General features: G+C 65.1%; 100 protein-coding genes, 1 tRNA gene and 1 pseudogene (2 of these 102 cut by a window edge). 18 read left to right on the top strand and 84 right to left on the bottom strand.

The window, feature by feature from the left end:
• Positions 1-3,344, bottom strand: partial view of an autotransporter domain-containing protein gene (locus tag F2P46_RS14615; protein ID WP_166890728.1) — the 5' portion only. The gene continues 361 nt to the left of window position 1, outside the view; the window shows 3,344 of its 3,705 coding nt (coding positions 1-3,344); the start codon lies at positions 3,342-3,344; its stop codon lies beyond the left edge, outside the window.
• A 304-nt stretch (positions 3,345-3,648) separates the two neighbouring features.
• On the opposite strand from F2P46_RS14615, the gene F2P46_RS37675 reads away from it, so the two are divergent.
• Both F2P46_RS37675 and F2P46_RS37670 read left to right on the top strand, forming a co-directional pair.
• Complete coding sequence (locus F2P46_RS37675) at positions 3,649-3,864, top strand: lipid II flippase MurJ (RefSeq protein WP_229509289.1); 216 nt, start codon at positions 3,649-3,651, stop codon at positions 3,862-3,864.
• Positions 3,858-4,103, top strand: a complete 246-nt coding sequence (locus tag F2P46_RS37670; protein ID WP_229509288.1) for a hypothetical protein — start codon at positions 3,858-3,860, stop codon at positions 4,101-4,103. Before F2P46_RS37675 ends, F2P46_RS37670 begins: the two co-directional genes overlap by 7 nt.
• Before the next feature lie 202 nt (positions 4,104-4,305).
• On the opposite strand, the gene F2P46_RS14605 is transcribed toward F2P46_RS37670, so the two are convergent.
• The 43 genes from F2P46_RS14605 to F2P46_RS14400 all read right to left on the bottom strand — a co-directional run bounded on the left by F2P46_RS14605 (position 4,306) and on the right by F2P46_RS14400 (position 52,942).
• Positions 4,306-5,151, bottom strand: a complete 846-nt coding sequence (locus F2P46_RS14605; RefSeq protein WP_229509287.1) for a type II secretion system protein — start codon at positions 5,149-5,151, stop codon at positions 4,306-4,308.
• On the bottom strand, positions 5,117-5,506 hold the full coding sequence (locus F2P46_RS14600; RefSeq protein WP_229509286.1) for a prepilin-type N-terminal cleavage/methylation domain-containing protein: 390 nt from the start codon (positions 5,504-5,506) through the stop codon (positions 5,117-5,119). Before F2P46_RS14600 ends, F2P46_RS14605 begins: the two co-directional genes overlap by 35 nt.
• Positions 5,507-5,511: 5 nt before the next feature.
• The gene (locus tag F2P46_RS14595) at positions 5,512-5,991 is read right to left on the bottom strand and encodes a type II secretion system protein (RefSeq protein ID WP_229477232.1); all 480 of its coding nucleotides are present in this window, start codon (positions 5,989-5,991) and stop codon (positions 5,512-5,514) included.
• The gene (locus tag F2P46_RS14590; RefSeq protein WP_229509285.1) at positions 5,991-7,907 is read right to left on the bottom strand and encodes a secretin N-terminal domain-containing protein; all 1,917 of its coding nucleotides are present in this window, start codon (positions 7,905-7,907) and stop codon (positions 5,991-5,993) included. The genes F2P46_RS14595 and F2P46_RS14590 overlap by 1 nt, the downstream gene beginning before the upstream one ends.
• A 35-nt stretch (positions 7,908-7,942) precedes the next feature.
• Positions 7,943-8,467 (bottom strand): hypothetical protein, encoded by a 525-nt coding sequence (locus F2P46_RS14585; RefSeq protein ID WP_166890716.1) that lies wholly within the window; start codon positions 8,465-8,467, stop codon positions 7,943-7,945.
• Positions 8,464-9,030 (bottom strand): hypothetical protein, encoded by a 567-nt coding sequence (locus F2P46_RS14580; RefSeq protein ID WP_166890714.1) that lies wholly within the window; start codon positions 9,028-9,030, stop codon positions 8,464-8,466. The genes F2P46_RS14585 and F2P46_RS14580 overlap by 4 nt, the downstream gene beginning before the upstream one ends.
• Positions 9,027-9,572, bottom strand: a complete 546-nt coding sequence (locus F2P46_RS14575) for a PilN domain-containing protein (RefSeq protein ID WP_166890711.1) — start codon at positions 9,570-9,572, stop codon at positions 9,027-9,029. The genes F2P46_RS14580 and F2P46_RS14575 overlap by 4 nt, the downstream gene beginning before the upstream one ends.
• A complete protein-coding gene (locus F2P46_RS14570) occupies positions 9,569-10,381 on the bottom strand; it encodes a hypothetical protein (protein WP_166890708.1) in 813 nt (270 codons plus the stop codon). Before F2P46_RS14570 ends, F2P46_RS14575 begins: the two co-directional genes overlap by 4 nt.
• Positions 10,374-12,071 carry a GspE/PulE family protein gene (locus F2P46_RS14565; protein WP_166890705.1) on the bottom strand — a complete coding sequence of 566 codons (1,698 nt, stop codon included), beginning with the start codon at positions 12,069-12,071 and terminating at the stop codon, positions 10,374-10,376. The genes F2P46_RS14570 and F2P46_RS14565 overlap by 8 nt, the downstream gene beginning before the upstream one ends.
• Complete coding sequence (locus F2P46_RS14560; protein ID WP_166890702.1) at positions 12,068-13,255, bottom strand: type II secretion system F family protein; 1,188 nt, start codon at positions 13,253-13,255, stop codon at positions 12,068-12,070. Before F2P46_RS14560 ends, F2P46_RS14565 begins: the two co-directional genes overlap by 4 nt.
• A 41-nt stretch (positions 13,256-13,296) precedes the next feature.
• Positions 13,297-13,740: a type II secretion system major pseudopilin GspG gene (gene gspG / locus F2P46_RS14555; protein ID WP_166890700.1), complete on the bottom strand. Its 444-nt coding sequence runs from the start codon at positions 13,738-13,740 to the stop codon at positions 13,297-13,299.
• A gap of 221 nt (positions 13,741-13,961) precedes the next feature.
• Positions 13,962-14,594 (bottom strand): NF038129 family PEP-CTERM protein, encoded by a 633-nt coding sequence (locus tag F2P46_RS14550; protein ID WP_166890697.1) that lies wholly within the window; start codon positions 14,592-14,594, stop codon positions 13,962-13,964.
• A gap of 10 nt (positions 14,595-14,604) precedes the next feature.
• A complete protein-coding gene (locus tag F2P46_RS14545) occupies positions 14,605-17,652 on the bottom strand; it encodes an ExeM/NucH family extracellular endonuclease (RefSeq protein WP_229509284.1) in 3,048 nt (1,015 codons plus the stop codon).
• A gap of 249 nt (positions 17,653-17,901) precedes the next feature.
• Positions 17,902-18,030 (bottom strand): hypothetical protein, encoded by a 129-nt coding sequence (locus tag F2P46_RS38250; protein WP_267875859.1) that lies wholly within the window; start codon positions 18,028-18,030, stop codon positions 17,902-17,904.
• A 55-nt stretch (positions 18,031-18,085) separates the two neighbouring features.
• Positions 18,086-18,607, bottom strand: a complete 522-nt coding sequence (locus F2P46_RS14540) for a hypothetical protein (RefSeq protein ID WP_166890694.1) — start codon at positions 18,605-18,607, stop codon at positions 18,086-18,088.
• A 4-nt stretch (positions 18,608-18,611) separates the two neighbouring features.
• Entirely contained in the window at positions 18,612-19,634 is a 1,023-nt protein-coding gene (locus tag F2P46_RS14535; protein WP_166890691.1) for a TIGR03790 family protein, read from the bottom strand.
• Positions 19,635-19,682: 48 nt separating this feature from the next.
• The gene (locus F2P46_RS14530; protein ID WP_166890689.1) at positions 19,683-20,120 is read right to left on the bottom strand and encodes a hypothetical protein; all 438 of its coding nucleotides are present in this window, start codon (positions 20,118-20,120) and stop codon (positions 19,683-19,685) included.
• Between the two features lie 394 nt (positions 20,121-20,514).
• Positions 20,515-21,942 carry a mannose-1-phosphate guanylyltransferase/mannose-6-phosphate isomerase gene (locus F2P46_RS14525; protein WP_166890687.1) on the bottom strand — a complete coding sequence of 476 codons (1,428 nt, stop codon included), beginning with the start codon at positions 21,940-21,942 and terminating at the stop codon, positions 20,515-20,517.
• Between the two features lie 63 nt (positions 21,943-22,005).
• Complete coding sequence (locus tag F2P46_RS14520) at positions 22,006-23,151, bottom strand: NDP-sugar synthase (RefSeq protein ID WP_166890685.1); 1,146 nt, start codon at positions 23,149-23,151, stop codon at positions 22,006-22,008.
• A gap of 43 nt (positions 23,152-23,194) precedes the next feature.
• Positions 23,195-24,193 carry a UDP-glucose 4-epimerase GalE gene (gene galE, locus F2P46_RS14515; protein ID WP_166890683.1) on the bottom strand — a complete coding sequence of 333 codons (999 nt, stop codon included), beginning with the start codon at positions 24,191-24,193 and terminating at the stop codon, positions 23,195-23,197.
• A 44-nt stretch (positions 24,194-24,237) separates the two neighbouring features.
• Positions 24,238-24,978 (bottom strand): hypothetical protein, encoded by a 741-nt coding sequence (locus tag F2P46_RS14510; protein WP_166890681.1) that lies wholly within the window; start codon positions 24,976-24,978, stop codon positions 24,238-24,240.
• Positions 24,966-26,246: a nucleotide sugar dehydrogenase gene (locus F2P46_RS14505; RefSeq protein ID WP_166890679.1), complete on the bottom strand. Its 1,281-nt coding sequence runs from the start codon at positions 26,244-26,246 to the stop codon at positions 24,966-24,968. The genes F2P46_RS14510 and F2P46_RS14505 overlap by 13 nt, the downstream gene beginning before the upstream one ends.
• Positions 26,247-26,308: 62 nt before the next feature.
• Positions 26,309-27,046: a WecB/TagA/CpsF family glycosyltransferase gene (locus tag F2P46_RS14500; protein ID WP_368737912.1), complete on the bottom strand. Its 738-nt coding sequence runs from the start codon at positions 27,044-27,046 to the stop codon at positions 26,309-26,311.
• Positions 27,043-28,110, bottom strand: coding sequence for a non-hydrolyzing UDP-N-acetylglucosamine 2-epimerase (wecB, locus tag F2P46_RS14495; RefSeq protein ID WP_229509283.1), 1,068 nt, complete (start codon positions 28,108-28,110; stop codon positions 27,043-27,045). The genes F2P46_RS14500 and wecB (F2P46_RS14495) overlap by 4 nt, the downstream gene beginning before the upstream one ends.
• A 414-nt stretch (positions 28,111-28,524) precedes the next feature.
• A complete protein-coding gene (locus F2P46_RS14490) occupies positions 28,525-30,519 on the bottom strand; it encodes a heparinase II/III family protein (RefSeq protein ID WP_166890674.1) in 1,995 nt (664 codons plus the stop codon).
• The gene (locus tag F2P46_RS14485) at positions 30,516-31,568 is read right to left on the bottom strand and encodes a glycosyltransferase (RefSeq protein ID WP_166890671.1); all 1,053 of its coding nucleotides are present in this window, start codon (positions 31,566-31,568) and stop codon (positions 30,516-30,518) included. The genes F2P46_RS14490 and F2P46_RS14485 overlap by 4 nt, the downstream gene beginning before the upstream one ends.
• Positions 31,568-33,043 carry a hypothetical protein gene (locus F2P46_RS14480; RefSeq protein ID WP_166890669.1) on the bottom strand — a complete coding sequence of 492 codons (1,476 nt, stop codon included), beginning with the start codon at positions 33,041-33,043 and terminating at the stop codon, positions 31,568-31,570. The genes F2P46_RS14485 and F2P46_RS14480 overlap by 1 nt, the downstream gene beginning before the upstream one ends.
• A 13-nt stretch (positions 33,044-33,056) precedes the next feature.
• A complete protein-coding gene (locus tag F2P46_RS14475) occupies positions 33,057-34,223 on the bottom strand; it encodes a glycosyltransferase (protein WP_166890666.1) in 1,167 nt (388 codons plus the stop codon).
• A 78-nt stretch (positions 34,224-34,301) separates the two neighbouring features.
• Positions 34,302-35,570 carry a glycosyltransferase gene (locus F2P46_RS14470; protein WP_166890663.1) on the bottom strand — a complete coding sequence of 423 codons (1,269 nt, stop codon included), beginning with the start codon at positions 35,568-35,570 and terminating at the stop codon, positions 34,302-34,304.
• Positions 35,567-36,724 (bottom strand): non-hydrolyzing UDP-N-acetylglucosamine 2-epimerase, encoded by a 1,158-nt coding sequence (gene wecB, locus F2P46_RS14465; RefSeq protein WP_166890660.1) that lies wholly within the window; start codon positions 36,722-36,724, stop codon positions 35,567-35,569. The genes F2P46_RS14470 and wecB (F2P46_RS14465) overlap by 4 nt, the downstream gene beginning before the upstream one ends.
• 17 nt (positions 36,725-36,741) lie before the next feature.
• Positions 36,742-38,232: an oligosaccharide flippase family protein gene (locus tag F2P46_RS14460; protein ID WP_166890657.1), complete on the bottom strand. Its 1,491-nt coding sequence runs from the start codon at positions 38,230-38,232 to the stop codon at positions 36,742-36,744.
• A 12-nt stretch (positions 38,233-38,244) separates the two neighbouring features.
• Positions 38,245-38,841, bottom strand: a complete 597-nt coding sequence (locus tag F2P46_RS14455; RefSeq protein WP_208296624.1) for a serine acetyltransferase — start codon at positions 38,839-38,841, stop codon at positions 38,245-38,247.
• 8 nt (positions 38,842-38,849) lie between these two features.
• Entirely contained in the window at positions 38,850-39,971 is a 1,122-nt protein-coding gene (locus F2P46_RS14450) for a glycosyltransferase family 4 protein (protein WP_166890654.1), read from the bottom strand.
• A 14-nt stretch (positions 39,972-39,985) separates the two neighbouring features.
• Positions 39,986-41,503 carry a hypothetical protein gene (locus F2P46_RS14445; protein ID WP_166890651.1) on the bottom strand — a complete coding sequence of 506 codons (1,518 nt, stop codon included), beginning with the start codon at positions 41,501-41,503 and terminating at the stop codon, positions 39,986-39,988.
• 31 nt (positions 41,504-41,534) lie between these two features.
• Complete coding sequence (gene xrtB, locus F2P46_RS14440; protein ID WP_166890648.1) at positions 41,535-43,142, bottom strand: exosortase B; 1,608 nt, start codon at positions 43,140-43,142, stop codon at positions 41,535-41,537.
• Positions 43,139-44,017, bottom strand: coding sequence for a chain length determinant protein tyrosine kinase EpsG (gene epsG, locus F2P46_RS14435; protein ID WP_166890646.1), 879 nt, complete (start codon positions 44,015-44,017; stop codon positions 43,139-43,141). The genes xrtB and epsG overlap by 4 nt, the downstream gene beginning before the upstream one ends.
• A 34-nt stretch (positions 44,018-44,051) precedes the next feature.
• A complete protein-coding gene (gene epsF, locus F2P46_RS14430) occupies positions 44,052-45,458 on the bottom strand; it encodes a chain length determinant protein EpsF (RefSeq protein WP_166890643.1) in 1,407 nt (468 codons plus the stop codon).
• Positions 45,459-45,512: 54 nt separating this feature from the next.
• Positions 45,513-46,301: a polysaccharide export protein EpsE gene (epsE, locus tag F2P46_RS14425; RefSeq protein WP_166890640.1), complete on the bottom strand. Its 789-nt coding sequence runs from the start codon at positions 46,299-46,301 to the stop codon at positions 45,513-45,515.
• Positions 46,302-46,350: 49 nt separating this feature from the next.
• Entirely contained in the window at positions 46,351-47,337 is a 987-nt protein-coding gene (locus F2P46_RS14420) for an EpsD family peptidyl-prolyl cis-trans isomerase (protein WP_229509282.1), read from the bottom strand.
• 274 nt (positions 47,338-47,611) lie between these two features.
• Positions 47,612-48,994, bottom strand: a complete 1,383-nt coding sequence (locus tag F2P46_RS14415; RefSeq protein WP_166890637.1) for an undecaprenyl-phosphate glucose phosphotransferase — start codon at positions 48,992-48,994, stop codon at positions 47,612-47,614.
• Between the two features lie 8 nt (positions 48,995-49,002).
• Positions 49,003-50,235 (bottom strand): XrtB/PEP-CTERM-associated polysaccharide biosynthesis outer membrane protein EpsL, encoded by a 1,233-nt coding sequence (epsL, locus tag F2P46_RS14410; RefSeq protein ID WP_229509281.1) that lies wholly within the window; start codon positions 50,233-50,235, stop codon positions 49,003-49,005.
• 40 nt (positions 50,236-50,275) lie between these two features.
• Positions 50,276-50,995 carry a CAAX prenyl protease-related protein gene (locus F2P46_RS14405; RefSeq protein ID WP_208296623.1) on the bottom strand — a complete coding sequence of 240 codons (720 nt, stop codon included), beginning with the start codon at positions 50,993-50,995 and terminating at the stop codon, positions 50,276-50,278.
• Between the two features lie 51 nt (positions 50,996-51,046).
• Positions 51,047-52,942, bottom strand: coding sequence for an ATP-binding cassette domain-containing protein (locus F2P46_RS14400; RefSeq protein ID WP_166890634.1), 1,896 nt, complete (start codon positions 52,940-52,942; stop codon positions 51,047-51,049).
• Between the two features lie 180 nt (positions 52,943-53,122).
• Between F2P46_RS14400 and F2P46_RS14395 the strand changes: the two genes are divergently transcribed.
• A tRNA-Arg gene (locus F2P46_RS14395) sits at positions 53,123-53,197 on the top strand.
• A 42-nt stretch (positions 53,198-53,239) separates the two neighbouring features.
• Here the strand turns inward: F2P46_RS14395 and F2P46_RS14390 are convergent.
• The 18 genes from F2P46_RS14390 to F2P46_RS14305 form a co-directional block, all read right to left on the bottom strand.
• Positions 53,240-53,518, bottom strand: coding sequence for a hypothetical protein (locus F2P46_RS14390; protein ID WP_167228369.1), 279 nt, complete (start codon positions 53,516-53,518; stop codon positions 53,240-53,242).
• 315 nt (positions 53,519-53,833) lie between these two features.
• On the bottom strand, positions 53,834-54,769 hold the full coding sequence (locus F2P46_RS14385) for a CHAD domain-containing protein (protein WP_166890628.1): 936 nt from the start codon (positions 54,767-54,769) through the stop codon (positions 53,834-53,836).
• Positions 54,770-54,846: 77 nt separating this feature from the next.
• Entirely contained in the window at positions 54,847-55,992 is a 1,146-nt protein-coding gene (locus F2P46_RS14380) for a mechanosensitive ion channel family protein (RefSeq protein ID WP_229477149.1), read from the bottom strand.
• A 449-nt stretch (positions 55,993-56,441) separates the two neighbouring features.
• Positions 56,442-57,242 (bottom strand): apolipoprotein A1/A4/E family protein, encoded by an 801-nt coding sequence (locus F2P46_RS14375; RefSeq protein ID WP_166890622.1) that lies wholly within the window; start codon positions 57,240-57,242, stop codon positions 56,442-56,444.
• Between the two features lie 141 nt (positions 57,243-57,383).
• Positions 57,384-57,695 (bottom strand): hypothetical protein, encoded by a 312-nt coding sequence (locus F2P46_RS14370; RefSeq protein WP_166890619.1) that lies wholly within the window; start codon positions 57,693-57,695, stop codon positions 57,384-57,386.
• A 114-nt stretch (positions 57,696-57,809) separates the two neighbouring features.
• Positions 57,810-58,202 carry a RidA family protein gene (locus tag F2P46_RS14365; protein WP_166890616.1) on the bottom strand — a complete coding sequence of 131 codons (393 nt, stop codon included), beginning with the start codon at positions 58,200-58,202 and terminating at the stop codon, positions 57,810-57,812.
• A 1-nt stretch (position 58,203) separates the two neighbouring features.
• Positions 58,204-59,361, bottom strand: coding sequence for an acyl-CoA dehydrogenase family protein (locus F2P46_RS14360; protein ID WP_166890614.1), 1,158 nt, complete (start codon positions 59,359-59,361; stop codon positions 58,204-58,206).
• 1 nt (position 59,362) lies between these two features.
• Complete coding sequence (locus F2P46_RS14355; RefSeq protein WP_166890611.1) at positions 59,363-60,217, bottom strand: enoyl-CoA hydratase family protein; 855 nt, start codon at positions 60,215-60,217, stop codon at positions 59,363-59,365.
• Positions 60,218-60,225: 8 nt separating this feature from the next.
• On the bottom strand, positions 60,226-60,729 hold the full coding sequence (locus F2P46_RS14350; RefSeq protein ID WP_166890608.1) for a MarR family transcriptional regulator: 504 nt from the start codon (positions 60,727-60,729) through the stop codon (positions 60,226-60,228).
• On the bottom strand, positions 60,729-63,101 hold the full coding sequence (locus F2P46_RS14345) for a bifunctional salicylyl-CoA 5-hydroxylase/oxidoreductase (protein ID WP_166890605.1): 2,373 nt from the start codon (positions 63,099-63,101) through the stop codon (positions 60,729-60,731). Before F2P46_RS14345 ends, F2P46_RS14350 begins: the two co-directional genes overlap by 1 nt.
• 28 nt (positions 63,102-63,129) lie before the next feature.
• A complete protein-coding gene (locus tag F2P46_RS14340; protein WP_229509280.1) occupies positions 63,130-64,758 on the bottom strand; it encodes an AMP-binding protein in 1,629 nt (542 codons plus the stop codon).
• 87 nt (positions 64,759-64,845) lie between these two features.
• Positions 64,846-65,565, bottom strand: coding sequence for a response regulator (locus tag F2P46_RS14335; protein WP_166890602.1), 720 nt, complete (start codon positions 65,563-65,565; stop codon positions 64,846-64,848).
• A 99-nt stretch (positions 65,566-65,664) separates the two neighbouring features.
• Positions 65,665-70,554: a two-component regulator propeller domain-containing protein gene (locus F2P46_RS14330; protein WP_368737911.1), complete on the bottom strand. Its 4,890-nt coding sequence runs from the start codon at positions 70,552-70,554 to the stop codon at positions 65,665-65,667.
• A 41-nt stretch (positions 70,555-70,595) separates the two neighbouring features.
• Entirely contained in the window at positions 70,596-71,318 is a 723-nt protein-coding gene (locus F2P46_RS14325) for a PleD family two-component system response regulator (protein ID WP_166890599.1), read from the bottom strand.
• Positions 71,319-71,352: 34 nt separating this feature from the next.
• Positions 71,353-72,522, bottom strand: coding sequence for a patatin-like phospholipase family protein (locus F2P46_RS14320; protein ID WP_166890597.1), 1,170 nt, complete (start codon positions 72,520-72,522; stop codon positions 71,353-71,355).
• 82 nt (positions 72,523-72,604) lie between these two features.
• Positions 72,605-74,380, bottom strand: coding sequence for a gamma-glutamyltransferase (gene ggt / locus F2P46_RS14315; protein ID WP_166890593.1), 1,776 nt, complete (start codon positions 74,378-74,380; stop codon positions 72,605-72,607).
• A gap of 75 nt (positions 74,381-74,455) precedes the next feature.
• Positions 74,456-75,214, bottom strand: coding sequence for a 3-hydroxyacyl-CoA dehydrogenase (locus tag F2P46_RS14310; protein ID WP_166890588.1), 759 nt, complete (start codon positions 75,212-75,214; stop codon positions 74,456-74,458).
• A 238-nt stretch (positions 75,215-75,452) separates the two neighbouring features.
• A complete protein-coding gene (locus tag F2P46_RS14305) occupies positions 75,453-75,872 on the bottom strand; it encodes a hypothetical protein (RefSeq protein WP_166890585.1) in 420 nt (139 codons plus the stop codon).
• 195 nt (positions 75,873-76,067) lie between these two features.
• Here F2P46_RS14305 and F2P46_RS14300 point away from each other — a divergent pair, with 195 nt between their 5' ends.
• From F2P46_RS14300 to F2P46_RS14260, 9 genes are read left to right on the top strand one after another with little or no spacing between them, the layout of a single operon-like run.
• On the top strand, positions 76,068-78,314 hold the full coding sequence (locus F2P46_RS14300; protein WP_166890582.1) for a hypothetical protein: 2,247 nt from the start codon (positions 76,068-76,070) through the stop codon (positions 78,312-78,314).
• Between the two features lie 8 nt (positions 78,315-78,322).
• The gene (locus tag F2P46_RS14295) at positions 78,323-80,575 is read left to right on the top strand and encodes a hypothetical protein (RefSeq protein ID WP_166890579.1); all 2,253 of its coding nucleotides are present in this window, start codon (positions 78,323-78,325) and stop codon (positions 80,573-80,575) included.
• Positions 80,575-81,669, top strand: coding sequence for a hypothetical protein (locus F2P46_RS14290; protein WP_166890576.1), 1,095 nt, complete (start codon positions 80,575-80,577; stop codon positions 81,667-81,669). Before F2P46_RS14295 ends, F2P46_RS14290 begins: the two co-directional genes overlap by 1 nt.
• Positions 81,666-82,358 (top strand): DUF1266 domain-containing protein, encoded by a 693-nt coding sequence (locus F2P46_RS14285; RefSeq protein ID WP_166890573.1) that lies wholly within the window; start codon positions 81,666-81,668, stop codon positions 82,356-82,358. The genes F2P46_RS14290 and F2P46_RS14285 overlap by 4 nt, the downstream gene beginning before the upstream one ends.
• Entirely contained in the window at positions 82,355-83,011 is a 657-nt protein-coding gene (locus tag F2P46_RS14280; RefSeq protein ID WP_166890570.1) for a hypothetical protein, read from the top strand. Before F2P46_RS14285 ends, F2P46_RS14280 begins: the two co-directional genes overlap by 4 nt.
• A complete protein-coding gene (locus F2P46_RS14275) occupies positions 82,951-83,367 on the top strand; it encodes a hypothetical protein (protein ID WP_166890568.1) in 417 nt (138 codons plus the stop codon). Before F2P46_RS14280 ends, F2P46_RS14275 begins: the two co-directional genes overlap by 61 nt.
• A gap of 10 nt (positions 83,368-83,377) precedes the next feature.
• The gene (locus tag F2P46_RS14270; protein ID WP_166890565.1) at positions 83,378-85,726 is read left to right on the top strand and encodes a hypothetical protein; all 2,349 of its coding nucleotides are present in this window, start codon (positions 83,378-83,380) and stop codon (positions 85,724-85,726) included.
• Entirely contained in the window at positions 85,678-87,252 is a 1,575-nt protein-coding gene (locus F2P46_RS14265) for a hypothetical protein (protein WP_166890563.1), read from the top strand. The genes F2P46_RS14270 and F2P46_RS14265 overlap by 49 nt, the downstream gene beginning before the upstream one ends.
• Positions 87,253-87,304: 52 nt before the next feature.
• On the top strand, positions 87,305-88,603 hold the full coding sequence (locus F2P46_RS14260) for an acetyl-CoA hydrolase/transferase family protein (protein WP_166890560.1): 1,299 nt from the start codon (positions 87,305-87,307) through the stop codon (positions 88,601-88,603).
• 7 nt (positions 88,604-88,610) lie between these two features.
• On the opposite strand, the gene F2P46_RS37665 is transcribed toward F2P46_RS14260, so the two are convergent.
• The 11 genes and pseudogenes from F2P46_RS37665 to F2P46_RS14210 all read right to left on the bottom strand — a co-directional run bounded on the left by F2P46_RS37665 (position 88,611) and on the right by F2P46_RS14210 (position 98,079).
• A complete protein-coding gene (locus F2P46_RS37665) occupies positions 88,611-89,339 on the bottom strand; it encodes a PEP-CTERM sorting domain-containing protein (protein WP_229509279.1) in 729 nt (242 codons plus the stop codon).
• A 32-nt stretch (positions 89,340-89,371) separates the two neighbouring features.
• On the bottom strand, positions 89,372-90,121 hold the full coding sequence (locus F2P46_RS14250) for a PEP-CTERM sorting domain-containing protein (RefSeq protein WP_166890556.1): 750 nt from the start codon (positions 90,119-90,121) through the stop codon (positions 89,372-89,374).
• An 81-nt stretch (positions 90,122-90,202) separates the two neighbouring features.
• Positions 90,203-90,349 (bottom strand): annotated as a pseudogene (locus tag F2P46_RS38800) (hypothetical protein); the annotation flags it as partial.
• Positions 90,350-90,356: 7 nt separating this feature from the next.
• A complete protein-coding gene (locus F2P46_RS14245) occupies positions 90,357-91,709 on the bottom strand; it encodes a hypothetical protein (protein ID WP_166890553.1) in 1,353 nt (450 codons plus the stop codon).
• A gap of 117 nt (positions 91,710-91,826) precedes the next feature.
• Positions 91,827-93,971: a sodium-translocating pyrophosphatase gene (locus F2P46_RS14240; RefSeq protein WP_229509278.1), complete on the bottom strand. Its 2,145-nt coding sequence runs from the start codon at positions 93,969-93,971 to the stop codon at positions 91,827-91,829.
• A gap of 233 nt (positions 93,972-94,204) precedes the next feature.
• Positions 94,205-94,861: an adenylate kinase gene (gene adk / locus F2P46_RS14235; protein WP_166890550.1), complete on the bottom strand. Its 657-nt coding sequence runs from the start codon at positions 94,859-94,861 to the stop codon at positions 94,205-94,207.
• A 186-nt stretch (positions 94,862-95,047) separates the two neighbouring features.
• Positions 95,048-95,800 carry a 3-deoxy-manno-octulosonate cytidylyltransferase gene (kdsB, locus tag F2P46_RS14230; RefSeq protein ID WP_166890547.1) on the bottom strand — a complete coding sequence of 251 codons (753 nt, stop codon included), beginning with the start codon at positions 95,798-95,800 and terminating at the stop codon, positions 95,048-95,050.
• Between the two features lie 3 nt (positions 95,801-95,803).
• Positions 95,804-95,974: a Trm112 family protein gene (locus F2P46_RS14225; protein WP_166890544.1), complete on the bottom strand. Its 171-nt coding sequence runs from the start codon at positions 95,972-95,974 to the stop codon at positions 95,804-95,806.
• A complete protein-coding gene (gene lpxK, locus F2P46_RS14220; protein WP_166890541.1) occupies positions 95,955-96,995 on the bottom strand; it encodes a tetraacyldisaccharide 4'-kinase in 1,041 nt (346 codons plus the stop codon). The genes F2P46_RS14225 and lpxK overlap by 20 nt, the downstream gene beginning before the upstream one ends.
• Before the next feature lie 35 nt (positions 96,996-97,030).
• The gene (locus tag F2P46_RS14215; protein WP_166890773.1) at positions 97,031-97,474 is read right to left on the bottom strand and encodes a biopolymer transporter ExbD; all 444 of its coding nucleotides are present in this window, start codon (positions 97,472-97,474) and stop codon (positions 97,031-97,033) included.
• Complete coding sequence (locus tag F2P46_RS14210; RefSeq protein ID WP_166890770.1) at positions 97,474-98,079, bottom strand: MotA/TolQ/ExbB proton channel family protein; 606 nt, start codon at positions 98,077-98,079, stop codon at positions 97,474-97,476. Before F2P46_RS14210 ends, F2P46_RS14215 begins: the two co-directional genes overlap by 1 nt.
• A gap of 1,007 nt (positions 98,080-99,086) precedes the next feature.
• On the opposite strand from F2P46_RS14210, the gene xseA reads away from it, so the two are divergent.
• From xseA to F2P46_RS14185, 5 genes are all read left to right on the top strand, one after another.
• Positions 99,087-100,472, top strand: coding sequence for an exodeoxyribonuclease VII large subunit (xseA, locus tag F2P46_RS14205; RefSeq protein ID WP_166890538.1), 1,386 nt, complete (start codon positions 99,087-99,089; stop codon positions 100,470-100,472).
• A 114-nt stretch (positions 100,473-100,586) separates the two neighbouring features.
• Positions 100,587-101,165, top strand: coding sequence for a superoxide dismutase [Fe] (gene sodB, locus F2P46_RS14200; RefSeq protein WP_166890535.1), 579 nt, complete (start codon positions 100,587-100,589; stop codon positions 101,163-101,165).
• A gap of 91 nt (positions 101,166-101,256) precedes the next feature.
• Entirely contained in the window at positions 101,257-101,805 is a 549-nt protein-coding gene (locus F2P46_RS14195; protein WP_166890532.1) for a DUF4303 domain-containing protein, read from the top strand.
• A gap of 319 nt (positions 101,806-102,124) precedes the next feature.
• Complete coding sequence (locus tag F2P46_RS14190) at positions 102,125-102,640, top strand: hypothetical protein (RefSeq protein ID WP_166890529.1); 516 nt, start codon at positions 102,125-102,127, stop codon at positions 102,638-102,640.
• 101 nt (positions 102,641-102,741) lie between these two features.
• A complete protein-coding gene (locus F2P46_RS14185; RefSeq protein WP_166890526.1) occupies positions 102,742-103,431 on the top strand; it encodes a response regulator in 690 nt (229 codons plus the stop codon).
• 46 nt (positions 103,432-103,477) lie between these two features.
• Here the strand turns inward: F2P46_RS14185 and F2P46_RS14180 are convergent, their stop codons facing one another.
• The 9 genes from F2P46_RS14180 to F2P46_RS37660 form a co-directional block, all read right to left on the bottom strand.
• Positions 103,478-104,233, bottom strand: coding sequence for a hypothetical protein (locus F2P46_RS14180; RefSeq protein ID WP_166890373.1), 756 nt, complete (start codon positions 104,231-104,233; stop codon positions 103,478-103,480).
• 635 nt (positions 104,234-104,868) lie between these two features.
• Positions 104,869-105,954 (bottom strand): hypothetical protein, encoded by a 1,086-nt coding sequence (locus F2P46_RS14170; protein WP_166890523.1) that lies wholly within the window; start codon positions 105,952-105,954, stop codon positions 104,869-104,871.
• 16 nt (positions 105,955-105,970) lie between these two features.
• Positions 105,971-106,141: a hypothetical protein gene (locus F2P46_RS14165; protein WP_166890521.1), complete on the bottom strand. Its 171-nt coding sequence runs from the start codon at positions 106,139-106,141 to the stop codon at positions 105,971-105,973.
• A 369-nt stretch (positions 106,142-106,510) separates the two neighbouring features.
• On the bottom strand, positions 106,511-107,809 hold the full coding sequence (locus tag F2P46_RS14160; RefSeq protein WP_166890518.1) for a hypothetical protein: 1,299 nt from the start codon (positions 107,807-107,809) through the stop codon (positions 106,511-106,513).
• Between the two features lie 215 nt (positions 107,810-108,024).
• Complete coding sequence (locus F2P46_RS14155) at positions 108,025-108,726, bottom strand: hypothetical protein (protein WP_229509277.1); 702 nt, start codon at positions 108,724-108,726, stop codon at positions 108,025-108,027.
• Between the two features lie 2 nt (positions 108,727-108,728).
• The gene (locus F2P46_RS14150) at positions 108,729-109,640 is read right to left on the bottom strand and encodes a MipA/OmpV family protein (protein ID WP_166890516.1); all 912 of its coding nucleotides are present in this window, start codon (positions 109,638-109,640) and stop codon (positions 108,729-108,731) included.
• A gap of 326 nt (positions 109,641-109,966) precedes the next feature.
• Complete coding sequence (locus tag F2P46_RS14145; RefSeq protein WP_166890512.1) at positions 109,967-110,659, bottom strand: hypothetical protein; 693 nt, start codon at positions 110,657-110,659, stop codon at positions 109,967-109,969.
• A 2-nt stretch (positions 110,660-110,661) separates the two neighbouring features.
• Positions 110,662-111,552 carry a MipA/OmpV family protein gene (locus F2P46_RS14140; protein WP_166890509.1) on the bottom strand — a complete coding sequence of 297 codons (891 nt, stop codon included), beginning with the start codon at positions 111,550-111,552 and terminating at the stop codon, positions 110,662-110,664.
• A 56-nt stretch (positions 111,553-111,608) separates the two neighbouring features.
• Positions 111,609-112,967, bottom strand: coding sequence for a hypothetical protein (locus tag F2P46_RS37660; protein ID WP_229509276.1), 1,359 nt, complete (start codon positions 112,965-112,967; stop codon positions 111,609-111,611).
• 232 nt (positions 112,968-113,199) lie between these two features.
• Here F2P46_RS37660 and F2P46_RS14130 point away from each other — a divergent pair, with 232 nt between their 5' ends.
• Positions 113,200-114,498 (top strand): ATP-binding protein, encoded by a 1,299-nt coding sequence (locus tag F2P46_RS14130; protein WP_166890505.1) that lies wholly within the window; start codon positions 113,200-113,202, stop codon positions 114,496-114,498.
• Positions 114,499-114,730: 232 nt separating this feature from the next.
• On the opposite strand, the gene F2P46_RS14125 is transcribed toward F2P46_RS14130, so the two are convergent.
• Entirely contained in the window at positions 114,731-115,045 is a 315-nt protein-coding gene (locus tag F2P46_RS14125) for a hypothetical protein (protein ID WP_166890502.1), read from the bottom strand.
• Positions 115,042-115,343: the 3' end of a thiol:disulfide interchange protein DsbA/DsbL gene (locus tag F2P46_RS14120; RefSeq protein ID WP_166890499.1), read on the bottom strand. 406 nt of this gene lie beyond the right edge of the window; 302 of the gene's 708 nt are visible here — the last part of the coding sequence; the start codon falls outside the window, past its right edge; its stop codon occupies positions 115,042-115,044. The genes F2P46_RS14125 and F2P46_RS14120 overlap by 4 nt, the downstream gene beginning before the upstream one ends.

Raw genomic sequence — 115,343 nt, 5'->3', positions numbered from 1 at the left:
TAGGCCTTGTTCTTGACCGTGGTGTAGTCGAGCCGAACCGAAGGCGTGACGTTGGTCTCTTCGCTCAGCCTCACCACACGTCCGATACCGGTGCCGGCATGCAGGCTCATGCCGCGGTAATCGCTGCCTGCCACCCGCGTCAGGCCGCCGAAGTTGATGGTGCGGGTGGCGTCGGTCTTGTTGGCGCCGGCGTCAAGCTGCCAGTTGATGTCCGTGTTCGGATCGAGGTTATGGCTGCCGTAGGCCATCAGTTGCAGCATGTCGATGTCGGCCCGTTGCGGAGTCACGCCGTTGCCTTCCAGCTTGGTCCTGGCGTAGGTGAAGGCCATGCCGATGCGGTCGGCGGTGCTGACGGCGCCATCGGCCCCGACGATGATGCCGCCGCTGTCGGCTTCAAAACCTGCCGTGCCGTCCCTCGCGCTCTGGCGTGCCCAGGAACCGAACGGCTTGACCCAGGCGTTGCGGCTGGCGCCATAACGGTCGCCCGCCGACAGGCCGCGGTTCGATTCGATGCGGGCCTGCACCACGCGGTCGGTCAGGTTCATGGTGCTGGCGACTGAGGCGGCCGTCCCTCCCGATACCAGCGGCAGGGTCTGGCTGACGGCGTCCGACACTTCCCTGGCGGTGGACAGCTTGCCCAGCGCGGTGACCACCTGGCCCATGTCGCCACCGACGCCGCTGGCAATCAGGGTGTCGAGCACGCGCGCGGCGCCGCCGCCAGCGAAGTTGCCGCTGGCCAGTGCCGCACCGGTGGCGGTATTGGGCGGCACCGGTGTCGGGACCGGGGTCGGCACGGGCGTTGGCACCGGTGTAGGAACCGGTGTTGGCACTGGTGTCGGCGTCGGAACCGGTGTCGGCGTCGGGGTCGGCACCGGAGTCGGTGTTGGTACCGGCGTCGGCGTCGGCACCGGAGTCGGGGTTGGTACCGGTGTCGGCGTCGGCGTCGGCGTCGGCGTCGGCGTCGGCGTCGGCGTCGGCGTCGGCGTCGGCGTCGGCGTCGGCGTCGGCGTCGGCGTCGGCGTTGGCGTCGGTGTCGGTGTCGGCGTCGGTGTCGGCGTCGGTGTCGGCGTCGGTGTCGGCGTCGGCGCGACAACAATCACCAGATCGAGCTGTTTGCCGTTTTTCACGCCCGTCAAATCGAACAGGAAACTGTTGTCGGTCACCGGAATGGTGTTGGCAGTGGTCAGCGTGCCGCTGGCCAGGATCACGGCTGGAATGACTGTGCCGTTGGCCAGGACCGGTGCGCCGCTCACGTCCACGTCGACATTGCTGCCGGCCGACATGTCGACGTTGCCGGTTACGTTCAGGCGCCCATACGTGGAGGCATTGGTCAGGCCGGTGCGGAACACGCCGGTGGCGGCCTGGATGTAGTCGCCGGTCAAGGTGACCGTGTGTCCGGTCGCGATCGACAGGATGCCGCGGTTGGTCATGCTGGTGGCGCCGATGGACAGGGCGCTGGTCGAGCGCAAGACGCTGCCCTGACTGATGTTCAGCTCGCTCAGTCCGGCAAAGTTGCCACCGGCCGTCATCGACGCAGTCGTGATGCCACTGGTGCCAATGTTAACCTTGCTGCCGGCGCCGCCGGTCACGTCGCCGTTCACAGTGGCGGTGCTGCCCAGGATGGTCAGGGTATTAATGCCAAGCGCAACTGCCCCGTTCAGGGCGCCGGTATTGCTCGCCGTGAACGCGTTGCCGGCATTGCCCAAGTTCAATGAACTGGCGCCGTCGATGGTGCCGCTGTTTACGATCGCATCGACATTGGCTGTGCCGGAAACGGCAATACCGTTGGTCGTCCCGCTGATGCTGCCGGCGTTGGTGATGCTGCCATGCACTGCCGAATCGGCGACCGAGATGCCGGTATCGGTGCTGACGATGCTCGCGCCAAGCACATTGCCAATGCCGCCCGCCGTCACCGACGCGCCATTGCTGAGCAAGATGCCGCGCGCGCCGGACAAGGCCCCGGCGTTCGAGATGCCGGTGGCGATGCTTGTGGCCGCGCCATCGAGCTTGATGGCGCTGCCGTTGGCGGCGCTGATGGTGCCTGCGGCGCTGTTGCTGACGGATACGGTAGTCGTACCTCCCAGCAAGCCGATGCCATTGCCGGAGCTACTGCTGATCGTGGCAGTGTTGGCAAGCGTGCCCGTCAGTTGCGCACCGTCGAGCGAAATGGCGTCATCGCTGGCGGTAATGGTGCCGGAATTGCTGATGTTGCCGGCCAACGTAGTCGTCCCGTACAGCATGATGCCGCCCTCGCCGCCATCGATCAGGCCGCGATTGACGATGTCGCCGGTGATTTGCGAGGAATACACGTTCATGCCCCGGTCGTTGTGCATCTGCGCGCCCACCTCGTTCACGATTCCCCCGGCATTGATGGTCGCGCTCGACAAAGTGATTCCGTGCATGCCGCTCAGGCTGCCGGCATTCGCAATGCCCTTGTTCACAACCGAGTTGGCGACCGAGATCACTTCATAGCCGGCACTGATGCTGCCTTGCGCCATGTTTTCGATCAGGTCGACCGTCGAATTGGTTTCGACAATGATGCCCTCCAGCGTCATAAGGCCGCCGATGACGCCGCTATTACTCAGCTTGCCAGAGACAGTACTGGCGGTGATCCGCAACGCCGCATAGCCTCCCTTGGCATCGATGGTGCCACTGTTGATGAGGTCGCCGCTGACGGTGGAATTATTGGCGATCGCGATGCCGCGCCCGTTTTGCCCGGCCGTGACGCCAATGTGCCCATGATTGGTGATACCCACCCCAATTTGCGAGTTGTTCATGTCGAGACCGGCAAAACCACCCGCGCCGCCGATCTCGCCCCCGGCGGCATTGCTGATGCCTCCCTGCACGACACTACCGATCAGGTGAATCGCCGTCCCGTTGACCGCGCTGATCACGCCGGCCGGGCCGTTGCTGATGGCGCCGCCCAGATTGGCCCCGTTGAGCCGGATGCCCTCCTCGGTCACGCCGCCCCACGGCCCGGTGGACGCGATGGTACCGGTATTGCTAATGCCACCGGTCAGCGAGCCCTCGATATTGACGGCCACCGCCACCGGGTTGATGGTGCCGGCGTTGCTGATGGAGGCGGCGCTGACGCCGGCCTTCACCTCGACGCCATTATTCGGCGTGTTTGCCAGAGGCACGGTGACGACGCCGGTGGCCGTGACGGTGATACTCTCGCCCGTCCCGACAGTGCAGGTGTTATTGATTGTGATGTTGTCGACCGTGATGATGCCGCCGACCGCCGCCGGACAATTGTTGCCGATCGCCGAAGCCTGCGACATGACCAGGCAGGCGCCCGTGACGAGCACCGCCATCTGTTTCTTATTGAAATTGGAATTCGCCATGGAAAGTAGTCCCGATGAGATTGGCAAAGCAGAAGTCCAACCTTATCGGCCGGCGCCCGCGCAGGTATGGGGGGGAAACCACATGCACCTGGCCGCAGTCTTTTCCATATAGCTTTTTAATATAGTGAAACTAAAATCGTGTGTATATAACGTTCCGCCCTAAACCAAAATGACCGCGTGTGCAAACAACACATTCAATAGTTGGCGGCCGCGCCGATTTCCGATAGCAAGCGGTGGATCAGTGGCGACAAACACATGGATCATGTAATTCACTCAACCCAATTACGCCTCGGCCATCGCGCTGATGGCGTACCGAGCCGCCTTGGTCGGCAACATCTCGGTCAAGATGCTCAGCCCGGCATTCTGTGCGCGCCGGGACGTGCGCACGCCGCTGCGCATCGCTATCGGCGTGCTGGTGGCGGTGCAGTTGATGAACCTGGTGTTCGTGCCGCCGCTGGAGGGTGTGGCGGGACTGGCGCTGTCGATCGGCAGGGCGCCTGCCTCAATGCCGCCGTGCTGAATACACTGCTGCGCAAGCGCGGCATTTACGTGCCGCAACCGGGCTGGCTGGTCTTTTTCGTCAAGCTGGTGATCGCCGTGGCCGTGATGGGCCTCTTCGCCTGGTACTGCCAGATCCAGTTCGACCGGCTGCGCGCCGGCGCCCGGTTCGCCATCGTGGCCGGCAGCGGCCTGGCTTATTTCGTGGTGTTGTTCCGACTGGGGTTCCGCTTCCGCGATTTCAAGCGCAGCGGGCGCTGAGTGGCATCAGCGGGCGTCATCGTCGCGCCCCAGCCGCTTTGCAAGGATACCGGCGCGCCAGGACGGCGCGCACGGAGGGACCAGGGTCACCCTTGAGCTTGTCGTTACTCATGCGCGATAATTCTTCGACGATCAGATAATTCAGTTCATGGGGCACCGGTGCTTTATTAGATCATTAAAGTACTGGTAACTTTTTTTGCGCCTACATTTCCCTTTTAGGCTCGTTGCGGCGGCCGTCGTCGCGCTGGCGTTCGTCGCGCTGGCGCTCGTCCTGCCCGGCACTCTCCTTGCCGGACTGATCTTCTTGCGGCGGCTCTACCGGCTCGTCAGGCTTGTCCGCAGGCGGATCGGTCTTCTCAGGCTGCGCTTCCTCGGGCGGCGGCATGGCGGCGTCCGCGGCCGGTTCCTGGGCTGGCGCAGGGACCGGCGCGGGTGCCATCTGGTCGGCCGGCTTCGCAGCACCGTCGGCGGGCGGAAACAGCGGCGCCGGCTGGCCCGGCTGGTTCTGCCCGGGCACAGTCATCGGTTCCTGCGGCGCCATGGTCTGCGACGACAAGGTGAACTTCCACTCCGACAGCTTGCTCTTGTTTTCCATGTTCAGAAAGCGCGCGTCGAAGTTGCCGACCTTGAGTGGCGGCGCGTCCGACAGGCTGTAGACCCCGAGCACGCCCTGCTTGTCGCCCACGTACATCACACCCCATTCGGCTTTGCCGGTGATCGGGTCGACGAAAATCTTGCGCAGGTGGCGCCGGGTGCCGGGAAAGCGCGGGTCCTTGAGCAGTTCCTGCAAGGTGGGCGGCTGCTGCGGCTGGCCCGGCGGCGTGGCGGCGGCGTAGCTGCGCAGCGCATCGCTGAAGGCGGCGCCGATGGCCAGCAGTTCTTCTTCGGCGGCGGCGCGCTGCATGAGCGAGCCGACTTTCAGGCTGGCCGCGCCAACGAGGCCGATGATGGTGACCAGGATGATCAGCCCCAGATAGGTAAAGCCGTGCGCGCGCTGGCGGCGCGGCGCGGCCCTACCAGTCGAGATACGGTTTGCCGTTGCGGTCATTGCCGGGCGCCCCACTCTTGATGCTGTACAGGTTGCCCTTGGTGGTGTCTTCAGGCGGCACCAGTATCCAGCTGGTGCTGCTGTCGGCCACCGGGTCCACGGGAATATTGCGCAGGTATTTTTTCTCGACCAGCTGTTCCAGCGAATCGGGATAGCGCCCGGTGTCGGCGTAGTACTGGTCGATCACGGCGCGCGTGTTGCGCAGGTTGTCGGCCAGGATCGTATCCTTGGCGCTGTCGATGCTCGGAAAAAAGCGCGGCACCGCGAGCGTGAGCAGCAGCGCGACAATGCCCAGCACCACCAGCAGTTCGATCAGGGTGAAGCCGCGCGTCAGGCGGCCTTGGTTTGCTTGCATCGTCTTTACCATTTGCGGTACGGTACATCGTTCAGGCCGACCCGGTCCGAGGTCGAATACACATCGTACACGTCCTCGCCTTCGCGCGGGTCAAGGGCCTCGCTGGCGTAGCTACGCTTGCCCCAGGTCTGGGCGGGATTCACATCGCCGCTGGCGCTGAAAGGGTCGCGCGGCACGCGGCGCAGGAAAAAAATCTTGGCGCGGGTGGGACTGCGCACATCGGGCACGCCTTCGACCAGTTGGTCGAGCGATTTCGGGTAACCGTTGCTGTTCAAGGCGCGCGCGATCCGACCCTCGTCGTAAGCGCGCTTGTAGGCGTCGATGCCCTGGCGGATTTCGCGCAGCGAGCGGCGCAACTCCTGCTCCTGCTGGCGTTGCATGGTCACTTGCGTCACCGGCACCACCAGGGTGCCGAGCAGGGCCAGAATCGCCAGGGTCACCAGCAATTCGATCAGCGTGAAGCCGCGGCCCCGCCCCTGCGCCATCATTGCTCCGGCGCGGGCGTGGTTTCCGGGACCGGCACCGGGGTGACGGCGGCCGCCGGCGCTTCCGGAATCGCCGGGGCCTGGACCGGGGCCGGGGCCGGCGCACGCACGCCCGGCGACGGCGGCATGACCACCGGCGCGCGCGGCGTCGTGTCCGGACGGCGCCGGAAGCTGGTCTCGGTGCCGGCGCTGAACTCGGACGCGCTGGCCGGCGGACGCTGGATGTTGCGGATCAAATGCGGCGTAATCGACAGCACGATCTCGGTGCGGTCGGCGCCGTCGGCGGTGCGCCCGAACAGGCGCCCGACCACCGGCAGGTTGCCGACTCCCGGAATCTTGGTGCCGTTGCTGCGGTCTTCGTTGTTGATCAGGCCCGCCAGCACCTGGTTTTCGCCATCCTTCAGTTGCAGCATGGTCGACGCTTCACGGTTGCCGATGCGGTACGCCGTGGTGCCCGAGGCGGTGGTGATGGTGTCGAGCAGGCTGCTCACCGTCAGGCCGACGCGGATGCCGATTTCGTTATTCAAATAGATGGTCGGCTCCACGTTCAGGGTCAGGCCGACATCCAGATACGTGATCGATTCCTGCGAAAAGCCGTTCGCCACGCCGCCCGACGACAAGGTGGTGGTGATGTTCGGGACCTTGTCGCCGATGACGATCTTGGCCTTTTCCTTGTTGCGCACGCGGATGCGCGGATTGGCCAGGGTGTTCGAGTCGCCGTCGGTCTTGCGCGCGGTGATCGTGGTCGACAGCGACGACAGGCCGATGTCGGCGCGCCCCAGCCCGCGCACGGTGTCGAGCGTGAGCGGCCCGCCGCCGGGCGTGGTCAGGGGCGCCAGGGTCAAGGTGGTGGGCCACGAGACGCCCAGTTCCAGCAGGCGGCTGCGCTTGATCTCCAAGATCTCGACTTCGAGCATGACTTCCGGCTCGGCCACGTCCTGCAGGGCCACCAGCTTGGCCGCCAGCTTGATCGCTTCCGGGTTGTCGCGCAAGATCACGAGGTTGAGCTTTTCGTCGATGACCACGTCGCGCGACTTCAAAATGGTCTTGAGCGTGTTGGCCACCACCTTGGCGTCGGCGTTGGCCAGGAAGAAGGTCTTGACCGTCATTTCCTGGTATTCCTTGAGCTTGGTGGCCACGTTCTGGTACACCAGCAGGGTATTGCCGTCCATGACCTGGTAGTCCAGCTGGTTCGACACCATCAGGTAGTAGATGGCCGATTCGACCGTGCTGTTTTTCAAGAAGATGGAAGTCTTCTGGTCGGTTTTGACGTCCTTGTCGAAGATGAAGTTCAGGTTCGAGCGGCGCGCGATCACGTCGAGCACCTGCTTGAGCGGGGCGTCGCGGAACTCGATGCTGATCGGCGTCTTGTAGGCGGCGGACAGGCCGGTTTCGGCGGCCGGCGCGGCGGTCTTTTCGGCCACCTGCAAGAGCAGCTGGCGCGCCGGTTCGTACTGCGGACGCTCGATCAGGATCGCGGCGGCGCGCGCGCGCGCCGGCTCGTATTCCTTGCGCTCGAAAGCGGCCGTGGCCTCTTCCATCGCCCTGGCGTGGCGCTGGTCCATCTCGATCAGGCGCAGGCCGGCGCGGGCGCGCTCGTTGGCCGGATCGAACCCCAGCACGCGCTGGTAATCCTGCAGCGCCGGGGCCGGCCTGCCGGCGGCGAGCGCGCGGTCGGCCTGGTCGAGCAGGCGCGTGGCGGCGCGGTCGCGCGCGCGCAGATAGGCGGCGCGAAAGACCGGGTTTTCGGGCTGGGCGTCGACTGCCTGGCGGTACTTGATCAAGCCCGCCTCGATTTCATCTTTCTCGACCAGCGAATTGCCTTCGAGGTAAGCGGCCTGCCCGGCGCAGCCAGCCAGCGCCAACACGATCAGCGGCGCGGCGGCGGCGCGCGCAAGGCGGCGCCAGGGTGGCAAATTCAGGCAACGTGTGCCAATCCGGTGACTAGCCATCAGTCGAAGACTCCAATGTTGAGCTGTTGAACCTGGTTCAAAGGCAGATAGGTCAGGGTCAATGTGGGCGGCGCGATTGCGTCCACCCGGTACACGCCGTCGATCACCATCTTGTTACGTACGATATAGGTCTTGTCGCCGCGCGCGAGGAAGACTTCCCACGCGCCCTCGCCCACCGCTTTTCCGATGAAGACGAACGGCAGCGGCGGCGCGCTTGGTGGCGGCGGTGGCGGCGGTGGCGTGTTGTCCACCGGCGGCGCGGCGGGCGGCGGGTTCAGGTTCTGGCTGCCGAACACGCCGGCGCCGAAGGCGTCGTCGTCGCCGATCAGGGTGTCGCGCGCGGCCAGGCGCAGGATCGCGGGTTCCGCCGGCGCGGCGACGCTGCTTGCGCGCACCACGGCGGCCTTCGGCGCGCTGCGTTCGACTGCTTCGGCCACGTCCGACTCGGGCTTGTTGTCGCCGAAGATGAGCAGGCCGGCGGCCGCCAGCACGGCGGCGCCCATGACGAGATGGCGTGGGTTCATTGCGGCGCTCCCGGCGCATCTTGCAGGTAAAAGGTCATGCGCACGCGCGCTTCGAGCGCCGGCTCGCCGAGGTTGTCGCGCTTGAAGCTGATTTCGTCGAGCGAGGCAAAGGGAATGGCGCGCAGCGACAGGATGGTGAACTTCCAGATGGCGCCATAGCTGCCCTTGACCGGCAACGTCACCTGATAGGTATGCAGGCGCGCATTGCGGTCGTACGCGGCCTTGTAGTCGCCCTGCGAGAGCGACAGGCCGCTCTTGGCGGCGATGCCGAACAAGGTCTTGACCTGCTGTTCGGCGTAGCGCTTCTCGCCCAGGGTGGCATAGAACAGGGCCAGGTTTTCGTTGGCGATGACGGGCGCCGGCTTGTCGACCGGTGGCGGCATGCGCGCCAGGCCGAGCGCGACGGCATGGCGCTGCGCTTGCAGCGCGCCCTGCGGCAGCAGCCAGGCGACGGCCGCGCCGCCGGCCAGCAGCAGCACGCAGGCGCCGCAGAAAAACGGGCCCCCAGCGGCCACGGCCAGGCGCGCGCGCAACGCCAGCTTGGCCAAGGTCGGCGCGCTCATGGCGCCACCCATTCGGCTTCAAGCTGGAAGCGGATTGGCTTGTTCGGATCCTGCTCGTTGATTTCGTGGCGGATCAGGGTCACGCCGGCGAACAGTTCCTCGCGTTTGAGCAGTTCGACGTATTCGATCATGGCATCGCTGCTTTTCGCTTCGGCGGTGATTTTCAGGCTGCGTTTGCGCGCGTCCGGTTCCAGCGCCAGCATGCCGATGCCGGGGGGCGTGGCGGCGGCGATGGCGTCGTACAGGGCGCGCCACGGCAAGTTCAGTTGCAGGATGGCGGCGTTCACGCCGGCCGCCTGCGCTTCCGAAATGCGCGGGCCTTGCACCACGGGCGCTACCACCAGCGGAGCGCGCGAACGCAGGCGCGCCGCGTTCAATTCGGCGCTGTCGGCGCGCTGCTGCGTTACCAGGCGAAAGCCCAAGGTGGCGGCGCCGGCGCACAGCGCCAGGCCCAGCACGGCCACGGCCCAGGCGCCGGGACCGGCGCGGTGCAAGGTGCGCTGCATGGACGGCGGCGCGAAATCGATGCGGACCGGCTTCATACCCGGCTCCCGGTGGCGGCCAGGCGCGCGCAGTCGGACCAGCCGGCGCCCTGTCCTTGTCCCAGCAAATGGCAAGCCAGCGCGGGATGGGCGGCGCCCTTGCTCCAGGCGGCCGGCGCGTGTCCCGATACGCACAGGCGCGCCGGCACGGACAGGTTCAGACGCAGCGCTTCGCGCGCCACATGCGCGGCCAGCCAGTCAAGACCGGCGCCCTCGGGCAGCGCGGCGGCGCGCACGGCGCGGATCGCCCCGTCCTCGATGGCGGCAATGGTCAGCACGCGCTGCTGCACCAGGCCATACCAGGCGCCAGCCTTGAGCGCCCCGCGCCACTGGTTAAAGCCGGCCACGAATTGCGGCGCCAGTTCCACCAGCGGCGCGCGCTGGGCGGCGCACACCTGTTCGATCAGCGCGAGCAAGTGGCGCGGCAGCGCGGCGACCAGGAACGGCTGCGCCGCATCCCAGCCGGCGGCCAGTTGCCAGGCCCCGGTCGGCTCACCGAACAGCGTTTGAAAGCGCAGCGCTGCGGCCGCTTCCAGGTCGGCCAGGCGCGCGCTGCCGGTGGGCGGCGTCACCTGCCAGATGCGCACCAGTTCATCGGCCAGCACGATGGTGACGGGCCAGTTGGCGCTGCCGGCGCCTTCGAGCAGCAGACGCAGGGCGCCGGCGATCGACTCGGGGTGGCTGCCGCCGTCGAAGGCCAGTTCGGCCACCAGTTCGGGCGCGTTGCCGCCAAAGCGACTGGTTTTAAGGAGCGCGACGGCGCCGGGCGCGATGCCGACCCGCAGCGATTGTCCGAGCCGTCTACGCATGCAGGGTCACCCGCTTGATTTCGGTGAGCGTGGTGGCGCCGCGCTTGACCAGGTCGAGCGCGGCCAGGCGCAGGCTGCGGGTGCCGTTGGCGTGGGCCGCCGCCTTGATCTGGCGGATCGGGCGCTTGTCGACGATCAGTTCGCGGATTTCGTCGTTCAGGGTGAGGATTTCGGCGATCGAACGGCGCCCCTTGTAGCCGGTGCCACGGCAATCGCCGCAGCCCTTGCCCTGCATGAAAAGATAGTCGTGCACGTCGGCGCGTTCCAGGTTGACGGCATCGAGTTCGGCGTCGCTCGGGGTGAATTGTTCCGCGCAGTGCGGGCAGTTCATGCGCACCAGGCGCTGCGCCCAGATGCCGTTGAGGGCCGAGACGAAGGCGTAGGGGTCGATGCCCATGTGGGTAAACCGGCCGAACACGTCGAACACGTTATTGGCGTGGACGGTGGTGAGCACCAGGTGGCCGGTCAGGGCAGACTGCACCGCGATTTCGGCGGTTTCGCGGTCGCGGATTTCGCCGACCATGATTTTGTCGGGGTCGTGGCGCAGGATCGAGCGCAAGCCCTTGGCAAAGGTCAGGCCCTTCTTTTCATTGACCGGAATCTGCAAAATGCCGGGCAGCTGGTATTCGACCGGGTCTTCGATGGTGATGATTTTTTCGCGCCCGTTATGGATTTCGGTCAGGGCCGCGTACAAGGTCGTGGTCTTGCCCGAGCCGGTCGGCCCGGTCACGAGCAGCATGCCGTAGGCTTCCTGCGCCAGCATGCGCAGGGACACCAGCGAGGCCGCGTCGAAACCGAGCGCCTCCAAGGTGAGCGCGCCGTAGGCTTCGATCATGGCGCGCTTGTCGAGAATACGGATCACCGCGTCCTCGCCGTGAATGCTGGGCATGATGGACACGCGCAGGTCGATTTCGCGTCCGCCCGACTCGACCCGGAAGCTGCCGTCCTGCGGCACGCGGCGTTCGGCGATATCGAGTTCGGCCAGCACTTTCAGGCGCGAGATGATGTGCTCGGCCACTTCGACGCCGCCGACCGAGGTGGCGTGATCGAGCACGCCGTCGACCCGGTACTTGACGGCCAGGCCGCCGGCGGTGCTTTCGAGGTGAATGTCGGAGGCGCCGGCCTTGAGCGCGTCGTACAGGGTCGAGTTGACCAGCTTGACGGCCGGGCTGGCGGCCTCGGACACCGAGGCGAACGACAGCACGGCGGCGGTCTTGCCGTCGCGCCGGGCGTCGCCCACGTTGGCCACCAGGGTGTCGACCGCGCGCGCCGATTCTTCCTGCTTGGACAGGTAAGCCTGGATATCGGCTTGCAGCGCCAGGCGCACATGCAGCGGCGCGGCAGGCGTGGCGCGCGCGCGGGTGCTCAGCCAGGTTTGCAGGTCGACGTCGAACGGGTCGGCGATCACGCCGAGCACCTGGCCGCCGGGCTCGCGCAGCAGCACGCAGTGGCGCGCCAGCGCCTGGGCCAGCGGCAGCAGGTCGAACGCGGTGGCGCAGCTGAGCATCTCGGCCGTTTCCATCACCGTTAAACCAAACGGGTCGGCCAGGGCCTGGACGATCTGGCGCGCATCCAGGCCGCTGGCCGCTTCCAGTTCGGCCACCAGCGGACGCTGCGTCTGCAGGCTGCGCGCGCGCGCGGCGGCCAGCAGGCTTGGGTCGAGAATGGGAGACGGCACGGCAGTACTCAAGACATGTCTCCGGCCAGGTCGAAAATCGGCATATACAGCAGCACCACAATGGCGCCGACGACGAGCCCGATGGCGGCCATCAGCAAGGGTTCGAAGGTGCGGGTGAAGCGGTCGATCCAGCGGCTGATTTCGCCGTCGTAAAAGGCCGCCGACTGGGTCAGCATCGGCCCCATGTCGCCGGTGCGCTCGCCGACCCGCAGCATGCGCAGCGAAATCGGGGTGGTCAGGCTGTTCGCCTCGAACGCGCTTGAGAGCGGCAGGCCGGACTCGATGCCGGTGCGCGCCGCGCTCAAGGAAGCGCGCATCGAACTCGACACCATGGCCTGCACGGTATCGATGGCGTTGACGATGGTGATGCCGCCTTCGCTGAGCATGCCGAGCGTGAGGTACAGGCGCGAGAGTTCGTAAATGCGCACCCGTTCGCCGATGCCGGGCAGGCGCGTGACCAGGCGCGCCAGGCCGCCGTTGCCAGCCAGGCGGCGCCACAGCAGCACCAGCGCGCTGACCAGCAAGGCCAGGCCGCCCAGCAGCACACTGGTATGGCCGCTGGCGAACTGGCCCCAGCCGAGCAGCATCTGCGACATCCACGGCAGGTTGCGTCCGGCGCCCTGGTAGACCTCGGCAAAGCGCGGCACCACGTAGGTAATCAGGAACATGCTCACGCCGCCGCCGACGGCCAACAGGATCACCGGATAAATGGCGGCGCTGACGATCTTGCTTCGCACCACGTCGATGCGCTGCTGGTAATCGATGTAGCGCGCGAGCGAACGCGGCAGGTCGCTGGTGCCTTCGGCGGCACGCACGATGCCGATGTAGAGCGGCGAAAACAGGTCGGGCTGGTCGGCCAGCACGCTGGAAAAGCGCTTGCCTTCGCGCAAGCCGCCGAGCAGGCGTTCGAGCACGTTGCGGGTCGAGACGCTGGTTTCTTTTTCGAGCAGGGCTTCGAGCGCTTCGACGATGCCCAGGCCGGCCGTCAGCAAGGCCAGCAGTTCCTGGCTGAACAGCACCAGCGACAGACTGGCGCCGCGGCTACGGCGCAGGCCGGCGGCGCGCACCGGTTCGACCGCGCTGACGAACAGCCCGCGCGCCTCGCACTGGCGACGGGCATCGGCCTCATCCTGGGCGTCGACCACCTGGCTGCTAATGCCCAGATCGGGCGCGAGGGTACGGACAGCAAACTGCATGAGGCCTTTGCGGAGAAAGGTAAAACTGCGGGGTCAGGAAACTATTGGGACGTGATGTCGGCGTTTTCGCCGGTGCCGCCGGGTTGGCCGTCCTTGCCGGTCGACACGATTTCGTACTCACCCTTGGTGCCCGGCGCGCGGTACTGGTACGGGCGGCCCCATGGATCCTGCGGCACGGCCTTTTTCAGGTAAGGACCGTTCCATTTGGCGCCGGCGGTGGCGGGCGCGACCAGCAATGCGGCCATGCCTTCTTCGGTGGTCGGATAGCGGCCGACGTCGAGGCGGTAGGTGTCGAGCGACTTTTCGAACGCTTCGATCTGGGCCTTGGCAACCGTCACTTCGGACTTGCCGAGCTGGGCGAAATACTTCGGCCCCACGTAAGCGGCGAGCAAGCCGATGATGACGATAACGACGAGTAATTCAAGCAGGGTGAAGCCCGCGTGGCGCGTGCGCCGGGAGTGGTTGATTTTTGTTGCTGCAAACATCCGTTCGACTCCTCAATGCTCAATTTGGCGTGCAAGGCTACCATGCCGCCGACGGTTGCGACAACTATTCTTTCATAGCGGGCGCGGGGATATTTGGCATGCTTTAGAGCAAGGTTTTTCGGGGCGTGCGGGCGAAAAAAAAAGCACACTCGCCGTTGCCGGAAAATGTGCGATCGATGCAGGCGGACCGTGGCCCGCCCGGGGCGTACTTAGCGCGTCGCCTAGCGCGTCGCCTTGCTGGTGCGACGACGCACGAAGGCAACCAGGCCCAGGCCGGTCATGACCAGCAGCAGGTCGGACGGTTCCGGAACCGCGTTCGTGGTCACGGTCACGATACGGGTTGGATTGTCGATCTTGATGGTTGGCGTGCCACCATCGTCCAACGGTGGGTTGAGATCGAACTCGATCAGGTTATTCTCAGCGCCGTGATAGTCGCCCGTATCGAGATCGACCAGCGCCACGCCGAACAAGGCGCCAAACGAGCCTGGAATGGTTTCGAAGTCGCCATGGAAGGTGACGTCGAAACTGAGCATGCCGCCGAGCGTTACCTTGTGCATCAGGTAATTGAGATTGCCGCTGTTGGCGAAATTGACAATACCGGGAATCGCGCCGGTGACAGCGCCACTACGGCTCAGTTCATACTCGAAGATCCCGCCAAAATTGCTCACATCGGCAAAGGCCGAGGTGGCAGCTTGCTTGCTATTAAAACTAAGCAACATGGCGCCGCCCTTGCCGACAAATTGACTTGAGTCAATGTTGACGTGATAAGTCGGAATAGCCCAGGCAGCACTTGCACCCAATGCGAACGTTACAGCGAGCAATGCTTTCGTGATGATTTTTTTGATATCGAACATTCTTCTTCCCTTAGAGTGAACCACTTAAAATTTTCGTGACGAAACCAACGCCTTTACGGGCGGGACTGCTGTAAACAACGGAAAGGGTGACTTTGGCGCCAACTGGTATTGTACCATTGTTAACAGTCATATATGGTTCGGTTCCCAACATTCCAGTCCGTGTAGCAACAGTTACGCCAGGAGTCAGTGAAGAAAATACAACATGGACCGGCCCGGTAATCGGCCCCTTGCTGGTGTTGGTGATGGTCAGGGTGCCGCTGAAGGTATTTTTGAAGATATCCACGCGCAGGCCGGAACCCCGGACGTCGAAACTGGACGTGACGTCGGCATAGGTCGGCGCCAGGTTCAGCGCCACCACCACCGGATCGTGGTCCGAGGAGCGGAAGGCGTCATTCTTGAACAGGGCTTGGGCGGCGGCGCTCTTGGCGTCGGTGTTGTAGTCGATCACGGTCGGTTCATCCGCATTGGTATGCCATTCGGTGGCGCCAGCCACCTGGGCGTCGAGCGAGGTGCTGGCCAGCGCATGATCGAGGTAGCCGCTTTCGCCGTCGAAGACGTAGGAGTAAGGAATGCCGGCCGGACGCACGAAGCGCTCGAGCTGGTTGACCAGGCCGGCCTGGTTGAGCAGGTGGATCGGATCTTCGAAGCCGTGCGCATTCATGTCGCCGATGACCAGCACGTCCGGGTCGCCCGCGCTTGCCACCACTTGCGGAATGAAGTAAGTGGCCAGGCGCTGCGCCTGCAGCACCCGGGTGGCGTTATTGCAGCTCTGGCCATCGCCCAGGTCGGCATTGGCGCCGCTACCGCAGCCACCCTTCGACTTGAGGTGGTTGACGATCACCGAGAAGCTGGCGCCGTTGCCGGCCTTGAAGGTCTGCGCCATTGGCGGTCGGTTGTTGACGGCGTCGCCGTCGGACAGCGCGCCGCCGACCAGCGCCAGCTTGGCCGGCTTGTAGATCATGGCCACGCGGATCGCATCGGTGCCGGTGGCGGCCGGCTTAGGCACGTAGGCATAGGTGTCGAAGCCAATGGCCGCGTTGAGCTGCCTGACCAGGTAGTCGACCGCGATGTCGTCGTTGTTCTGGATTTCCATCAAGCCCACCACATCGGCGTCGATGGCCTTCAGTTCATTAACGATCTTGTCGCGCTGGCGCACGAATTCGGGCATGTTGTCGGCGCCACGGCAATTCGAGGCGCGCGTGGTCGAGCCGACCTTGCAGCCCTGCCCCGTGCGGCCCCAGGCGTCGGCGCCGTCGAGGAAGGTGGTGAAGAAATTGAGCACGTTGGCGCTGGCCACTTTGACATTTCCGACCGGCAGTTCCGGTGCGGCCAGGCGCGGGTTGCTGCGCGTGAACGACGGCGCTGCGGTCGGCTGGATCTTGAAAGCCGCGCCGCCGCCGCCGATGGCGCCGAAGTCGAGTACGCCAACGAGCTTGCCGACGGTGTCGCCGGCGCGCACCGTGCCATCCTGGCCGAGGTAAGGAATGCCCGAGCAAGCCACCACATCGGCGCACGGCGGCGTGGCGGCCGGCGGGGTGACGAACCTGCTGTCGTCGAGCACCAGTTGGTTGCCCGCATTCGACGCGGCCAGCGCCAGCGCCTCCGGCGTGCCCGGACGGAAGCGGTTGGTCGCGGTTTCGCGGCGTCCGACCGACAGGGTCAGTTCGCCGCGGTCGCCCAGGTAGCTGGTCTGGTTGACGGTCAGCGTGTTGGTGATATTGACCAGCATCGCTTCGTAGCGCGCCAGGTCGATGCCCGGCTCGAAGGCGATATTGACTGGCGTCACGCTATTGCCGCCGCCAAGCACATCGGTGCCGGTGACGTCCTTCATTTCAGTGTAGGTGCGCAGCGCGCCGGTCGGCTTGTACTCGACGATGGTGCCTTTCACGCGCACCAGGTCGCCCAGCGCCACCGTCGGCGCGGTGCCGGTGAAGACAAACAGGCCGTCCGAGGTGGCCGGATCGCCGTCGCCGTTGGCATCCTGGATAAAGTAGCCGTTCGACACCTTGTGGGTGACCACGCCTTCGGTGCTCACGCTGACATTGGCGAACGGGCTGGTCGCGCCGGCGCCCTGGATTTGCGGAATCGTGGCCGCGCCCGAGACGCTGACATTGACCGGGCAGGTCGCTTCCTGGCCGGCATTGTTTGTGAAACGAATCACGAGCGGGTAGCTGCCCGATGCCAGGGCCGCGCCGGCCTGCAGGTTGACGCTGGCGGACGCGCCATTCGCGCTGGCCGCCGTCAGGCTGCCCAGGCTGATGCCGGGCACGGCGCCGCTGGCGATGGCCGCGCCATTGACGATGCTGTCTTCATCCGAGGCGCGCAGCAAGACCGCGCCCGGTTTACCCTGTTCGATGGCCAGGCTGGCCGGGCAGGCCGGCACGATCGGCTTGGCTTGCGGCACGGTGGCGCCGCAGGTATTGCGGGCCGAGGCGCTGGTGCGCGGGGCCGGCGCGCCAGTGCCGAAATCGACGCTGTTGTCGTCGGTATCGGCGCAGCCGCCGTTGGCGCGGAACAAGGCCAGCGAGGCCGACATGGCCGGCGCACGCGTGCCTTCGGCGCCGTTGGCGGTGCCGAAGCCGACCAGGTCGGCGATGTTCTCGCCCGTCGGGGTGGCGCCGCTGAGCGTGACGGTATCGCGCACCAGGGCCACTTTGCCGGTGGTTCCCGACATGTTAAACCCGCTTTGCGGCGCGATGAGCGGGGTTGGCAGCGCCGGCTGGCCCGTGCCGCCGCTCTGCTGCTGGATCAGGATGTACTGGCCCGGCTCGACGGTAAAGTTCGGCAGGGCCGACTTGCCGCTCCAGGCGCCGGTACTGGCGGCCGAGCCGTACTGCAGGCTCCACCCTTCGGCGGTGACCGGGGCGCTGCCGCGGTTGAAAATTTCGATGTAGTCGTGGGTAAAGAACGTGGTGTTGGCATTGCCACCGGCGCCGTACAGCTGGCTGATCACGAGGTCGGGCGAGGCCGCCATGGCGGGAACGGCAAGACCTGCCATCAGTGCGGCCAGCACGGTAAGCCGGCCGGGAATGTGGATGGTTGCTACGGGCTTTTTCATCGAAACTTCCTGAAGGGAGTAGAGTGGAGTCGTCATTGTCATGCCGACTACGGACGGTGGTGTTCTATGTTAGCAAAAAGTATTCTTCCATAGTAAATTTCATCATAGTTGTGATAAATGACAACATGATGACGAAGACGACTGGGGTGGATGCTATTTCCCTTACAGCGGCGGCATGCCGAAGGATCAGCTTACCCGCCGCGGAGGGCAAGGCCGTTGTTCAGCGCAAGCGTGCGCGCTGGCCGGACATCAATCGTTCCAGTCGCGACAGGTCAACTGGCGCACGGCGTGGATCCCGGCCAGCTCGGCCGCGATGCCAAGTTCGCGGGCGTGCGCCCTGTCCAGGCAGGGAGAGCGCTCCCACCCAGGCACATGCATGCTGTCATCCGACAGTTTTTTCGCCGTGATGAAGACCTCATGCGTCGGCCGGCGCTTAATAGCGCGAAGGGGCCGGGGAGCCGTCGGCGGAGTTCTTCCGGTACATGATTTCCTCGCCGCCTACTCGGCCGCGCCTAAAGTTGGGGCCGAGGAGCGGCTCATCGATGGGCTGGATGACCTCCTCGTGGACTGCGGCGATCCCGTCGCACCAGGGGCATACGTCGACGAAATTGCGTGCTTCCATCAAGCGCGTGCCAGCCTCGCCCGAACCATTGTCGGACGTGGTAAACGTTCCGGTGTTGTGGACTACCCCCGCTGACGTGCGCTGCTCGAAATGGCCGTCCGGCATGAAACACACGGTATCGTAGGCGGACTGGTAGCAACCGAGCAAATCCGGCACGGAGGCGGCGCGGTCCAGGTAAAGGCGCAAGCCGATACAGGAGGGGATCGCCAGCATCAGCAGCCAGGCCAGGATCTTGACAATCCAGCCGAGCGTGGAGGCGACAAAACGGTTCCATGGATGGGGTGTGCCGATCTCGTGCACCGGCCCGGATTCGCTCAGCGGCTCAACGTCCATAGGCTCAGCGTCCATACGGCGCGGCCAGCGGTTCGCCGATGAACACGCCCTGGGTCGGCCACGCCACGCTGCGCCAGTAAGCTTCGATGGCGCTGCTGCCGCTCAGGTAATGCTTGAGCAGGATGCTGGGATGCGGAAACTTTTGCCAATGATTGCAGGGTTCGCTGACGCTGCCGTAGCTGGCGGTGGCGCCCGCTTCCAGCCAGCGCAGGCTGCTCATCTGGCTGGCGCCATGCAGGTCGCCGCCGAACGAGGTCAGGTGGTCGGCCAGCGCGCCCGGCAAAAACTTGACGCTGTCGAGCTTGTCGACCTTCGCCATGCCGGTCTGGTAGACCATGATGTCGCTCTTGCCCTCAAGCGCGTCGCTGTGCAGGGTTTTGGTGCGGATTTTCTTGGCGGCGATGTGTCCGTCGCGCGGAAACAGCTCGGCCCGCGAATTGCGTGCCGCCTGCGAGGTGACCAGGTAGTACGCGGTGGCGTTCGGTACGCGAAAGCCGCTGGCCACGCCACGGTCGATCAAGGCCTTGGCCTGCGCCACCGAGTCGGTCGGCAGCAGCATCGACAGGCGCATGCGGAAGTCGGCCACGGGCTGGACCGAACTGGCGTTGAAGTAGGCGCTGGGACGACTGGCGGCGCAGGTATTGCTGCACTGGCCAGGGTCGAAGCCCATGGTGTAGGCGGCCGTGATGGCATTGCATTCGACGGCGTACGGTGCGGTCCAGACCATTAGCACCGCTTCGATACCGGCCGGAAGCTGGCTGTCGATGCTTTCTTTCAGGGCTTGAAAGCGGGCGGCGTCGAGCCGCTGCGGCTTGCCGGGGATGCTCACATGGATGACGTTGGCGGCGGGAATGGCGCGCGCCTTGCGGTAATACGCGGCAATCGCCACGCTGTTCGGTTCGGCATCGTTGACGACCAGCGCCAGCTGGCTGGGGCGCAGGCGCGGCGCCGAAGCGCCCTGGGCGCCGGCCTGGCCGGTGGTGGCGGCCAGGGCCAAAGTCAGGATCAGTGCTGCGCGCAGGGTCATGGAGTGGCCAGGGTCGGGTGAACGGGGCCGCTTGCCCCGCAGCGCCGATTATAGCGGCTGGGCGGGGGTGACCACGAGCGTCGCCGCATCGGGCGCGCTGGCGGGACAGCCGGACGGCCGCCCCGGCTCGCAGGCCGCCTGCGCCGTGGCAGGCTCGCCCTGCCCGCGCAGATGCTCGGGACGCTCCTGCGCGCGGCGCTGCATCTCGATCGAAAAAGCTTGCTCGTAGGGGACCATGCGCAGTTGCTCGGCTTCGCGCTCGGCCGCGCTGACCGCCGGCGTGGCGCGCAAGGCGCCGGCGCTGGCGCTGACAGGGGCGCTGGAAGATGACTGCGAAGGTAATGGCGAAGGCGACTGCTGCAGTGCGGAATTCGGTGCCGGCTGGATGCTGCCGCTGGTGCTGTCGACTGGCTCTCCACCGCCGCAAGCGGTCAGTGCAAAGATGCCGGCGCTGACCAGCGTGTGCTTGAATACGTTAAAAAACATACTTCCTCACATCGGATAAATTCGGAGAACGGCTCGAATTCTATGCGTGGAGAAACAATTCTGCAGGGGAAATTTATTTCAGGATTTAACAAATTGCTTTTCTTTATCATTTTTATGCGACGTTGACGTATATTAGCGCAACGTAGCTAGAACATGCCACTCAAGAAACATAAAAAAACTTCTGGAAACGTCAATTTTAGGACACGAAAAAAGCACTAATTTGTAACTAAGTGTGTTTGGCAACATTTTCTGACGCCGACGCGTTAGAAATGGCCGCAGCCACTTTGTTGCAATGCAGCATTCAAGTTGTCTGACAACCAATCGGACACCCTCCTCGCGCGCGCCAATCAAAAAGGGAGCCGCGGCTCCCTTGCTTGATTACACCCAGCAAACTTTACGCGCGCTGGTAGATATCTTCGAAACGCACGATATCGTCCTCGCCCAGGTAACTGCCCGACTGCACTTCGATGATGTGCAGCGGCACCTTGCCAGGGTTTTCGAGACGGTGCGTCATGCCGATCGGGATGTAGGTCGATTCGTTTTCCGACAACAAGCTGACTTTCTCGCCGCAGGTCACGCGCGCGGTGCCGCTGACCACCACCCAGTGCTCGGCGCGGTGATGATGCATCTGCAGCGACAATTTTTCGCCCGGCTTGACAGTGATGCGCTTGACCTGAAAGCGGTCGCCCGCGTCGATGCCCTCATAATACCCCCACGGGCGGTACACCTTGGTGTGATGCAAGTGTTCTGTGCGCTCTTTCAATTTCAGATGGTCGACGATCTGCTTGACCCGCTGCACCTGGTCCTTGTGCGCCACCAGCACCGCGTCCGGCGTTTCCACCACGACCAGGTCGGAGACGCCGACCACGGCCACGATGCGGCTCTCGGCGCGCACCAGCGAATTGCTCACGCCATCGAGGTACACATCGCCGCGCTGGACATTGCCCTGGGCGTCCGCGCCACGGCCCTGCTGCACCTGCCACAGCGCCGACCAGGAACCGACATCGCTCCAGCCGATGTCGGCCGGCACCACCACCGCATGGCGGGTGCGTTCCATCACGGCGTAATCGATCGAGTCCGACGGGCAACTGGCGAACGCCGCTTCGTCCAGGCGGCAGAAATCGAGGTCGCGGTAACCGAGCCGCACGGCCGCTTCGGCCGCCACCGCAATGGCCGGGGCGAATTCGCCCAGCTCGCGCAGGTAGCCTTCGGCGCGGAACAGGAACATGCCGCTGTTCCAGTAATAGCCGCCGTCGGCGACAAAACCCTCGGCGCTGGCGCGATCGGGTTTCTCGACGAAACGGTCGACCTGGTAAGCGCCGCTGGCGCCGGCCGCCGGCGCGCCACGGTGGATGTAGCCGTAGCCGGTCTCGGGCGCCTGCGGCACGATGCCGAAGGTGGCCAGGGCGCCATCGGCCACCAGGGTCGCGGCCTGGGCCACCGCCTCGGCGAAGGGCACGTTCTTGTCGATCACATGGTCGGCCGGCAGCACCAGCATGACCGCGTCCGGATCGATGGCGCGCAGGTAGTTCGCGGCGGCGGCCACCGCCGGGGCGGTGTTGCGCCCGACCGGTTCGAGCAGGATGCCGAGCGGGGTCACGCCGATTTCGCGCAGTTGCTCGGCCACCAGGAAGCGGTGCTCGTTGCCGCACACCACCAGCGGCGCCATCAGCTCGGGCCAGCCCGCCACGCGCAGGACGGTGTCTTGCAGCATGGTCTTGTCGGTCACCAGGGGCAGCAACTGCTTGGGCAGCACCGCGCGCGACAAGGGCCACAAGCGCGTTCCCGCGCCACCGGACAGGATCACTGGGTAGATTTTCATTGCATCTCTTTCAGGTCGTTTTTATGCTGCTGTTTTTATGTGCCGCTCGGTGCTCGCATGGTCTTACTTGACCGCTTCCAGCGGCGCATCGGTGCGCCGGGTAAAGCGGCGGTCGCGCGCATTGACCCACTCGTCCGAGGCGTAGTCCGACACGTGCTTCATTTCGCCGGCCCGATCCACACTGTAATCCTTAAAAACGATCATTTCATCTAACGTTACATCGCGCAAGACCCGTGTGTATTCGAACAACACACTGCGCACGATCTTGGCGCCTTCGCAAATGTGGCTGCCATGCCCGATCCAGCTCGGGCCGATGATGGTCACGCCGGCCTCGATGCAGGCGCCCGAGCCGATATAGACCGGCCCTTCGATGGTCGTGCCTTCCCAGTCGATGCGGGTGTTCAGGCCCACCCACAGGCCGTCTTCGACCTGGATGCCGGGCACGTCCATGTGGGCGACTTCGCCCAGCAGCACGTTTTGCAGGGTCTGCCAGTAGTCGGACACGCTGCCGATGTCGATCCAGTTGAACCCGCGCGTCTGCGCGTAGAACGGCATGCCTTCCTTGGCCAGCAGGGGGAACAGTTCGGAGCCGATGTCGAACGGCACGCCGGAGGGAATCAGGTCGATCACCTGCGGCTCGAAAATATAGATGCCGGTGCTGATGAAGTTCGACTTGGCCTCGGCTTCGGACGGCTTTTCCTGGAACTCGGTGATGCGGCCATCCTTGTCGGTGACCACCACGCCGTAGCTCGACACCTTATCCCACGGCACTTCCTTGGTGATGACGGAGCACAGCGCGCCCTTGCGGCGGTGCTCGAACAGGGCAGATTTGAGGTCGAGGTCGATCAGGGCGTCGCCGCACAGCACGATGGTGGTGTCGTCGAAGAAGCCGCCGAATTCCTGGATCTTCTTCATGCCGCCGGCCGAGCCGATCGGCTGCGGCACGACCTCGCCTTCATCGTTGGTGTAGCCTTCGAAGGAGTAGCCGATCTGGACCCCGAACTGGTGCCCTTCGCCGAAATACTCTTCGATCTTTTCGTGCAGATAACTGACGTTGACCATGATTTCGGTGATGCCGTACTTGGCCAGGTGCTCGACCAGGTAGGCCATCACCGGCTTGCCCAGGATCGGGATCATCGGCTTGGGCAGATCATAGGTCAGGGGGCGCACACGGGTGCCTTTACCAGCGGCCAGGATCATCGCTTTCATGGAGTTCTTTCCTTAGTTTGTTCGTCGAGCATGCGCTCAAACATTACTTGGGCAGGGATTGCCAGCGCCATGCGTCGGCGCACATCTGGGCCACGTCGCGCTCCGCCTTCCAGCCGAGCTCGTTTTCGGCGAAGCTGGCGTCGGCGTAGCAGGCGGCGATATCGCCGGGGCGGCGCGCCACGATCCGGTAGGGCACTTGCTTGCCGCTGGCCTGTTCGAACGCGCGCACCATTTCCAGCACGCTGTTACCGCGCCCGGTGCCAAGATTGTACGTAACAATGCCGGGACCTGTCGCCAGCTTGCTTAAGGTTTTGACATGACCGATTGCCAGGTCGACAACGTGGATGTAATCGCGCATACCGGTGCCGTCCGGGGTCGGATAATCGCCCCCGTACACCGACAGGAACTCGCGCCGCCCTTCGGCTACTTGCGCAATGTACGGCAGCAGGTTGTTGGGGATGCCGTTCGGCTCTTCACCGATCAAGCCGCTCTCGTGGGCGCCGATCGGGTTGAAGTAGCGCAGCAGCGCGATGCGCCAGCTCGGGTCGGCCTTGATCAGGTCGCGCAGCATGTCTTCAATGATCAGTTTGCTACGGCCATAGGGATTGGTGGCCGACAAGGCAAAATCTTCCTTGATCGGCACCGAGACCGGGTCGCCGTACACCGTGGCCGAGGAGCTGAACACCAGCGACTTGACGTCGTGGCGCGCCATGGCGTCGAACAGCGCCAGCGAACCGGTCACGTTGTTGTCGTAGTAGCGCAGCGGCTGCGACACCGACTCGCCAACCGCTTTCAGGCCGGCGAAGTGGATCACGGCGCCAATCCGGTGCGCCTGGAAGACGGCGTCGAGGGCCGCGCCGTCGCGGATGTCGCCCTCGATGAAGGCCAGTGGCTGGCCGCTGATGCGCTGCACGCGATCGAGCACGCTGCGCTGGCTGTTGGACAGGTTGTCAAACGCGATCGGCTCATGGCCGGCCTTGATCAGTTCGACACAGGTATGCGAGCCGATGTAGCCCAGGCCGCCGGTAACAAGAATTTTCATGATGTGATGCTTTCGAAAAAAGGTGAAGGCGGCCCGTGGCCGCCCTACTCGCTCTGCGGCAAGATGCGCGCAAGGCTCATGCGATTAAACAGTACGCCGACCGGCAACAGCACCAGTTGGTCGTCGAACTCGCCGCCGGCGGCCAGTCGATCGCGGCTCAGGGGGCGTTCGATGAAGGTGGTGATGGCGAGCGCGTTGAAGCGCTCATCGGCATTGGTGAGGGACGTGCCGGGCTGGCGCACGCCGTGCACGCTGGTGCCGCCATGCTCGCGCCCGTACGAAAACACCACGGCGGCGCCGCACTGGGTGGCCATCGAACACGCCGCCGCGCCAACCTGGCGCACCAGCCGGCCGTCGCGGCGCGTGACGATCGACTTGGTGCCGAAGGCCACGGTGGGGTGGACCGGCGCCGCGCTCATCGCCGGCGTGACGCTGTAGCGCAGCAGCTTGCCCCAGCCGTCGCCGGGCGGCAGGCCCAGCGTCACCCAGGGCAGCAAGCCGCTGCAGCGCTCTTCGCTGTCGCAGCGGCCGTCGAACTCGCGTCCGCCGCCGTCCTCCTGCGCCGGGCGCGGCAAGCGCCCGTTGACCAGCGCAAAGCCGATCAGCGCTTCGCGCGCCTGGGCCAGCGCGGCCGCGCTGCGCCGCTCCGGTCCCGCGCGCGTATCGGTCTTGCCGATCCCCGCCATGAGCATGGAGGCCGCGCCCAGGCCCACCACGGCCAGCATCAGCAGCAGGGCGGCGCCGCGTTGGCGCCGCCCTGCCAGGACGCCCTTTACAGGCGCCATACCTTGATGCCGGCCTCGACCAGTGCGGCCTGGTCGAAGGCGGCCTTGACGTCGATGAACACGCCGCCCTTGATCAACTTCTTCTGGAAGTCTTCGATCGAGGTGGCCATCAACTGGCGGTGCGAGACGGCGGCCACGACCGCGTCGGCGCGCGGCAATTCATCCCAGCCGACCAGCTTGACGCCGTATTCGTGCATCGCTTCGTCGGCATCGGCGTACGGGTCGTGCACGAACACCTCGACGCCGTAGGTTTTCAGTTCGGTGATCACATCGGCCACCTTGGAATTGCGCAGGTCGGCGCAGTTTTCCTTGAACGTCAGGCCCAGCACGTTGACCTTGGCGCCCTTGATGTAGCTGCCGGCGGCGATCATGTTCTTGATGGTGGTTTCGGCGATGAACTTGGCCATGCCGTCGTTGATGCGACGCCCCGCCAGGATCACTTGCGGGTGGTAGCCCAGCATGTCGGCCTTGTGGGTCAGGTAGTACGGGTCCACGCCGATGCAGTGGCCGCCCACCAGGCCTGGCGAAAACTTGAGGAAGTTCCACTTGGTCCCGGCCGCTTTCAGCACTTCGGAGGTGTCGATGCCGATCTTGTCGAAGATGATGGCCAGTTCGTTCATCAGCGCGATGTTCAGGTCGCGCTGGGTGTTTTCGATGACCTTGCACGCTTCGGCGGCCTTGATGCTCGAGCAGCGGTGCACGCCCGGCTTGACGATCGACTCGTACATGGTGGCCACTTTTTCCAGCGTTTCCGGGGTGTCGCCGGCGACCACTTTCAAGATCGTGGTCAGGGTGTGTTCCTTGTCGCCCGGGTTGATGCGCTCCGGCGAGTAACCGACGAAAAAGTCATCCTTCCACTTCAGGCCCGAGGCTTTTTCGAGCACGGGGATGCACACTTCTTCGGTCGCGCCCGGATACACGGTGGACTCGTAGATGACGGTGGCGCCCTTCTTCATGTGCTTGCCGACCACCTGGCTGGCGCCGATCAGCGGGCCGAAATCGGGATTGTGGGCGATGTCGACCGGGGTCGGCACGGCCACGATGATCAGGTCGGCGTCGCCCAGGCGGGCCGGATCGTTGGTGTACTCGGCGTGCACGGCCGCGGCCATCTGCTCGTCCGACAATTCGCGCGAGGGGTCGACCCCGCGCCGGCAGGATTCGACTTTGGAGACCGAAATATCGAGGCCGATGGTCGGACCCAGTTTCGCGAACTCGACAACGAGGGGGAGGCCGACGTAGCCAAGACCGATGACGCCAATTGTGCTCATAAAACTGCCTTTGAATGAATAGTGTAAATAGGATTCAGCAACGTGGATTCAGCAAGCAGGGCTCAGCGCCGGGTTGCTTCTTTGAGGAACAGCCAGATGAAGCCCATGTCGTCGATAAAGTAGCGGCGGAACATGCGGCGCGGCTCCTGCAGGAAGCGGTAGAACCACTCCAGGCCGCTTTTCTGCATCCACAGCGGGGCGCGCTTGACCCTGCCGACGGCAACGTCGAAGGTGCCGCCCACGCCCATCGCGAACGGAATTTTCATCTGCGCCTGGTACTGGCCCAAAAAATGTTCCTTTTTGGGCGAACTGATCGCCACGAACAGCAGGTCGGCCTTGGCGGCGGCGATCTGCTCGACCACGCCCGCTTCTTCTTCGGGTTTCCAGTAGCCGTTGCGGTAGCCGGCCAGGGTCATGCCGGCGTATTTTTTCTCGTAAATGCGCTTGACGTCGGAAACGACTTCCTCGCGCGCGCCCAGCAGGTAGACGCGCCAGCCTTTTTCGGCGGCGCGCTTCATGAGCGCTTCGAACAGGTCGACCCCGGCCACGCGCTCCTTGAGGGGTTTACCGAGCAGGCGCGCGGCCCATACCACCGGCATGCCGTCGACGTTGATCAGCGCGCATTCGTTGATGATGCGGCGCAGTTCGGGGTCGCGGTTGGCCTTGACCAGCTTGTCGACGTTGACGACCACGTGCTGGTGGGGGGTGCCGGCGGCGATGAAACCTTCCACTTTTCGCAAGGTTTCTTCCATCGTCAGGTTGTCCATCAGACAACCCATCATCTCGATACGCTCGCTCACGCCAGTTCCTTGGTCAGGATGGCGACGATGCGCTCGGCCGCCTTGCCATCCCACAGGTGCGGACGGCGGCCCTGTTTGCCTTCGCCGCGCAAGACCTTGCGCGCCTCGGCCACGATGCGCGCCGGATCGGTGCCGACCAGCACGTTCGAACCTTCGTCGACGGTGACCGGGCGCTCGGTGTTTTCACGGATCGTGATGCAGGGCACGCCCAGCGCGGTGGTTTCTTCCTGCAAGCCGCCGCTGTCGGTCAGCACCACCGCCGCGTCCTTCCACAGGTTAAGAAAGGCCATGTAGGCTTGCGGGCCGACCAGGGTGACGTTCGGCCCCAGGTCGATGCCGAAGCTGTCGAGATTGGCGCGGGTGCGCGGATGCACCGGGAAGATCAGCGGCAACTCCTGGGCGATCTCGCGCAGGGCGCCGGCCAGGGTGCGCATCATGGCGGCGTCGTCCACGTTGCTGGGACGGTGCAGGGTCACCACGCCGTAGCGCGCGCCATTGGCGCTGCGCGTGGCCTTGATGGCGCTCGTTTCGTACGAGGACGTATCGGCCGCGCTGAGCTTGTCTGCCTGGAACAACACATTATCGACCATCACATGGCCGACATAATGGATCGCCGACTCGGCCTTGCCTTCGCGCTGCAGGTGGGTCACGGCGCTTGGCTCGGTGACGAAGAACCAGTCGCTGATGCTGTCGGTGACGAGGCGGTTGATTTCTTCCGGCATGGTCATGTCGCCGCTGCGCAAGCCCGCTTCGACGTGGGCCACGGGAATGTTGAGCTTCTTGGCGGCGATCGAGCAGGCCAGGGTGGAATTGACGTCGCCCACCACCAGCACGGCGGCCGGGCGCTCGGCCTGGCACAGTTCTTCGAACGCGACCATGATCTTGGCCGTCTGCTGGGCATGGCTGCCGCCGCCCGCGCCCATGAAGATATCGGGCTGGGGAATGCCCAGCTCTTCAAAGAAGACATCGTTCATCTCGCGGTCGTAGTGCTGGCCGGTGTGGATGATCTTGAACGTGAGCGCGTCCTGCTGTTGCAAGGCGCGCACGATCGGTGCGATTTTCATGAAGTTGGGTCGAGCACCGGCAACCAGATAGATCAGTGGCATAGTCATCCAGATTTATAAAAAAAGCAATTATAATCGGAAAGGCAAATTCGTTGTCCGCACATTATCGAATGTGCGCGCCCGCCCAGCAAGCGAGCGTTGCCCCATTGCCGGTTCGACGTTGTCGAGACGCATCACCAAGCGGCGCTTGTGGTTCCTAGTGGCAACAATGAGCTGTGTGAGGGCGAAGCGGATGGGGTCGAACGCCAGCGTTGCGGCAATTCGTTCAAGAGATGGCGGAGGGGAAAGGCGGCGCTGTCGTTCAGGCAGCCCGTGTCGACCACGGGCCCGAACGCGCGGACCGGGCACCGCTCGTGCGTACCAGGTCCGCATCGCCTTGCGCCAGCAGGCGCTGGCGCAAGGCAGGGGGAGACATCAGTTGACCGTCACATCCAGGTCGGTCACCGAGATGACACGTCCGCCAACCGTGATCTTCGCATTGGTAGCGCTAAAAACGATCTCCGGTTTCACAGTCAAACAGTTCGAACGCAGGACCGAGACGAAAAAGCCGCGGTTCTTGGCCGTCGCATAGTTAAACTTGTTCCAGAAATGCGGTCCCGTCGGCACGGTCGGCGCCGGCATGTAGCCAACCGAGGTGCTCATCGCAAACGCATCGGGCGAGGCCACCGTGCCGCACAGCTCGGCCGGCGCCAGGGCGGCGCGGAAGGCGGCCGCCGGGCCGGTCACGGGCGCCACGGTGTGCAGGTTGTACTCGTACTTGCGCGGCGTAGCGCTGTTGAGCTGGTCGATCGTCACCAGGGTCGATGGACGAATGAAGACCACGGTGCGCTTCGCCTGGCTCAGCTTGCCTGCATAGGCGGCGGTGGCGTCGCCGGTGCTGATGTCGTAAGCGGCCGTCTGCAGGAACTTGGTCAGCTTGCCGGACGCGGCGCGATCGCCCAGGCCGCCGGCGCCCAGGTACTGGCCCTGGCCGCCGTCGAAGGTGATCGCATTGTGCGCCTTGGTCTGCTTGTAGTAGTCGCGCCAGTGCGGCGAGTTGTAGTAATCGTAGTTGCCGCTGTCCATGGCCAGGACCTTGCCCTTGGAATACATGACAAAGCTGTTCTGGTCGGCATGCGAGTGGTTCACCGAGCCGAACGGGCTGCTCTTGAAGAATACCGAGGTGCGGGCACGGTCGGTCAGCGAGCTGTGCATGGCGGCCCAGCCAATCGCCGGGAAGTAGGCGCCGTTCGGCTGGGTGGCCGGCAAGGTGATCGGGCCGGAGAACTCGCGCGGGCTGAGCAGGATGTGCAGGCGCGCATAGTCTTCGCCGCTCTGCTGCTTGACGTACCAGCGCGACAAGGTGGTGTCGGAGCGGTTCATGACGGCCTTGCCGAAGCGGGCCCATTCTTCGATCCGGTTCACTTCGGCGCCGTCGCCGAATACGCCGACCGGCACGCCGGGCGGCAGGGCGTAGGCCATGAAGCGGGCGAATTCGGCCAGCCATGGCTTGCGGTAGAACGGCACGCCGAGCACGCGCTCGATCAAGTCCCACATCAGCAGCGATTCGCCGGATTCCCAGCCGGCATAGCTCGATCCGTTGGCAAAGCCGCCGTCGTCCCCGCCCCATGGGCTGGTGCTGCTGACATACAGCGGCAGCGAGGTGCGCAGCCAGGCGTGGGTCTCGGGCATGTCGCCGCGCACGATCAGCAAGGCGCCGACGAATTTACCCAGGGCGTTATAGGCGATCCCGTTTTCCGGATACAGCCTGACCGTCTCGGCCACCTTGTTCAAGCCCGAGTTGCCGCAGGCGAGAATGATGTCCTTGACCATCTGCTTGTCGGCGGCCGTCATGGCGGGAAAGGCAAAATCGTAGGCCAGGGCATAGAACCAGGCGTAATCGCGGGTTTCGGCAACGTCGCCGACGCATTTGCGCGCCAGGATGCCTGGCGCAAACAGTTGCATGCGGGCCCGCATTTCGGTGATAAACCAGGGATTCTTGGTCATATGGTAAGCCACGGCCGCCTCGGCCATGCCTTCCAGGATGCGGTCCTGCTGCCACCAGGATTCCATGCGCACCGTGGTATTGCTGGAATTAATCTGCGTCTTCAGGGCGCTGGTGACATTGGCCACCGAATTGCGCTGCAAATAGCCGGTCACAGCCACGATGGACGAGGTGCGCTCGGCCTTGGTGGCGGCCACGATGCCGAGGAAATCGGGCTGGCCCTTGAACAGGCGCGGGTGGCCCATTGGCGCGGCAGCGTCGAATTTATCGATGGCGGCGGTCAGGGAAGACGGGGCCAAAGCGCTGGCCGTGGCGGTCAGCTCGGCCGTGGTAAAACGGGGTGCGACGGTGGTGAAATTCTGGGCCAGGGCAGGCATGCACAAGGCTGCCGTCGCCAGTGAAATAACGTTAACTAATCTTATCATGCTGCCAACTCCTCATAACGTTGTCGAAGACGTCGCAAGACTGTCCCGACCATGTACTCGGACTCGACACGTGCCAGTCCGCGCTCGGAGATCATATCCGCCAAGACATTATCATCCAAAATGCGCAAAATACAGGCAGCGAGCTGGGGTATATTGCTCACTTCAACGAGAAAACCACACTTTCCTTGATCCAACATCTGTGGCACAGCGCCAACATCGGTGGCCACGACTGGAACCGTTGCCATCATGGCTTCCAAAATTGACATCGGCATCTGTTCCTTGTGCGATGGCAGCACGAAAACGGCCGCTTCGGCCAACAAGGCCGCACGCGCGTCGGCATCGACCCAGCCCGGCAGCCGCACGCAGTCGGCCACGCCGAGTTCGGCCGCCAGTGCGCGCGCGCCATCGGCGTCGCCGTCGCCGGCCAGCACCAGGCGCGCCTCGGGCGATTGCGCATGCACGGCGGCGAAGGCGCGGATCAGGTCGAACACGCCCTTCTTCGCTTCCAGCCGTCCCAGGAACAGCACGCTGCGTCCGGGCCGGCGCGCCGCCAGCGTGACGCCGGCGATCGGGTTGGGAAACACCTCGACCGTCTTGAGCCCGGCACGCGTGCGCAGCCAGGTGGCCGAGACCTCGGTCAGGGCAAAGGCGGCGGCGGCGTCGCCCAAGAGGCGCAGCGCCAAGCGCTGGCGCCAGCCGGACAGGCGCACGTCGACGAAGTCGATGAATTCGCCCCCGTGCAGGTGCACCAGCACGGGACGGCGGAACAGGCGCGCCGCCGCCATGAACGGCGCCTTGCGCCAGAAGCTGACCCCGGAGGCCAGGTGCACATGCAGCACCGAGACGCGCCCGCGCAGCAGCAGCGCCAGGAATTGAAGCAGCGCGGCCAGCGCGCGTAACGCCTTGCGCAGCGGACCGCCGTCGACGTGGGTGGCGATGAAGCGGCAGCGCCCGCCCTCCTCGTAGCCGTGCGCCAGATAGGTCTGGATCACGCTGGCCATGCCGCCGCGCGCTGCCGGCGACGGGCCGATCATGATCACCGACTTCATCAGAGCGTCCCGGCGCTGTCGCTCTCGCGCTCGATATGGGCCGCGCCCAGGTAGCCGGACAGGTCGAGGCGCTGGATCAGCAGCTTGTGCTTGCCCGAGCCGGTGCGCGCGATGCCGTCGACGCGCACGATCTCGATATCGAGCCCGCCCTGGGTCTTGGCCAGGACGCCGGCCGCCAGCGCGGCGCGCGCGCGCGGGGTCAGTTCGGTGTCGGACATGACCTTGAGGGTGGCCTTGCCGGGCGCGTCTTGCTCGAACTGCATCATGTCGGCGCTGGCGAGCTGCTCGAAGTGGGCCGCGCCGATGGTGCAGATCGACACCAGGCGGTGATCGCGGCACACCAAAAATTCCTGCAGCCGCCCTTCGATCCGTTCGACCACCGCGAAGCCAGGGCGAATGGTGTTGGGCGCCTTGCTCCACATGGCCAGGTCGCCGGTGCGGTAGCGGATCAGCGGCATGACCCGGTTGTCGAAGCCGGTGGCGACGATTTCGCCGATCACGCCCGGTTCCGTAATGGCGCGTCCGTCGTTGTCGACCAGCTCCACCTTGCCGTACAGGGGCCAGAAGAAATAGCGGCTGTCGTCAGGCAGCGAGATGGCCTTGACGGCGCGTTCGGAGTGGCCGTAGTCGAGCAGCACCGGGCAGCCGAACACTTCACGGATCAGGTCGACCTGGTAATCGTAGACATTCTCGGAAAACAGCTGCACGGCGCGGATGCGCGCGACGAGCTCGGGGGCCGGATTGGCCTTGAACCAGTGCGCCAGCGGCACCAGCGCCGATGGAAAGGCGTGGATGATGGTCGGCTTCCACTTGGCGATCGCTTCCACGTAGCCGGGCATGTACTGCGCTTCCAGGTGATCCGACGACAGATGCAGGTAACGCTTGATCGGGTCGTACATCCACAGGGAGCCGCCCGGTTTGCCGGCGCCCGGCACGCTGCGCCCGCGCAGCGCCAGGATGACGTCGCCGCTGCCGACCCCGGCGACGGTATCGAACGTGCTGTTATAGGCAAAGTCCTTGGAGCGCGAGACGTACTTTTCCAGGTACAGCTTCATCGGCACCGAGGTCGAGCCGCCGGTGAACGCCATCAGGTGCGTTTCCGGGCCCATCTTGTTGGACAGATAACGGGTGCTGTCGGCCTTGAGCGATTCTTTTTCGAGCAGCGGAAACGCGGCCAGCAAGCGCGTTGCGTCGGACGGATCGCGCACCTCGGCCAGCGCCCCTTTCAGGTGGGCGTAGGCGGGCACGGTCTCGATCGCCCAGCGCAGGGTCTCGAGCAGTTTTTCGTCGGCGCGGCGCGCGGTCCAGACCGGGTCGTTGCAGCGGTTGATTTCAGCCTGGAACTCGTCGTACTTGGCGCCGTAGCGCAGGCGCGTCGGCGCCATCGAATACACGTGGCCGAGCGAGCTCTTGACCCATTGCGGGGCAGCCGTGTAGAACTTGAGGAAGGGATGGACAATGTCTTCGATCGGCATGTTGATGGGCTTTCTATGCTGTGGTGGTTGTGGTGGCGGCAGCGGCGCGCACGCCGGCCAGTCCGCGGAAGATCGTTTCGTAACGCGTAATCATGTGCTGCACATCGAAGCGCGCGCGCACCGAGGCCAGCGCGCCCTGCCCCAGGCGCGCGCACAGCGCCGGGGAGCTCAAACGGGTCAGGGCGGCAGTGAGCGCTTTGACGTCGCCGGCCGGGTACAACAGGCCGTTGACGCCGTCGTCGACCTGCTCGCGCATGCCGCCGACGTCGCTCGACACCAGCGGTTTACCGAGCGCCATGTATTCCAGGGTGGCGATCGGGAAGTTCTCGTCGTGCGAGGTCAGGGTCATGACATCGCACATGCCGATGAAGGGACGCACGTCCTGCTGGAAGCCGGCCAGCAGCACCGCGTCGCGCAGGCCGAGCGCATCGATGCGGGCCTCGATCTGGGGGCGCGTTACGCCGTCGCCGACCAGCACCGCGCGCGCCGCCACGCCTTGGGCGCGCAAGCGCGCCAGCGCCTCGAGCAGGTCGCCGTGCCGTTTCTCCTCGCGGAAAATGGCGCACAGGCCGATCACCAGCTCGTGCGGCTTGACGCCGTGCTGGGCGCGCAGGGCGCTAGCCGGCTGCGCCACCAGGTCCGCCGAAAAATGTCCGAGGTCGACCCCGTTGTGCACCACTTCGCTGCGGCGCAGGCCGACACCGAGCTTGGCGAAGAACCCGCGCTGCAACTCGCTGATGAAGATGACGCAGGCGGCGGTCCGATAGAATTGACGATAAACGATGAAACGCAGGCGCGCGCTGCCGCCGCGCCGCACCACGCCCATGCTGTGGCAAATGAAGGCCTGCGGCGGGCGGCGCCGCGCGCGCCAGCCGGCCATGGTGGCGCACATCTGCGAATATTGGGAGGTAGCGATCACCAGCTCGGGTTCCAGCTGATCCATCAGGCCGGCCAGGCGCTTCAGGGCGCCCAGGTCGACCCCGCCGCCCGAATGACAGCAGACGATCGGCGCGACCCCGCCCCGTTCCAGGTCGGCCGCCAGTTCGGCGGAATCCTTCAGGTAGGCCACGGCCACCTTGTGGCCGCGCTGGGCCAGGCCGGTCGCCAGCGCCACCAGGTGGCGTTCGGCGCCGCCGAACTTGAGCTGATCGGCGACGAACAGGAGGGTCATTGGCGTCATCTGGGCTTTCAAGCAATCATGGTCAAGAAATCAAGGTCAAGTGTGCGGCCCGCGCCGGGGGCGGGGCCGCCAGCCGGTTCAGGACGCGTCGCGTCCCATCGCCAGCGCGATCTGGGCCTTCAGGGCGGCGGCCACGCGCGGCGCGGCGAAGCGTTCAGCCACCGCTTCCGGCCCGCCCTGCCCGGCCTCGCCATCGAGCGCGGCCAGGCCGGTGCGCAGCATGCGGGTGACCGCTTCGATATCGTCCGGCGCGGCGCAGGCGTCGGCGCTGCCGGCCCATTCGGCGATCAGGTCGGCCGAGGTGCCCGGCGGCGTAATGCCCCAGACCGGGCGGCGCGCGCCGATGTATTCCACCAACTTACTTGGCAGGAACACACTGGGCAACTTGCTGGGCGCGTCGATCACCAGCAGCGCGTCCGAGTCGCGCGCCAGCTGCAGCGATTCGCGGTAGCCGACCTGGCCGCGCATGCGCACCAGGCCCGCCGGCAGCGCCTTGTAGGCGTCCGAGGCGAGCAGGTTGGGCGAGACGTGGCCGACGAATTCGAAGGCGACCGTGTCCAGCGCAGTCGGCTGGCGTTCGAGGATGCGCACCAGCGCCGCGAACAGCGGCTCGGGCGAGCGGGCCCCGTAGCAGGCGCCGATGTGGCGCACCACGTGGCGCACGCCGGGACGCGCCGCCACCGCCACGGCCGGTGCCAATGCGGGCGCCGGGCCGGCGAAATTGTCCATGTCCCAGGCGTGCGGCAGCACGGCGGCGCGCGCGCGCCAGGCGGGCGGATACTTGGCCATCACCAGGTCCAGGGTGCGCTGCGAGGTAAACAATACGCGGTCGGCGGCCTTGACCACGCGCCGCTCCAGCGCCGCGTTGACCCGGTGTTCCATCCAGGTGTTCGGATGGAAGGGATTGTCCGACCAGGGGTCGCTGAAATGCGCCAGCCACGGCAAGCCGGTGCGGCGTTTGATTTCCAGCGCCAGCAGGTGGTCCGACATCGGCATGCCGAAGCTGACCAGCACCTCGCTGCTGCTGGCCGCGATGCGTTCGAGCGCCGGCCCGAGCGCGCGGCGGCGCCACGGACCCAGGCCGTCGGGAATGGTGTTATACAGCGGCAGCAGGCGGCGCGCGACCTTGTGCAGGAAGCCCTTGAAAAAGGTGCCGGGGCTGGGCACGCACAGCGAGCCGATGCGCTCGAAAAAATCCGGATACTGGTCGTAGGCGTCGGAAAATTGCGGATCGCTGCCGTGCAGCAGCTCTACCCGCGCGTCCAGGTGGTACAACTGGCGTCCGATCTGGATCGCCTGCGGGGTCAACTTGGGCGGCGCGTAGTAGCAGATTGCAAAAATCTTCAAGCGCGCTCTCCGAAGCCGTCCAGGGAATCGAGGATGCGCCGCGAGGCGTGGCCGTCGCCATAGAAATTGCCGCCGCTGCCGTCCCGCACTTCGCTGTCGAGCAGGCTGGCCACGGCCGTCACGATGCGCTCGCGGTTGGGGCCAACCAGGTGCACCATGCCCGACGCCGCCCCCTCCATGCGCTCGGTAACGTCGCGCATGACCACCACCGGTTTGCCCAGGCTCGGCGCTTCTTCCTGGACGCCGCCGGAATCGGTCAGCACCACGGAAGCGTTGATCATCATCGCCACGAACGGCAGGTAGTCGAGCGGCTGGCACAGCACCAGGTTGGCGAAACCGGCCGGCACCAGGTAACGTTCGACAGCGCCGCGCACGGCCGGATTCGGATGCACGGGGAACACGAAATCGATCTCGGGATAGCGCGTGCACAGCTCGGCGATGGCGGTGCAGATCGCCTCGAAGCCGGCGCCGAAGCTTTCGCGCCGGTGCGCGGTGACCAGCACGAAGGGACGGCGCGGCCCGATGAAGCGGTTCAAGCCCTGCGGCTCGAGCGCGGCGGCCACTTGCGCACGGCAAGCCGGGTCTTCCCGCAGGCGCGCGCGCACCAGGTACAGGGCGTCGATGCCGGTATTGCCGGTGATTAAGGTGCGCTCTTCAAGAATGCCTTCGCGTAGCAGGTTAACCTTGGCCGGCGCGGTCGGCGGGAAGTGCATTTCGGCGATGGCGCCGACCAGCTTGCGGTTCATCTCTTCCGGGAAGGGTTCATAGATATTGCCGGTGCGCAGGCCAGCTTCGACGTGGGCCACCTTGGCCTTGGCGTAAAACGCCGCCAGCGCGCCGGCAAAGGCGGTGGTGGTGTCGCCCTGCACCAGTACCCAGTCCGGACGCTCCTGTTCCAGCACCGGCGCCAAGCCGCCAAGCACCCCGGTGGTCAGGCCGGTCAGGGTCTGGCCCGGCTTCATCAGGTTCAGGTCATGCTCGGGATTGATGCCAAAAAAGGCCAGCACGCTGTCGAGCATTTCGCGGTGCTGGGCGGTGACGCAGACCACGACCTCGAAGCCGCCGTGGGCGCGCGCGGCCAGTACCACCGGCGCCAGTTTGATGGCCTCGGGGCGGGTGCCGAAGACGAAGAGCAGTTTTTGAAGTGCGGGCATGGTCGATCCTGGGATGGTTAATCGTGTGGGGTAGGAGATGCGGGAGTTGCGGATGCGGCAGGCCCCTGGGGCAGGAACAGGGCGCGCGCCTCGGGCAGCGCGCCGGCCAGCTTGAGCATGGCGACATAGGACACGGCGAAGGCGGCGCCGATCAGCACCGCTTCGAGCAGCGGCGCGCGCACCAGGTCGGCCGCATCGAGCAGCGCGGCCAGCGCGCCGGCGCCGGCGCAGGCGGCCAGGATGCGCAGCAGCGCGCCCCACTGCTGCAGGCGGCGCAGCGGCACCCCGGTCACGCGCGAGACGCGCCAGAAGCTGAAGGCGTTGCCGGCGGCCAGGGTCACCACATTGCCGAGCGCGGCGCCGGGCACGCCGAACAGCAGCGCGCCGGTGATGCCGGCGGCCAGGCTGACCAGCAGCAGGCAGGCGTCGGCGACCAGTAAAAAGCGGCCCTGGTTGAGCACCACCGTGAGCGTGCTGACCTCGACCGCCACGCCCAACAGGGCCAGGCAATTGATGCGCATCACGTCGGCCGCGAGCAGGTATTTGTCGGTGTAGACCACGGTCACGATGTGCACGGCCAGCACGGCGGTGAGCATCAGGGTCGGCAACAGCACGAAGGCGCTGGCCAGGTTGGCGCGCTGGTTCAGGCGCAGCATGCCGTCCTGGTCCTTGCTTGATTCGAGCGCGGACAGGCGCGGCGCGATGGCGTTGCTGACGCTGTTGCGCACCAGGGCCACCACCGGCATGATCACGGCGCCGATCGAGAAGGCGGCAAAGGCGGCGGCCGGGAACATGGCGGCCGCGACCCACTGGTCGGCCTGGCCGCGCAGCAGGAACAGGGCCGACGCCAGGCCGAACGGCACGCAGTAGACCAGTTGGGTGCGCAGCACCGGCATTTGCAGCGGAAACACGCGCCAGCCGTAGTGGCGCCCGATGTGCAGCAGCACCAGCACCACCTTGATGGCGGCGTAGGCCACCAGGGCCCCGAACACCACATCGGCGCGCCCGGACCAGGCGGCGGCGGCCACCATCACCACGCGCAGCACGGCCAGCGCGACGATGGTCTTGGCCTGCCCGGCCACGTCGCCGCGCGCATTGGGCAGGAACTCGATCAGGTTGGCCGCCACCCACAGGGTGAGGAAGGCCGGCATGAACCAGGCCGCGCTGTGCATGGCGCGCAGGCTGGCCGGCAACAGCGGATTCCACGGCCCCAACGCCAGGCCGGCCAAAGCGCCGGTGAACAGCAGCATCAGCAGGGTCTGGTGCACATAGGGCGCGCGCGCCTGCCCTTCATGGCGCGGCAGGAAATAGAACAGGCTGCGCGGCAGCGCGAACGGCGCGATCGCCATGGCCGTGCCGATCGCCAGCCAGGCCAGGCGGTAGTCGGCAAAGGCGGACGTCGGCAACAGGCGCACCAGCGCGATCGGCATCAAGAATTGCAGGCCGAAATCGAGCATGTTGGCGGCGGTCAGGGTGATCGCGCCGCGTTTCAGGCTGGCGCCCGTCATTGCAGGCCCCGGCTACGCATTTGGATAATCACAATACTCCACGTAAGCTTCGCTGCCCTTGGTCGAGATAACCTTGGCCGGAATGCCGACCGCGACCGAATTGTCGTCCAGGTCGCGCGTGAGCACGGCGTTGGCGCCGATGGCGCAGCCGTTGCCGACCTTGATGGCGCCCAGCAGCACGGCGCCGGCGCCGATGTGGATGTTATCGCCGAGCACGGGCACGCCCTTGCGCTCGCCCCGGTTGACCTGGCCGATGGTGACGCCCTGCGAAATATTGCAGTTGCGCCCGATGCGGGCGTCGCGGCTGACCACGATGCCGCCGAAGTGGCCAATGTAAAAGCCGGGGCCGATCTCGGTATCGTAGGGAATCGAGATGCCGAACTTGAAGCGGTAGTGCTTGTGCATGAAGCGGCCGATGTAGTGGGCCAGCTTCCACAGGCCGCCGGCGCCGCGCGTGACGGCGGCCAGGCGCAGCCAGAACAGGAAGCGAAAGCCCGGCACCATGCGGTAGGCGCGCAGGCCGGCTTTCCAGCCGCTGGCGCCTTGCAGGCAGCGATACAGGTCCGAGCCCCACAGCATGCGCAGGCGTTGACGTGGTGTTTGGTTCATGCCTTGGTTCATGCGAGCAGTGCCGACAGGTAAGGAGCGGAAACGGTTTCGGGCGCCAGGCGCGTGCTGGCGTAGGCGCGGCAACGCGCGCTGTATTCGGCCAGCCGGGCCGGATCGGCCAGCAGCGCGCGCGCCGCCGCAACGGCGCCGGCCACGTCGCTCACCGCCACGCCCAGGCCCAGGCGCGCGATGATGCCGTCCGGGTCGAACGTGGCCACCACCGGGACGCCGTTGGCCCAGGCTTGCAGATAGGTATTGGGAAAACCCTCGAAGGACGAGGTGTTCACAAAAATGCGGGCGCGCGCGAACAGGCTGCGCGTGGTGCCGAACTTGACCTGCCCGTGAAAGCGCAGGTTCGGCAAGGCGCTCGCGCCCGCTTCGGCGCGCGCGTACAGCTCACGCTCCTCAGGATGGGCGCCGCCGGCCATCTCGCAGACGAACTCGGGCAGCTCGCGCACGATGTCGATGAACCACTCGGGACGCTTCATCGAGCGCATATTGGCCAGCCACAGCAGGTCGGTGGGGCGCTCGGCGGGAGGGACGATGCTGTCGGGCAGGTCGGAAAACATGCCGGCCACCTCGGCATGCAAGCCGTAGTTTTTCAGCAGCAGCGCGGCTTGCTTGTCGGTTTGCGCCAGGATCGCGTCGGCGCGCCGCAGGCCGTAGTGATACAGGGCGCGGTCGCGCGCGTTGGTCAGCATCAGCGTATCGGGCGCGCAATCGGCGTCGGAGGCGATGCGGAACACGAAGCGGCGCCCGTAGCGCTTGCAAAAGGCGGCGGCGATGCCGACGGTGGCGCCGGCGCAGCTGACGTAGTAGACCTGGGCGTCGGCCGCCTTCATGGCGGCCCAGGTGGCGGTCAGGCGCGGGGCCAAAAAGCGCAGGCCGGGCAAGCCGTCGGCGAGGGCGAAGGTCTTGCGCACGGTCACGCCGCCGACCTGCTCGACTGGCTGCTGGCCGAAGTCGCCCACCAGCGAGGTGACCTGGTGGCCGCTGCGGGCCAGGTAGCGCGACATCAGCGCATGCTGCACTTCTTCGCCGCCGATGTGGACTTTTTTCCCGTCCAGGTCGGCGATGACGCCCCAGGCATAATAGTTCAGCATGCAGATGCGCGCCGATTTGCGCTGCATTGAATCAATATCCGTCACGTTGCCAGCTCGTCTTTCCGTAAGTCAAAGGGCTTGTCGTGCCAGGGCGCCGGTTCCCGATGCCGGTTCCTGTCCTTCATGCGGTACACGCCGCCGCAACCCATCAGGACGCCAAGCAGGATCCAGAAATACGATTGCGAAAAAGTGGGGGTAAACATATCGTCGGTGAAGCCCTGGATGAACCACAGGGGAATCATCACGGCGCCGCCGGCGAACATGCCTTGCAGGCTGGCGCTGGCATGCTCGCGCGACAGGCGCAAGAATTCGCGCCGCACGAACAGCAGGAAGGCCAGCACGAAGCCGAAGCCGACCAGGCCCAGGTCCATCAGGCCGCCCAGCCAGGCGCTGTGGGTCTGCGCCACCGGCAGCATCTTGTTCAGGCGCACCGGCGGGCTCCACAAGAGCGAGCGCACCCCTTTCGGCAAGACCGGTTCCTCCAGCACATACGGCAGCAGCGGCAGCCAGATGCCGTCCAGGCGGCCGGCGGTCACGGCGCCGCGGTCGCCGTTGCCGACCCCGGTCAGGGCGCGTTCGAGGATCGGTTCGATCACCAGCGGGCCGATGCAGCCGGCCACGATCACGCCGATGATGACGGTCTTGACGCTGATGCGCTTCCAGAAGTAAATCAGGTTGACCAGGATGAAGCCGATGAAGCCGCCGCGCGAGAACGTCATCAGCACGCACACGGCGAACACCACGGAAGAGACGAACAGCAGGCGGCGCTGGGCGTCGCCGGCCCCGCGCAGCGAGAACAGGGTCACCGCGTAGATCATGTTCAACAACAGGCTCATCTCGTTGGCGTGCATGCCGAGGCTGCCCAGGAAGTCGCGCGCCAGGGGCGAGGCCAGCTGGCGCAGCGATATGCCCGAACTCAGCAGCCGCCAGCCCACCAGGGCGCAGAATGTCCAGCCGGACATGAGCATCAGGTACAGGAATTTTTCCGGCTTTTTGCTGTGGCGCACGGACAGCCCCACCATCACCGCCAGCAGCACCAGGAATTGCGGCTTGATGAACATGTCGCGCAGATAGCCGAAGCCGTCGTGGTACTGGATCAGGCGTTCGGCCTCGAAGCGTGGCGGAATCAGATTGACGTTGGACATGCCGACCACGCAGGCGATGCCGATCGGCAGCACATACCAGGCGAGCAGGCGCATCGGCGCGATCGGATCGCGCCAGCGCCGCAGTCCGGCATGGACGACGTAGGAGACGATGGTCAGGAACAAGATCATGTTGAGCGGATTGAGACCACGGATGCCCAGCATTTCATGCGGAAAGAAGACCAGCGCCGAGAGCGGCATGATGACGATGGCGGCGGCCACCCCGACCCGGAAATCGAGCATGACCCACAAGCTCAGGGCGCACATGATCACGGCCGCCGGCACCAGCACGCCCAGGGTCGGCACGGCGGCGCCGAAGACGGCCGCGAGCAGCAGCAGCGCAACGATGCCGACCAGCGCCGTCCATTTGCTGCCGCCCTTGTAGCGGCGCGACTGGGGAACCGGGTGCTCGATCATGCCGGCCCCTGTGCGTTCGATCCGCCGCACATCACGCAGGAGCGCCGATCAGCTTGGCGCGCACGGATGGCGTCACGTGCTTCATCAGGTCGTTGACAAAGGCATCCTGGAGGGCAAACGCGGCCTTGTCGTCGGTCTCGATGGACGAGACGCGGAACAGGTAGCCGTCGGGAATGTAATCGGAGAGGGCGTACTTGAGCTGCACGATCTGGCGGTCGAGGTAGCTGCGCACCACGCTGCTGCCCATGGTGAACCAGTAGGTGACCGGTTCGTTGCGCGGACCATGGCTGGCCACCATGCGCGTGACCGGCACCGGCAAGCCGTCGAACACCAGGTTTTCATTGTGCAGGTCGCGGATCTGGAAACCCTGGGCCGCGTAGCAGACTTCCTGGCGGTGCGCGCGCATCGACTGGGTCTGGTTCGAGCCGTAGGCGATGGTCAGCATCACGCGCTGGCCGCGGCTGTTGATGTAGGTGCGCGAGAGGGTCTGGCTGTAGATGGCCGCCACTTTTTCTTGCTGCACTGACGAGGGCACCATGGCCACGGCGTCGGGATCGATCTTCCAGTCGCCGAAGGCGCCCGGGACGCTCGTTTCGAGCGCGATCGCGGGCTGGCTGTCGGACAGCATTTTCTGCGGCTTGATGGCGATCGTCGCCAGCAGGGCCGCGCCCATCAGCAGCGCGGCCGGAATCGCCATGCGCAGCGGGCCGTAGTTGGCCGACAGGGCCGGCGGCCCGGCGTCGCTGGCGAACAGGGGCAGCGCTTCCTTGTCGGAGGCGCCGAAGCGCAGCAGCGAGTCGGTGGCGATGATCAGGAGCAGCGCCGAGACGAACAGCACCATGCCGGCGAAGCCGTGCAGGAAGCCCTGCCCGGCCGCGTCGCCCAGGTGGTAGGTAATGAGCGTGAGCACCATCACCCGGATCACATTCGAAATGAAGGAGATCGGCACGATCAGGATCGCCAGGGTGACGTTGCGGAACAGCGAATTGTGGCGCACGATGTTCAGGTACAGCAGGCCCAGCGCTTCGAGCGTAAACAGCGTGTGCAGGCCGGCGCAGGCGTCGGCCACGAGCAGCTTGTACTGGCCGATCTGGAGGATGACGCCGCTGCGCGAAATCGGATAGCCGACCCAGTACAGCACGTTGCCGACCACCCAGGAAACGGCGGTTTTCATGGGCATGGTCAGCATGTCGACCAGGGAACCCGGCAGCGGCAGCATGAACAGCATGAAGAAGAACGGGAACCACTGGGCGCGCAGGGCGCGCTTGCCGCGCATGAGCAGGATGAGCGCCATCAAGGTGCCGAGGTAGGAGCCGATCTCGAAGATGGCGATGCCTTGCGAGCGCCCGATGAAGTAGACGAGCACCGACAGCAGCAGCAGCGGCCAGCCCAGCGGACTGCCGCGTTCGCCTTCGCTGACAGCCAGCATCTGGCCCCAGTTGCGGTACAGCAGCCAGTGGGCGATGCCGAGGATGATCGGGCCGTGCGCCTGCTCTTCGGTCGCCCACAGGCCGGTAAACATGTCGTAAAAGCTCGGCACATACAGCAGCAGCAGGCCGAGCGCGAGCGGCGCCCAGGATGGCAGCGCGCCGTTGCCGGACAGGCCGGCCGGCATGTTCGACTTGGCCTGCGTGCTCATTTGAAGTCCACCAGCACCGACCCGACCACCACGGCGCCGTTCTGGGCCACCTGTTCGGCCAGGGCGTTGACGTCGCCCATGTGGGTCTTGTTCTTGCGCGCGACGATCAGCACGCCGCCGGTGCGGGCGGCCAGCACCAGGGCGTCCAGGCCGGTCTGGCTGGCTGCCACGTCGTACAGGGTGACATCGTATTTCGATTCGAGCTGGGCGTTCAGGCCGGCGAAGTTGCTGCGGCTGAGCAGTTCCTGGGGATTCGGCGGCAAGGTGCCGGCGCCCAGCACCGACAGGTCGACGAAGGAGCCGATATGGGCGGTGACGTCGAGCTCGGCGCGGCCGGCCAGCACGTCGGACAAGCCCTGCTTGCCGGGAAGGTTAAAGATGGCGTGCTGGGAAGGTTTACGCAGGTTGGCGTCGACCAGCAGGGTGTGTTCGCCCAATTGCGAAAACACCACCGCCAGGTTGGCCGCGAACAGGCTGGCGCCGTCGCCGCGGTCGATGCCGACCACGGTGAGCGACTTGCGCCCGCGCGCGAACCAGCGCAGCATCAGCTGGCTGCGCACGGCGCGCAGGGTTTCGACCTGCGGGCTGAAGGGATCGTAAGCGGCCACCAGGTGCGGCGAATAACTGCCCTCGCCCGGCTGCAGATAGGGATAGTCGAACTGGCGCGCCAGCACTTGCTGGATGTCGGCCTCGTTGATCAGGCCCAGGCGCTGGGCGGCCTCGCCGAAGCGGATCCCGAGCTCCTTCTGCATGCGCAGCACGCGCTCGGCGTTCTCGGGGGTGATCTTGCCCGATTCGAGCAGCAAGCCGCCGATGCTCGAATCGGCGCGTTTCAGTTTCTCGGAGGCGGCCAGGGAAAGCTCGGTCTGCGTCATGGTATTTCCTATTGTTGGTTCGGGCGCGGGCGGGCTAGCCCAGGCGCAGGCGGCGCGGCAGCAGCGAATTGATCGCACTGTAGCGGCGCTTGGACGCGGCCCAGTCGATCACGCCGAGCACCGGCATCTGCAGCACTTCGGCCATATCGGTTTCGGAGCGCACGCGGCGGTCGATCATTTCGGTCAGCAGGGCAAAGCCCAGGCCCAGCATCACGCCCAGGAAGGCGGACAGCATCGTATTGAGCATCACGCGCGGACCGCTGGCGCCCAGCGGCGCGGTGGCCGGATTGAGCACGGCGATATCGGACTGCTCGGAAGCGCCTTCGATGCGGGTTTGCGAGAAGCGCTGCGAGGTGGCGTCGAAGGCGCGCTGGGCGCTCTCGACATCCTTGACCAGTACGCCCAGTTCATCGCGGCTGCGGTTCAGTTCCAGTACTTTGGCCTTCTGGGCCGCCAGCGCCGCGCGCACCGCGCCTTCGCGTTGCTGCAGGATGGCGGCGTTGTTGCCGACACTGCTGGACGCCGAACGCTGCTGGGAAGACAGGTTGGCGTTGATCTTGTCGACTTCGGCCTTGATGCTCAGGTATTGCGGATGGTTCACACCGAGGCGCTGGCCGGCTTCGGCCAGGCGCGATTCGGCGCCGGCCAGTTGCACCTTGAGGTTCTGGACCAGCGGATTGGAGGCCACATCGGGCGAATCGGCGCCGCGCGCGCCCTGCGCCATGCCTTGGCGCGAATTGGCTTCCATGGCCTGGCCCTGGGCCGCGACCAGCTGCGCCGACAGGTCGTTGAGGCGGTTCGATTCGACGTCGAGACGGTTGTCGACGCTGACGATGCCATTGTCTTGCTGGTACTTGGAGAGGCGGCTCTGGGCCGCTTCCACGTTACCGCGCAGCATTTTGGTCTGCTCGTTGAAGTAGGCAGCCGCCTTTTTCATCGGTTCGACCTTCAGCTCGATGCTCAGCTTCTGGTATTCCTCGGCGAAGGCATTCGCCACGGACGCCACGAATTGCGGATCGGCGCCCTTGAAATTGATTTCGACCACGCTGCTTTCGCGCGAGGGCACGACGTCGAGCTTGTGCAGCAGGAGGTCGGCCAGCCAGTCGCGCACGGTGCCGCGACCGCCCGTGGCTTTCTTGAACTGCTCGACCACGGTCGGGTTTTCCGCCATTTTCAGCTGGTCGACCACGCGCCCCGCCACGTTCTTGCTGCTGATGATGTCGATCTGGGTCGCCATATAGCCCGGCAACAGCTGGCTCGGCATGGCAATCCCGGTCAGCGGATCGACGCCCTTGTAATTGAGCAGCACGGACGCCGTGGACTGGTAGGTCTTGGGCATCGACAGGCTGACCATCAGGGTCAGCGTGACGGTGACGAACAAGGTCGCCAGGATGATGTACTTGCGCGCATACAAAATCAGCAGGAACTGGGATAGATTCATTTAGCAACTCTCAATGTGGTGCGGCGGCCGTGACCGGAAGCCCGGGCCGGGAAATCAGAACCAGCTTTCCTTGACGAAAACGACATCGTCCACTTGCAACAGGTCGTCCTGCTTGGCGTCGATCAGGCGGATCTTGCCGTCCGCATCGCGGCGCTTGATCACCAGGCCGCGCTCGGTGCCGCGCATGGACAGGCCGCCGCCGGCCGACAGGGCTTGCACCACGGTCATCGAACGCTCGAGGCGGAACGCGCCCGGACGCTGGACTTCGCCGTAGATATAGAACTTCGGTGCGCGCTCAACGTACAGGACGTCATTGCCGGACAAAACGTAATCCTTGTTCAGCTGGCCGTTGCGGACCATCTCGATGACATCGATCTCTTCGCGCGTGGTCTTGCCGTCGCGGGTGCGGATCAGGCTGAGACGGTCGCCGCCTTCGCCGTTGATGCCGCCGGCCATGGCCAGCAAGTCGATCAGGCTGCGCTTGCCTTCGATCGGGTAACGGCCTGGACGGTTAACCTGGCCCAGCACCGAGACCTGCTGGCTTTGCACGGCGGTGACGATGACGTTCACTTGCGGCTTCTTGACGAAGTTGCCCGCTTCCAGCATGGAAGCGATCTTTTTTTCCGCGGCGGCAGCCGACAGGCCGGCCACCGGCACCTGGCCGATCAGCGGATAACTGATATTGCCGCCTTCGCTGACCCGCGTTTCCAGGGTCAGGTCGGGGCTGCCGTAGACGGAGACCTTGAGCACGTCGCCCGGTCCGAGCGGCAAGTCGGCCGCCATGGCCGCGCCCATTGTCAATGTCGCCAGAAAAGCCATCAGGCCGTGTACCAGTGTTTTCATATAAGTCACCTTCATCAGTTTCAGTTTGTCGGAACGGCGGCCGGGCCGCTTATTTCAGGCCGGCCACGCCGCGCGCGGTGGCGGCATCGTCGGCGGCCGGCGTTGCCGCTGGCTCGGCCGGGGCTGGCGCGACGGGCGCCGGCGCCGGCGTCGCGGCGACCGGAGCGACTGGCGCGGCCGCCAGGGTCGGGGCCTTCAGGTAATCGATCTTGGCGGCCGTGCGCAAGCGTTTGAGCTCGGCATCGGCGGCGTCCTTGGTACGCTTGTTGAACAGGAATTTCTCGATCTGCGGCGCCGCCACCTCGAGCGTGGCCGGGTTGTCGCGCACGTCGACGATCGAGACCAGCATGCTGCGCTCGCCTTCCTTGACGATGAACAGCTGGTTCTTCGGCATGCTTTTCAGCTTGGCCGACATTTCCGGCGCCAGGTCGGAAGTGGTGCGCGAGGCCTGGGTGCGCATGTACTTGACCTTGTTGGCGTCGAACCAGGCGGCGACGTCGTCCAGCGACTTGGCGTTCTCGGCCACGGTCTTGACTTGCTCGCTCAGGTCCTTGGACTGGATGACCAGTTGCTTCATGTCGAACTGCTTGCGGTTGGCAAAGAAATCCGGGTTCTGGGTGTAGTAAGCATTCACTTCAGCGGGGGTCGGACGGGCCACGCTGCCGACTTTTTTCTGCATGTAGGCCTGGGCGATGATCAGGGCCTTGGCCCGTTCGATCGCCTGCACCACTTTGGGGTCGCGGTCGGTCTTGTCTTTGGCCGCTTCGTTTTGCAGCAACTGGCGGTCGATCAGGGCTTCGACCAGCTTCTTGCTGGCGTCGGTCTGCTGGGCCGGCGGCACGTTGGCCAGCATCAGCTCCTCGCTCAGCTGCATTTCGGTGATCTCTTCTCCATTGACGCTGACCAGCGCTTGCCCCACTTTGGGTTTGCTGTCTTTATTGCCGCAGCCGGCCAGTCCGGCCAGCGCAACCATCAGGGCGGCGCACAGCAAACGTTTGTGTGAAGGCGGCGACATGGCCAGGGTGGAGTTGTTCAATTTGGTCCTCGATTTTTTTGTTATAAAGCTTGATTAATACACAACGACATTGCCGGGATTATTACACATATCGGCAAATCGATGCGTTTAAATGGCGCCGTTATTCCGCCCCGCATCATGCTCGCCGGACTGTTCCGGAGCACACCCGCAGGACTTCATTTTAACGCGTTAGCGATGACAGCGAAACAACTTTGCTGCACTGCGGCAGAGGCTTAAGTTTCTCTTAATCCGCCCCTGCAACAAGCAGAGCTTGCGCCGGCCTGCCGGCACAGGCTCAGTGCGCGTTTTCGCGGCTGAACACCACTTTCACTGTTTTGACGATGATCCACAGGTCGAGCCAGAGCGACCAGCTGCGCAGGTAGTCGAGATCGTACTGGATCCGCGCTTCCATCTTGTCCAGCGTTTCGGTCTCGCCGCGCATGCCGTTGACCTGGGCCCAGCCGGTGATGCCGGGCTTGACCTTGTGACGCAGCATGTAGCCCTTGATCAGTTTGCGGTACTGCTCGTTGTGGGCCACCGCGTGCGGGCGCGGTCCGACGATGCTCATGCGCCCCTGCAACACATTAAAGAACTGGGGCAACTCGTCGAGCGAACTCTTGCGCAAGAAGGCGCCGACCCGGGTGATGCGCTGGTCGCCCTTGCGCGCCTGCACCACGGTGTCGCCATTCTCGGTCACCGTCATCGAGCGGAACTTGTAGACGATGATCTCTTCGCCGTACAGGCCGTAGCGGCGCTGGCGGAAGATCACCGGTCCGGGCGAGGTGAATTTGACGGCGGCGGCGATCACCAGCATGATCGGCAGCAACATCAACTGGATGACCAGGCCGAGCACGATATCGCTGCTGCGCTTGATCATGCTGTTCAAGCCCATGAACGGGGTTTCGCAGATGGCGATCACGGGCATGCCGCCGACGTTGTCGAAGCGCGCCTGCATCAGGTCGAAGATATAGATATCGGGCAGGAAGTAGACCGAGGCCGTGGTGTCCTGCAGCTCGTCGAGCAGCTTGCGGATGCGCGGCTGGGCCGAAATCGGCTGGCTGATAAAGATCATCTTGATGTTATGTTCGCGCACATAGGCCGCGATATCGGCCATCTTGCCCAGCATCGGATGACCGAGGTTGGCCGGATGGCGGTCTTCGGTGCGGTCGTCGAAAAAGCCATACACGCGCATGAACAGGTTCTTGTGGCGCTCGCAGATGCCGGCGAACTTGATGCCGACGTCGTTGGCGCCGATCACCACCACCGAGCGCATCTCGGTATTGTTGCCGGGACCGACAGAGACGCGCCGCACCGCTAGGTGGCTGACCAGCATCACGAGCGGGGTGGCGACGAACCAGGCCAGCACCACTTGCTTGTCGTAATAACCCGACAAGCCGCTGGCCGAACCGAGAAACAGCAGCACGCACACGGTCAGCACCCAGCCGAACACGGTGTCGCGCACATAGGCGACCATGCGCCCGCTGCGCCAGGTGCGGTAAGGGTCGACGTGCTGGTAGACGGCCGAGGACACGAAGAACGCGAGAATCATCAATACCAGCGAATACCCCGTGAACGGTTCATGGAAGTACATCGACGACACATACAGGGTCCCCATGATGATCAGGGGATCGAGCACGCGCTGGAAAAACGAAATTAAGGGGATGTCATTGACCGTCATGGGCACCTTTAGAACTGCGCATTGGCGTTCACCGAAACTGTGTTCGCCTTGAAGCTTCCATTACCGAGGAACTGCGCGCCGCTGCGCTCCTGGTGGATGAAAGAGGTAGAAAATTGCACTGTTTGCAGGGGCGACCAGCTCGCGCCCACGCTCGCCTGGCGCAGCGTGTCGCTCAGGTCGTCCGGCGAATTATTGAGCAGCCGTCCTTCGTAGGAGCGCTGTTCCACGCTCATATTGGCGTCCACGCGCACCTTGGCGCTGGCGTCCCAACTGGCGCCGGCGCTGGCGCCGCGGTTCAGGCTGAACGTATAGAAATAATTCTCGATGGCGGAAAACTCGCGCCAGACGGCGGTATTGAGGCGCAGTTTCTGGCGCGGATTGAAGCTGGCGGTGACGCGCCCGTTAAAGCCGCTGACATCGCGCGGGCCGGACTGGGCATTCTTGCGCCTGGCGTAGCCGGCCAGCGTCTGCACCGTGGTGGTCGGGGTGGCGCGCCAGACGATGCGCGCCTTCAGTTCATCCTGCTCGTAATCGTCGTCGCGCACCACGCCGCCCAGGATGCGCTCGTTCAAATACTTGCCGGAGAGGCGGCGCACGACCAGGCCGGCCGTGCTGCCGCTGCGCGGCAGATAGTCGAAGCCCGCTTCGAGCGCGTCTTCGGTGCGGTCGTTGTAGCGCTGCGCGCTCAGCTCATAGGTATATTTGTCGCGCGAGGCGGCCCCGCGCACGCGCCAGCTCGGGTGCATGCGCCAGGCGGCGTCGGCAAACTGGCGCCGCTGCACCCGCAAGTTGCGCTCGCGGCTCTGGAAATCGGTGTACGGCGCCAGGGTCTGGGCGTAGGTCGCGCCCAGGCTGCCTTCGAGATGGTTGGCCAGCTGCCAGTTCCAGGTGCCCTGGAAATCCTTGCCGTCGTAGTCGAGTTGCTTGAAATGCGAAAAAGCCACCTTCGACAGCTTGCCCTGGGCCTGGATGCGCTGGCGGCTGTAGGTTTTATCGAACAAGACCCCGACCACGCTCTGGCGCGACGAATCGCTGCGCTGGTTGTCGTAACCGGGCGCCTCATCGCTCAGGCGAAACAGGTTGTCGTCGTAAAAATAGCCGAGGCCGCCGTAGACGTGCAGCGCATCGGACGGTCCGGCCCAGGCCGGGCCGCCGGCGACGGCGCCCAGGGCGAGGGCCAGCGCCAGGGCGCGCGACGCGACGCGCGGACGGTGCTGAGAGGATGGCAAAGGTGAAGGCATTTGTTAGTCTTTGTTCAAGTCATGTCGAATTGGCGAGATATTACCAGTATGTCCAATTTCCTGTTCGCACAATCCACACCCCGAGAAGGCCGTTGGTGACGGCATGCGCGAGGATGGAAGTCCACAGGCTGCGTTGTTTCATGTACAACAGGGAATAGGCGGCGCCGGCGACCATCCCGGCCAGCCACAGGTTATGCTCAAATCCAAACAGCACGACCCCGATCACAAAACTTTTGAGGCTTATTTGCGCTGGATCAAGCAATTGGAAATGATCCGAATCGATCCAGCGCATCAGGAAGGAACGCCAGAACAGTTCTTCCATGAGCGGGACTACCAAGGCGGCGCCGGCGATGCGCACGGCCACCATCAGCCAGTCGACCTGGCCGTCGGTGGTGGGATTGAAGCCATCGGGCGCACCGATGATCATCCAGCTGGCGTTCAGGCTGACCCACAGCACCAGCACCAGCACGCCGGTGGCAACGGCGACGGCGACAGCCAGCAGGCCCGCATCCCAGCGGTGCAATTCGGTGTAGTCGCGCCAGAACCAGGCCAGGGTGGCCAGGACGGCGCCGATCTTGAGCGCGTACATCCAGCGCAGCGCCTGGAGGTCCACGCCCAGGCGGGCCAGCACATCAACCGCGATGATGAACGAGATATAAACCAGGAAAGGCAGGATGCGGGACCATGCCGCGCGGCTGAACATCGGAACGTTGGCAGCGGCAGGCGCCGTCAGGTCGTGTTGTTCATTGCGTTCGGACATGGTTCTTCATCTGCCAGGCATGTATGCCTGCTCCTGTTTATGCGTTGGTGATCATCCCTTTGAACGGGCTTCGATCAGTTCCCATTTTTCCAGCGCATCGCTCAGAAGCTGATCGATGTCGGCAAAGCGCGTATTGAGGCGCTTGGCGTCGGCTGGGTTGGTCCTGTAAAAGTCCGGTGCATTGAGTTGCTGCGTGATGGCCGATTGCTCGTCCTCCAGGCTGGCTATCAATAATGGCAGCTCTTCAAGCTCGCGCTGTTCCTTGTTACTCAATTTTACCTTTTTGGCAACGGGAACGCTAGGAGTTGTTGCAGTAACTTTAACAGGAGCCTTGGCAGCCGCTGCCGGGCTCTGGGATTTCACGCGTTCCCAGTCGGTGTAGCCGCCGACGAACTCGCGCCACATGCCCTCGCCTTCGGCGACGATCACCTGGGTAACGACATTGTCGAGGAAGGTACGATCGTGGCTGACCAGGAACACGGTGCCGGTGTAGTCTTCCAACAACTCTTCGAGCAATTCGAGGGTGTCGATGTCCAGATCGTTGGTCGGTTCATCGAGCACCAGGCAGTTGGCCGGCTTGGCGAACAGGCGCGCCAGCAGCAGGCGGTTGCGCTCGCCACCAGAGAGCGACTTGACCGGCGAACGGGCGCGTTCCGGCGCGAACAGGAAGTCGTTCAGGTAGGTCATGACGTGCTTGCGCGCGCCGTTGACCTCGACCCAGTCGCTGCCCGGGGCGATGGTTTCCATCAGGTTCGCTTCCTCGTTGAGCTGGGCGCGCATCTGGTCGAAATACGCGACCTGCAGCTTGGTGCCGAGGCGTACCGAGCCGCTGTCGGCCTGCTCTTCGCCGAGGATCATTTTCAGCAAGGTAGTCTTGCCGGCGCCGTTGGCGCCGATCAGGCCGACCTTGTCGCCGCGCATGATGGTGCCGCTGAAGTCCTTGACGATGACTTTGTCGCCGTAGGACTTGTTGACGTTTTCCAGGTCCGCCACGATCTTGCCCGAGCGTTCGCCCGAGGACACTTCGAGCTTGACCTGCCCTTGCTGGTCGCGGCGGGCGGCGCGCAAGAGGCGCAGCGCTTCCAGGCGGCGCACGCGGCCTTCGTCGCGCACGCGGCGCGCCTTGACGCCCTTGCGGATCCAGACTTCTTCCTGGGCCAGAAATTTATCGAACTTGGCCGCTTCGACTTCTTCGACTTCCAGCTGTTCGGCCTTGCGCGTCTGGTAGGCGGTGAAATTGCCCGGGTAGGACAGCAGCTTGCCGCGGTCGAGTTCGATGATGCGGGTGGCGACGTTGTCGAGGAAACTACGATCGTGGGTGATGAACAGGACCGAGCCCTTGAAGTCGCGCAGCAGGCTTTCCAGCCACAGGATGGAGCGGAAGTCGAGGTGATTGGTCGGCTCGTCGAGCAGCAGCACGTCGGGCGCGGAAACCAGCGCCACGGCCAGGGCGACGCGCTTTTGCATCCCGCCCGACAAGGTGCCCATGAGCGACTCGCCCGCCAGGCTGAGGCGGTCGAGGGTGGTGTCGACCTTGTTTTGCATGCTCCAGCCATCGGTCGCATCGAGCTGCACTTGCAGTTCGTGCATGCGTTCCATCAGCGCATCATCGTCGCCCTGGCCGAATTGGCCGGTCAGTTCTTCGTATTCGGCCAGCATGGCGGCCTGGCCGCCCATGCCGGCGGCGACCGCGTCGAACACCGACATGGCGGGATCGAAGGTCGGCTCCTGCTCGACATAGGCGATTTTGATGCCTTGTTGCATGACCAACAGGCCGTCATCGAGCTTGAATTTGCCCGAGATGGTTTTCAGCAGCGAGGACTTGCCGGTGCCGTTGCGCCCGATCAAGCCGACGCGCTCGGTGGTTTCAAGGGAAAATTCCGCGTGATCGAGCAACGCGACGTGGCCGAACGCAAGTTGCGCCGACGAGAGAGAAATGACAGCCATAGAGGATAAGTGCGCAGGCAGGAAAACCGGCCAGATGAATGAATGAAGCACGCATTGTACCGACTTGGGACAGCGATCACCCAATTTGCGCCATTTAGGGCACAAACCTCGGCTATAATTGCGCTCGATTCACGACACCGGGCCGGCCTAGGCGGGCGCCGATCGCCGAATCACAGCGTCCTCTCCGTAGCACAATGGATAGTGCACATGCCTCCTAAGCGTGGGATACAAGTTCGATTCTTGTCGGAGGGACCATTTTTCAGCCTGTACGTTCCCGCCTGGCTTATTCAGCCAGCATTAAACACACTTGAATGCAATCTCGGCCGATGAGGTGCGTGCGAACGGAATGGCGTTCTTGCCCTCGCCGCTGATCAGTTCGAGCGTTTTGCCGTTTTTGGCGCAGAAAGCCACACCCTCCTGTATCAGATCGGCCTTGACCGTGGCGCCCGAGACGAACATGCCGCCGCCACTCGTTTTGGCAATCATATAGGTATCCTTGCCGGTTTGAACCGGACCGGAGGAGGCGCAACCAGCCAGGAAGGCGGCCGTTACGATAAAGATCAGGGATGTGCGCATGGTGTCTTTCGAAAGAACATCGATGGCCTTGCGGCCAGGCGATTGGATGTAGGGGCGCCGGAAACTGCGGGCATGCATGCCTACACCCCAGCAATATTTCATTTTAGAAATATGTATTGCATCTCAAGATAGCGGCTGGTGGCAGAAGCGCTGGCTCGGTTGAAACCATGCAAGCCGGGCGCAGGCAAGCCATGCAACCAAGTTCCGACGCCGTTCAAAAAACACTCTGCGCGAGCGTACCGGCAAGCGCCTGTCCATGTAGCCGCTGCGCCAGTGCGCCGTCTTGTCAAGTGCCGGGCAAAGGCCCGTCTCCCCTCAGCCGGGCGCGCGTAAAGGAACAAAGCGCTTCCACAGTTTGCGCAACTTGCCGTCGCCCTGCCCGCCGCGCCCTGCCAGGTAGCCACGTACAAATGCGCTGCCATCCCTGAGACTGGCATCGGCCTCGCTTAGCTGCGCCAGCAAGCCACCGGCCACGCTGGCATCGTTCATCAAGCCCAGTTCATCCTGCAAGCTGGCCAGCGCCCTGACGTACGGGCGCACGGTTTTACCCGGATAGAGCGAAGCGAAAAATTCGGCGGCGTAGCGGGTTTTCTTGGCGGCGATACGGACCCGGTGGCGCGCCTCGGGATCGGCATGCTTCAGTTTGCGGCCGCGCTTGAGCAGGCGTTGCTGGTCCTTTTCGAGGATAGCTTTGGCAAAATCGGCGATGCGCATCTTGAGTCGCACCCGGTCCGCCGGCAACTGCATGGCGCGCCAGCCGCGCTCGTCCAGCCAGCGCTCCAGGTGGCCGATCAGGTCCTGGTAGCGCTCGGACGCGACCGCTTCCGCAGCGACGGCGTGCAGCGCGTTGGCCCTGTCGGCGGCGGCCAATTGCACCGGTACCAGCGGCGCCAGCGCATCGACGCTGCCGCGAATCGCCGGCAAGGTCGAGCCGGCCAACACATCCCAGTCGCGCGCCGGTCCCAGTTGCGCCACCAGCCAGTCGAGCTCCTGGCGCAGCGCCACGGGCAGGCTGAGCACGTCATCGAACATGCCGAGCGCCGAGCGCAGGCGGCGCAGGCCGACCCGCATCTGGTGCAGGCTCTCGACATCGTGGTACTTGATGACCCCGGTTTCGTTGGCTTCGATCTGGTCGAGGCAATTGCGCATGATGGCCTGGAAGGCTTTCTCGACATTCATGCGCGGCGACAGCTTGAGCGCGTGCGCCTTCACCGCCTTGGGCGTGGTGGGAAATCTGACTGCGGTATCCATATGGCACGTTCCTCCTTCAAGACATTGTGCGCGGAAACGCCATGCGACGCCATTTCGTTACCGTAGCAAAAGACTATTCAGGACGGCTGCTTGCGCGTCGACACAATATTGTGCAGCGCCGCCGCCGGCTTGGCGGGCGCGGCCGGCTTGCCGTTGTCGGGGCGTGGCATCCGTTCGATCAGCACATGGCGCGAGGCGCCGACCGTGGACACGCCCAGTTCCTCGAAAGCCTCCATCGCGGCCAGCAAAATGGTCTGCTGGATATCCATGTAGCGACCGTAGGAAGGATCGAGCACATGGAACACCACATCGAACTCGAGCGCTTCCTGGGTCACGCTTTTCAGGTGTACGCGGTCGTAGCGCACGCCTTCCTGGCGTTCGATGATGGCGCGCAGCACGCCCGGCACCTGAGCCGCCTGGGCCCGGGTGGTCGACGGATTGGCGCGCAGCGAAAACTGCACGCGCCGGGTCGACATGCGCTTGAAGTTGCGCAAGGTGTTTTTCAGCAGTTCGGCGTTGGCGATCACGATCTGCTCGCCGCTGTCGGAGCGGATGCGGGTCGTCTTCAGGCCCACGTGTTCGACATTGCCGGAGAACCCGGCCACGCTGATCGCATCGCCCACTTCGAACGGCTTGTCGACGGCGATCGACAGCGAGGCGAACAGGTCGCCCAGCACATTTTGCACCGCCAGCGCGACGGCAATGCCACCGATGCCCAGGCTGGCCACCAGGGTCGACACATCGATGCCCACGTTCGACAGCACCGCCAGTAAAAACACCACCCACAACACGGTTTTCAGCACCCATACCATGAGCGTATTGGCCACGGTGGCGGGCGCGTCCGGCGCACTGGCGCGGCTGCGGAAATAGCGCTGCGCGCCGACGCTGAGCGCGCGGTCCAGATACAGCGCCAACTGGGCGCCGAGGGCGATGAACCACAGATGGCGCACGCGCTCGTCCCACGGCGCGCCGAGGTCGAGCACGGTCAGCCCAAGCAGCAGCGCGGTGACCATCAGCGCCAGTTTGCTGGTGCGCGCCAGGGTCGCCTTGAGCAATTCGGCGGCGGGCCGGTCGGCCCTTCCCTGCTCGCTCAGCCTGGCCAGGTGACGGCGGAACAGGACCACGGCGCCGTGCAGGATGACATAGCTGCCCACGGCCACGGCTGCCGCCAGCAGCCAGTTGGTGGGGTCGATCCCGGCCAGCGGGGAGGTAAACGTGCGCATATCCAAATGTGGTCTCCTTCGAATGCGGCGGTCGGCTGGTAGCAAGCCGCCCGAAAGCCGCAGCCTACAAGCTCAGCATGAATGTTGTCGCACATTTCGGTAAAGAAACCCCCAGCACCGGTGCCTCCGGTGCGCCGGCGCAGTCACGCGTGATCGCCCTTCCGCGCCCTGACCTTCCCCCTGAACAGCCAGAACACGAGCACCGTGCCGGCCAGGATCACCGGCAGCAACATCGCCGCGCCCACCAAGTCCAGCGACTTCGGGCCCGGCTGCGATGCCGCCCGTCACACCATCAGCACCGGCAACACCACCGTCGGCGTGTCCAACAACAGCAGCGCCGCCATCGCCAGCAAAAGCAGCCCGACGGCCGGCGCGCCAGCACAGCCAGCCGCCAAGTGCGCTGGCCAGCGGCTCCGGGGCGAGCAGGAGCGGGTGAGTCATACCATTATTCAACTGGGTCCCGGTGCTGTCCACGACAGGGACGGTGCACGAGACGCCGGGGCTGCGGGCGATGCTGCGGGTTGCCCCGGCACAGGCGCTACAGAAGAGGCGGGAGGCAGGCGTGCAGCGAGACTGGTGATCTGATTGTTCAGGTGATAAAACGCCCCGGCAACGCCAAGTAACGCGGTGAAGGTAAACCCCGCAAACCACATCATCGCCGTCATCAAGCTGCGGTGCACTTCCTTGCCCAGCTCCTTCATTTCTGCGCGCAGACTCGAACCCAATTCACTGATTTCCTTGCGCAACCCCGTACCCAATGCGCTGGTTTCTCCACGCAGTTCGGTGCCCAGCGCGCTGATTCTTTCATGCAGCCCGATGCCCAACGCGCTGATTTCTCCACGCAATTCAGTGCCCAGCCCGTTGATTTTTTCATGCAGCCCGGTGCCCAACGCGCCGATTTCTCCACGCAATTCGGTGCCCAGCCCGTTGATTTTTTCATGCAGCCCGGTGCCCAACGCGCCGATTTCTCCACGCAATTCGGTGCCCAACGCGCTGGTTTCTCCACGCAGTTCGTTGCTCGAACCGCCTACTTTCTCAACCAGCTCGGATCGCATCGTTTCCAGATCCAGGCGCAGCTCGCCCATGTCGGCCTTGGTCGCCAACGTCGGCAAAATGGTATCGAAACGCGTTTCCAGCGCGGTGAGGCGGCGTTCGGTGCCGCCATCGTGCGGCGGTCCGCCACCGCCCGCACCGGACGCACGTTTGTTGTCAGGCTCCGATGGCCCGCTTGGCACCGCATTCATTGTCATCGACCTTCCCCGGCTGTTACGGCACACGCCGCGCCATCAAGTGTAGGCGCGTGCGACTGCCGTCATTACGCTTTTCAGAGGCGCTTTGTCGTGAATCAGACAAGGGAAGAACGAGGGGAACCAATTCAAAAAACAGGAAGCTCAGCGCTGCGCGGGCGGCAAAGTAGCAGGTAACTGTTGTTGTCGTTGCTGTAGTTGCTGTCGTAGTTGTTGATGCGCCACACGCTCGTCGGCCAATTGACTCCGCGCTTCGGCAAGCTCTTCGGCAAGCTTTTTCTGTTGATCGAGGCACATATTACCTAAAAGCATTATCCCGATAAACACGATGATAAGTATGACCGTCAGCCCTTCCATCACGATCCCCAGCGGGTCGAAACGCGATCGGTCCGGGTCGGCCTTGGGCGCCGAACAGCAGCAGCTACATCGTTCGAACGGTGTCGGATGCGGGTCCATGCAGCCATCATACGGCGCCCCGCATACACCCGCAACGGGCGCACGATTGGCGTCGGATGCGCGTTCTCTCCGCCTGCCGTTGCTGCATGCGCGGCATGCGCCGCGCTACCGGGCTCAGGCCGGCACGATCGCCGTGACCTCGATTTCCACGCGCGCCCGGTCCTCGATCAAGCCGGCTACCTGCACCGCCGTCATGGCCGGAAAATGCCTGCCGATCACCTCGCGATACGCCGCCCCGACCTCCTTGTGCGCACCCAGATATTCATGCTTGTCGAGCACGTACCACGTCATGCGTACGATATGCTCCGGCCGCGCGCCGGCTTCGGCCAGCACGTCGACCACATTCTGCAGCGCTTGCCTGACCTGTCCGGCGAAGTCATCCGTGTGAAATACGCCCTGCCCGTCCCAGCCGATCATGCCGCTCACACACACCGTACGTCCACTGGCCGCCACCCCGTTCGAATAGCCGCGCGCGCGCGCCCAGCCCGCAGGTTGTAGAAATTCCATGCTATGCCTTCCCTTCCAGCGCCGGCGCCGCATCGCGCAGCAGCTCGCGCGCAATGATCAACTGCTGCACTTCGGTGGCGCCCTCGTAAATGCGCAGCGCCCGGATTTCGCGGTACAGCCGCTCCACCGGATGTTCGCTGACCACGCCCATCCCGCCGAACATCTGCAGCGCCGCGTCGATGACTTTCTGCGCCGTTTCGGTGGCCGTCATCTTGGCCATCGCCGCCTCTTTAGTGACCTTGCGGCCCTGGTCGCGCTGCCACGCCGCCCGGTACGTCAGCAGCGCCGCCGCGTCGATCCCGGTCGCCATCTCTGCCAGCTTGGCCTGCGTGAGCTGGAAGTCGGCCAGCGTTTGCCCGAACATCTTGCGCGTGCTGGCATGCGCGATCGCCTCGTCGAACGCGCGCCGCGCAAAGCCCAGCGCCGCCGCCGCGACCGAGGTGCGGAATACATCGAGCGTCGCCATCGCCACCTTGAAGCCCTGCCCCGCTTCGCCCAGGCGCTGCGTGCCAGGTACGCGGCAGCCATCGAAGCGCAAGCGCGCCAGCGGATGCGGGGCGATCACCTCGATCCGTTCGGCCACCGACAACCCTGGCGTATCGGCATCGACGATAAACGCGCTGATGCCGCGCGCGCCGGGCGCCTCGCCGGTGCGCGCAAACACCACGTAAAAGTCGGCGATGCCGCCATTCGAAATCCAGGTCTTCTCGCCAGTCAAGACATACTCGTCGCCGTCCGGCACAGCCGCGCACTGCAGCGCCGCCACGTCCGAACCGGCCTGCGGCTCGGACAGCGCAAAGGCCGCAATCGCCTCGCCCCGCGCCACGCGCGGCAGGTAACGCTCCTTGTTGGCGGCGCTGCCGAACAGCGAAATCGCGCCCGATCCCAGGCCCTGCATGGCGAACGCAAAGTCGGCCAGGCCATCGTGGCGGGCCAGCGTTTCGCGGATCAGGCAAATGGCGCGCGTGTCAATCGCGCCCACCGCGTGATCGAGCCAGCCACCGTCACCCAACTGGCGTACCAGCGTGCGGCAAGCGCCGTCGACATCGCGTCCGTGGATGGCATTGATGTTGGCGCCGGCCCAGGCATCGAGCGCCTGCTCCAGCGCGCCGTGCGCGGGTTCGAAAAACGGCCAGTCCAGGTAGGTTTTGTCAGCCATCTCAATCTCCCTCGAACACAGGCCGCTGTTTGGCCACGAAAGCGTGGTAGGCGCGATGAAAGTCGTTGGTTGCCATGCAGATGGCCTGGGCCTGCGCTTCCGCCTCGATGGCTTCGTCCACGCCCATGTTCCATTCCTGTTGCAGCATTTTCTTGGTCATGCCATGCGCGAAGGTCGGCCCGGTAGCGAGCGACGCGGCCAGCGCCTGCGCGTCGGCCAGCAGCGTTTCGGGCTCGCTGACGCTGTTGAAAAAGCCCCAGCGTTCGGCCTCGATACCCGACATCGAGCGCCCCGTATACAGCAGTTCGGCGGCGCGGCCCTGCCCGATCACGCGCGGCAGCAGCGCGCAGGCGCCCATGTCGCAGCCGGCCAGGCCGACCCGCGTGAACAAAAACGCCGTCTTGCTGCGCGCAGTCCCCAGCCGCAGGTCGGACGACAGCGCCAGGATCGCGCCGGCGCCGGCGCAGATGCCATCGACCGCGCTGATCACCGGTTGCGGGCAGGCGCGCATCGCCTTGACCAGGTCGCCCGTCATGCGCGTGAACGCCAACAGGCCGGGCATGTCGAGCTGCGTCAACGGCCCGATGATGTCGTGCACATCGCCGCCCGAACAAAAATTCTCGCCCGCCCCGGTGATGACCACCGCCTTTACATCGTCGGCATACGCCAGCGCGCGAAACAGGCCGCGCAGCTCGGCGTAGGAGTCGAAGGTGAGCGGATTTTTGCGCTCCGGGCGGTTCAGGGTCAGGGTCGCCACCGCACCCTCGACCTCGAAACGGAAATGACTGGCCTGGTACGACGCCAGCGCGCTGCGGTTGCCGGGCAGTTGCTGCGCCTGGCCTGGAAGGTAACGCATGGTATTCCTTATTGAAGATGCTGTTTCATTTGCGAGAGCAGCGCGATGAGCCGCCCTTTATCGTCGGGCGATATATCCTTGAGCAGGTCGGCGATCCACTCCTCGTGCACCACCGCCATTCTGGCGAAGGCGATGTGCCCTTCGCGCGTGAGTTTGACGCTGTAGGCGCGCCGGTCTTTCGGGTCGGGCACGCGCACCACCAGCGCTTCCTGTTCCAGCTGGTCGGTGATGCCGGTGATGTTCCCGCCGGTGACCATCATGCGTTTGGACAGCTCGCCCATGCGCAGCCCGTCCGGATGGCGCTCCAGCTGCGCCATCAAGTCGAAGCGCGGCAGGGTGATGTCGAACGTCGTGCGCAGGCGGCTGCGAATCTCGTTTTCGATGCGCACCGTGCACGAGAGCATGCGCAGCCACAGCTTGAGCGACTGGTGATGGTCTTGCGTCAGGCGGCTGGCCAGGTCCAGCGCCGCATTGCCCTTCTCCTTGCTGTTGTCTTGAGTGATCTCGTCCATCAACCCTCCAGCAGCCTGGCCGCGACCTGCTGCGGGCTCAAGCCGGCGCCCGCGGCGGCCAGCTGGCGTTCGCGTTCCAGGTTGCGTTCCAGCTGCTGCTTGGCCGGCCGGTACGGCTTGGGCCACGCGATCGCCGAAAAACCGATCTTCGCCGTCTCGCTCAATGTCCACGCCGGGTTGGCCAGGTGCGGCCGCCCCACCGCGCACAAGTCGGCGCGGCCGGCGGCGATGATGCTGTTGGCGTGATCGGCCTCGAAAATCGAGCCGACCGCCATCGTCGGGATCTTCGCTTCATTGCGCACGCGGTCCGCAAACGGGGTCTGGAACATGCGCCCGTACACCGGCTTTTCGCGCTTGCTCACCTGCCCCGACGAGCAGTCGATCATGTCGGCGCCGGCTTCCTTGAACAGGTGCGCGATCCGCACCGCGTCAATGGGCGTGATGCCGCCCTCGACCCAGTCGTGCGCCGAGATGCGCACGCTGATCGGTTTGTCCACCGGCCAGGCGCCGCGCACCGCCCGGAACACCCGCAGCGGATAGCGGCAGCGGTTTTCCAGCGTGCCGCCGAAGTCGTCGTCGCGCCGGTTGGTCAGCGGCGAGATGAACGACGACAGCAGGTAGCCGTGCGCGCAGTGCAGCTCCAGCCAGTCGAAACCCGCGTCGGCTGCCGCCCGCGTGGCCCGCACAAAATCGGCTTCGATGCGCTCCATGTCCTCCACCGTGGCGGCGCGCGCGATCTGCGAGACGCCCTCCAGATACTGTTCATCGGACGCCGCCACCAGCGGCCAGTTGCCGTTCTCGAGCGGCTGGTCGATCCCGTCCCACATGGCGCGGGTCGATCCTTTCGGTCCCGCATGGCCCAGTTGCAGCGCGATTTTGGCATCCGAACCGGCATGCACGAAGTCGACGATGCGCTTCCACGCCGCCGTGTGCTCCGGAGCGTACATGCCGGGGCAGTTCGGGGTAATGCGCGCATCGGCCGACACGCACGTCATCTCGGCAAACACCAGAGCCGCGCCACCCAGCGCACGCGCGCCCAGATGCACCAGGTGATAGTCGCCGGCCACGCCGTCAACCGCCGAATACTGCGCCATGGGCGAGACCACAATGCGGTTCTTCAGCGTCACGCCGCGCAGCTTGAAGGGCGTGAGCATCGGCGGCACGCGCGCGCCAAGCGGGGCCTCGACGCCAGCCTGTTCGCAGGCGCGGCGCGCGATCCAGGCTTCGAAACCGGCGATGTACTCCGGGTCGCGCAGGCGCAGGTTTTCGTGCGACAGGCGCTGGCTGCGCGTGAGCATCGAGTACGCGAACTGCGGCGCCTCCATGGCGGTGTAGCGCTCCACGTTCTCGAACCATTCCATCGAATTGCGCGCAGCGCTTTGCAGCTTGAGCACTTCGACAGCGCGCACTTCCTGGTAGGCCGCCAGCGCCTGCGCCGCACCGGCGTGCGCGCCGAAGCAGCGCGCCAGCTCGATCGCGTCTTCCAGCGCCAGCTTGGTGCCGGAACCGATCGAGTAGTGCGCCGAGTGGGCCGCGTCGCCCATCAGCACAACAGGTACAGACCCATTCCAATGCACCCACTGTGCGCACACCACGCGCGCAAAGGTGATCCACATGGCCGAGCCGCGCAGGTGCGGCGAATTGGACATCAGCGCATGCCCGTCCAGCTGGTCGGCAAACAGGCGCTCGCAGTAGGCAATGCTCTCTTCCTGGGTCATCTGGTCAAGGCCGGCGCGGCGCCACACGTCTTCGGGCGTCTCGATGATGAAGGTCGAGGTGTCGCCATCGTACTGATAAATATGCGCCTGAAACCAGCCGTGCTCCGTCTCCTTGAAGGCGAAGGTGAACGCATCGAACTTCTTGCGCGTGCCGAGCCACACGAAGCGGCAGCGGCGCGCCTCGATCTCGGGTTGATAGGTGGCGGCGTAGCGCTTGCGGGTACGGCTGTTCAAGCCGTCCGACGCGATCACCAGGTCGGCGCCGTATTGGGCGGCCAGCGCCTGGTCGTCATCGACGTCGCTCTGGAACACCAAGCGCACGCCCAGCTCCTCGCAGCGCTGCTGCAGGATGTTGAGCAAGCGCTTGCGCCCGATCCCGCAAAAGCCATGCCCGCCCGAAGTGACTTTTTCGCCCTTGAAGAAAATGTCGATATCGTCCCAGTGATTGAACGACTGCAGGATCGCGCGCGCGGTCAGTTCATCGGCGTTCACCAGGTTGCCCAAGGTCTGGTCCGAAAACACCACGCCCCAGCCGAAGGTATCGTACGGGCGGTTGCGTTCGACCACGGTGATCTGGTGCGAGGGGTCCTGCTTTTTCATGAGCAGGCTGAAATACAGTCCGGCGGGGCCGCCGCCGATACATACAATATTCATGGGCTTGGTCTTGTGTTTAGATAGCGCGCTAGGCGAGGCGCAGCTTAAAGCGCTGCAGCTTGCCGGTTTCGGTACGCGGCAATTTGTCGATGAACCTGAGCGAACGGGGATATTTATACGGGGCGATCTGCAGCTTGACGAAGTCCTGCAACTGCGCGGCCAGGGCCTCGCTCGGATCGAAGCCGGGTTTGAGCACCACATGCGCCTCCACCACCTGCCCGCGTTCCTCGCAAGGGCGCCCGACCACGCCGCATTCGGCCACCGCCTCATGGCGCAGCAGCGCCTCTTCGACTTCGGCGCCGGCGATGTTGTAGCCGGCCGAGATGATCATGTCGTCGGTGCGCGAGCGGTAGTAAAAATAGCCGTCGGCGTCCATTTCGTAGGCGTCGCCGGTGAGGTTCCAGCCATCGCTCACATAATCGTTCTGGCGTTCGTCGGCCAGGTAGCGGCAGCCGGTCGGGCCTTTTACCGCCAGCCGGCCGATCACGCCCGGCCCCACCTGCCGGCCGCTCGCATCGAGAATGCAGGCCTGGTAGCCCGGCACCGGTTTACCGGTCGCACCTGGCCGGATCGCGTCGCCCGCAGCCGAAATGAAGATGTGCAGCAGTTCGGTCGCGCCGATACCGTCGATCATGCGCAGCCCGGTCGCCGCCTGCCACGCGTCGCGCGTGGCCAGCGGCAGCGCTTCGCCGGCCGACACGGTCCGGGTCAGGCTCGACAAATCGTAATTGGCGGCCAGCGGCGCCATCTGGCGGTAAAAGGTCGGCGCGGTAAAGCACACCGTGGCGCGGTATTTGTCGATGGCGGCCAGCAGCGTGTCGGGCGTGAGCTTTTCGAGCAGCACGCCGGCCGCGCCAACGCGCATCGGGAACAACAGCAGCCCGCCCAGGCCGAAGGTGAACGCCAGCGGCGGCGTGCCGATGAAAATATCGTCCTCGCGCGCTTGCAAGGTATGCCGCGGGAAGCAGTCGCAAATGGCCAGCACGTCGCGGTGGAAGTGCATCGTGCCCTTCGGGATGCCGGTCGTGCCCGAGGTAAAACTGATCAGGCATACATCGTCGGCGGCGCTGGCATGCGCGGCGAACGGTACCGGGTGGCGCGCCATCATGGCCTCGATGGAGGCCGGGTTATCGGGATCGTTGAACGTCACCACATGGCGCGGCAAGGCGGAAACGGCGTCGATCTCGCCGCGCAAGGTGGCGGAGCACAGCACCGCGTCCACATTGGCCTTGTCGACGATGGCGGTCAGTTCGCGCGCGCGCAGCAGCGGCATGGTGGGCACGGCGATCAGGCCGGCTTTTAACACCGCCAGCAGGCAGGCCGCCATCATCGGGTTGTTCGCGCCGCGCAGCAGCACGCGGTTGCCGGTGACCAGTCCCAGGTCGGCGCGCAGCACGTAGGCGATGCGGTCGACCCGGCGCTGCAGTTGCGCGTAGGTCCAGCTCTCGTGCTCGCCGACGATGGCGATGCGCTCGCCCGCGCCACGCTCCACGGCCGCGTCGAGCAGTTCGGCGGCGCAGTTCAGCTGCGATGGGTACTGCAGTTCGGGGAGGTCGAACAGGAAGGCGGGCCATTGGCCCGGCGGCGGCAGGTGTTCGCGCGCAAAGCCGTCCTGGTAGGCCGAAGCGCTCAATGCCGATGCCGTCGAATGTGTCATGCTCGCCCCGGAAAAAGTGTCAGTCGTTCACCGAGAGATACTTTAGACCTAAACTATCACAACATCAAGCGCTTTCGCGCAGCGCCGTCAGGTGGCGCCGCCGATCCGTTTGAGCGCTTCGCTCTGGTGCATCGCCGAGCGCACCACTTCGGCCAGCGCCAGCTTGACCTGGGCAGGATCGAGCGCGCCGGGCGGCAGCGACTTGAGGGTGTCGGCCGCGCCGTTCAGGCCCAGGGTGAGACAGCCGGCATGCAGGCGTTCGATGCGCACGCGGGCCGCGCCATCGTCGCCGCGTTCGAGCAGGTCGGCGATGTCGGCGCCGGCCGCAGCCACCTGCGATTGCAGCCCGCCCAGGTAGACCATCAGGCGCTCGGCCCCAATCCCCAGGCGCAGCAGGGTCGCCTGCACTTTTTCGGCGCGCGGCGCCACCGCGATCGGATCGCGCCCGGTCAGGCCGGCCATGTGCTCGCGCACCTGCTCGCCCTGGAACGGCTTGACGATGTAGCCCGATGCGCCAAGGCCGCTGGCCTGGTCGACCGTATCGCGGTCGGTGGCCGAGGAAACCAGCACGAACGGCATCGTGCCCAGTGCGCCGTCGGCGCGCACGCGCTGCAGCAGGTCCATGCCGGACAGGCGCGGCATGCGCAGGTCGCAAAAACAGATCGCAGGGCGCAAGCCCTGTTCCAGCTGGTCCCAGGCGTCTGCGCCGTCTTCCGCTTCGAGGATTTCGTATTTGCCGCAGGCGTCGATCAGGTGCATCAGCACCATGCGCGATACGATGTCGTCATCCACCACCAGAACCTTCATTTGGCCACCTCCCGTACGCAGCAACGCCACAAAACATCCTTTCCGATCACGTTCACGCGAATATTACAGCATATGCATGACGGGTCGGCGCTTGACCGACTACAAGTGGTCGTAGGCGGACAGCAGTTCGCGCAGGCGCGGCATGGCCGCCGCGATCGCGTCCCAGCGGCGCGCGTCGGCTGCTTCTTCCATTTCGCCCGACAACTGGTGCAGTTCGGCCGCTTCCAGATAGGACGAGCTGCCCTTGAAACCGTGCAGCAGGCGTCCCGCCGTTTCAGCGTCGTGCATGGCGATGGCCTGTTCCAGCTCGGCGCGGCGGCCCGGCAGGTCGCTGGCAAAGGCGGCCCGCATGCGCGCTTTCAGGTCGCTGGCGCGCCGTCCGGCGTTGTGCGCGGCAGGCCCCGCCAGCGGCGCCGGCCCCGTGTCGACGCCGAACATGGCGTCCAGCTCCGAAGTGCTCGGCGCGCGTTCCACGCGCGGCTGCGGCATCGGCGAAAGGCTGATGCCGCGCTGGAGCTGGCGCTCGATGGCGCGGCTCAGGTGATGATGCAGGGCCGCTTCGTCGATCGGCTTGGTCAGGAAGTCGTCCATGCCGCACGCGAGGTAGCGGCTGCGGTCTTCCTCGCTGGCATTGGCGGTCAGGGCCACGATCATCAGTTCCTGGTCGCGCACCGGCGCTTCGGGCGGGCCGCCGGCGCGGATCAGGCGCGTGGCGGACGCGCCGTCCATCTCGGGCATGCGCCCGTCCATCAGAATCAGGTCGTAGCGGGTACGCGCGCACGCCGCCACCGCCAGCAAGCCGTTGTCGGCGATATCGACCTTGTGCCCCAGGTCTTCCAGCATCATGCGGATGATGATCTGGTTGGTCGGGAAGTCTTCCGCGCACAGCACTTTCAGGCGGTGGCTGTGCGGCTCGCGCGGCACGTGCGGCACCATCGGCGGGGCCACGCCGTCGGCCAGCGGCAGCAGCACGCTGAAGGTGCTGCCCACGCCCTCAAGGCTCTCGACGCTGATCGAGCCGCCCATCAGATCGACCAGCTGGCGGCAGATCGCCAGCCCCAAACCGGTGCCGCCGTAGCGCCGCGTGGTGGTGCTGTCGGCCTGCTCGAACTTCTGGAACAAGCGCTCGAGCGCGTCCTGGGCGATGCCGATGCCGGTGTCGCTGACCGAAAAGCGGATGACGTTTACCCCCGGCGCGCCGCCCTCGCCCGGTGCCACCCGTTCGACCGCCAGGCGCACCGCGCCGTCGTTGGTGAACTTGAAGGCATTGCCGACCAGGTTGACCAGCACCTGGCGCAGGCGGGTCGGGTCGCCCACCACGAAGCGCGGCAGGTCTTCGGCCAGCGCCACGTCAAAGCCCACGCTCTGGGCGGCGGCCTGCTCCTCGAACAGGCTGACCACGTTTTCGACGGCGGCGGTAAGCGCGAAATCGATGTTTTCGATGGTCAGCTTGCCCGCCTCGATCTTGGAAAAATCGAGCAGGTCGTTGATGATGGTGAGCAGCGACTGGGCGTTGGCCTGCCCGCGCAGGATCTGCTCGCGCGTGCTTTCCTGCAGGTGGCCGTCGCGCAGCGCAAACCCCAGCATGCCGATCACGCCGGCCAGCGGGGTGCGCATTTCGTGGCTCATATTTGCCAGGAATTCGGACTTCTGGCGCGTGGCGTCTTCGGCCTTTTGCTTGGCCAGGCGCAGCCGTTCATCGTTTTCCTGGAGCGCGCGGTTGGCCAGCGCCAGTTCGTCCGTGTTCAGGCGCACCTGGCGTTCCTGCTCGACCAGGCGCGCCTGGGTTTCTTCAAGCTCGCGGTAGGCGCGCGCGTTATCGAGCGCCACCGCCGCGTGCGCGGCCAGTGTCTTGAGCATGTCCAGGTGCACGCGGTGATACGCATTGAGCTCCACGCTCTGCACGCACAGCACGCCCATCATGCGTTCCTTGACGATCAGGGGCACGTACATCATCGCTACCGGCAGCGAGCGCGGCGTGCCGTCCACCCGCAGCGGCGGGATCGGCACGGCGCTCTGCTCGGCGTCCAGGTAGCGCGCATACTCGACCTCGAGGTTGTTGATGAACACTTCGCGCCGGTGCTTCAGGCACCACACCGCAAACTGGTGCGGATCGTCCAGCGGGCGCGTATAGAACTGGCTGCGCACGCCCTGGTCCATCGCGAACGGAAACTCGATCACGCCCGCATCCTCGCGGTAAAAGCCGATGCCGAAGATGCGCGCATCCATCAGGTGGTGCACGTGGCGGTACACCGTGCCCATGATGGTTTCCATGTCGAGCGTGGCGGTCAGTTCGCGCCCGATTTCCGACAGCACCGAGATGTTCCGGTGCGCCAGCTCCACGTTCTCTTTCTGGCGCTCGACTTCTTCTTTCTGGCGTTCGGCGTCGAAGCGGCGCTGCTCGGCCTCGGCGCGCTGGTTGTCGGCGTCCAGGCGCTGCGCTTCGAGCTCGCGCTTCTGGCGCTCCAGCAGGCGGTTCTGCTGCTCGACTTCGACCGTGCGCGCGCCGACCTGGGTTTCCAGCAGATCCTTCTGGCGCCGCAGTCCCGACAGGCGCGCGCGGTAGGCCCAGTAGGCGCTGCCCAGCACCAGCAGCACCGACAGGGTGCGGAACCACCAGGTCTTCCATAGCGGCGGCAGGATCGTGATGACCATGCTGGCGCTGTCGTCGCTCCACACGCCATCCTTGTTGGCGGCGCGCACGCGGAAGGTGTAGGTGCCCGGATCGAGGTTGGTGTAGGTGGCGAAGCGGCGGCTGGCGTCGGTGTTGACCCAGTTCTGGTCGAAGCCCTCGAGCCGGTACGAAAACAGGTTGCGTTGCGGGGCGGCGTAATGCAAGGCCGAGAACTCGAGCGAAAACACCGAATCAGCCGCGCCCAGGGTAACCGCGCGGGTCGACTCGATCGGCCCCTTGAACAGGCCGGGACGCGCCAGCGCGGCCGGCTTGTTGAAGATCTGGAAACCGGTAATGACCGGGCGCGGGGCGATCAGGTTGTCGCTGATGGCCTTGGGATTGAAGGCTGTGACGCCATTGAAGCCGCCGAAGTACATGGTGCCGTCCGGCGCGCGCAGGGCCGAGCCGTCGAAGTAGGCGCCTTCGATGGTACCGTCGCCGGCGCTGTAGTTGCGGAAGGTGCCGGTGGCCGGATCGAAGCGCGAGATGCCGGTGTTGGTGCTCACCCACAGTTTGCCGTCGTCGTCTTCCAGGATGGCGGCAATCGCATCGTCGGCCACGCCGTCGGCCACGGTGTAGCGACGGAAGCTCACCGCGCCGGCGGCGCCCGGGCCGATCGTCATTTTGTTCAACCCTGCTGCGGTGCCGACCCACAGCGTGCCCTTTTTATCTTCGTGCAGATAGTGCACTTCGTCGTGACTGAGGCTGGCCGGGTTGGCCGGATCGTGGCGGAAGTGGCGGAATTTGCCGCTCGCGCGATCGAACATGTCGAGCCCGTCGAAGGTGCCGATCCACAGCTGGCCGCGCCGGTCTTCGAGCAGCGGGCGCACCACGTTGTCGGCCAGGCTGGAACTGTCGGCCGCGTCGTGGCGGTAGGTGACGACGGCGCGCGTGGCCGGGTCGAGCCGGTGCAGGCCGCCGCGCGAGGCGATCCACATCATGCCGGCGCGGTCGGACAGCATGCCGCGGATATGGTTGCCGTCCGGGTCGCCCTCGGCGAACGACTGGCGCGTGAAATTGCCGCTGGCGGCATCGAAACGCGCCACCCCCGAATGGCTGCCGATCCACAGCATGCCGTCCTGGTCGTGCGCCAGCGCGCTGGCCGGAATGCCGGCCAGGCTGTTCGGATTATCGGGATCGTGGCGGTACAGGCGCGCCTGGCCGCTCTCGGGGTCGAGCCGGTTCAAGCCGCTGTTGGCGCCGATCCACAGGTCGCCCCCGGGGGCGGCGGCGATCGCGCGCACCTTGTTGTCGGACAGGGTATCGGCAATTTCGGCGTGGCGCGCAATGCGCGCAAAGCCGCCGCTGTTCAAGTCGACCCGGCTCACGCCCGCGTACCAGGTGCCGACCCAGAAGGTGCCGACGCGGTCGCGGTACATGGCCGAAATCTGGTTGTCGGCCACACTGTGCCGGTCGCCCGGCAGGTGACGGTAGTTGGCGAAACGACGCGTGGCCGGCTGCCAGCGATACAGGCCGTCGGTATGGCTGCCGACCCACAGGTTGCGGTCCTGGTCCTGGTACAGGGTGGTGACGTAGCCCGAACGCAGGCCGTCCGCCACGCCCAGGCGCCGCCGCTGCGCGGCAGGGCTGCCGATCTTCCAGCTTTCCAGGCCACCCAGGCTGCCGATCCACAGGGTCTGGTCGGCGTCGACCAGCAAGGCCTGCACCATATTGTTCTTGTGGTCCAGGCCAGGGGCCGGATGATGCTCGAAGGCGCGCGCGCCGACCGCCAGGCTGTCCACGCCGGACGAGGTGCCGACCCAGACGCGCCCGCCGGCGTCGACCGCCAGCGCGTTGACCTGATCGTCGGCCAGGCTGCCCTCGTCGCCCGCCACATGGTGCCACACCTTGAAGCGCCCGCTCACCATGTCGAAGTGCTGCAGGCCGTCGCTGGTGCCCAGCCACAGGCCCTGGCGGCCGTCGCCGGCGATCGCGCGCACGTGCAGGTTGCCGTTGCCGCGCTTGACCGGCTCATTCGGCGCGTAATGGATGAAGGTCTGGGTGACCGGATCGAAGCGGTCAAGCCCGCCGTCGGTGCCGATCCACAGGCGCCCGCCGTGGTCCACGTGCAGCACGCGCACCCAGTTGTTGACCAGGCTGCGCGGATTGCTGACCACATTGCGCCAGGTGGTGACGCGGTAGCCGTCGAAGCGCGACAGGCCGGCCTGGCTCCCGAACCACATGAAGCCGTCGGCGTCCTGGACCACCGCCAGCACCGACTCCTGGGCCAGGCCCTGTTCCACGCTCAGGTGCTCGAAGCGCAGGGTGCGCGCGGGCGCGGCCTGGCTGCCGGCGAAAGGCAGGCAGCACAGCACCAGGAACAGCGCGCACAGGGCGCGCAGGCGGCGGATCGGGTTCAGGCAAGCACTCCTTCATCGGGCATGCCGGCGCGCAGGCGGCCCAACTGGCGCCGCACCGACTCGCTCACCTCGCCCAGCACCATGGCCACGGTGCGGGCGTCGGGCAGGCCGCGGCGCGCGCTATCGAGCTGCGAGGCCACGTGCCACAGGCCGAGCGTCATGCAGCCGGTATGCACCGAATCGATGCGCAGGCGGGCGTCGGCGCCCTCGCCGGCGTCGAGCAGCGCGACGATATCGGCGCGCCCGGCCAGCAACTGCTCGGCGAACGCGGCCAGGTAGGCGGCCAGCCGGTCAGGCCCGATGTTCAGGCGGCGCATGGTGGTGGCCGGGTCTTCGGCCAGCTTGTCGAGCGTGATGCGGAAGATTTTCTCCAGATGCGCGCGCGCTTCGGCCGCGTGCAGTGGTTTGAGGATGTAGCCGACCGCGCCCAGGGTCACCGCCTGCAGCACGGTGTCGCGGTCGGAGGCCGACGACACCAGCACGAACGGCACCTGGGCCAGGTGCGGGTCGCCCTTCATGCGCTCCAACAAGGCGATGCCGGACATGCGCGGCATGCGCACATCGCAAAATACGATCACCGGATGCAGGCCCGCTGCGAGCAGGTCCCAGGCGGCGGCGCCGTCTTCGGCTTCGACCAGGTCGAAAATGCCGTACACCGACAGCAGGTCCATCAGCGCAATGCGCGAGACGACGTCGTCGTCGACAATCAGTGCTTTCATGACGTTCTCCATGGCGGTGGGCCGCATCAAAGGTTCAGGAGCCAAAAAAGGCCAGCACATCGGCGCGGCGCGCGTGCGTGTCGCGCTGGCCGAGCTGGATCAGTTCACAGGTGTAGCTCGATTCGAACAGCAGGTACGAGGCCAGCGCCGAGCCGCGCGCTTCGGTCGCGCCGATCCCCGAGAGCATGGTGCGGATCGGCGCCGGCAGGCTGGCCGTGTGGCGACTGGCGATCACGTCGAGCCGTTCGGACGGGGCGATCACCAGCAGCTCCACGGGTTTCAACGGCATCTTGCTGCGGTATTCCTCGGGCAGCAGCGACAGGGTCAGGTTGATGCGGTTCAGGCGCTCGATGTCGACCGCCAGGCTGTCGAGGAAAATCGAGGACATGGCGTGGCCGGCGATCTGCGCCAGGCTCGGATAGCGCGCCTGGCCGGGCGTGTCGCGGGTCGGCTCGGACAGGCGACCGGCGCCCACCACCAGCACCTTCGACGCCCCCAGGTGGATGGCCGGCGAAATCGGCGCGAGCTGGCGCATCGAGCCGTCGCCGCAAAACTCGCGGTGGCTGCCCAGGTACAGCGGCACGGCCGGAAAGATGAAGGGAATCGCCGACGACGCCAGCAAATGCTCGACGCCGATCTGGTCCTGCAGGGCGATGCGCTGCATGCGCACCCACGGCGCGATGTCGGCGGCGGTCTGGTAAAAGGTGATGTGGTTACCGGCGGTGTAGGACGAGGCGGTCACCGCCAGCGCATGCAGCAGGCCGTCGGACATGGCCGCGTCCAGGCGCGGCAGGTCGAGCATGCGGTGCAACAGGCCCACCAGCGGGGTGTTGTCCAGCAGCGAGGCGGGCGGCGCGGCGCGCCATTTGCGCAGCAGCCAGCCGAACGAGAGCAGCGAGAGCCAGCGCGCGCCCGAGCGCAGCACGCCCAGCGAATCGGCGCGGTAGACCTGCTCGACGCGGAAGTTTTCCCACACATCGAGCAGCTTTTGCACGCCCTCGCCGAAGTTGTCGGCGCGGCAGGCCAGGGCCACGGCGTTGATCGCGCCGGCCGAGGTGCCGCAGATGATATCGAAGGGATTGCGCGCCGGACGCCAGCCGGCCTCCCACAAAATTTGCGAGATCGCCTGCAGCACCCCCACCTGGTAGGCGGCGCGCGCGCCACCACCGGTGAGGATCAAGCCCGTTTTCGGTTCCGTTTCCATCCGCCAAGCGTATCAGGGTCTGCCCGCCTTGCGGGAGAAACTTAGGGCTTGTACACTTTTTACAATAGCTTGACTTTCGCTCTCAGTCGCCCTTGGCCACGCCTTCGCGGCGCGGATCGGCGCCGCCGAACCACCATGGCTCGCCGTGGATCAGGATGCGCTGCACGCCGTGCAGGCCGGACGTCATCTCGTAGCTGCGCAGGGCATGGCCGTGCGCCTTGAGCTCCTCCTGCACGGCGGGAGAAAAACGCCCGGTTTCCAGCTCGGTCGGGCCGTTGCGGCTGCCGAAGTTCGGCAGGCTGATGGCCTGCTGCACGTTCAGGCCCCAGTCCAGGGTGCCGACCAGGGTCTTGGCCACGTAGTTGATGATGGCCGGCCCGCCCGGCGAGCCGATCGCCAGCACCAGTTTGCCGCTCTGGCGGTCGAATACGACGGTGGGCGACATGGCGCTGCGCGGGCGTTTGCCGGCCTGCACCCGGTTCGCCACCGGCCCGCCGGCGTCGACCGAATCGAAGGAAAAATCGGTGAGCTGGTTATTCAGGATGAAGCCATCGACCATCTGGCGCGACCCGAAGGCGTCTTCCACCGTGGTCGTCATCGACAGGCCGGCGCCTTTGCCGTCCACCACCACGAAGTGCGAGGTCGATGGCGTTTCGATCGCGTTATCGAGCCCCCACGCCACTTCCATGCCCGGCGGCGTGCCGGCACTAGCGGTGCCCATCGACTTGTCGCCGATCAGGGAGGCGCGCTGGCGCAGGTAGGCTTTGTCGATCAGGCTGGGAATGCCGCGTCCCGGCAGCGGCACAAAGTCGGTGTCGGCCGCGTAGCGATTGCGGTCGGCGTAGGCCAGGCGCCCGGCTTCGGTGAACACATGCACGGCCTCAAACCCCAGCACCCCGTTCACCGGCGCGTAGGCGCGCATGTCGCGCGTCTCGAGCATGCCCAGCATCTGCGCCACGGCGATGCCGCCCGACGATGGCGGCGGCATGCCGCACACCGTGTAGGCGCGGTAGTCGCTGCACACCGGCGCGCGCACCTTGGGCTGGTAGCCGGCGATGTCGGCCGCCGTCAACAGGCCGGGATTGGTCGGGTGCCCCGCCACCTTGGCCGCAATGTCTTTGGCGATCCGGCCCTTGTAGAAAGCATCGGCGCCGCCGGCGGCGATCTCGCGCAGGGTGGCCGCCAGCGCCGGGTTGCGCAGCTGGTGGCCGATCGGCCAGGGATTGCCATCCTTGTCATAGAAATAGGCGGCCGCCACCGGGTCCTTGCGCAGGTGCTGGTCGAACATCAGCATGCCATTCAAGCGCTGGCTGACCGGAAAGCCCTTGTCGGCCATGGCAATGGCCGGCGCGAACAGCGCCTTCCAGGGCAACTTGCCGTGCTGGCGGTGCGCCATCTCGAGCATGCGCAGCACGCCGGGGGCGCCGACCGAACGGCCGCCCACCACGCCGGCGGTGCGCGAGAGCGGCGTGCCATCCTTGTTCTGGAACAGGTGCTCGTCGGCGGCGGCGGGCGCGGTTTCGCGGCCGTCGAAGGCTTGCACGTTCTTGCCGTCGTAGTGCATCAAAAAGGCGCCACCGCCGATGCCGGACGATTGCGGCTCGACCAGGGTAAGCATCAACTGGGTGGCAATCGCCGCGTCGATGGCGCTGCCGCCCTTGCGCAATATCTGGTAGCCGGCGTCGACCGCCAGCGGATTGGCTGCGGCGACCATGAATTTCTTGGCGGCCCAGCCAGCCTTGTCGGCATAGCCGGTGTGGATTTCGGGGGCCTCGGCCGGGCGCACGGCGGCGTCCTGGGCGAGCACGGAGGCGCTGAAAACGAGCAGCGCGAAAGGAAGGCACTTCAACCTGAGCATGGATTCTCCAATGAGAAACGCGCGACTCCTGCACTGGAGCCGCGCGTTCGATCCCGCTATCGTACAGTAAATGAATTACTTGGGCTGCATGCGGATCGCGCCGTCAAGACGGATAGTTTCGCCATTGAGCATGGTGTTTTCGATGATCGCGCGGGCCAGATGCGCGTATTCGGCGGGACGGCCGAGACGCTGCGGGAACGGCACCATGTTGCCCAGGGCGCCGCGCACTTCTTCCGGCATCCCCATCAGCATCGGGGTTTCGAAAATGCCGGGAGCGATGGTCATCACGCGCACGCCGCTGCGGGCCAGGTCGCGCGCCATCGGCAAGGTCATGCCGGCCACCGCCGCCTTGGACGACGCGTAGGCCGCCTGGCCGATCTGGCCGTCGAACGCCGCCACCGACGCGGTATTGATGATGATGCCGCGCTCGCCCGAGTCGAGCGCTTCGGTCTTGCCCATGGCGTCAGCGGCCAGGCGCGCCATATTAAAGGTGCCGACCAGGTTGATGTTGACGGTGCGCTGGAACACTTCCAGCGGATGCGGGCCGTCCTTGCCCACGGTCTTGACTGCGGGGGCGACGCCGGCACAGTTGACCAGGCCACGCAGGGTGCCCATGGCGAGCGCGGCGGCGACGACAGCCTGGCCGTCGGCCTCCAGCGTGACGTCGCACTTGACGAACTTGCCCTTGAGTTCAGCGGCCAGCGCTTCGCCCGCCTCGACCTGCACGTCAGCCAGCACCACTTTGCCGCCGGCCTCGGTGATCATGCGCGCCGTCGCCGCGCCCAGGCCCGATGCGCCGCCCGTGATGATGAATACATTGTCCTGAATTTGCATGGTGTCCTCTTTCTCTTATCGGTTCTTTTGACGTTTACGTAAACGTCAAGCACCCGGATTGTAGCGAACTTTTCGCGGAAAACACCATGGGAACCTCGAAAAACCGTAGCGAGCGGCGTTAGTTTTGTCCGAGACGCGGAGCCGTACGAAAGTACGGTGAGCATCGCAGGACTTCGCGTCCCGGGCGAAAATGACGCCGCGCAGTAGGTTTTTCGGGGTCCCCACCAGTCGCGCCGCATTAAAAGCACTGAACCACACCGCCATTGTTGGTACAGGAGCGCCCTTGCGGACCGATCACGCTGTTACCGGCGGCGCCGTTGTAGCGGACCCCATTCACATCGGTGCAGCCGCCGGCGTCGCAGCCGCTGATGACGGCCGGCGGCGGCGCGATGGCCGGTGGCGCCAGCGCCGACGGTATCGGCCGGGGGCCCGGCGGCGCCGCCGGCGGCGCATCCAGGCGCGGGCCGTAGGCGGGCATGCCGTCGACGATCTGGCGCACGGCGCGCCGTTTGGGCGGCGCATGCTTGGGCAGCGCGCTCTTGCCCGGTTCAGCGTTGATCCGGGGCGCGGGCGCGACCGGCGCGACATCGTTCCGCGCCACCGCGTCGCCGGAGGCCAGGAATGCCGCCAGGAGCACGGCAATTTTCAGCATGAGCATGATGTCACCTCGCATGAGGTTGATTGATGCGGCCAAACTACCATTTTTGACAGGATCATGGCGCCAGCCAAACGTGCCGATGCCAGACAAAACAGCATCATTTATTTACATACCAACAAGTTTTATTATTGACCAGAAGTGTTATTAAGACGATAATTGACGGTTCCCTCCCGACCGCACACCGCCATCCCACACATGAATATCCTCAGCGCCAGCCAGCTCGACGCCTACCTCGACCAGACCGAAGCCGCCCTCGAACAGCAGGTGGAGGCCGAGCTCGACCCGGAATTGATCGGCGCCGGCCTGAAAACCGCGCTCGAAAGCCAGCACTTCCATGCCGACACCATGGGCGGCGTGCGCCGCCTGTTCCGCTTGTGGATACGCGCGCGCGAGCCGGCGGCCGGCCTGCGCCTGCTCGACGGCGACGGCCGCGCGGCGCTGGCCGCCCTGCCGGGCGCCGAACGGCCCGCCTGGCAGGTCAGCGCGGCAATCTGGCGCGTGGAAGCGCGTATCGCCCAGGGCGATCGCGGCGCCGTGCAGGCCGCCTTCGAAGACGTGCTGGCGCTGCTGGTATCGTTGCCGGAATCGCTAGCTTACGACCGCGCCTGGGAATACCTGGACGAGGAAAGCGCGGCCTTCGGCGTGCACGCCGTCACGCGCCGCTGCGCCGAAGCGCGCAACGCCTTGCAGCGCGCCGACCCGGAGCGCACGACCTACCGCGCCTGGGACGATGCGCAACTGGCCATCCGCCAGTCGCACAGCTTCGCGCTGGAAGGCGACGCGACGCTGGCGCGGCAGGCCGGCGAACGCGCCATCGGCATCCTGGCCGGGGCCGCGCCGGACCAGGATATCGACCATCACGACTGGCTGCGCGTCGGCAATGCGCTGGTGCAGGTCCTGCCTGACGTGGTCGCGGGCATCGTGGCGCAGGCGCGCGCGCGCATCCCGGCGGCGACCGTGTTTTTCCCGCGCCGAAATATCGATGTGCGCATCGCGCGCCTGGAAGCGCGCGCCCTGCACCAGCAAGGCGCGCTCGACCAGGCGCTGGCCAGGCTGGTCCTGGGGCGCACCGCCCTGCACGACGATGACGACGACCGCGTCAGCGCCCTCATGCTCGACTGGCTGCTGGAAGCGGGACGGCACGACGAAGCGACGCGCCTGGCCTTCGAATCGGTTTTTCACGAACGCCTGGTGTCGGCGCCGCACGCGGCCGAGGCAGCCAAGCGCGCCGTTGCTGCCAGCATGCCCGGCCAGCCGTACTGGCATCTGGCGCTGGCCTTCGCCGGCATGGCCAACGGCACCGCCCACGTGCGCGGCGACGAAAACCAGGCCGACTGGGTCGGCCGCCATCTGGCGCTGGCGCGTGCGCAGGCCGGCGCCCATCCGGCCGCCGACGCGGTCGAGGCAATGTGGCTGATCGAATCGGCGCAGCAATACCAGCGCGCCTTGCCGTTGCTGGAATCGGCGGCGCGCGACCCGTCGCTGATGCACTCGAACGTCGTCTTCCAGCTCATCGTGGCGCGCATGCGCGTGCATGGCGTGCAGGCTGCGCTGGCCATGCCGTTCGTGCCGACGTCGAACGGCGTCTCCAGTTACAACGTGGGCGTGATGCTCAGATACAACCTCGACGATGCGCTGCCCGAGGGCGTGACAGTGCCGGAAGAACCGATCAGGGCGCTCGGCGCGCGCTACTACCAGACCGGCCTGGCGCGCTTCGAAGCGTTTGTCGCCAGCGGTGAAGGCAATTCACGCGACGGTGACGCGCATACCTACTCAATGCTGTGCAATAACCTGGCCATCCACTACCGCTACGACAAATCCGATGCCGCCGCCGCGCTGCCCCTGCACCACAAAGGCATCGCCGCCAGCCCATTTTCGGAACACTTCGAGGGCGTGATGCGCAGCCACCAGAAGCTCGGCAACGACAGCGCCGTGGTCGACAGCGCCGAGCATCTGTGGCACTTCTCGGCGGACCACGGCTACAGCCGGCACGATCCGACCGACTACGTGGACGATGCCGCCGCCGCCCTGCACCGGCTCGGGCGCGACACCGACATCGCCATCTGGCTGCAGCGCCTGGACGACTGGTGGGCCAGCGTCGGGCAGGACGAGCGCGCGGACAACCAGAACAACTACACGCGCGCGCTGGTATCGGTGCTGTACTACATGGCGCAGACGCAGCCGGACGACGCCATGCTGCGCCTGGAAAGCGTGCTGCCGTCGGTGCCTGGCGCCGGCTCGCCCTACACCAGCAGCATCGCGGCCGACACGCTGCGCAGCCTGGGCCAGTTCGAACGCTCGCAAGCGATGTACCGGGATGGCCTGCGCTACATCAAGTCGGGCGACGACTGGCATGAGTCGCAGCGCACGGCGATCCTCCAGAACCTCGAAGAATGCAAGCGCCTGCAGCGCGAGGCCAAACCCTGGTGGAAGCTCTGGTAACCTGAGACATGACTATTCTCAGCGCAACCGGGCTCGACGCCTACCTCGACCAGACCGAAGCCGCCCTCGAACAGCAGGACAGGGCCGGACTCGGCCCGGAACTGATCCGCGCGGGCCTCAAGAGCGCCATGCAGCGCCAGTGCTTCCGCGCCGACACCATGGACAGCGTGCACCGCCTGTTCCAGTTGTGGCTGCGCGCGCGCGACCCGCTTGCCGGACTGCGCCTGCTCGAAGGCGACGGGCGCGCTGTGGTCGCTGCGCTGCCGCTGGCCGAACGGGCGCAATGGCATATCAGGCTGGCCATGTGGGGCATCGATGCGCACATCGCGCAGGGTGACGCCACCGCCCTGCACGCGGCGCTCGACGCCGCCGTGACGTTGCTGGCATCACTGCCTGATTCGCCGGATCACGTCAGCGCCTGGAACTATCTCGACGTGAAAATACGGGAAGCGGGCGCGCACGCGCTGGAGCGCCACAGTGCCCAGGCTTGCCACGCCCGCATCGCCGCCGACCCGGCACAGGCGTCTTTCCATGTCTGGAACGATGCCAGGCTGGCGCGGCGCCAGGCCGGCAGCTTCTGGCGCGAAGGCGACCAGGCGCAGGCCAGGCTGGCCGCCCGGCGCGCCATCGACATCCTCGCCAGTGCCAGTGCCGGCACCGACCAGAATATCGGCCACGACGAATGGATCCGGCTGGGCTACCAGCTCGCAGAGATCGTACCGGACGCCGTCGCCGGCATCGTGGCGCAGGCGCGCGCGCGCATTCCGGCGGGCAGTGGGGTGTTCAGGCTGCGCGAGATCGACGTGCTCATCGCGCGGCTCGACGCAATGGGCCTGTACTACCAGGGGGAGCCCGAGCAGGCACTGGCCCACATGCGGCTGGGACGGATCATCCTGGCGCAAGACAAGGATGACCGTTGTAACGCCGTCCTGCTCGATTGGCTGATGCAAGCGCAGCGCCATGAGGACGGCGCGCGCCTGGCCTTCGAATCGATCTTCCACCAGCATCCCTACTCGGCCGCACATGCGCTCATGGTCACGCAACGCGCGCTCGACGATGGCCTGGCGGGCCAGCCGTACTGGCACCTTGCGCTGGCCTTTGCCGGCATGGCCGCCGCCAGCGCCGGGGTGCTCGCCGGCGAGGACGAAGCGGCCTACGTGCGGCGTTACCTGGCGCTGGCGCGCGCGCACAGCGGCGCCCACCCGGCGGCCGATGCGATCGAGGCCCTGCTGCTGATCAAAACAGCGGGCGACTACCACGCCGCCCTGCCGCTGCTGGAAGTAGCCGTGCGCGACATCTCGCTCGCGCATGCGGACCTGGTTTTCAAGCTGTGGGTGGCGCGCATCCATGTGCATAGCGCACCGGCCGCGCTGGCCATGCCGTTCGTGCCGGCGTCGAGCGGCGTTGCGTGCAACGACATCGGCATGCATCTCGGTTACGCCCTCAATGACGTGCTGCCTGAAGGCGTGACAGTGGCGCGGGCCGACCTGCAGGCACTGCGCGCACGCTATTCCGAAGCGGGCGTGGCACGCTTCGACGCCTTTGTCGCCAGCGGCGAGGGCGATACGGGCGACGGCAATGCAAAAGTCTGTTCGGCGCTGTGCATCGGCCTGGCCGCCCACCACTACTTTTACAGGTCGGAGCCCGCCGTGGCGCTGGCACTGCATCGGAAGGGCCATGCCGCCGCCCCCTTCCCGGAGCACTTGCAAGGCGCGGTGAACTGCTACACCGCCCTCGGCGAGCATGCCGCATTGATCGACGGCGCGGAGCATCTTTGGCACTTCGCCGCCGACCACGGCTACAGCGCGCACCTGCCCCCCGCCTACATCCCCGACGTCGTCGCCGCGCTGCACAAGCTCGGGCGCAGCGCCGATATCGCCATCTGGCTGCAGCGGCTCGACGAATGGTGGGCTCGCCTGGACCACAAGCAGCGCTGCGCGCACCAGCAGAAATACATGGGCGCCCTGGTATCGGTGCTCGCTTACATGGCGCATACGCAGCCGGGCGACGCTATCCTGCGCCTCGACCCCATGCTGCCGGCAGTGTCGGCGGCGGCCTGTCCGGTGGTGTGCGGTACAGCGGCGCATGCCCTGCGCAGCGCCGGCCAGCTCGCGCGCGCCGAAAAGCTGTACCTGGAGGCGCTCGGTCACGTGGTCGCGGGCAATGCCTGGCACGAAGCGCAGCGCGCGTCGATCCTCGCGGGACTCGAGCAATGCAGGCGCCCGGACGCCCAGGCCAAGCCCTGGTGGAAGGTGTGGTAATGGCGACGACCCAATCGAAAACCAGCGCCTACGGCGCGCGCGACGTGGTCAACGCCCCGGCGCTCAAAGAGGCCATCGCCCGCCGCAGCGCGCAGCGCGGCGATGCGCCCGAGGTGGCCGAGTGGCTGGCCAATCACTTCTTCCGCTACGCGGTCGGCAATCTGGAGGCGCCCGAACCGGCGCTGGCGCGCATCGCGTCAAGCGAGCAGGCGCGCGCCCTGTTCGCACCGGCCGCCGTGCCCCAATGGGTGACGGCGCGCCTGGGCAAGGACGCGGGCGAAGCCATGTGGTGGCTAGCGCCCGACGGCCCTGAGCTGCTTGCGATGGAAGCGAAGCTGGTCGAATTTTTGGGTGCGCGCCAGGGCACCGCGCTCGAGGGCAAGCTACAGCGCGTCAACTGCCGCCAGGCCCTGGCGCTGTGGAGCGCCGAACACGCCGCGTTCGAAGCGAAGAGCGCGGCCGGCTGGCGCGAACACCAGCCGGACGCGGTGGCAACACGCTGGCAAGGGGAGGCCGGCAGCGTGGTCGAACTGCTGCCATCAAGCCCGCAGCTGCGCGAGGAGATGGCCTTTGAAAGCCAGGTGATGCGCCACTGCCTGGGCCAGTTCAGCGACCGGCGCAGCTTGCGCGGCGGCTATGGTGAACACTACGCGGCGGCCTGCGAAGCGGGCCAGATGCGCCTGTTCAGCTACCGCAGCGGCAACGGCCATGCGCACATCACTATCAGCGCCCACGTCGTCGACGGCGGCCGCCTGCGCTTCGACCAGATCAAGGGCAAGCTCAATCGGCCGCCGGTGGAGCGGTTCCACGGCGAGCTGCTGGCGTTTTTGCGTGGTGTCGACAGCGACCTCCATACGCCGCCGGACGCGCTCTCGATGGGCATGGTGCGCCTGCCCTCGGGCTGGGCGATGGTGGACGATGCGCGTGACGAGGCCGACCAGTTGTTCGTCGCCCAGCACTTCCCCGCCCTGTTCCCGCGCCTGGCGGCGCCGTCGGTGCTGGCCCAGTGGATCGCCGCCGCGCGCGCGCCCGAGCAATTGCAGGGTCTCGCGCTGCATCCGGGCGTGGCGCACGCGGTGAGGAGCACGCGATGATGACGCTGGCCCTCGTTGCCCTGTTCGGGTGGGCGATCTACGCCGGGATCGCACACCTGTTCACAAGCCGTCCGCCCAAAAAACCGGGCAGCGTCAAGCTGCGCTACAAGTTCGACGCGCGCCAGAACCGCGCGCTGGCGCTGGCGCACCCGATTGCGCAGGCGCGCGACATGGCCGCGTACGCCAACCCGAAAGCGCGGGCGCTCACGCCGCAGCAGGCGCAAGTGCTGCGCGCCAGCCTGCTGCACATCCTCGGCCTGCGCGCCAACATCGACGACAACGCGATCCGCGCCGCGCTGCCCGATCTGCTGCGGCGGCACTGGTTCCGCATCGATCTCGATCGCCTGCGCCTGGATGACGATCCGCGCGCGGCGATGGCGTTCGCCTCGGCGCGCGTGGCCTTCGCGGTGCGCAGCGCCACTTTGCTCGGCTGGCTCGATCCGGCGCTGCAATGGGAAGTGCTGTACCAGAACGCGCAGCGCGCCAGCGATTGCTTCGGCAACTGGCAGGAGTTCGGCGCCGCGCTCGCGCGCGGGCGCCAGCAATGGATCGCGGGCGCGCGCGCCGACAGCCTGGGCGTCGCATTCGACGAGGCCAGGCTGGCGCAGTGGCTGGGCACACGGAGCCACCCGTGGCGCAGCATGGCGTGGCACGGCCCGGTGCTGTTCGAGGCGCCAGACACGCCATGACCACCTATTACAATCCGATGAAATGCACCGGCTGCGCGCAGGAGTTTGCGTTTCCGTCGCTCGCGCGCTCGTACACCGATTTGCCGGAGGCCGGGGGGCGTTCCACCATCCATTTCAGCGAGATGCTGCTGCTGCCCGCCTGGTGTCACGACTGCAATAGCGCGTCCTGGATCGAGCGCATTCCCAGTCGACGCGAGTTCGATACGGCCGCCAGCTTGCGGCGCAGGGCCAATCGCAGCGGCTGCCTGGGCATCGAGGACGACTTGCTGGACATCGAAGACGACGATTTCCGCTGGCTGTACCATAACCTCTCCAATCGCAACACACCACCCCGATGCCTGATATGCGCAAGCACCCGGTTTACGCCGATCGACCCGAATCAATGGCAAACGCCCATCGTGCACGACGCCTGTTGGGACAGCCCGATTGAATTTCGGGGCTTTCCGATCGGCAGCGGCTGGCATTCCGGGCGCTCCTACGTATATCGATTTCACAATGCTGAGGGTGATTTCGCATGGGCCGAACTGTGGACTCTGAAATCTCGCATGGCGGAGCTTTACGCCATGCTTCACGCCAGGCGGAGCTTTACGCCATGCTTCACGCCAGGCGGCAGGATCCCGATCATGCCACGCTCGCTGCAGCCATCGATCTGATCATCAACCGGGCAATCGACAAAGCACTCACCGTGCTGACGCCCCTGGCTGCGGCACACAGCGCTGCCGCGCTCGGACTTCTGGGCGCGCTGCATTACCTCGGCCAAGGCGTGCAACACAGCGGCAACGAGGCCGTCATTTTGCTCGAAAAAGCCAAAGTCCTCGGCGACGCCTGCGCGGCGCACAACCTGGCGTCGGTGTACGCCACCGGTGCGCCGGGCGTCGCCAAAGACACGCTGCGGGCGCGCCAGTTGTTCGCCGAAGCCCGCGCGATGGGCGGGCAGTACGAGCGCGACGACTTCTATGCGCAGGACGATTTTACCGTGGCGAACAGTTCCTTCTATCATCCAATCTGATTTCGCCCCCATGAGCAACCATCCCAACATCATCAGCGCCAGCCGGCTTGACGCTTTCCTCGACCAGGCCGAAGCCGCACTCGCGCAGCAGCAGGAAGCCGGGATCGACCCCGCGCTGATCCGCGCCAGCCTCAAGTCCATGATGGACGCGGGGCGCTACCGCGCCGACACGCTGCCCAGCGTACGCCGCCTGTACAGCCTGTGGCTGGGCGCCGGCGAGCCGCTTGCGGCCCTGCGCGTGATCGACACCGATGGCCTCCAGCTAGCCGAAGCGCTGCCCGAGGACGAACGTGGCAGATGGCCGCTGAACCTGGCTTTCTTTCGCCTGGAGCCGCTGCATGCGCTGGGCGACCATGCCGCGTTTTGCGCCGGCCTTGAAGCCGCTTATGCGCTGCTGTCCGCCCTGCCCGTCGGCCTGCAGTACGAGCAGGCCTGGGGAAACCTGGCCGACCAAAGCGTGGACGCCGGCGCATACGAGCTGGCGCGCCGCTGCGCGCTGGGACGTCATGCGCTGGCGCGGGCCAACCCGGCACGCGCGCGCTTGCATGCCTGGGACGACACGCTGCTGGCCATCAGCACCGCGCACAGCTTCACGCTGGAAGGTCGTGACGAGGAGGCCAGGCAGTTCGGCGCGCGCGCCATCGAGGTGCTGGCCAGCGCCGGCGCCGACCAGGAGATCGGTCATGATGATTGGCTAAGCCTCGGTCACTCACTGGTCGAGATCGTGCCCGAGGCGATCGACGGCATCGTGCGCCAGGCGCGCACGCGCATTCCCGACAAGGCGCTGATGTTCGCCCGGCGCGACATCGACGTGCGCGTCGCCCGGCTCGAAGCACTGGCGCTGCGGCGCCAGGGCGCGCTCGGGCAGGCGCTCGACAAGATGGCCCTGGCGCGCACCGTCATCACGGGCGATGAGGACGACCGCTACAGCGGCCTCATGCTCGAATGGCTGTTCGACGCCGGCCGCCACGCCGACGCCGCCAGGCTGGCCTTCGATGTGATCTACCATGAACAAGGCAGCACCGGGACGCACGCCTTGGGCGCAACCAGGCAGGCGCTCGCCGAAGGCCTGGACGGCCAGCCTTACTGGCAGCTTGCGCTGGCCGGCGCCGGCATGACCGAGACCGGCGCCGGCGTGCGCGACGGCGAGGACGAGGCCCCGTATGTGGGCCGCCAGCTGGCGCTGGCGCGCGCGCTCGCGCCGGCGCACCCGGCCATCGACGCGGTCGAAGGCTTGTACCTGATCAAAGCGGCGGGCGACTACCGGCGCGCCCTGCCGCTGCTGGAAGCGGCGGTGCGCGACGCTTCGCTGGCGAAATCGGACCTGGTCATCAAGCTGTGGCTGGCGCGCATCCACGTGCACGGCGCGCTGGCCGCGCTGGCGCTGCCGCTGGTGCCGGCGGCGGGCGCGCGCGCCTGCTACGAGGCCGCCGTGAACCTCGAGAGCCTGTTCGGCGAACATCTGCAGGGACAGGTGAACAATCCCAACGACGCTGCGGCGGCATTCGCCGCACGCTACTACGAACTGGGACGGGCGCGCTTCGACGCTTACCTCGCGGGCGCGACGGGTCATACCGGTGACGGCTTCGCGCCCGCTTATGCGGCGCTGTGCAATAACCTGGCCATTTACTACCGCGACAACGTTGGCGACACTGCGGGCGCGCTCGCGCTGCACCACAAAGGCATCGACGCCAGTGCGCTGCCGCGCCACTACGATGGCATCCTGAGCTGCCACCGGATGGACCGCAACGATGCGGGCATCGTCGACAGCGCCGAAATGTTGTGGCACAGCGTGGCCGAGCACGGCGACAGCCAGCACTACCCGGCCCTGTACGTGAACCATGTCTGCGCGGCCCTGCGCCGCCTGGGGCGCGACGCCGACATCGCCATCTGGCTCGAGCGGCTGGAAGAATGGTGGTGCGGTGCCAACGAGCAGACCCGCGCCATGTTCGAAAAAACCTACCTGGGCACGTTGGTCGAGGTACTGTCGTCGATGATGCATACGCAGCCGGCAGACGCCTTGCCGCGCCTGGAAGCCCTGCTGCCGGCGGTACGGGCGGCCGCCGTGGCCGGCACCAGCCGGGTTGCGGCGCACGCGCTATGCACGGCCGGCCAGGGCGAACGCGCGCACGCGCTGTACACGGAGGCGCTGGACCAGCTCACGGCAAGTGAAGAACGCCACACGGCGAGCGGCACGATGGCGCAGTTCGAGCGCTTCCAGGCCAATCTGTCGCGCATGGCGCACCACCTCCGGCCGGGCCTGACGTGGCACGCTTCGCTGCGTGCGGACATCGTTGACGGCATCGCCGCATGCGCCAGCGCGGCGGCCACGGCGCGGCCGTGGTGGAAGCGCTGGTGACGATGGCGCCCACCCTGCGCTCGCTGGAGGCGGCTGTCGATGCGCTCACGCGCACGCCCCGGTACCGCGACGTGGACCAGCGCTGGCAGCGCCTGATCGACCAGAGCGGCGAGGCCGGCGCGTTTGCACTCGAGCGCCGCTGCCTGGACGCGCAGTACGCGCTGCGCCTGGCCGATCCGGAACGCGCCGATTATCGCGCCTGGGACGGGGCGCAGCTGGCCATCCTGCGCGGGCGCAGCTATCTGCGCGAGGGCGACATCGCGCACGCGCAGGCCGAGGGAGCAAGGGCGCTGCGCCAGATGCTCGACGACGGCGGCACGCTGGCATGGAACGATTGCCTGACGCTGGCGCGCGACCTGGCGCGCCTGGCGCCGGAGCGCATGAGCTTCGTGGCGGGGCATATCCGCGCGCTGCGGCCGGCCGACATGGCGCCAGCCAACCGGCGCGATCTCGAGATCCGCATCGCGCGGCTCGAAGCGAATGCGCAGTTCCGGCTCGGCCGGCACGACCTTGCCATCGCCTGGGCACAGCAAGGCCGCTACGGCACCTACACCGACAACGACGACAGCACCAACGCCGTGCTGCTCGACTGGCTGATGGAAGCCGGCCGCACCGATGAGGCGGCGGCGCTGGCGTTCGAGTCGGTCTTTAACGAGCGCCCGGTCTCGTCCGGGCGCGCCCGGGAGCTGGCGCAGGAACAGATCGGCCTGGGGCGCTCGCCCAGCCCGTACTGGCCGCTGACCTTGGCCTATGCCGCCGGCCGCGACACGCCGACAGGCGTGCATGCCGCGTACCTGCAACTGGCGCGCGAGCGCGCGCCAGTCCACCCGGCCATCGACGCGGTGCAGGGCCTGCACCTGTTTGCGCAGCAGGACGCGGCGCGCGCCCTGCCCCTGCTGGAAGCGGCGGTGCGCGATCCGGCCCTGGCCAATTCGGATGTGGTGCCGAAACTCTGGCTGTGCCGCATGCGCGTGCATGGCGTGGCGCAGGCGCTGGCCATGCCCTTCGTCGACTCGCCCAGCGCCGGCTGGTGCTACGGCATCGCCATGCAGTTGACGGAAGAGACGCAACCGCAGTTGCCGGCGCAGGCACACTGGCCGCGCGAGGCCGTCGCCGCGCTGGCCACGCGCTACGACGAACAGGCGCTGGTGCAGTTCGAGCGTTTTTTCGAAACCGGCGCCGGCATGTTCCGCGACGCCCACATCCGTCTTTACGCCATCCTGTGCTGCAAGCTGGCGAACCGTTACCGCGCGCTGGACCGGCTTGACGCGCGCATCCCGGTGCTGCACGAAAAAGGCCTGGCGGTGATCCCGTTCGGGGAGCAGCATGAAGGCCTGCTGCGCTACTATCTCGACGCCGATGACAACGCGGGCATCGCCGACGCCGCGCAGCGCCTGTGGGATTTCGCGCAAGGCCATCGCGCGCCCGAGCACCGCCCGGCCGACTACATCGGCCGCGTGGTCAACGCCCTGCAAGCGCTCGGCCGCGACGACGAGGCCGAACACTGGCGCGCGCGCCTGGAGTAAGCGCATGGTCAGTTTCCTGCGGTACTATTTACGCATAATAAAGGAGACAGCCATGCAAACCCCGCACCAGCTTTACCAGCAAAAGCTCACCACCCCGTTTGATGCCCTGCGCCTCGTGCGCGACGGCGACATGATCGTCGTGCCGACCGGCGTGGGCGAGCCGCCCACCCTGCTGACCGCCTTGTCGAGCCAGCGCCAGCAATTTCACGACGTGAAAGTGGCGCAGATCCTCGCCATGCGCAAATTCGGCTACTTCGACCAGGACACGGCGCATCACGTGCGCCACGCCTCGCTGTTTTTCGGCGGCGCCTCGCGCGCGTCCGGCCAGGGCGGCTGGTGCGACTTCATCCCGAATTACTTTTCCGAGCTGCCCGGCCTGTTCGAGCAGGGCCTCACGCCGGCCGACGTGGTCTTCGCCATGGCCTCGCCGATGAATGAACATGGCTTCTTTTCACTGAGCCTGGCGGTCGACTACACCATGGCGGCCATCGCCAAGGCGCGCGCAATCGTCCTCGAAGTCAATCCCAACGTGCCGTTCGCGCATGGCCAGTGCCACGTGCATGTGTCGCAGGTGACGGCGCTGGTCGAGAGCGACGAGGCCATTCTGGAAGTGGGATTGCCGAAGATCGGCGCGGTGCAGGAAGCGATCGGCAAGTACGTGGCCGACATGATCGACGACGGCGCGACCCTGCAGATCGGCTACGGCGGCATTCCGGACGCGGTGGTGATGCAGTTGACCTCCAAGCACGACCTGGGCATCCACACCGAAATGATCGGCGACGGCATCCTGACCCTGATCGAAGCGGGCGCGGTCACCAACCGCAAGAAGACCTTCATGCCGGGCAAAATGGTGGCGACCTTCGCGCTCGGCTCGCAGAAGCTGTACAAATTCTTGCATCACAATCCGATGATCGAGATGCATCCGTCGAACTTCACCAACGATCCGTACCTGGCGGCGCAAAACGACAATCTGATGACTATCAACGCGACCTTGCAGATCGACCTGCTGGGCCAGTGCGGCTCGGAGAGCATCGCCCACCTGCCCTACTCCGGCACCGGCGGCCAGGTCGACTTCGTGCGGGCGGGGAACCGTTCGCGCGGCGGCAAGTCGTTCATCGTGCTGCCCTCGACGGCCAAGGACAACACGATTTCGCGCATCGTCTCCACGCTCACGCCCGGCACGCACGCCACCACCAGCAAGAACGACATCAATTATGTGGTGACCGAGTATGGCGTGGCGCAGTTGCGCGGCAAGTCGGCCAAGCAGCGCGCGCAGGCGCTCATTGCGATCGCCCATCCGGACTTCCGCGCGTCGCTGCGCGCGGAAGCGAACCGGATGTGCGTGCTGTAGGCCGCCCTTACGCGGCGCGGCGGCGACGGCGCGCCAGGCCGATGACCGCCATGCCGGCCAGCAGCATGCCGTAGGTTTCCGGCTCCGGCACGGCCGAGGTGTAGATGGTCAGGGTCGGGTTGAGCACTTGCATCGTCACCAGGGGGAACACTTCCCTGCCCGGAGGGCCATCCGGATAGCCGGGCAGGTAGTAGGGAGAGGACATCACGGTCACCATATTCCACATTGACCAGCTGACCTCGCCCGTCAGCGACAGCGGCGTACTGGCCAGCACAAACGGGAGCTTGCCGTTAACCATGCTGTAATCGACGCGCATGCTGCTGACCGAGCCGGTCGCCGGCGTGTAGGCGCCCAGGTCCATCCTCATCGTGTTCTTGGTATTGCCTTCGCCAGGCAGACCACCCGGCTCGGTGATCTCGCCGAGCCCGCCGAACATGGTGCCGGACACCGAAAACCCCGTCATCCGGTAACCGGGACGCAAGGTGACGGAAAAATTACCGCTGTAGCCGTCGCCGTTTTCGTAGAAGGTGGAGGCGGTCTGGAGCGTTTTTGCGGCATCGGTCAGGCTGATCCGGGTAACGCCGTTGGCGTCCGATGTGATGACATCGGACTCGTAGGCCCAACTGTTGCCGATCGAAAAATGGGACGCTTCGAGCGTGGTCGGCCCTTGTGCAAAGACGGGAGCGCTGGCAAGCGCCAGCGCACACAGCGCGGCATGGGGGAGGTAAAAAGTCATGAGGTTCTTTCGGTGAGCGCTACGTTAATGTATTAACAAGGTAGATCATACTGACAATCTTGCACATCGCCTATCTTTTTACGCATCGCGACCGATCCCAGCACACCCAGCCCGGCCAGCAGCATCGCCACACGGTCCGGCTCCGGCACGGCCGAGGTGTAGATGGTAAAAACAGGATCGCGCACACGCAGGCTGGCGAAGGAATCGATGCCGGCCGGATGTTCTGGCGTGGTGGTCGGATAAGCCGACACCAGGACCAGTCCCTGCAGCGACAAATTGAAATCGCTGGTCAGGGATAATTCTCCGCTCGACATCAGGACCGGGATGGCGCCGTCGAGCATGTCGATGCGCTGGGCATGCTCGCCATAGAAGATCCCGTACGGACGCGAACCGGCGCTCAATTCGATGTAGCCGGAATTGTAGGCGAAGCCGTCGCCGGGTGTGCCATCCGTGTTGGGCGGCACGTAGAGCACACCTTCAAAGGTGCCGGAGAACGAAAATCCGGTGACCCGGTAGCCGGCGTTGACGGTCACTTCGAACAGGCCGCCGTAGAAATTGCCATCCAGGTAGCGCCCGGTGTCGGCGCTCAGGCTGGCGCTAGCGGTATTGAGGCCGATGCGGGTGACGCCGTTGGTGTCCGACAGCAGCGTGTCGGGCGCATCGCCCCACTGGTTCACCATGGAAAAGGCAGCGGTATCGATACGCACAGGCGTTTGCGCAGCGGCGGAAGTGGCGCTCAGAGCGAGCGCTGCAATAAGGAGCAGCCGTGTCGTCGAGTTCATCGTTCATCCTTGTGGTCACTGTGGAAAGCGGCCAGGCATCGGCCGGGATGCGTCGTCCCGGCGGAAAGGAGTACGTGTGCGTCAAGGACGACGAACAGAAATAGTACGTTGAGCTCGCAAAATAACCCTCATGCCGGCGATGATTTTTTGCAAGCGTGGCGCTAAAACGCCAGCTTTGCAGCGCCATGACAGCGTGGCCGTCCAGTCGGGCGACCGGACGGCGGCCCTGCCCGCTTTATGGCAAGACCAGCTTGAGCACGCGGCCGTTGCCGCTCACGTACAGCGCGCCGGCGGCGTCCGTCGCCAGGCCGGCCGGCTGGGTAATCCAGGCGGCGCTCTTGAAGCGGGCGTCGCTGCCGTTCGGATCGGCCGCCACGCTCACCTTGCCGTCCGGGGCGATCTTGCCGATGGCGTGGATCGGCCAAGGGCTCTGGCGGCCGCTGAACGGCTCGGTGGCGAAGTACAGCTTGCCGCCGGCGTCGAGCGCGATGGCTTTGATGAAGGCCTGGTCGGTCCCCACCAGGGTGGTCTTGACGCCGGACGCATCGACCTTCTGGATGCCTTTGTCGTTGACCACAAACAGGTTGCCGTTCTTGTCCACGGCCATGTCGGTCACGCCGCCCATCACGGACGAGCCCAGGCTTTCCAGCACGATGGTCACCGCTCCATCCTTGCCGAACTTGCGCACGATGGCGCGTTTGAAACAGGAGCTGCACTCCGGCGCGCCGGGACGCGCCACTTCGCTGGCCACGTACACATTACCGGCGCCATCGGCCGCAATCGCGGTAACGACCGGCGGCACGATCACGCCGCTGGCGAGGGCCGGGTCGCCGAGCGTGGCGACGGTGGGGATCGCACTGATCACATTGTCGGCCGCAATCTTGAAGGCGTAAATGGAGGGCGACTCGTTGATGCCGTCGGTGACGTAGGTCACGCCGTCGAGGCCGGCAGCGATATCACGCGGGAACTGCAGCGCCGGGGTGGTCTTCGGTCCGGCGATGGGGGTGGTGACCACGCCCGCAGGGGTGATCTTGCGCACCGACTTGTTCTGGGTGTCGACCAGCAGCAGGTTGCCGGCGCCGTCGCCGGCAATCGCGCCGGCGGAGAGGAAGTAGGCTTGCTTGCCGACGCCGTCCGTCTGGGCGCGGCCCGGCACGATCGCGCCGCCGGCCAGCACGCGCGCGCCGATGCCCTCGACCTGCAGGGCCACGGCGTTGCTGGTGACGGCGCCGGCGTCGTTACGCACGGCGACGCTGAACACATCGCCACTGTCGGCCAGGGTCACTGCCGTCGTGGTGTAGCTGGCGTTGGTGGCGCCCGGAATCTCGACGCCGTTGCGCCACCATTGGTACTTCAGCGTGCCCGAGCCGCTGGCCGCCACCGAAAAAGTGGCGCTCTGGCCAGCCGCAACCGATTGCGTCGTCGGCTGGGCGCCGATGACCGCCGCCGCCTGCGCCTGCGCCACCATGTCAGGCAGTTTCACGGGCGCCGTGTCGTCGTCGCCGCCGCAGGCGGTGATGCCGGCCAGGCAAAGCAAGCCGCTGGCGAGGGCGCCACCGCGGATGAAACGGGTTGTCAAATTCTTCATCGCATCGTTCCTTCAAACTTAGAAAAGATTAGTAAAGAATGAACATTACGATGTTTACAAATTTGAAACCAGTAATCAATTGTCGCAAAAAATTACATGTGAACACATGCGAATCGCTCAGCGCGCGGGCGCCTCGGCCAGGGGGGCCGGGATGGCCTGGGCCACCGGACCCGGCACCACCGTATTGACGGGCGGATGGGCCGGCGGCACGGTTACGGCGATCCAGCCAGTCACCGGCAGCAGCGGCACCAGCAGCAGCGCGACGATGTTGATGATCTTGATCAGCGGATTGACGGCCGGGCCGGCGGTGTCCTTGTACGGGTCGCCCACGGTGTCGCCGGTCACGGCGGCCTTGTGCGCGTCCGACCCTTTGCCGCCGAAGTGGCCGTCCTCGATGTATTTCTTGGCGTTGTCCCAGGCGCCGCCGCCGGTGGTCATGGAAATGGCGACGAACAGGCCGGTGACGATGGTGCCCATCAGCAGCCCGCCCAGCGCGGCCGGCCCGAGCAGCATGCCGACCACCACCGGCACCACCACCGGCAGCAGCGACGGCAAGATCATTTCGCGGATCGCCGAGGCGGTCAGCATGTCGACCGCCTTGTCGTATTCGGGTTTGCCGGTGCCGTCCATGATGCCCTTGATGTCGCGGAACTGGCGCCGCACCTCGACCACCACGGCGCCGGCGGCGCGCCCCACCGCTTCCATCGCCATGGCGCCGAACAGGTAGGGAATCAGGCCGCCGATGAACAGGCCGACGATCACCATCGGGTTCGACAGGTCGAACGAGACCTGCTTGCCGACCGATTCGAGGGCGTGGGTGTAGTCGGCGAACAGCACCAGCGCGGCCAGACCGGCCGAACCGATGGCGTAGCCCTTGGTGACGGCCTTGGTGGTGTTGCCGACCGCGTCCAGCGGGTCGGTAATGGCGCGCACCGATTCGGGCATGCCCGACATTTCGGCGATGCCGCCGGCGTTATCGGTAATCGGGCCGTAGGCGTCGAGCGCGACCACGATGCCGGCCATCGACAGCATGGAGGTGGCGGCAATCGCGATGCCGTACAACTGCCCCATCTGGTACGAGGCAAGGATGGCGGCGCACACCGCCAGCACCGGGTAGGCGGTCGACTTCATCGATACGCCCAGGCCGGCGATGATGTTGGTGCCGTGGCCGGTGGTGGACGCTTCGGCGATGTGCTTGACCGGTTTGAAGTCGGTGCCGGTGTAGTACTCGGTGATGTAGACCATCAGGCCGGTCAGGACGATGCCGACCAGCGCACAGCCCATCATTTTCATGCGCATGGCGTCATCGCCCCAGACCATCCAGGTCACGCCGGCAAAGCCGATCAGCGACAGGCCGGCGGCCCACCACAGGCCCGTGTACAGGGCCGACATGATTTTCTTGCCCGGTTTGGCCTTGACCAGCGAGCAGCCGACGATCGATCCGATGATCGACACCGCCCCCAGCAACAGCGGATAGATGACCGCTTCGCCGCCCGGCGTGGCCATCATCAGCGCGCCGAGCAGCATGGTGGCGATCAGGGTGACGACATAGGTTTCGAACAGGTCGGCGGCCATGCCGGCGCAGTCGCCGACGTTGTCGCCCACGTTGTCGGCGATCACGGCCGGGTTGCGCGGATCGTCTTCGGGAATGCCGGCTTCGACCTTGCCGACCAGGTCGGCGCCGACGTCGGCGCCCTTGGTGAAGATGCCGCCGCCAAGGCGGGCGAAAATGGAAATGAGCGAGGCGCCAAAGGCCAGCCCGATGAGCGGCTTGATGACGTCATGCTGGGTGGCGCTGCCGCCGGCGGCCTGGGCGGTGAGCATCCAGTAGAACAGGGTCACGCCGAGCAGGCCCAGGCCGACCACCAGCATGCCGGTGATGGCGCCGCCCTTGAAGGCGACGTCGAGCGCTTCGTTCATGCCTTTTGTGGCGGCCTGCGCGGTGCGCACATTGGCGCGCACCGACACGTTCATGCCGATGAAGCCGCAAGCGCCGGAGAGCACCGCGCCGATCAGGAAGCCGATCGCGGTATTCATGTCGAGCAGCACGCCGATGGCGATGAGCAGCACCACGCCGACCATGGCGATGGTGCGGTACTGGCGCCCGAGGTAGGCGGCGGCGCCTTCCTGGATGGCCTGGGCGATGCCCTGCATGCGGGCGTTGCCCGGGTCCTGGCGCAGAATCCAGCTGCGCGTCACCAATCCATAAATCACGGCAATGACGCCGCACACAACTGCAAAGACAAGAAATCTTGCTGTCATATCGTCCCCTCGCTTTTTTATCAAGTAACACAACAACACATTCGAAAGACCGCTCCAACAACAGAGTGAAAGAGATGGGCCAACCTCACTGCGTACTGCAAAACGTTGAATCTAAAAAAATCCGGGAACGCCGGCCGCGCGCTGGCGGCCAGTCAGGGCAAACTGCAATGATTGCCGCAGGGCGCGGCCATCAAAAAAGCGGACCGAAGTCCGCTCTTGTGTTCTCGCTACATTTATTCCGACAGTGCCGCGAACGCCGCCTCGCGGATTTGTTCCACAGGGCCGATGCCGGAGATGCGGCGGTACTTCGGCGCGCCGGGCAAGCCCGATTGCGCCCACTGGTTGTAGTAACCCAGCAGCACTTCGGTCTGGTTATGGTAGACCGACAGGCGCTGCTTGACGATCTCTTCCTTGTCGTCGTCGCGCTGGATCAGCGCCTCGCCGGTGATATCGTCCACGTTATCCACTTTTGGCGGATTGTTCGTGATGTGGTACACGCGCCCCGAACCCGGATGGGAACGGCGCCCGCTCATGCGCTCGACGATGAATTCGTCGGGCACGTTAATTTCGAGTACATAATCGACGTTGATGCCGGCGTCTTTCATGGCGTCGGCCTGCGCGATGGTGCGCGGAAAACCGTCGAACAGGTAACCGTTCTGGCAGTCGGATTCCTTGAGGCGATTCTTGACCAGGCCGATCATGATGTCATCCGACACCAAACCGCCCGCATCCATCACTTTTTTAGCCGCAATGCCCAGCTCGGTGCCGGCCTTGATCGCGGCCCGCAGCATGTCGCCGGTCGAGATTTGCGGGATATTGTATTTTTCCTTGATGAAGTTAGCTTGGGTGCCTTTGCCGGCTCCAGGAGCTCCTAACAGAATCAGACGCATGAACATTCCTAAAACAGATTTTAAAATTGGTGGCGATGCATACTTGACTACCTTGGTACGAAACTTACCACAAAAGTGCCGGAAAACGCCAATCCGAGGGCGTATTCGCCATTTTTTTGCTTGATCTGGCGCAAGCTATGCGTCGGTTACGGATGAGAACCGAACGCATGCTGCGCTGTAGCAAAGCTAACTCGCATAATGCAGGCGCACCCGTTCAAGATCATCAGGCGTGTCGACGCCCGCCGCCGGAGCGCTGCTGGTGACATGCACGGCGATGGGGAAACCATGCCACAGCACGCGCAACTGCTCGAGTGCTTCGACCGCTTCGAGCGGCGCCGGTTCCAGGGTTGGATAGATTTGCAGGAAAGCACTCGTGTACGCGTACAGGCCGATATGGCGCAGCGCAACATAGGCCGCCGGCAGACTGTCCTTCGACTGCGCAAAGCCGTCGCGGTGCCACGGAATGGTGGCGCGCGAAAAATACATGGCGCGGCCAAGCTTGTCGAGCACCACCTTGACCACGTTCGGATTGAAGGCGTCGGCGGCCTCGTGCAGCGGATGGGCGCAGGTGGCCATTGGCACGCCAGGCCCGACCAGGGCGGCGCTGGCGGCCAGCAAGGCCGGGTCGATCAGCGGCTCGTCGCCTTGCAGGTTGACCACCACCGCGTCCGGCGCCAGGTCCAGGGTGCGCGCCACTTCGGCGATGCGGTCGGTGCCGGACGGATGGTCGGCTTCGGTCATGCACACTTCCACCCCGTGCTGGCGGCAGGCGCTAGCGATGGCCTCATGGTCGGTGGCCACGATGATGCGTTCGGCGCCGGAGGCGGCCGCGCGTTCGGCCACGCGCACCACCATCGGTTTGCCGCCCAGGTCGGCCAGCGGTTTGTCCGGCAGCCGGGTCGACGCCATGCGCGCCGGGATGATGACGATGAAGCCCATCGCTTACAGCGCTTCGATCTTGCGCGCCTGGTCGGCCCACATGATCGGAATGCCGTCGCGGACCGGAAACGCCAGGCGGTCGCCGCGGCAGATCAGTTCCTGGGCCTTTTTGTCCAGTTCGAGCGGGCCTTTGCATACAGGGCAGACCAGGATATCAAGCAGTCGAGCATCCACGACATTTCTCCACAATTTGTTGGGCCAGCGCGGCGTCTAACTGCGCCGTCACCGGTACGACCCACAGTCTCGGGTCATTTTTGAGATTTTCAATTTGCGCACATTTTACTGCATCCTTCTCGGTGATCAGGATGATGTCCGCATCGACAGCCGCAAAAGGCTGGTCCAGGAAATCGTGATGGTCCGGCAGCGGCAGTTCACGCACCTCCAGGCCGGCGCCGCGCAGCAAGGTAAAGAAGCGCTGCGGATTGCCGATGCCGCAGGCGGCAACGATACGCTGGCCGCGCAGGCTGGCCAGCGCCACCTGATGGCCCGGACGCGCCAGGGGCTCGGCGAAGCCGCCGGCGAGCTGCATGCGAAACGGCATGCCACCGACCGCCTGGCGCAAGGCGGGCGTGAGTTCCGGGGCATTGACGACGGTAAAATCGCGCCGGCGCGAGGGCGCCTCGCGCAAGGGACCGGCCGGCAACAGCCAGCCGTTGCCGGTGCCGCGTCCGTCGAACAGCATGATTTCGATATCGCGCCGCAAGGCGTAGTGCTGCAAGCCGTCGTCGGTGAGGATCACGTCGACCTGGGGATGGGCGGCCAGCAAGGCGCGCCCGGCGGCGCCACGGTCGCGCCCCACCACCACCGGGCAGCCGGTGCGGCGCGCGATCAGGAGCGGCTCGTCGCCGACCTCGCGCGCGGTTGAATCCGGCGTGACCTGGCGCGCGGCGCTGTCGCTGCCGCCATGCCCGCGCGAGATGATGCCGGGATTGAAACCGGCCGCGCGCAAGGCTTCGGCCAGCCAGATTGTCAGCGGCGTCTTGCCGGTGCCGCCGATAAAAATATTGCCGACCACGATGACCGGCACCGGCAGCCGGGTCGACTTGAGCACGCCGGCCCGGAACAGCAGCGCGCGCAGGCCGCTGATGGCGCGAAACAGCAAGGAGAGCGGCCACAGCGCGCAAGCGAGCGGGCCGCGCCGCAGCCAGGCGCGCGTGAGGGTCGTTTCGAGGGAGGAGGAAGAGGAGGAAGACATGAGGCGGCAGGCGAATCGCTTCGCCTGCGCTGGTTTTACTTCTTCTCGCCGGTCTGGGCGGCGAACGTCAGCTTGTCGTAGCCTGCCATGCGCGCCGCTTCCATCACGTTGATGACCATCTGGTGCATCGCGAACTGGTCGGCGTTGATGACCACCACCGGGCTCTTCTCGCCGCTGGCGGCGGCCTGGCCGGCCGTGGCGGCCGCTTTCAGGTCGGACGCCAGGTTGGCGACGTTGGAAAACGACACCGGCTGGTTGTTGATCGTGTAGTTACCCTTGGCATCGACCGTGACGTTCAGTTCGAACGGCTTTTCCAACGCCTTTTCGGCGTCGGCGGTCGGCAAGGTAATCTTCAACTCGGTAAACTTGCTGTAGGTGGTCGTGACCATCAGGAAAATCAGCACCACCAGCAGCACATCGATGAAGGGGATCAGGTTGATCTCTGGATCTTCACGTTTCTGGCCGCGGCGAAAGTTCATCATTTGCGGGCACCGTGCACGATGTCGACGAACTTCACTGCCTGCAATTCCATGTCGATGATGAAGCTGTCGACCAGGGCGCGGAAATGGCGATAGGCAATCAGGGACGGCATGGCGATGGCGATACCGAAGGCGGTGTTGTACAGCGCGACCGAAATACCGTGGGCCAGCTGGGCCGGGTTGGCGCCGGTCGAATTGGTTGAGCCGAAAATCTCGATCATGCCGACCACCGTGCCGAACAGACCCATCAGCGGGGCCAGCGAGGCGATAGTGCCGATCGTGGTCAGGAAGCGTTCCAGCACGTGGGCCACGCCGCGGCCGGCTTCTTCGATCGATTCTTTCATGACGTCGCGCGGGGCGTCGACATTGCGCAGGGCGGCGGCGAGCACGGTGCCGAGCGGGGAGTTCTTTTCCAGCGAGTCGATCACATCCTTGGTGATTTTGCCGTTGTGATAGACGCGCACCACTTCATCAAGCAACTGCGGTGGCAGGATTTTGGCGCGGCGCAGATAAATAATGCGCTCGACGATCAACGCTAAAGCGACGAGAGAGGCGATCAGCAACGGCCAGATTGGCCAACCTGCAGCTTGAAGAATGGGCAGCAAAACAAACTCCTGAGTGAATGGTGATTCTTGATAAGAACGAACCCCGGCAATGTAACGTGTTTGCCTGTCACTCGGCAAGTCCACTTCTGCACACCTTCTGTGGATAAGATTGTGCGCAAGCCGGCCCAAGCAAGCTGATGTCCTTGATTTTAAAGGGAAAGTTTGCCATGCGTAAAAACTAAGCATGTGGAAAATTAAAAATTGCATCGATGTTTTGAACAAAAACTGTGGATAAGATTGTTAGCAATACCGTGGGTGGGCAGTCAAGTACCTGATTCGAAAGGAAAAATGGTTTAAGCGCAAAAATAAGGCAGGTTGGCGCGAAAATCTTCTACACACCTTTTGTGGATAAGATTGTGAGCAAAGCCGCCGATTGCGCCCCAAGTCTTTGCTTTCATTGAAGAAAATGACTTTGCACAATTATGATGCAAGTGGGGATAAGCACCCTCGCGGGCGCCCAAAACGGCCATGCGGGCGCGCGTTTGCGCCTTGGCACGGGGCGGTGGACAAGTCCACGTGTTCTGCACACCTTTTGTGGACAACATTGTGAGCAAGCCGCTTAACTCAGTACTAAGTCATTGATTTTATTGAGCAAACCGTTTGTGCTTAAAATGCAGGCAGGGTCGGCGCGGGGGCCGCGCGGTGGATAAGCCCGGCAGTTCTGCACAGCTTCTGTGGACAAGATTGTGTGCAATGTCGTTCGCAAGCACGCAAGTGCTTGATTACAAAGAGATAGCAACCCGGTGCGCAAGTTTGAGGCAGGCCGTCCCCTGTTAGTACGGAAAAACTTCCACACAATTTCTGTGGATAACTTTGTGAGCAACTCCCGACGGGATCGTCAAAGTGCTTGATTTAACAGGCTTTTCGGGCATTGCACTGAAAACCAGCAGCGCGGCTTTTTCTTTTAAAATCATCGACTTAGAAAAAACTCTTGTCGTTTTGCGCGATATGTGACATAAGCATGACCGCTCTAAAATTTTGTGGACAGATATTCCGGAACTCTTCCCATGCAAACCGATTTCGACCAAGATCCGCCGTTTTTTGCCGCGCCCGCCGCGTCGTCTGGCGCGCCGCCCGTACTGACCGTCAGCGCGCTCAACGCCCAGGTGGCGCGCCTGCTCGAGCGCTCCTTTCCACTGACCTGGATCAGCGGGGAAGTGTCCAACTTCACCAAGGCCAGTTCCGGCCACTGGTATTTCACGCTCAAGGACGACGCGGCCCAGGTGCGCGCGGTGATGTTCCGCGGCCGCGCCCAGTACGCCGGTTTCATCCCGCGCGAAGGGGACAAGGTCGAGGTGCGCGCGCTGGTGACCCTGTACGGCGCGCGCGGCGACTACCAGATCAATGTGGAGGCGATCCGGCGCGCCGGCGTGGGGGCGCTGTACGAAGCCTTCCTGCGCCTGAAAGACAAACTCGGCGCGCAAGGCCTGTTCGACCAGGAACGCAAGCGTCCCCTGCCCTTGTTCACGCGCAGTATCGGCATCGTCACCAGCCCGCAGGCGGCGGCGCTGCGCGACATCCTCTCCGCGCTCAAGCGGCGCGCGCCGCACGTGCGCATCGTGCTCTACCCGGCCCCGGTGCAGGGCCAGGGCGCGGCCGACAAGATCGCCGGCGCGATTCAAACGGCCTCGCGCCGGGCCGAGGTCGACGTGCTGCTGGTGTGCCGTGGCGGCGGCTCGATCGAAGACTTGTGGAGTTTTAACGAAGAAGTGGTCGCGCACGCGATCGCCGCTTGCAGCATGCCGGTCATCGCCGGGGTCGGCCACGAGACCGATGTCACCATCGCCGACTTTGCCGCCGACCTGCGCGCGGCCACCCCGACTGCCGCCGCCGAACTGGCCGCCACCCCGCGCGCGGACTGGATCGCGTCGCTGTCGGCCGATGCCGGCGACCTGCGCCGCGCCATGCGCCACACCCTGAACGACGCGCACCAGAGCCTGGACAACTGGCAACGCCGCCTGCTCAGCCCATCGGCGCGCATCGGGCACCAGCGCCTCGAGCTGGTGGCGCTGTCGACCGCGATGACGCACGCGGTGCGCGCGCCGCTGCAGCGCCAGGGCTATTTGCTGGCGCAACTGCGCGCGCGCTGGGCCAGCCATCGGCCCGATGTGCGCGCCCTGCGCAGCGAAATCGCCTCGCAGCAGCGCCGCTACGGCACCGCCCTGGCCAACCAGCTCGGCCAGAAGCGCGATGCGCTCGGCGCGCTGGCGTTTCAACTCGAACTGCTCAACCCGCAGCGCACGCTCGAACGCGGCTACGCTATCGTGCGCGACGCCAAAGGCGCCGTGCTGCGCTCGCCGGCGCAGATCAAGCCGGGCCAGCCGCTCACGGTGCGCCTGGCCGAGGGCAGCGCCGAGGTCGGTGTGGCCAGCGTGCAAGCCCACCTTGAATAATCGGATGCAAGGCCTTTTGCCGGCGCGAAGCAAATAAGCAACGAACGCGCATCCGAATTACAATAAGCACCGGTTCAGTATCATCGACGCTTTTCCAAACAAAAAGGACATAACATGGAACACACACTGCCGCCTCTGCCGTATGAAATGGACGCCCTGGCTCCCCACATTTCGAAAGAAACGCTGGAATACCACTACGGCAAGCATCACCAGACCTATGTGACCAACCTGAACAACCTGATCAAGGGTACCGAGTTCGCGGACCTGTCGCTCGAAGAGATCATCAAGAAATCCTCCGGCGGCGTGTTCAACAACGCAGCCCAGGTGTGGAACCACACCTTCTACTGGAACGGCATGAAGCCCAACGGTGGCGGCGCGCCAAGCGGCAAAGTGGCCGACGCGATCAACGCCAAGTGGGGTTCGTTCGACAAATTCAAGGAAGAATTCACCAAGTCGTGCCTCGGCAACTTCGGTTCCGGCTGGACCTGGCTGGTGCAAAAAGCCGATGGCGGCGTTGACATCGTCAACACCTCCAACGCCGGCTGCCCGCTGACCACCGGCGACAAGCCGCTGCTGACCTGCGACGTCTGGGAGCACGCTTACTACATCGACTACCGCAACGCCCGCGCCAAGTATGTCGAAACCTTCTGGGGCCTGGTCAACTGGGACTTCGTCGCGCAAAACGCGGCCTGAATGACCGACGCATAAATAACAGCCCGCCCATGCGGGCTGTATTTTTTTGTGGTCCGGCCACCTGCATCACTACAAGGAACAAGGATCAATCATGAAAGCACCGGACTTAGCGCCGATCGAAGAACAGCTGTTCGCCCTGTCGCTGGTGTCGATCCGCCAGTTTAACGACGAGCACCCTGACGAGAGTTTCTATGGCTTCGGCATCGACTGCATGGCCGACTCGGGGATGTTCCTGCTGTGTTTTAACAGCGAGGCGGCATTTGCCGAGACGGCAAAAGAATATATCGAGCGCTTCCAGTACAGCGCAGCCGACCTGGCCGCACTGAAAACCAATTTCGGCGATTGGAAATACCAGGATTTCAACCAGGACCAGCCGCATTGGGAAGCGGGCTGGGGCGCATATCGCGACGCCATCGAAGCCTATACTTTCGCCGACGAGACCGAGATCGAGGAAGCACACGCTTATGTCGAACAGTTAATGCGCTGCGCATGCCGCGTGTTGGTGCAGATCGAACGATCCGGCGTCTTCGAACGCACCAAAACGGACCCCGGATTCACCACAGCGGTGATGGACCATGATGAAACGCTCCAAGAAGCAACAGTTCGATTAAATAGTGTCCGCGCGGAATTTAATGACTGATTGTATTTAGGACACATGACAAGGCTTTCGTCAGTCGGTTATCGAATTTCACCGCATTATCTCAAGCATTTTTCTTAAAGAAACGAATATGTACACGGTTTACTAGTGTTGCTTTTCATGCACACAAATGTCCGCAGATCAGTCATAATGTTTGGCAATACGGCTGATTCAGCCCTTCCGAACGACCATGGCGTACCCACGCTTTTGACAGGAAAGTGACTTGAGAAGAATGGACGGTGACATGACTACCCCCCACAAAGCCTGCTTGTCGCGGACGCGTCGTTCAACCCCGGGTTTTCCTGCATTGTCCGGCCGTTCCATGGCCATGCTGGCCTTCCCCGCCGCCATGATGCTGGGCGGCGCGGTGCAGGCCCAGACGGTCAATGCGACCACCGCCGCCGTCTTCTCGAGACCAGCCATGATCGGCTTGCAAATGTCGCTCAAGGCTGGCGCCAAACAGGGCAAGGTCACGCCGGAACAGTTGAAATGCGCGCAGGGACTCGATCCGGCCAGTCTGGACGAGGTATTCAAACAATTGCTGGCCTCTAATCTCGACAGCAAGGAATTGACGCGCACCCAGTCCTTCCTGGCCAAGTCGGTCGGCAGGAAATTCGCCAAGCACGGTTATCTGGGCGTGTTCGCCGCCGCCGGCGAACCGCTGCCGGAAGCGCTGCCGCGCTTTACCGAAGATGAAATGGTGGACTTCGAACAGTTCCGCACCAGTTCGGCCGGCGAAAAACTGGTGACCAACAAAGTGCTTGAAGCCCCGGCCGCGCGGACAATACTGAACGAGCGGATCGAAAAAGTCCTGGAAACTTGCGTTCCCCAGCAGTAATTTGACAAAGTGTCATCAAAGTGTAGCAAATTGTCCCCGCCGGTCTGCAACTGCCTTTTTTTGTAGTAGCTCTTATACAATGGGCGGCTAGGAGAAAATTCATGTTTCGAGTCATGCTGGTGGAGGACGATGCGCGCCTGGCGCAATTGGTCATGGAGTACCTGGCCGGGTACGAATTTACGGTCGACCTGGTCACGCGTGGCGACGCCGCGCTCGAACGTTTCAAGGCGCTCACCCCGGATGTGGTCATTCTCGACCTGATGCTGCCCGGCCTGGACGGCATGGTGGTGTGCCGCCAGATCCGCGAACTGAGCGAAACCCCGATCCTGATCCTCACCGCGCGCGAAGATTCCTACGATGAAGTGTCGGTGCTGGAACAGGGCGCGGACGATTTCGTCAACAAGCCGGTCCAGCCGCGCGTGCTGCTGGCGCGCCTGCGCGCCCTGCTGCGGCGCGCCCAGGGCAAAACCGGCAATGCCGATCCGGCGGCGCTCGAATTCGGCGCCCTGTCGATCATCGCCAGCGACCGCGTGGTGACGTGGCGCGGCGAACATTGCCTGCTCAGCAATACCGAATACAAGCTCTTGCTGGTGTTGGCCGAATCGGCCGGGCGCGTGCTCTCGCGCGACGCCCTGCTGAAAAAAATGCGCGGCATCGAGTTCGACGGACTCGACCGCAGCATCGACAACTGCATCTCCAAGCTGCGCCGCAAGTTCGACGATGTCGATTCCGAAAAGATCAAGACCGTGTGGGGCGAAGGCTACCTGTTTTCGCCATCGGCCTGGGCTTGATGGGGCACGCGTTGCGCGCCGCCAGCGGCGGCGCGCAACGCGTGGATCAACGATAGAACATGATCTGCGACACGAATTCGACCGGTTCGTCGGACTTGTCCAGCACCACCATCACCACCGGGCGCGGCCCGAAAGCGGCCGGAATCAGCTGGCTGTGACGTCCCAGGGTGCGCTCCTCGGTCGTCACGCGCAACCTGCCCCCAATGCGCTCGATACTGCCGATCTCGATACTGAAGGAACCATCGCCGCGACTGCCGAGGAAGGCAGCCACCACCATCTGCTTGCTGAAGTCCACGCCCGGTAGCGGCCCCGGCGGATTATGTTCCTTCCACAGTGCGGCCAGCGACTGGGCATCCTTGATGACCAGCTGGCGCGCTTCGCCGATCGCCGAGAACTGCGAACGCACGACCTGGCGGAACGGCACATCCTCGGAGGCAAGGGCTTCGAACACGATCGCGGCATCGCTGCGGTCGATCACCATCATCTCCATCGCCGCCCCAGGCAGGCCGTCGCAGGCGGCGCCATTGGTCGCTTGATCGGCCTGCCGATACGCGGCCACCAGCTTGTCGCCGCTGACGCGCAGCGAGCGCAGGCCGACCTTGTGACAGGCGCCACCAGCGCCGCCGAACAGGGCAATCACCATCTCGTGGTCGAAAAAGACTTTTGGCGCCGGAGCCACGCTGACCCTGCCGGCGTGATGCTCGGCCCAGACCGTGGCAAGCGTGGCGGCATCGCGGATCACCATCTGGCGCGGCGCCGGGATGCCCGTTGCGGTGTCATTGGCCAGCAGGCTCAGTGCCATGCGACTGCCTTCCTTGGGCAGGAAAAAAACTTCCTTCATCCTCGTGCCCAGGGGATCGAAAAGCGCCGCCTGAGGGCTGTACAAGGAACTAAATAATGGAAACCCCGCAGGATCGGCGCACTCCGATGCCGAGCGCACGGGAGCCCGCTCGTCCGAACAGAATACGGCAGCGGGCGTGGCGCCATACAAGACGTGCCGGCGGTTCCTGCCAAAGCAGGAGCCGTACGTATCAGACAACACATACTTTCCGTCGATCAAGAACAAACGGTTGTGATAGTCAGCGCACGCATTGTCCCGCGCGCGCTCAATGAACGGGGTCATGTTGATGCCTGCGATGTCGGGAGGTGTCGGCGTTGGTGTTGGTGTTGGTGTTGGTGTCGGCGTTGGCGTGGGCGTTGGCGTTGGCGTTGGCGTTGGCGTTGGTGTCGGCGTGACCGCTGGTGGCGCGGAATCGCCGCCGCCACCGCACGCGGCCAGCAGCAGCAATCCAGCCAAGGGAACTGCCACATGCAAGCGCTTAGGATTAAACATGGAAACCTCTCAAGAACATGGACACGCGCGAGCTCGCAAGCTCGTGCGTGCAACACAGCCGGTCCGGCATTGCGCGCGGCCAGTGCCAACGCGCAAGGTGTGGATCAGCGCGAGTACGATATCTGCGTCACGAATTCGACCGGGGCGTCGGACTTGTCGAACACCGCGATCGCCACCGGCAGAAACGATTCCATGGCCGGAAAATTTTCGCTGTTGCGCCCCAGGGTGCTCACCACCGTGGTCACGCGCAGCTTGCCGCCAATGCGCTCGATACTGCCAATGTCGATGCTGAACCCGCCGTGCTCCGGTTGGCCGAGAAAGGACGCCACCACCATCTGCTTGCTGAAGTCCACGGTCGGATATGCCGCCGATGAGTATGTATCCTTCAACAGCGCGGCCAGGGAGGCGGCATCCTTGACGAGCACCTGGCGAGGCTCTTTCTCCAAAGGCGCCCTCCGATCGAAAGAGCGGAACGCGACCTCGTCAGGTTGGACGGATTCGAACACGACCGCGGCATCGCTACGGTCGATCACCACCATTTCCATCGGCGCGGCAGGCGCACCGGTGCAGGCTGCGCCGGGAGTGGCAGCGTCACCTTGTTGATACGCGGCCACCAGTTTCTCGCCGCTGACCCGCACCGAGCGCAGGCCGACCTTGTGGCAGGCGCCACCGGCGCCACCGAACAAGGCAATCACCATTTCATTCTTGAAAAATACTTTTGGCAACGGAGCCGGACTGGCCTTGCCGGCGTTATGTTCGGCCCATACCACGGCAAGCGTGGCGGCGTCGCGGATCACCATCTGACGGGGCGCCTGGACGCCTGATACGTTCTCCTTGGCCAGCGGACTGAGGGGCATGAGGCTACCATCCCTGGGCAGGAACAGGAATTCCTGCACGCTCATGCCATCGAGGGAGTCAGGCACGGACTTTTGCGCAAAGGTCATCAATTGAAACAAGGGACGCATCGCAGGATCGGTGCAGGTGTGGGTGAAGCGCCCGTCCGTACCCGTGCACACGACGACATCGGGCGTAGCGCCATACAGCGTATATCGGCCCAGATGCAAGGGGTTGTCCGACATGGTGCAGGTTCCCCTCGCGGCCGCGAGCACATATTTCCGGTCGAACACGACCAGACGGTTGAAATACTGGCCGCAGTCGTTTTCCCGCGCGCGCTGCACGAACGGGGCCATGTTGACGCCCGTGCCCTCAGGGGGCGTTGGCGTTGGCGTTGGCGTTGGCGTTGGCGTCGGCGTAGGGGGCGGCGTTGGTGTTGGTGTTGGCGTCGGCGTCGGCACGGGCGCCGGCGTGGAATCGCTGCCGCCACCGCAGGCGGCCAGCAACAGCAAACCCGCCGTGGGAAGAGCCAGGCGCAGGCATTTGGATCGGATCATTGACATCTCTCAAGAACACGGGCGAGCGGACTGCCACCACATGGAAATATTAATCGAAAATAAATATTACATGGGCGAATAGTAAACGCATCGTCGGCAGGCGTCCACGCAGGCACGAAGCGAACTCATGGAAAGAAACGGAAAGCGCGCGCCACGTGCAGCCGGGACACCCAAACGGGCGCCCCGGCTTGCCATGCTAAGTAAGTGCGCATAAATTCTTGTCATTTATAGCTTCCATAAGCGGCGCCTTGCTGTGTTGCCCACCGCTAGCAGTGCTCGCGCTGCGTCGCGGCGTGCGCCTTGCAAGGCATCCACTTCTGTTCGCTATAAATCACAATAATTTCTGCACACTTACTTAGCGGTACAGCGACACTTGGTCGACAAACTCGACCGGCTCATCGCTGCGCTCGAGCACCACGAATTGCACCGGGTTGGTCAGGCTGGTCGTCGTCAAGCTCCGGTTGTACCGGCCCGGTGCGGATTCGACCAGGGTCACGCGCAGCTTGCCGGCGACCCGTTCGACGCCGCCGATCGCCAGGCCGTAACTGCCGTCCGGCTTGCCGCCCAAAAAGGCGGCCACCACCATCTGCTTGCTGAAGTCGATCTCCGGCAAGGCGGCAGCCTGGATGTGCCGCTTCCACAAGGCCGCCCAGGCCTGCGCATCCTTGATCACCACTTGCTGCTTGTCGCCGTAGGTCTGCGCATCGGACTGCGCCAGCGTGCGGAACGGCACGGTTTGCGGCGAGACCTGGGTAAACGTCACCGGCGCGTCGACCCGGTCGACCACGACCAGCTGCATCGGGGTATTGATGGCGAGGGTGCAGACGGCGCCGACCGGGGCGGTTTCTTGTCCATACTCGACCACCAGCGCGCCGCCGCCGCTGCGCACGGCGCGGATGGCGAACTGGCCGCAAGCGCCGATGTTGCCGCCGAACACGGCGATGACCATCTCGGTCTCGAAATTCACCGGGCTGATGCGTGTGTCGACCGGCCCGGTCCAGACTGCGGCCAGCGTCGCGACGTCGCGGATCACTTGCTGGCGCGCGTTCTCGACACCCGAGTAATTGTTCTGCGCCAGCGAGTAGAACGGCAGCCGGATGCCATCTTTTGGAAGGAAGTGAATTTGCTCCAGCGTGGCGCCATTCGATTCGGTGTCGCCACGGCCCTGCATGCGCACCAGGTTTTGCATCAAGGGCGCCAGTGCGGGATCGGTGCAGCCGGTGGTGGGGGCTCTGCGCATGTCGTCCATGGTGAGCGAGCACAGCTTCACATCGGCCGTCGCGCCATACAGCACGTATTGCTCAGTCGTGCTGGCGCAGGTGCCTTCCGCCGCCGAGAACACGTATTTTTTGTTGGCGACAAACAGGCGGTTCGCATACTGACCGCATGCGCTTTCGCGTGCGCGCTGCACGAACGGCGCCACCGTGATACCCCCCACCACGGCATTGGGCGTCGGGTCGTTGGGGTGCGTTATCACGATGTCGGGCGTGCGCGGCGGAATGATGAGCTCGCCCGGCTTCGACTGCGGAGACTCCACCGGCGGCAGCGGCGCCGGCGTGGCGGCGGGCGCCGGATCGCTGCCGCCGCCGCAGGCGGCGAGCAGCATGGCACTGGCCAGAGGGATGGCGAAGCGCAGGTAATGTGCTTGGGTCATGGGACTGTCTCGAAAAAATCGGGCGCCTTCTCGCGCCCTCTGTTGGAAAGATTAACTAATTTAGAATATTGCCTAAATAAATAGTAACCCTTCCACCATCGTCCGTCTGTGCCCGGCATGTGGGGAAATTGTCTCGAGATGTACGTAAGTGCGCATAAATTCTTGCAATTTCTGCACACTTACTTGCGCCGCCGGCGGGGGCGAGCCGCGCCGGCTTATTCGAGCAGTGGCGCGATCGCCAGCGGCGCGATCTGCGTCACCAGCTGGCCTTTGTCGGCATGCTCGCCGAAACGGTAATTGACGACCCGGAAGCCCTCGTTGTTGTCGTCGCCAAAGGTGGCGCCATCGGCCACCGCCAGCAGGGCTACATCGCCGCTGCCGTTGCGCAGCTTGACCACCGGATCGGCGCCCCTGCGCTGATAGCTCAGGCGCACGCCGGCGCAGCGCCGCGTGCGCGCCGAGGAATCGACGTGGCGCAGGTAAATCAGCGCTTGCTCGCAGGCGGCGCGCAGGTCGCTCGTTTCGTACACGCCGTCCGAGCGCACCACGATCGAGACGCGCGCGCGGAACACGTACTGGCTCACGTTGCTGGTCAGGGCCAGGGTGGCGTTATCGTCGTAGGCTGCTTTGAGCAGGGGAAAGACGGCGCGCCCGGTCGGGTCCAGCGGCAGGCTCAGGCTGCTGGCCTTGCTGAGCAAGCTCAGTTGCAGGCCGGCGCCCAGCACGCCCTTCTCTTTCAACATCACCTGGAGATGGTTCTGCAAAAAATTCTTGGGCCTGCCGTATTTTTCGAACACCACCATCGCGCGGTAGGCGTCGCGATAGCTGAGCCAATTCCCGGCCGCTTCATCGGCCGTCGTGCTGCCTGCAGTCAACAGCAAGGCAAGCATGGCGGAAACGTTGCGGAAAAATGGCATGATCAGAATCGGTAAGCAAGTCCGGTGGACACAGTGATGTTGTTGGCGCGCTCGACCAGCGGACTGCGCCTTGCATCACCCTGCAGGCGCGCCGCGCGCACCGCGCTGCTGACCATCCAGCCCGGCGACAGCGCCAGGTTCCAGCGCGCGCTGACGGCCACGTCGCGCACCCCGCCGCCAGGCGCGTACGGCATGTTGCCGCTGTACATGGTGTCGCGCAAGCTTACCCCGAAATAACTTTCATTGTAGCTGCGATTGACCATGGTCAAGTCCGCCGCCAGCGACACGCGGTTGTGCGGCGCGAGCGCGCGCGTCACATGCTGCAAACCTACGGTCCAGCTGGCGCCATCGCGGTCGCGCCCGGAGCCTGCCAGCAAGTTATTAGTCAAACGCAAGGACGGAGTCAGATAATAGTTAACAAACAAGCCAGCCTGGAGGCGCGCACCGATGGTTTCGGTGCCGACCAGGCGGTTGCCGCCGCGTTGCCAGGTTGGCGCCATCTTCTCATTGAGCGGGGGCGGCGCCACGCTGGGATGGCTGGGCGTGCCGCCGGCCGGGGTGGCTGGCTTGTTCTGGGTGCTGGCCAGGTCGAGGCTGCCGAGCGCATCGTGGCTGCCCCCGCTGCCGCGGCGCGCCAGCACGGCCACCATCGGGCCATACTCGAGCACCGGGTTGGACGACAGATGCAAGCCCGCACTCATGCCCGAGATAAAAATCCCATTGCTCCACTGAACTTGCACAAGCGGCAAGGCGGTGACCCGGTGCTCGCCCGACCCCTGATAGCGCGGGGCCGAGACGGCGCCGAGCCCGACATACATGTCGCTGCTGCCATCCGGCATCGGATTGCTTGCGGGAGTCTGGGCCCAAGCGGCGGGAACTGCGCCGGCCAGGGCAAGGGCAAAAAGGGTTCTCATGAATGTCGCCGAAAAGATGATCAGCCGCCATTTTACGGCCTGCCGCCAACATCGCCGAAATTGCTGAGTTTTCGCCAAGGCCGCACGCGTTGCGGCGTCCCACGATGCGCCGATGGCGGGCGCCGTCGCGCGGCCCGCTGCATCGCCATCATGCTGGTACTACGAATAAAAAAAGCCCACGACACCGGAGCATCGAGGGCGAACGGAAAACCCGATGCGCATAGCTTAGATGCTAACGGTTTGCCTTTCCGCCTCGAAATGTCTGGCAATTGTCGTAAATGTGTATTCGACATCGCCCCGCCGTTCGGCCGCGCCGTTCGGCCCCGCTATTCGATCAGCGGCGCGATCGCCAGAGGCGGGCTGGGCGCGAGCACCTGGCCGGCGCCGGCGGCGTCGGCGAAGCGGTAGTTGACGACGCGGTAGGCGCCATGCTCGTCGCCGGGAAAGGCGGACCCCAGCGCCACCGGCAACAGCGCCGGCTGCCCGTTGCCGCGCACCCGCAACTGCGGCGCCGGCCCGTCGAGCGGATACACGAAGCGCACCCCGACGCAGGCGCGCACGCTGGCGCCGGTGTAGCGCTGGTAGTCGAGCGCCTGGGCGCAGGCGGCGCGCAATTCGGCGCTGTCGTACACGCCGTCGGCGCGTGGCATGATCGAGATGCGCACGCGAAAACTGACCGGCCCGGTCCCGCCGTCGATCAGCAGCGGCGCGTTCTCGTCGAACGCGACCTTGAGCACCGGAAACACCGCACGCCCGATGGGGTCGAGCGGCAGCTGCACGGTGCTGTCCTTGAGCTGCAAGCTCAACTCGATATCCTCGGGCAGCGTCCCCTTGCGCGCCGGCACCAGCTGGATCTGGTTTTGCAGATAGTTTTTCGGCCGGCCATATTTCTCGAACACGATCATGGCGCGGTAGGCATCGCGGTAACTGAGCCATTCCGCTGCGGCGGCGCGCGTGCTGGCGCTGCCGGCCGCGGACAGCAGTGCGAGCAACAAGGCGAGATGGCGTGGCGCGTTCATGATCAGAACCGGTAAGCGAGGGCGGTGGTCACGACAAAACCGTTGGGGCGCTCCACCAGCGGGCTCTTGCGCGCGTCGCCCAGCACGCGGGTTGCTTGCACGTTGTTAATGAGCAGCCAGGACGGCGTCAGCGACCAGTGCCAGCGCACCCCGGCGCTGGCGCCGTTGATGCCGGCGCCGGGCGCATACGCGCGGTTGCCGCTACGGACCGACTCGTCCGGCGTGACGCCGAAAAAACTGGTGTTGTAGCTGCGGTTGACCACGCTAACGCCGGCCGCCAGCGCCACCCGGTGATGCGGCGACGATTGCACCATCACGCGCTGGATGCCCAGGTTCCAGACGACGCCGTCGGAGCCCTTGCCGGCGCCAAGCAGGACATTGTTGGTCAGGCGCACATCGGGACTGAGATACACATTCACGAAGCCGCCCACCTGCAGGCGCGCGTCGACCACGTCCATGCCGGACAGGCGGTTGGGGCCGGCGTTGCGCGCGTTCTTGCCGGGCTGCCCCAGGGTCGGCTCCCCCTCCGGCGCCAGCGACGAGGTATTCACGATCATGGAATTGAGCGAAGCGCCGCCGAGGGCGGCCCCGTTGCCCGATTCGCTGCGCCGCGCCTGGACCGCCAGCAGCGGCCCGAATTCGAGCGAGGGCTGATCCGACAGATGGATTCCGGCATTCATACCGGAAAGGAAGACGCCATTGCTCCATTCGCCCTGCAGCACCGGCACCGCCATGCGGCGCGGGCGGCGCGCGCCGTCGTACGCCGGGGCCGACACGAAGCCGATCCCGACGTACATGTCGCGGCTGCCGTCCGGCATTGGATTGACGGCCGGGGTGCGGGCACAGGCGGGGGCGCAAGCCGCGCCGAGCAGGAAGGTCAGCAAGATTTTCATACATGGGTCCGGCCCGACGGCACGCTGGTGCGCGCCGCCGGGTAGCGGAAACAGCCCTAGAGGTAACGCGATTGGCTCGAAAACACCACCGGCTCATCCGAGCGCGGCATCTTGACCAGGTGTACCGGGTCGGTGAACGCCGTGGTACACGCAGCCGCGAAGTTCGGCCCCGGCGAATAGTTCACGCTGGCCACGTGCAGCTTGCCGCCTTCGCGGTAGACGCTCTCGATCTTGCTGTAGAAACAACCGCTGTAACCGCCCACGCCAAAGACGGCGACCACCATGTCCTTGGTGAAATCGATCAGCGGCGGCGCTTCACGGGTGGTCACCTTGCGCCAGATCATGGACATGGTGCCGGCATCCTTGATCACGTAGTTTTGCAGCCCCTGGGTGTTCGCATAGTCGCTCCGGTACACTTCGGTGAACGGTACTTCCAGGGTCGTGATCTTGACGAAGTCGACCACGGCGTTGACGCGCGGCACCACGATCATCTGCATCGGGTTGGCCACCACGGCAATGCACACCATGGCCGGATCGGGATCCTTGCGCTCGTAATAGATCACCAGGTGGTCGTCGACGGCGGCGGCGCGACGCACGCCGAAGCTGGCGCAGGCCGAGTCATTGCCGCCGAACAAAGCGATCACCATCTCGGTGCGGAAGTCGACCTTGGGCGCGGCCGGGGCCGGACTGCGGTTCGCGCTGTGCTCGGCCCACAGGGCGTCGAGCGCGGCCTGGTCGCGCACCACCACGTTGCGCGCGGTGGTGATGCCGGAGAAGCGGTCGCTGGCGATGGTCTTGAAATCCACGCTCAGTCCATTTGCCGGGAGGAATTTAACTTCTTGAGCAACATGGTCAGGTCCGATCTTGTCGACAAATCCAAAATTACCGGCCTTGGCGGCCATGATGTCGAACTGGGGCACCATGGCCGGGTCGGCGCATTGCGTTTTGGGGCCGGCGATCGTCCACGCGAGGCTGCAAATTTGCTTGCCGGAAGCCAGGTTGCTCAGTTCGACGCGGTAGCCGTTGTCGGGGCAGTCGCCCGACTGGACCGACAACACATCTTTCTTGTCGATCAGGAAGAGCGAATTGGTCCTGTTGGCGCAGGTGGCCGTCTGGGCGCGCTTGATGAACGGCTCGATCCCGATGATCGGTTCCACAAGCGGCGTCGGCGTCGGCGTCGGCGTCGGCGTTGGCGTTGGCGTTGGCGTTGGTGTCGGCGTCGGCGTTGGGGTCGGCGTTGGGGTCGGCGTTGGCGTTGGCGTCGGGGTTGGGGTTGGCGTTGGCGGCGGCGTCACGACGATATCGGGCTGGGTCTGGGATGGGGCGGGCGTGCTGTCGCCACCGCCGCCGCAACCGCCGAGCGCAATGGCGCCGGCCAGCGGGAAACAGGATAAAACGCGAATCAAAACAGACATGGCAAATCCTTTCAAGATAGTTAGCAAGGCCCGCCGGAACAGACACGACGGGCAGACCGACTGCGAGTAAGAACATAATAACGACAAGCGCGCCACAATTCCGCCAACATCTGTCCCCCATTTGTCACTTATTTGTAATACCGCGATCCGCGCCGCTCTTATACAATGCTGCGCAAGGAGAAGCGATAGCTATGGCAACAGTTCTTGAACACAGTTGTGGCGGGAAGCGCGCGTGAACCGCATCTTTTTCCGCTTCTTCGTGCTGGTGATGCTGTCGATCACGGTCGCGACGTTTGCCATCTATTTCACCATCAGCCGCCTGTTCGGCGACCCGCTCGACGACATCGCGCGGCGCCAGGCGGCGGCCCAGATTTTCCTGCTAGAACAATATATCGACAAAGCCCCCGCCAACGAGTGGCTGGTGCGCCTGAACAAGGTGCGCGAAGTGTCCGACGTCCAGCTCGACCTGGTGCCGCTGGCCAGCGTCCGTTCCTCGGTGCCGGCCAAGCAGCATGCCGCACTCGACCGCGGCGAACTGGTGCTCGACACCGCCCACAAGGCGTTTTACCGCCGCGTCGACCTGCATGGCGAAAGCTATATCGGCAGCGCCGCAGAAGTCATCCACGCGCACGAATTGCCGATCGACATAGGCCTGGCGCTGGAGATGGAAGCGGTGCGCTATGTGATCGTGGCGCTGTTCTTGCTGGTGCCGGCCGCGCTGTGGTCGCGCTCGCACTGGCTGGGGCTGCAGGCGCTCTCGCGCGTGGCCGACGAGGTCGGCGCCGGACAACTGGCGGCGCGCGCCGACTTCAAGCCGCGCGCGTCCATCTATCCGCTGGCCGAGCGCTTCAACCACATGGCCGGGCGCATCGAAGGCTTGCTCGACGCCCAGAAAAACCTGCTCCATTCCGTCTCGCACGAACTGCGCACGCCGATTGCGCGGCTGGAGTTCGCGCTCGAACTGCTGCGCTCGGCAGCGGGCGATCCGGCGCTCGAAGCGCGCATCGTGGCGATGGAAGGCGACGTCGCCGAGCTGAACGGCCTGGTCAATGAACTGCTGAGCATGATCCGGCTCGACAGCCGCCAGGCGCTGCAACAAGCGGACTTCGAGCTGGCCCCGGCGCTGCTGGGCTGCGTGGACACGCTCGACCCGCTGGCGGCGCAGCCCGAGGTCCGGCTCGACAGCGCGCTGGGCAGCATGAGCGGCGACCGCCGCCTGCTGGTGCGGGCGGTGGGCAATCTGCTCAGGAATGCGCAAAAGTACGGCAACGGCCAGATCGCCCTGTCGGCGCGCCGCACGGACGGGGTGGAAATCGTGGTGGAAGACGATGGTCCGGGCATTCCCGAAGGGGAACGCGGCAAGGTGTTCGAACCGTTCTACCGGCTCGACCGCAGCCGCGACCGCAGCACGGGCGGGTTCGGACTGGGATTGTCGATTGCGCAGAAAGCGGTGGCGCTGCATGGCGGCACCATTGCGGTGGAGCAGTCGGAGATGGGTGGCGCGCGCTTCGTGATCGCCTTGCCGGCTTGAGGGGAAGGCGTGCACGCCGTCGCTCCCGCGCCAGGGAGGCTGTCTCAAAACGCTAAAATCACCGCTAGGCGGTAGACTCTTATCCGTCATTCCCGCGCAGGCGGGAATCCCATTCCGTGGCATAGCAGCGAACTTGGATTCCCGCCTGCGCGGGAATGACGGTTCTGGAGGTGGTAGGCGTTGAACGCGTCCCTTTTGAGACAGCCTCCAGGACGGGAACGACGGCGAAGGCTTACTTCTCCTGCGGACTCAAATGGGTAATCCCATACCAGAGATGCTGCCACCAATGCTCGCGCGAGCTGACCACCTGCAGGCAGCGCATATCGATCTCGCCCTTGAACACCGGATCGGCGCATTGCTTGGTCATCAAGGCGTGGCGCTGGTTTTCGGCATTGACGATGGCAATCGCAAACCACACCACCACGCTGCACAGCACCACCACCAGGCTCCACGCCAACTGGTTGATCCAGTTGCGCTCGAACAAATCCTCCACTACCGGGCGCGAGCCGTCGTAGATTTTCAGGAGTTTTTCTTCAGGATCGCTCATTTGCCGGCAGGTTTCGCAGTTGTTTTTGCAGGGGCGGCGGCGCCCTTCTCTTTCTGCACCCTGGCCACCAGCGCGTCAAGCGTTTGCTGGACCGCCGGATACACCGTCGCCTGGACCAGGGACGGATTGGCGCCACCAATCGACGATGGCGAGGTCAGGAAACGACCGTCGATCACCAGGGTCGGCGCGCCGTCGATCTTGTAGTTGCTCATCACTTGCGACGCGCTTTTCAGCTTGGTCAGCACGCCGAAGGAGTTCCAGTATTCCATGAACTTGGCCTTGTCGACGCCCTGCTTCG

This window comes from Massilia sp. CCM 8734 (genome assembly GCF_011682155.1).
Taxonomy (GTDB): domain Bacteria; phylum Pseudomonadota; class Gammaproteobacteria; order Burkholderiales; family Burkholderiaceae_D; genus Telluria_A; species Telluria_A rubra.
The sequence above is the reverse complement of the archived record's forward strand: the minus strand, read 5'-3'. Positions and strand labels throughout refer to the sequence as shown.

Bases quoted from the DNA above. Each gene is read 5' to 3' on its own strand.
- F2P46_RS14360 (WP_166890614.1), bottom strand. From the start codon at position 59,361: ATGGCTGACAAAACCTACCTGGACTGGCCGTTTTTCGAACCCGCGCAC.
- sodB (WP_166890535.1), top strand. From the start codon at position 100,587: ATGGAACACACACTGCCGCCTCTGCCGTATGAAATGGACGCCCTGGCT.
- F2P46_RS14290 (WP_166890576.1), top strand. From the start codon at position 80,575: ATGGCGACGACCCAATCGAAAACCAGCGCCTACGGCGCGCGCGACGTG.
- F2P46_RS14295 (WP_166890579.1), top strand. From the start codon at position 78,323: ATGACTATTCTCAGCGCAACCGGGCTCGACGCCTACCTCGACCAGACC.
- F2P46_RS14600 (WP_229509286.1), bottom strand. From the start codon at position 5,506: ATGCAAGCAAACCAAGGCCGCCTGACGCGCGGCTTCACCCTGATCGAA.
- gspG (WP_166890700.1), bottom strand. From the start codon at position 13,740: ATGTTTGCAGCAACAAAAATCAACCACTCCCGGCGCACGCGCCACGCG.
- xrtB (WP_166890648.1), bottom strand. From the start codon at position 43,142: ATGAGCACGCAGGCCAAGTCGAACATGCCGGCCGGCCTGTCCGGCAAC.
- F2P46_RS14300 (WP_166890582.1), top strand. From the start codon at position 76,068: ATGAATATCCTCAGCGCCAGCCAGCTCGACGCCTACCTCGACCAGACC.
- F2P46_RS14215 (WP_166890773.1), bottom strand. From the start codon at position 97,474: ATGAACTTTCGCCGCGGCCAGAAACGTGAAGATCCAGAGATCAACCTG.
- F2P46_RS14480 (WP_166890669.1), bottom strand. From the start codon at position 33,043: ATGCCGATCGAAGACATTGTCCATCCCTTCCTCAAGTTCTACACGGCT.
- F2P46_RS14190 (WP_166890529.1), top strand. From the start codon at position 102,125: ATGGCCATGCTGGCCTTCCCCGCCGCCATGATGCTGGGCGGCGCGGTG.
- F2P46_RS14595 (WP_229477232.1), bottom strand. From the start codon at position 5,991: ATGGCGCAGGGGCGGGGCCGCGGCTTCACGCTGATCGAATTGCTGGTG.
- F2P46_RS14145 (WP_166890512.1), bottom strand. From the start codon at position 110,659: ATGAACGCGCCACGCCATCTCGCCTTGTTGCTCGCACTGCTGTCCGCG.
- galE (WP_166890683.1), bottom strand. From the start codon at position 24,193: ATGAAAATTCTTGTTACCGGCGGCCTGGGCTACATCGGCTCGCATACC.
- F2P46_RS14525 (WP_166890687.1), bottom strand. From the start codon at position 21,942: ATGAAAATCTACCCAGTGATCCTGTCCGGTGGCGCGGGAACGCGCTTG.
- F2P46_RS14460 (WP_166890657.1), bottom strand. From the start codon at position 38,232: ATGACGGGCGCCAGCCTGAAACGCGGCGCGATCACCCTGACCGCCGCC.
- F2P46_RS14275 (WP_166890568.1), top strand. From the start codon at position 82,951: ATGCTTCACGCCAGGCGGCAGGATCCCGATCATGCCACGCTCGCTGCA.
- epsG (WP_166890646.1), bottom strand. From the start codon at position 44,017: ATGACGCAGACCGAGCTTTCCCTGGCCGCCTCCGAGAAACTGAAACGC.
- wecB (WP_166890660.1), bottom strand. From the start codon at position 36,724: ATGCCCGCACTTCAAAAACTGCTCTTCGTCTTCGGCACCCGCCCCGAG.
- F2P46_RS14280 (WP_166890570.1), top strand. From the start codon at position 82,355: ATGACCACCTATTACAATCCGATGAAATGCACCGGCTGCGCGCAGGAG.
- F2P46_RS14455 (WP_208296624.1), bottom strand. From the start codon at position 38,841: ATGAACCAAACACCACGTCAACGCCTGCGCATGCTGTGGGGCTCGGAC.
- F2P46_RS14570 (WP_166890708.1), bottom strand. From the start codon at position 10,381: ATGCGTAGACGGCTCGGACAATCGCTGCGGGTCGGCATCGCGCCCGGC.
- epsF (WP_166890643.1), bottom strand. From the start codon at position 45,458: ATGAATCTATCCCAGTTCCTGCTGATTTTGTATGCGCGCAAGTACATC.
- F2P46_RS14585 (WP_166890716.1), bottom strand. From the start codon at position 8,467: ATGAACCCACGCCATCTCGTCATGGGCGCCGCCGTGCTGGCGGCCGCC.
- xseA (WP_166890538.1), top strand. From the start codon at position 99,087: ATGCAAACCGATTTCGACCAAGATCCGCCGTTTTTTGCCGCGCCCGCC.
- F2P46_RS14540 (WP_166890694.1), bottom strand. From the start codon at position 18,607: ATGGACGTTGAGCCGCTGAGCGAATCCGGGCCGGTGCACGAGATCGGC.
- F2P46_RS14170 (WP_166890523.1), bottom strand. From the start codon at position 105,954: ATGGCCCCGTTCGTGCAGCGCGCGCGGGAAAACGACTGCGGCCAGTAT.
- F2P46_RS38250 (WP_267875859.1), bottom strand. From the start codon at position 18,030: ATGCATGTGCCTGGGTGGGAGCGCTCTCCCTGCCTGGACAGGGCGCAC.
- F2P46_RS14560 (WP_166890702.1), bottom strand. From the start codon at position 13,255: ATGCAGTTTGCTGTCCGTACCCTCGCGCCCGATCTGGGCATTAGCAGC.
- F2P46_RS14550 (WP_166890697.1), bottom strand. From the start codon at position 14,594: ATGTTCGATATCAAAAAAATCATCACGAAAGCATTGCTCGCTGTAACG.
- F2P46_RS14370 (WP_166890619.1), bottom strand. From the start codon at position 57,695: ATGGACCCGCATCCGACACCGTTCGAACGATGTAGCTGCTGCTGTTCG.
- F2P46_RS14240 (WP_229509278.1), bottom strand. From the start codon at position 93,971: ATGACAGCAAGATTTCTTGTCTTTGCAGTTGTGTGCGGCGTCATTGCC.
- F2P46_RS14270 (WP_166890565.1), top strand. From the start codon at position 83,378: ATGAGCAACCATCCCAACATCATCAGCGCCAGCCGGCTTGACGCTTTC.
- F2P46_RS14375 (WP_166890622.1), bottom strand. From the start codon at position 57,242: ATGACAATGAATGCGGTGCCAAGCGGGCCATCGGAGCCTGACAACAAA.
- F2P46_RS14365 (WP_166890616.1), bottom strand. From the start codon at position 58,202: ATGGAATTTCTACAACCTGCGGGCTGGGCGCGCGCGCGCGGCTATTCG.
- ggt (WP_166890593.1), bottom strand. From the start codon at position 74,380: ATGCTCAGGTTGAAGTGCCTTCCTTTCGCGCTGCTCGTTTTCAGCGCC.
- epsE (WP_166890640.1), bottom strand. From the start codon at position 46,301: ATGAAAACACTGGTACACGGCCTGATGGCTTTTCTGGCGACATTGACA.
- F2P46_RS14305 (WP_166890585.1), bottom strand. From the start codon at position 75,872: ATGCTCATGCTGAAAATTGCCGTGCTCCTGGCGGCATTCCTGGCCTCC.
- F2P46_RS14335 (WP_166890602.1), bottom strand. From the start codon at position 65,565: ATGAAGGTTCTGGTGGTGGATGACGACATCGTATCGCGCATGGTGCTG.
- F2P46_RS14605 (WP_229509287.1), bottom strand. From the start codon at position 5,151: ATGACCGCAACGGCAAACCGTATCTCGACTGGTAGGGCCGCGCCGCGC.
- F2P46_RS14485 (WP_166890671.1), bottom strand. From the start codon at position 31,568: ATGAAGTCGGTGATCATGATCGGCCCGTCGCCGGCAGCGCGCGGCGGC.
- F2P46_RS14530 (WP_166890689.1), bottom strand. From the start codon at position 20,120: ATGTTTTTTAACGTATTCAAGCACACGCTGGTCAGCGCCGGCATCTTT.
- F2P46_RS14345 (WP_166890605.1), bottom strand. From the start codon at position 63,101: ATGAATATTGTATGTATCGGCGGCGGCCCCGCCGGACTGTATTTCAGC.
- epsL (WP_229509281.1), bottom strand. From the start codon at position 50,235: ATGCCTTCACCTTTGCCATCCTCTCAGCACCGTCCGCGCGTCGCGTCG.
- F2P46_RS14445 (WP_166890651.1), bottom strand. From the start codon at position 41,503: ATGATCGAGCACCCGGTTCCCCAGTCGCGCCGCTACAAGGGCGGCAGC.
- F2P46_RS14520 (WP_166890685.1), bottom strand. From the start codon at position 23,151: ATGAAAGCGATGATCCTGGCCGCTGGTAAAGGCACCCGTGTGCGCCCC.
- F2P46_RS37660 (WP_229509276.1), bottom strand. From the start codon at position 112,967: ATGTCTGTTTTGATTCGCGTTTTATCCTGTTTCCCGCTGGCCGGCGCC.
- F2P46_RS14125 (WP_166890502.1), bottom strand. From the start codon at position 115,045: ATGAGCGATCCTGAAGAAAAACTCCTGAAAATCTACGACGGCTCGCGC.
- lpxK (WP_166890541.1), bottom strand. From the start codon at position 96,995: ATGTCTTCCTCCTCTTCCTCCTCCCTCGAAACGACCCTCACGCGCGCC.
- F2P46_RS14325 (WP_166890599.1), bottom strand. From the start codon at position 71,318: ATGAAAGCACTGATTGTCGACGACGACGTCGTCTCGCGCATTGCGCTG.
- F2P46_RS14510 (WP_166890681.1), bottom strand. From the start codon at position 24,978: ATGGCGCCTGTAAAGGGCGTCCTGGCAGGGCGGCGCCAACGCGGCGCC.
- F2P46_RS14195 (WP_166890532.1), top strand. From the start codon at position 101,257: ATGAAAGCACCGGACTTAGCGCCGATCGAAGAACAGCTGTTCGCCCTG.
- F2P46_RS14320 (WP_166890597.1), bottom strand. From the start codon at position 72,522: ATGGAAACGGAACCGAAAACGGGCTTGATCCTCACCGGTGGTGGCGCG.
- F2P46_RS14405 (WP_208296623.1), bottom strand. From the start codon at position 50,995: ATGTCCGAACGCAATGAACAACACGACCTGACGGCGCCTGCCGCTGCC.
- F2P46_RS14490 (WP_166890674.1), bottom strand. From the start codon at position 30,519: ATGATAAGATTAGTTAACGTTATTTCACTGGCGACGGCAGCCTTGTGC.
- F2P46_RS14505 (WP_166890679.1), bottom strand. From the start codon at position 26,246: ATGAGCACAATTGGCGTCATCGGTCTTGGCTACGTCGGCCTCCCCCTC.
- F2P46_RS14355 (WP_166890611.1), bottom strand. From the start codon at position 60,217: ATGCGTTACCTTCCAGGCCAGGCGCAGCAACTGCCCGGCAACCGCAGC.
- wecB (WP_229509283.1), bottom strand. From the start codon at position 28,110: ATGAAAATCGCACCGATCGTGCGCGCCTTGCAACAGCAGGACGCGCTC.
- F2P46_RS14265 (WP_166890563.1), top strand. From the start codon at position 85,678: ATGCGCCAGCGCGGCGGCCACGGCGCGGCCGTGGTGGAAGCGCTGGTG.
- F2P46_RS14475 (WP_166890666.1), bottom strand. From the start codon at position 34,223: ATGACGCCAATGACCCTCCTGTTCGTCGCCGATCAGCTCAAGTTCGGC.
- F2P46_RS14185 (WP_166890526.1), top strand. From the start codon at position 102,742: ATGTTTCGAGTCATGCTGGTGGAGGACGATGCGCGCCTGGCGCAATTG.
- F2P46_RS14165 (WP_166890521.1), bottom strand. From the start codon at position 106,141: ATGCCTGCGCCTGGCTCTTCCCACGGCGGGTTTGCTGTTGCTGGCCGC.
- F2P46_RS14150 (WP_166890516.1), bottom strand. From the start codon at position 109,640: ATGAGAACCCTTTTTGCCCTTGCCCTGGCCGGCGCAGTTCCCGCCGCT.
- F2P46_RS14580 (WP_166890714.1), bottom strand. From the start codon at position 9,030: ATGAGCGCGCCGACCTTGGCCAAGCTGGCGTTGCGCGCGCGCCTGGCC.
- F2P46_RS14535 (WP_166890691.1), bottom strand. From the start codon at position 19,634: ATGACCCTGCGCGCAGCACTGATCCTGACTTTGGCCCTGGCCGCCACC.
- F2P46_RS37675 (WP_229509289.1), top strand. From the start codon at position 3,649: ATGGCGTACCGAGCCGCCTTGGTCGGCAACATCTCGGTCAAGATGCTC.
- F2P46_RS14245 (WP_166890553.1), bottom strand. From the start codon at position 91,709: ATGAAGAATTTGACAACCCGTTTCATCCGCGGTGGCGCCCTCGCCAGC.
- F2P46_RS14310 (WP_166890588.1), bottom strand. From the start codon at position 75,214: ATGCAAATTCAGGACAATGTATTCATCATCACGGGCGGCGCATCGGGC.
- F2P46_RS14350 (WP_166890608.1), bottom strand. From the start codon at position 60,729: ATGGACGAGATCACTCAAGACAACAGCAAGGAGAAGGGCAATGCGGCG.
- F2P46_RS14340 (WP_229509280.1), bottom strand. From the start codon at position 64,758: ATGACACATTCGACGGCATCGGCATTGAGCGCTTCGGCCTACCAGGAC.
- F2P46_RS37665 (WP_229509279.1), bottom strand. From the start codon at position 89,339: ATGACTTTTTACCTCCCCCATGCCGCGCTGTGTGCGCTGGCGCTTGCC.
- F2P46_RS14390 (WP_167228369.1), bottom strand. From the start codon at position 53,518: ATGCGCACATCCCTGATCTTTATCGTAACGGCCGCCTTCCTGGCTGGT.
- F2P46_RS14385 (WP_166890628.1), bottom strand. From the start codon at position 54,769: ATGGATACCGCAGTCAGATTTCCCACCACGCCCAAGGCGGTGAAGGCG.
- adk (WP_166890550.1), bottom strand. From the start codon at position 94,861: ATGCGTCTGATTCTGTTAGGAGCTCCTGGAGCCGGCAAAGGCACCCAA.
- F2P46_RS14160 (WP_166890518.1), bottom strand. From the start codon at position 107,809: ATGACCCAAGCACATTACCTGCGCTTCGCCATCCCTCTGGCCAGTGCC.
- F2P46_RS14260 (WP_166890560.1), top strand. From the start codon at position 87,305: ATGCAAACCCCGCACCAGCTTTACCAGCAAAAGCTCACCACCCCGTTT.
- F2P46_RS14575 (WP_166890711.1), bottom strand. From the start codon at position 9,572: ATGAAGCCGGTCCGCATCGATTTCGCGCCGCCGTCCATGCAGCGCACC.
- F2P46_RS14415 (WP_166890637.1), bottom strand. From the start codon at position 48,994: ATGACGGTCAATGACATCCCCTTAATTTCGTTTTTCCAGCGCGTGCTC.
- F2P46_RS14380 (WP_229477149.1), bottom strand. From the start codon at position 55,992: ATGCGCACGTTTACCTCCCCGCTGGCCGGGATCGACCCCACCAACTGG.
- F2P46_RS14400 (WP_166890634.1), bottom strand. From the start codon at position 52,942: ATGGCTGTCATTTCTCTCTCGTCGGCGCAACTTGCGTTCGGCCACGTC.
- F2P46_RS14250 (WP_166890556.1), bottom strand. From the start codon at position 90,121: ATGAACTCGACGACACGGCTGCTCCTTATTGCAGCGCTCGCTCTGAGC.
- kdsB (WP_166890547.1), bottom strand. From the start codon at position 95,800: ATGGGCTTCATCGTCATCATCCCGGCGCGCATGGCGTCGACCCGGCTG.
- F2P46_RS14140 (WP_166890509.1), bottom strand. From the start codon at position 111,552: ATGAAAATCTTGCTGACCTTCCTGCTCGGCGCGGCTTGCGCCCCCGCC.
- F2P46_RS14180 (WP_166890373.1), bottom strand. From the start codon at position 104,233: ATGGCACTGAGCCTGCTGGCCAATGACACCGCAACGGGCATCCCGGCG.
- F2P46_RS14545 (WP_229509284.1), bottom strand. From the start codon at position 17,652: ATGAAAAAGCCCGTAGCAACCATCCACATTCCCGGCCGGCTTACCGTG.
- F2P46_RS14450 (WP_166890654.1), bottom strand. From the start codon at position 39,971: ATGCAGCGCAAATCGGCGCGCATCTGCATGCTGAACTATTATGCCTGG.
- F2P46_RS14285 (WP_166890573.1), top strand. From the start codon at position 81,666: ATGATGACGCTGGCCCTCGTTGCCCTGTTCGGGTGGGCGATCTACGCC.
- F2P46_RS14155 (WP_229509277.1), bottom strand. From the start codon at position 108,726: ATGCCATTTTTCCGCAACGTTTCCGCCATGCTTGCCTTGCTGTTGACT.